This window comes from Pseudonocardia sp. 2-7 (assembly GCF_056341085.1).
Genome location: NZ_CP094507.1, coordinates 1 through 113,769, shown reverse-complemented (window position 1 = coordinate 113,769; position 113,769 = coordinate 1). Strand labels below are relative to the sequence as shown.

Genomic DNA, 113,769 nt, shown 5'->3' with positions numbered 1-113,769 from the left:
TCTCGCGCAGCGCGTCGACGAGGGTCCGGCACCCCAGCGACTGCAGCACCGCCCCCTCCACCTCGACGGTCAGCCGGGCGAAGTACTCCGCGGCGTTCGTCGTCACCGGGCAGACGTGCTCGCTCTCCGGGCGGCACGCCCAGAGCGGCTTCTCCCCCACCGCGCAGCGGTAGATCTCGGCCAGGGTGATCTCCCCGGCCGGCCGGGCGAGCCGGGCACCCCCGCTGCGCCCCCTGCTGGACTCGACGAGGCCGTGCACCCCGAGCGGCACCAGCAGCTTGCGCACCACGCTGGCGTTCGTGCCGAGTGCCTCGGCGAGCCGTCCGGAGCTGACGGTCGGACTGTCGCCCTCGGCCGCGGCGGCGAGGTACAGCATCGCCTGCAGGGCACTGGAGAACCGGATGTCCAGCACGACCTCACCTCCCGTCCCAGGCCGCCAGCGTACCCGTCGCGCCCGAAAAGGTGGTGGTCACTGTTGCAGTTCACGGAGCCATATGTATCTTTGATCAGAACCATTTGACGCCTCCGCCCGGACCCGCCGACGTGCCTGGACGGCCCACCCCTCAGGAGTGCCTCGTGTCCACCCGCGCCGCACGGCTTCTCGGCCGCCCGTACACCCTCGGCTCCGCGGAGCTGCCCAACCGCATCGTCATGGCCCCGATGACCCGGGCGTTCTCCCCCGGCGGTGTCCCCGGCACCGACGTGGCGGCCTACTACGCGCGCCGTGCCGCCGCCGGTACCGGCCTGATCATCACCGAGGGCACCTACATCGACGACCCCTCCGCGGGCGACGTCGCCGCCGTCCCGCGCTTCCACGGCGAGGCGTCGCTGGCCGGGTGGGCGGACGTCGTCGAGGCGGTGCACGGGGCGGGTGGCCGGATCATGCCGCAGATCTGGCACGTCGGGATCACCCGCGAGGCCGGGAAGCCGCCGTTCCCCGAGGCGCCGTCGGTCGGCCCGTCCGGCATCGCGCTCGACGGCACCGAGGGCGCCGGCACCGCGCTGGACCTCGCCGGGATCGACCGGATCATCGGCGCGTTCGCCGAGGCCGCGGCGCAGGCCGAGCGGATCGGTTTCGACGGTGTCGAGCTGCACGGCGCGCACGGCTACCTGATCGACGAGTTCCTGTGGGAGCGGACCAACCGCCGCACCGACGGCTACGCCGGCGGCGCCGCCGAGCGGGCCCGCTTCGCGGCCGAGATCGTCGCCGCCGTCCGCGAGCGCGTCGCCCCCGACTTCCCGGTCGTGTTCCGGTTCTCCCAGTGGAAGGCCGGTGCCTACGACGCGCAGCTCGCCCGGACCCCCGACGAGCTGGCCGACGTGCTGACCCCGCTCGCCGACGCCGGGGTGACCGCGTTCCACGCGTCCGGGCGCCGCTACTGGGAGCCGGAGTTCCCCGAGGCCGACGCCGAGCTGAACATCGCCGGGTGGACGCGCAAGGTCACCGGCCTGCCGACGATCACCGTCGGCTCGGTCGGCCTGGACCAGGTCTTCGCCCCGGAGATGTTCTCCGGCGGCGACGCGCACGCCGACGTCAGCGGCGTCGAGAAGCTCCTCGACCGGCTGGAGGACGACGAGTTCGACCTCGTCGCCGTCGGCCGGGCGCTGCTGGCCGACCCCGAGTGGGCCCGCAAGGTCCTCGACGGCCGCGAGTCCGAGCTGGTGCCCTTCACCAAGGCGGCACTGGGCACCCTGCACTGAGCGGGTCGCTCAGATCAGGTCCCAGGTCAGCGGGGTGCCGCGGGCGACGTCGCGGGCGAAGGTCCGGCCGAGCACGGTGCCGATCGTGTCGGTGTGCAGGCCACCGGCCGGACGGATCGACCGCAGGTTGTCCGCGGCCACCCGCTCCCCCCGGCGGTGACGTCCGCGACCCACCCACAGCGACTGGCACTGGGCGAGGTCATCCCGCTCGAACTCGCGGGACTCGAACCGGGCCGGAGCCATGGCTCGCTACCTTACGTCGGTCTTGGTGCCCCAGAAGCTAGCCCGATCGACCTAGCTCGCACTTCGGGGGAACACCCGGAATTGCCCTTCAAGCGAGTTGCCAACTCCGTCAGCTCTCCAGCCAGCAGCAGGCGGGGCCGGTCCGCAGATCCAGCTAAGCTAATCGCAGTTACTCAGCCCCCCTCCAAGCAGTGCAAACTCAGTCACTCCCCGAGCCGGACAGTGAACATCAGCTGGCGATGCCAGCCGCCACTGCCCCGCGACAGCGGACTACGCGCCGATTACGCTAGCCCACACTGATCTCACAAACAGCGGAACCGCAACAAGGCCACTGTCGACAGAAACCGGGCATCCCACTTCAGATCCGAACATCGATCGAATCGACAGAGGAATGCCGTCCGCGCCGAGAGGACCCACTAACGAGGCGCCCTTCCTCGTAAGCTCTTAATCGGGGTATCCCATCCCTGCTCCAGAAGATGCAGGACGGAGTTCTTGTCCGTACTTCGATGCTCTGTTCCAGGGCCCGACTGGATCACAGGCCGAACCTCACCGGCCAGCAGACGAATCCAACCCGCAGCAAACAGACGCACAGCTTCCTCTTGAAGCCTGTTGTACGAGGTGCGAAGAGTGTCCACAGAGTCATCGAGTTCAACCTCGGATTGCAAGACAATTCGACCGGTATCCAGTCCCTTATCCATCTCGTGAACCGTCACACCCGAGGGCGTGTCGTCGAGTATCGACCACAAGTTGGGATCCGCCCCCCGTCCATACGGCAAGAGAGAGATATGAACGTTATAGATCCGGCCTTCTAGCAGGTCGATAACGTCTGGGCGTACAATTTTCCTGTAACCATGACTAACGACCAGTGCCGGCGAGAGCCTCCTTACATCTTCAACTTCAAATCTATCGGATGCACCCATGACAACTAAGTCGCCTACCGATCGCAGCAGAAACTCGCGCACAAGCGAGCCGTCTGCACCCAGAAATACGATCGGACGACTACTGGAATCAGTCAGATGAGATCCCACGTTAGCGGGGTTCCCTTCTTAACAGCTACGGAGAAACGGCGCCCACGAACGCGAAGAATTTCGTTCGGCTCAAGACCGCCCGCTGGCCGGATTGAACGAACATTGGAAGCACTGACTCTGTCTCCCTGTTCGACATCTTGAACAACGTAGAGTGATCGCCTCAGCCCGAGCATTGTCGCCTCAGACTCGCGGGGCCCGAACCGGGCCAGGCCCATCGCGCGTCGTGCCACGTCGGTCTCGGTGACCAGCGACGCCAGCTCGGCGGGCTCCAGGGAGAAGTCGGAGTCGACGCCGCCGTCGGCGCGCTGCAGCGTCACGTGCTTCTCGATCGCGACCGCGCCGAGCGCCACCGCGGCGACCGGTACCCCGATGCCCGGGGTGTGGTCGGAGAGCCCGATCGGGACGCCGAACGCCTCGCGCAGCGCCGGGATCGTCTGCAGGTTCGCGTCGACCGGGTCCGCCGGGTACGAGGCGGTGCAGGCCAGCAGCACGATCTGCGTCGCACCGCCCTCCCGGGCGGCGGCGACGGCGGCGTCGATCTCGGCCAGCGTCGCCATCCCGGTGGAGATCACCATCGGCTTGCCGGTCGCGGCCATCGCCCGGATCAGCGGGAGGTCGACCAGCTCGGCCGAGGCCACCTTGTACGCCGGCGCGTCGAGGGACTCCAGCAGCTCGATCGCCGTCGGGTCGAACGGCGAGGAGAACGGCACGAGCCCGTGCTCACGGGCCCGGGCGAACAGCGGGTCGTGCCACTCCCACGGCGTGTGCGCCTGCTCGTAGAGCTGGTACAGGTTCCGCCCGCCCCACAGGCCGTGGTCGTCGCGGATCCGGAAGGCCGGGCCGTCGGCGTCGATGGTGATCGTGTCGGCCCGGTAGGTCTGGAACTTCACCGCCTGCGCCCCGGTGCCGGCGATCGCGTCGACGATCTCCAGTGCCCGGTCCAGCGAGCCGTTGTGGTTGCCGGAGACCTCCGCGATGACGAACGGTCGCTCGCCGGGGCCCACGCGGTGGCCGCCGATCTCGATCGGGTCCGGGGTGCGCATGCGCGCCACTCTACGAGCGCCGCGCGAGCACCATCACCTCGGACGCCGTGCCCTCGGAGTCCTGGCCGTAGAGCCCGGCGTCGGAGTCGACGAGCTCGAACTGGTCGAACATCTCCAGGTAGCGGTGGCGCAGCATGGGCTCGCGGACGTTCGGCTTGCCGGTCGGGGAGTTGCGCAGCAGCAGCCAGCGGGCGCCCAGGTCGGTGACCAGGCTCGCGTAGTTCGCGACGACGTCGGGCTCCATCTCCTGGAAGGAGATGAAGTTGGCGAACAGGTCGACGGTCCCGGTGAGCCGGGGCAGCTGCCAGGAGCAGAGCACCGTCGCCGGCTGCTCCAGCTCATCGATCACGATCTTCTCGCGCTCGCGGCTGGCGGCGTAGTCCAGGACCTTCTCCGGCCCGAGCGCCTCGCGCAGGTAGTGCGTGGCGACGGCGGCGACCGGCGGGATGTCGACGTCGATGTAGCGCAGACCGGGGTTGCCCGACAGCAGGATCTCGCCGAGCGTGCCGAACCCGCCGCCGATCTCCAGGACGGTCGAGACGTCGAGGTCCGGCACGGCACGCTTGAGCATGACCAGCCCGCGCAGGTAGTTCAGCGACGACCGGCTGAACCGGCGGCCGTCGAACACCAGCTGCTCGGCCGGGGCGCCGGCGGACGACTCGCTGAACCCGGCGAGCGACGGCGACCGGTCGGCGGGATCGAGCGCGGTCACCGTGGCGTGGTGGGCCCGGGCGACGGGCACCTGGTCGATCCGCTCGCGCAGCAGCGTCCCGGGGCCGCCCGCCAGACCGAACGCCCGCGACAGGGCGGCCGCCGGGCGGGACACCGGCGCGTACTGCGGGGCGTAGAAGTAGGTGGCCGAGGGGTGCCTGCGGAACTCCGCGAACCCGCGTTCGCGCAGGTCGGCGACCACCTTCTCCAGGCCGGTCTTCCAGAAGTCCGTCGGCCGGTACAGCTCCGGCGCGCCGTCCAGGTCGGCCAGCATCAGCTCGAGCAGCGTCCTCGGGTCCATGTGACCGACGGTACGGATTGTCACGTTCGCCCCGTGTCCCCACCTACCGTCGGTCAGCGCCCGTCGCCGGAGCGATAGCCTCTGTGCGGCGGCTGTGAACGGCCGCCCCGCAGTGACGAGGGAGTGGGACGTGGTCGCCGACACCGGCACCTGGGTGGTGGTCCCCGTGTACAACGAGGACACCGTCATCGCCGACGTCGTCGCGGAGATCCGCACGGCCTTCCCGAACGTCGTGTGCGTCGACGACGGCAGCCGGGACTCCTCCGCCGAACGCATCGCCGGCACCGAGGCGCACCTGGTGCGGCATCCGATCAACCTCGGGCAGGGCGCGTCGCTGCAGACCGGGATCGACTACGCACTCCGTTGCGGCGCCGAGCGGATCGTCACCTTCGACGCCGACGGCCAGCACGACGTCGCCGACGCCGTCCGGATGGCCGCGATCCTGCGCAGCGGCGAGGCCGACGTCGTCCTCGGGTCGCGCTTCCTGGAGTCGACCGAACCGGTTCCGCCGCTCAAGCGGCTGGTGCTGCGCACCGTCGCGGCGTTGTCCCCCGCCAGCCGCAAGCTCAAGCTCACCGACGCCCACAACGGGCTGCGGGCCATGAACCGGGCGGTCGCGGAGGACCTGCGGATCACCATGAACGGGATGGCGCACGCGTCGGAGATCGTCGCGTCGCTGGCCCGGTCGTCGTGGCGGATCCGCGAGGTCCCAGTCACGATCCGCTACACCGAGTACTCACGATCCAAGGGCCAGTCGCTGTTCAACGGGGTGAACATCCTGTTCGACCTGTCGGTACGGCAGCGATGACCCAGGAGGCGAACACCGTGATCCTGCAGATCCTGCTCCTGGCCGCCGCGGTCGGCGCGCTCGTCTACTTCGTGCGCAGCGGCCAGAGCGTCGGCGTGCGGGCGAGCAAGCGGATCGCCTTCGGCGCGTTCATCGTGCTGAACATCTATGCGGTCCTGCGTCCCGACGACCTGACCTACCTGGCCCGGGCGGTGGGCATCGGCCGTGGCACGGACCTGCTGGTCTACCTGCTCGTCGTCGCGTTCGTGTTCGGCATGCTGAACACCTACCTGCGGGACCGCGAGATCAGCCAGCACCTGACGAACCTGGCCCGCCAGATCGCCGTCCGGGACGCGGAGCTGACCCGGCGGGAGAAGGACCTGGAGCAGCGGCTGACCGCGCTGGAGGGGCACGCGGCGACCGGGAACGGTCACCGGACCCCTGTCGGGGAACCGGTCTCCGAGAATCTCGACGCCCCGACCCGGAGGTCCGGGGGCTGATCCGATCCTCCGGCACGATGTGGTCACGAACTCCGGACGCGAGGCGTGGGGGCACGAGCCGCTCGAGTGCCGCTCGTAAACTCCCGAGGATGCGGCACGGCATCGACGCCTCGGGCAGAGCACCCGGAACTCCAGGGTCCCGCTCGTGAGTTGGCTCGAAGCCGTACCGGCGGCGTTGGTCGCCGTGGTGTGGTGTGTGGCGCCCGGTGTCCTGTGGCTCCGGGTGCTGGGCTGGCACGGCATCGCCTGCTGGGGTGGTGCACCGGTCGTCTCGGTCGCGCTGGTCGCGGTGACCGCAGTGGTCTCCGGTCGGCTCGGAGTGCCCTGGGGTCCACTGCCCGTCGTCGCGGCGACCGTGCTCGGAGCGGTCGTGCTGTTCGGTATCCGAGCAGCGATGCGACAGCGGCCCCGGAGTTCCGGCGGACCCGCGGCCCCGTCCCGGTATGTCGCATTCCTCCGTGGAGGGTCGGACGGACCGTGGTCACGCCCGGCCCTGCTCGCCGGACTCGTCGTCACCGTGGCGCTCGGGTGGCTCACCGTGGTGCTGGCCTTCGGTCGGGTGGACGCGATCTCCCCCACCTATGACGCCGTGCACCACTACAGCGCCGTGGCACACATCTTGACCACGGGCGACGGTTCGTCGCTGACGCTCGGCGAGCTGACCAGTCCGGGTCGGCCGACGGGTTATCCCGCGGCCTGGCACGATCTCGTCGCGCTCGTGGTCCTCACGTCGGGGGCACCGATCCCCGCCGCGTCGAACCTGATGGCGTTCGCAGCCGCTGCCGTCGTCTGGCCACTCGGATGCGCTCTGCTCACGCGCCAGGTCGCCGGCCCCCGGGCCGGGGTCCTGCTCGTCGCCCCTGTCCTGGCCACCGCATTCACGGCCATGCCGTGGCTGGTGATGACCTGGGGGGTCCTGTGGCCCAATCTTCTCGGTCTCGCCCTCGTGCCGGCCGCACTGGCCGCGGTGGTCGCCTTCGTGATGCCGGCGGACGACAGCGCGCTGAGCCGGTCCTCTGCGCTGCTCCTGGGGGCAGTCGCCGCGCCCGGCCTGAGTCTGGCCCATCCCAACGCGGTGATCAGCTTGCTCGTGCTCGGGCTGTCGCCGGTCGCGGTGGCCGCGATCGTCTCGGCCGTGCGGGCCGCACGGGCGGGAATGCGGCTGCGGACTGTCGCCGGTCCTGTCGGCGCCGTCGCGCTCGCGGCGGGTGTTCTCTGGTTGCTCGCCTGGTCACCGTTCCTGGCGAGCGTCCGAGCCTTCGATTGGCCTGCGTCCATGGGGGCACACGATGCAGTGCTCGGCGTCCTGTGGAACGGGACGAACGGACGTCCCCCGCTCTACGTCGTCTCGGTTCTCGTACTGGTCGGTGCGGTGTTTGCAGTGCGGCATGCGCGCACCGCCTGGCTCGTGCCCGCCCACCTGACCTCGGCCTTCCTGTACGTCCTCGCGATCGCGCGGGAGGGCGACGTGGTCACCGCTCTGACGGGCGCCTGGTACAACGACTCGTACCGGCTCGCCGCCATGGTCCCGATCACAGGTGTGCCGCTGGCGGCGATCGGGGTGACCGGCACGGTCAGCGGGCTGGTCGGGGTGTGGGCACGACGCGCCTCCCGACCGTCGGGTTCCCCCAACATGGTCACGGTGACAGCGGCAGCGGTCACCCTGACCGCGGCCGTCCTCGTGGTGGCGTCCGACGGGTTCCGGGTCGGGGTACACGCGTTCGTGGTCGCCGGGACGTATCAGCGTGAGGCCACCTGGATGCTCCAGCCCGGTCAGCGAGACTTCCTGGAAGCCGCCGGACGGGCGGTACCTGCCGGCGAGGTGGTGGCGGCGAACCCCTGGACCGGCAACGCCCTCGTCTACCCGTTGACCGGACGGGAGACGATGTTCCCGCACATGTCGGGCAACTGGACACCGGAGCAGAAGCTGATCCAGGAGCGGCTCCGTGACGCAGCCGTCGACCCGTCGGTGTGCAGGGCGGTGCGCGCGACCGATCTGAAGTACGCGATCGACGGTCCCGTGTCGTACTGGCCCTGGGACCGTCGTTCCCAGAGTTTCCCCGGCTTGACCGACCTGGGCCGTGCACCCGGGTTCGAGCCCGTCCTCTCCGGGGGCGGCAGCACGCTCTACCGGATCACCGCCTGCGGCGCGGGCCCCGCCCGCTCCACCGGCTGAGGCGCCCCGGGGCACCCGCGGTTACCGTGTGCGCGCAGCCGGGTGCACACACCGTCCGCCCCGGAGGAAGGCAGGTATGCGCGCACTCGTCACCGGTGGAGCCGGCTTCATCGGCTCCACCCTGGTCGAGTCCCTGCTCACCCGCGGCGACGACGTCCTCGTCGTCGACGACCTCTCCGCCGGGACCCGGGACAACCTCGCCCCGGGTGTCACGGTGGCCGAGCTCGACGTCCGCGACACCGCCGCGCTCACCACGCTGGCCGCGGAGTACCGCCCGGACGCGGTGTTCCACCTGGCCGCCCAGATCGACGTACGCCGTTCGATGGAGGACCCGGTGCACGACGCCTCGGTCAACGTCCTCGGCACGCTGAGCGTGCTGCAGGCGGCCCGGGACGCGGGCGCGGGCGCGGTCGTCGTCTGCTCCACCGGCGGCGCCATCTACGGCGACGGCGCCCCCCTGCCGACGACCGAGGCGGAGCTGGCCGAGCCGGAGTCGCCGTACGGGATGAGCAAGCTCGCCGCGGAGCGCTACACCCGGTTCTTCGTGCGGGCGCACGGCCTCCCGGCGCTGGTGCTGCGCTTCGCGAACGTCTACGGGCCGCGCCAGCACCCGGCGGGCGGGGCCGGGGTCGTCTCGCTGTTCTGCGACCGGGCCCGCACCGGGCTGCGGCCGACCGTGTTCGGCGACGGCGGCCAGACCCGCGACTTCCTCTACGTCGGCGACGTCGCCCGGGCGGCGCTCGCCTCGGCCGACCGGCTCGCGGCCGGGGAGCTGGCCGGCGAGGTGTTCAACGTCGGCACCGGCACCGAGTCCACGGTCGTCGAGCTGGCCGCGACGATCGGGGAGATCGCCGGGCTCGCCCCGGAGGCGTTCGCGCCGGAGTTCCGCCCGGCCCGGGCCGGGGAGCTGCGCCGTAGCTGCCTCGACCCGTCGCGCGGGATCGCCGCGCTCGGCCTGCCCGCGCCGACCCCGCTCGCCGAGGGCCTCGCACACACCTGGGCCTGGCACACCGGTCGCTGACACGCCGGGCACCGACACCGCGCCCGGCCCCCGTGCGGGGAACCGGGCCCGGGTGGCGGCCGGCGTCAGCTGTAGACGGCCAGGGTGAGCATCGCGATCCAGGCCAGCGCCAGGACCTGCAGCGCGCGGTCGCCGAGCGCGATCTCCTCGGGCTCGCCGCCGGTGCCCCGGTCGACGTCCACCGAGTAGCGCAGCACCGCGATCACGAACGGCACGATCGACAGCACCGACCACACCGAGTTGTGGTCCTCGCGGATCTCGAACGCCCACAGCCCGTACATGACGATCATGACGGTGGCCGAGAGCGACCAGATGTAGCGCAGGTAGGACGCCGTGTAGTTCTCCAGCGACTTGCGGATCTTGGCCCCGGTGCGCTCGGCGAGGTTGATCTCGGCGTAGCGCTTGCCGGCGACCATGAACAGCGAGCCGAACCCGGTGACCAGCAGGAACCACTGCGACAGCGGGATGCCGGTGGCCACACCGCCGGCGATGGAGCGCATCAGGAAGCCGGAGGCGACGATGCAGATGTCGAGCACCGGCTGGTGCTTGAGCCACAGGCAGTAGGACAGCTGCACCGCCACGTAGACGGCGAGCACGATGATCAGCTGCCAGGTCACCGCGAACGACAGCGCGATCGACCCGGCGAACAGCACGCCCGCCGCGACGAAGGCCAGCGGCACCGGGACGATGCCGGACGCGATCGGGCGGCGGCGCTTGGTCGGGTGCGCCCGGTCGGCCTCGACGTCGAGCGCGTCGTTGACCAGGTACACGCCGGACGCGGCCAGTGAGAACGCGACGAACGCGATCACGCAGTCGATCAGGATCGGCACGTCGAACAGCTGGCCGCTGACGAACGGCGCGGCGAAGACCAGGACGTTCTTCACCCACTGGCGGGGGCGCATCGTCTTGAGCAGGCCGCGGGCGACCATCGTGGTGGTGCGCTCGGACGGGTCCATCGGTACGTGCGGGGCGTGCTCGGCGGCGACGGCGGCCGGGGCCGCGTCGGCCTCGTGGCCCTCGGGGGCGCCTGCGTCGTCGGGGGCGTCCGGGACGACGGGGGTCTGCGGGTCGGCGGCCTGGGCGACCTTCTCCTTCTCGGAGTCGTCGCGGTCGACCTTCGTGGGGTCGGTGCTGGTCATGCGCTCACCCTCCGGTGGTGGGGTTGCGTGAGATCACGCGACGCGCGGTACCGGCGACGGCCGCGCCGAGCGCGGTGCCGGTGGCGACGTCGGTCGGGTAGTGCACGCCGAGGACCAGGCGCGACAGCGCCATCAGGCCCACACCCGCCGCGGCCACCGGGCGGGAGCGCCTGCCCAGCAGGCCGCCGTAGAGCACGGCGGCGGCGGTGGTGGACGTGGCGTGCGAGGACGGGAAGCTCAGCCGGCTCGGGGTGCCCACCAGGACCCGGACCGCGGGGTGGTCGGGGCGGCGGCGCCGGACGACGCGCTTGATCCCGATCGAGGCGCCGTGCGCGAACGCGACGGCCGCGGCGGAGCCGAGCCACTCGCGCCGGCGGGGGCGGTCCAGCGCGGCACCCACGACGCCGATCGCCAGCCAGCCCGCGGCGTGCTCGCCGAACAGCGACATCCCGCGGGCGACCCGCACGGTGGTGTCGCTCGCGAGAGCGCCCTGCACGGACGCCAGCACGGCGACCTCGCCGGTGGGCGGGACGTCGGCGGGCGGTTGCGGACCGGAACGGTCCAGGGTGTCTGCCGTGTCAGCCACGGGTGGGGGCCTCCTGGCGCGGGCGCTGGCACCCGGCTCGCGGGCGATGACAGCCGGTGATGGTACGCGCGGGCGGGGTCGTGGGCCGGGTCGGGGCGGCCCGTGGGACCGGGCATGACCGCTCGTCGACGGGCGGGTGAACAGCGCCGGGTGCGCTCAGAACCAGCGCTCCAGGATCTCGGCGAGCCCGTCGTGGGTGTGCGGTGCCGTCACCTCGTCGGCGAGCCCGACCAGGTCCGGGTGGGCGTTGCCCATCGCGACGCCGAGCCCGGCCCAGCGCAGCATCTCCCGGTCATTGGGCATGTCGCCGAACGCCACGGTGTCCGCCGCGGTCACCCCGAGACGGCGGGCGACCTCGGCCAGGCCGGTCGCCTTGGTGACCCCGGGGGCGGAGGCCTCCAGCAGCCCCGACGAGTGCGAGAACGTCAGGTCGGCCAGCCCGCCGGCCTTCGGTGCGAGCGCGTCCATCATCTGCTCGCTGGTCAGCTCCGGGGAGCGGATCAGCACCTTCGTCGCCGGGCGGCCGAGCAGGTCCTCGCGGCTGGTGGAGCCGCCGTCGTGCTCGCCCCAGGCGTGGACGTAGCCGGGGTCGGTGAGGAACTCGTCGACGATCCCCCGCGGGCCGTCGTCGCCCTCGGCGTTCCCGACGCGCTCGACGCCGAACCCGCAGCCGGGGAACAGCTCCGCGGCGAGGCCGGCGAGCTCGCGGATCGTGGCGGGCTCCAGGGTGTGCGCGCCGAGCACGACGTCGTCGGCGGCGTCGTAGAGTACCGCGCCGTTCGCGCACACGCACAGCCGCACCAGTCCCTCGGGCAGCCGCGCGAGCACCGGCGGGATCCAGCGCGGCGGGCGGCCGGTGACCAGCACGAAGCCGGCGCCGGCGGCGACCGCCCGCTCCAGCACGGCGACGGTGCGCGGGGTGACCGCGCCGCCGTCGTCGAGGAGGGTCCCGTCGACGTCGGTGGCGACGAGCCGGGGCGCGTTCTCGACGATCACACCCAGAGCGTACGGAACCGCGCGGAGACCGCCCCCGGACAACCGCGTGGCGGTTACCCTCGAACGGTGCGCGTTCTGGTGGTGGCGGCCCCGCTGTCGGGGCACCTGACACCACTGTTGCCGCTCGCCCACGCGCTCTGGGACTCCGGGCACGAGGTGCTGCTCGCCGGCGGCGGCGACGCGCACCCGCTCCCCGGGGCGGGTCCGCTGCCGTTCATCGACGTCGCCCGCAGCCTGCGGGTGGGCAGGCTGGCCGCGCGTTCGCTCGTCGCGCACCCGGTGGTCGCGCGGGCCGAGCTGGCCGGGCGCGGCGGCGACGCCGGGGTGCGCTCGCTGTTCGGCCCGGTGAACGAGGAGCTGACCGACGCGCTGGTGACCGTCGCCGAGCAGTGGCGGCCCGACGTCGTGGTGTACGAGCCCCTGGCGGTCGCGGGGGCGCTCGCGGCCGCCCGGCACGACGTCCCGGCGGTGCTGCACGAGAACGGCCTGCTCGACGGGTTCGCGCTGGTCCGCACGCTGCTGGACTCCCGCCCGCTGCAGCGTGCCCGGCTGCGGCACGGGCTGCGCGGGGTCCCGCCACCGGCGATCGCGCTGACCATCGCCCCGTCGAGCCTGGTCGGGGCGCGCGACGCGCTGGCCGTGCGGCCGGGACGGGCCCGCGGCCCGGGCCGGTCCTCGCTGCCCGCCTGGCTGAGCGGCCCCTCCGTCCGCCCGCGGGTGCTGGTGCTGCGCGGCGGCGGACCGGTGCGCGGGGACCTGCAGTCCTCCGCGGTGCGCGCGCTGCCGGGCGTCCACGCCGACGGCACGGACTGCGAGCTCGTGCTCGTCCGTCCCCCGGCGCGGCTGCTGCGCCACCACGGGCCGGGGGTGCGCACCGTCGGGCGGGTCCCGCTGGACGAGCTGCTGCCGGCCTGCGCGGCGGTGCTGCACGACGGCAGCGCCGCGCACGTGCTGGCCGCGCTCGCCGCGGGCGTCCCGCAGCTCGCGCTGCCCGGGCCCGGCGACCGGCGGCACAACGCCGAGCTGGTCGCCGCCCGCGGCGCGGGGCTGGGCGGCCCGTTCACCGCCGACACCCTGCGCAGGCTGCTGCACGACGGCGAGCTCGCGGCCGCCGCCCGCGACGTCCGCGCCGAGATCGCCGCGATGCCGACGCCGCAGGCCAGGGTCGAGGTGCTGACCGCCCTGGCCTGAGCGGCGCCGGGACCGAGGGTCTAGAAGACGGCGACCGCGACGATCAGGCCGAGCGCGACGTGCGCGGCCGCGACGACCTTCGCCACCGCCCGCGGCTCGTCGGACTGGATGACCTCGCCGATGTCGATGCCGGTCACCCACTCCAGCAGCCGCACCGCGGCGACCTGGGCGATGATCCCGATCAGGCCGAACACCAGCGACGACACGACGCCCTGCAGCAGCGAGCCGTACGAGCCGTAGATCGCGGTGACGATGATGAACGCCATCGACAGCATCCCGGCCGAGGTGATCGTGACCGCGTTCGGCAGGCCGCCGCGGACCATCGCCGGGAGCTTGCCCGGCGTGGTGAGGTCGATGGCCCAGAAGCCGACCAGCATGAGCAGGGTGCCGATCACGGCGTAGAGCAGGATCGCGCCGACACCGCGGCCGAGGAAGCCCCAGTACGTGGCGTCGAACGCCTGGGCGAGGATCACGGGAGGTACCTCCGGGGAGCGGGGGTGTGCAGGAACCGGTGCAGGAACAGGGTCAGGACTCGGGGATGCGGTGCGGCACGAAGGCCGCGCCGTCGTCGGTGATCAGGCCGGCGGTCTCGCGGATGCCGAGTCCGGCGGCGGTGTCACCGACCAGCCAGGCGCCCAGGCAGGGACGGAACCCGTCGAACTCGGGCAGCGGGTCGAACATCTGGTAGACGAAGCCCTCGTCGCCGTAGACGCCGCCGGTGGCGGTCTCGTGGCCGGGGGCGACGATCTGGATGTTGGCGCCCTCGCGGCCCAGCAGGGGCTTGCGGACGTACTCGGTGAGGATGCCGGGGTTGCCGAGCGAGGCGGGCAGCAGGTTCGGGTGCCCGGGGTACATCTCCCAGAGCACCGCGAGCAGCGCCTTGTTCGACAGCAGGGTCTTCCACAGCGGTTCGAGCCACAGCGTCTCGGGCAGGCTGCGGGTGACGTGCTTGCCGAACTCGTCGGACAGCATCCACTCCCAGGGGTAGAGCTTGAACACCGTCGACATCGGAGCTTCCTCGAGGTCGACGAAGCGGTCCAGTGCGGAGTCCCAGCCGATGTCCTCGATGGACAGTCCGACGGTGTCGAGGCCCGCCTCGGCGGCGGTCTCCTGCAGGTAGCCGACGGTGATGTGGTCCTCGCCGGTGGACTCGGCTCCGGACCAGGTGACGTGCACCTCCGACGACGGCAGCAGACCCTTCAGCTCGCCCCAGCGTTCGACGAGCTTCTCGTGCAGGGAGTTCCACTGGTCGTCGCCCGGGTGGACGTCGGACAGCCAGTGCCACTGCAGGATCGAGGCCTCCAGCAGCGAGGTGGGGGTGTCCGCGTTGTACTCGAGCAGCTTGGCCGGGCCGGAGCCGTCGTAGCGGAGGTCGAAGCGGCCGTAGAGGTGCGGGTCGGAGCGGCGCCAGGACTGCGCGACCTGCTCCCAGCACCACTCGGGCAGCGCGAAGTCCCGGAACCGCTCGGTGGTGACCACGTGGTCGACCGCCGACAGGCACATCGACTGGAGCACCTCGACGTCGGCCTCGAGGGACAGGACCTCGTCCATCTCGAAGACGTAGTGCACCGACTCGTCCCAGTAGGGCCGCTCGTTGCCCGAGCCGTCCCGGCCGGGGGTGCCGAAGACCAGGCCCTGCTCGGCCACGGTGCGCTGCCAGTCCGGGCGGGGGGTGCCGCGTTCGCGTCGCACGCCTCAGCTCCCGCTGGACGAGCCGGACCCGCCCGAGGAGGACGACGACCCGCCGCCCACGCCGAGACCGCCCCGGGAGATCGTTCCGCTGCGGTTCGCCGAGCCGATCGTCGAACCGGTCGTGCCGCTGCGGACGGTGGTGCCGCTCGGCGGCGGGGACACGTTCCCCCCGGTCGCGACCTGACCGACGCCGCCGGTGCCGCCGTAGTTGTAGTGGTACTGGCGGCCGTTGCCGCCCAGGAAGATCGGCACGAAGGCGAAGCCGCCGCCCCCGCTGGCGACCTGGCCCTGGCGCTCGGTACCGCTGCAGTTCTCGTCCGGCACGACGACGCCCTGGTCGTCGACGCAGCGCGCCTCGACCGACTCGCTGCCGCCGCCGGCCCCGGCGTACACGGCCGCGATCAGGGCGACGACGCCGACGGTCGCGCCGGCGCCGATCAGCACCCGCTTCGTGGTCTTCGAGCGGGCCTCCTTGAGCCGCACCGCCTCGCGGTCCGCGCGCAGCTTCTGCTCGCGGGCGCGCTTCTCGGCGAGCGTGGGCTCGCGGGGCGTGGTGCTGCCGTCCTGCTGCCGGATCCGGCCGCGCGGGGCCTCGGCGGGCTGCTCGGCGGGCGCGTTCGCCCACGGCGCCGTCGCCGGTCCGTCGGTCTGCGGTGTCGGCGTCGTCGACTGCGGCTCCGGCGGCTGCGGTGCCGCGCCGCCCGGTGTCGCCCTCGGCGTACCGGCGGGCGGCGTGCTGTCGTCCGGGCCGCCGCCGGCGCGCGGTCCGTCGGTCATCGCTGGTCCCCCATCGTCACTCTCGTCCCCCGCGCGCACCGTACCGGGACCGGCCGACGACCACCGGTCGTTCCCGGATGACGATTCGGCTGCGTTTCACCCACGCCCGCCCGGACGAGTGGTCGCGGTACCCCGTCGCACCGGGCGGACCTGCACGTTCACAGCATCCGGCCGACCGACCGCCGCGCCGGGGCACCGGCCGGGTGAAGCCGGGCCGACCCCGGCTGCATGATGGGGGACGTCATGGATTCCCGCTCCCCCGCCGGCTCCGACCGGCCCGACGCGACCGGCCGCACCGCCGTCCACGGCGGGCAGGGCACGACCTCGGTGCTGTCCCGGCCGTCGGCCACCCCGGTGGCCCCGACCCGTCGGCGACGGTCGTCGGAGGCCTCCGGACGCGCGGGCGCAGGGCGGGGCGGGCTCCTCGGGGCCCGCCGGGTCGGGATCGGGATCCTGGTCGGCGCGGTGTTGATGCTGACCGTCGCGTCGGTCGACTCGCTGCTCGGTGCCGAGGTGCCCGTGCTGGGGTCGTTCGCGTCGTCCGGGGTGCCGAAGGTGGAGGAGCCCCCGCCGCTGCCGCCCCCACCGGACACCCCGGGCACCTGCCTGAACTGGACCCGGTCCGACGCGACCGACACCGCCGCCGTCGACTGCGCCCGGCCGCACCTGTTCGAGCAGGCGGGGCGGGTCGCACTGGCCGACCAGCCGACGTTCCCGGCCGACGAGGCCTGGCAGAAGCTCGTCGCCGACCGCTGCACCCCGGTGGTCACCACGTACCTGAACGGCAAGTTCGACCCGGACGGGAAGTTCCGGGTGGGCGCGCTCAAGCCGTCGCAGCAACGCTGGGACGGCGGCGACAAGGGCATGCGCTGCGGCCTGCAGATGGCCTCGCGCAGCGGGGAGATGTTCCCGATCACCGGCAAGGTCGCGGCGCAGGACCAGTCCGCGGTCCAGCCGGTGGGCACCTGCCTCGGCATCGACGGCCGCACCGTCGGCGACCCGACCGACTGCGCCGGGCCGCACGCCGTCGAGGCCGTCGGGCTGGTCGACCTGGGTACCGAGTTCACGGGGGACTGGCCGGCCGTCGAGGACCAGGACAAGTTCCTCCAGCCCGCCTGCACCGAGGCCGCCAACACCTTCGCCGGCAACGACCAGGTGATCGGCGCCAAGGGCCTCACCGTCTACTGGGGCAACCTCTCCGAGGAGTCCTGGAAGGCCGGCAGCCGCAAGGTCAACTGCAACATCGGCACCCTGCTACCGGACAACAGCGGCTTCGCCTCGATCACCGGCTCGGTGAAGGGCAACCTGGTCGTCTCCGGGCAGCCCGCCGCCCCGGCACCGTCCGCGCCCGGTGCACCCGCCGACCCGGAGGGTGCCCCGGCCGACGGGACGGCCACCCCGGCCCCCGGCTCGCCGGCCCCGGTCGAGCAGCCCGACGGCGAGCAGCCGGCCGCACCCGACACCGGCGCAGGCCGGCCGAACCTCGACATCCCGCCCGGCCTGCCCGGGCTGTCGGGCAACTGACGTGCCGGTGGCGATGCCCGCCGACCGGTTCGACGAGCTGGTCGGCGGGGCGCTCGACCTCGTGCCCGTCGAGCTCGCCGCGGCGATGGACAACGTCGTCGTGCTGGTCGAGCCGCGCCACCCCGACGAGCCGGACCTGCTCGGGCTCTACGAGGGCGTCGCGCTGACCGAGCGCACCGCGGACTACGCGGGCGAGCTGCCGGACCGGATCACCGTGTACCGCGACGCCGTCCTCGACTTCTGCGAGGACGAGGAGCAGGTCGTCGACGAGGTCGCGATCACCGTCGTCCACGAGATCGCGCACCACTTCGGCATCTCCGAGGAGAAGCTGCACGAGCTCGGCTGGGGCTGACCCCTACCGGTGGGTGGCGCGCCGCCCGCCGGGCATCGCGTCCCACAGCTCCGGGACCCAGCCGCCGGGGTCGCGACGCAGCACGACCCGGCCGGTGTTGGGGACCGGGCGCTCGCGGCCGTAGGTGACGTCGGGGTGGCCGGGTCCGGAGCCGTCGTGCCCGCCGAGCAGCGCCAGCGACAGGATCCGGATCGCCGCCCCGTGGCTGACGACGACGACCGCCCCCTCCGCCACGCCGGAGGTCACCGCGGCGAGGTCGGGCAGCGCCCGGTCCCACACGTCGCGGGCGGACTCGCCGCCGGGCATCGCGCGGTCGACGTCACCGTCCCACCAGGCCTCGAAGACCTCGTCGAACGCGGCGCGGGCGTCGTCGCCCTCCTGGCCCTCGAGGTCCCCGACGAACACCTCGTGCAGGCCCTGGAGCAGCCCCACCTCGCGTCCGAGCGCGCGGCCGATCGGGGCGGCGGTCTCCTGCGCCCGGGTCGCCCGTGACGCGTACAGGCCCCGTACGGGCCATCCGGCGAGCAGCCCGGCGACCTCCTCGGCCTGCGCGTGACCCAGCTCGTCCAGCCCGGGGCCCGGCAGCGCGGTGTCGAGGCGGTGCCGCACGTTCGACGGGGTACGGCCGTGCCGGACCAGCACCAGGCGCAGCGCGCCGTCGTCCGGCGGGACCTGCGCGGTCCGGGTGCCGGTGCCGACGGCCGCGAAGGAGGCCGCGCCGTCGTGCTCGTCGTCGGTCTGGTGGCTCACGTGTCGGCTCCCCGTCGGACCGCGGCGAGCCAGCGCTCGGACGCGGCGTAGTCGTCGGCGGTGGCGACACCGAGCGCCGCCACCGGGCTCCCCACACCGGCCGCCGGGGCGTCCGGTGCGGGATCGGATCGCGGGAACGACCCGAGGTAGATCAGCCGGTCGCAGCGACGGTGCAGTGCGGCCAGGGCCTCCCCCATCGCCGGGTCGGCGACGTGACCCGAGCAGTCGAGGTGGAACCAGTACTCGGCGTGGCGGCCCTTCACCGGGCGGGACTCGATCCGGGTCAGGTCGATGCCGCGGACGGCGATCTCGGTGAGCAGGCCGAGCAGGGTGCCGGGGCGGTTCGTCGTCGTCGCGGCGAGGGTGGTGCGGTCCCAGCCGGTCGGCGCCGGCGGCGGGCCGGGGCGGGTCAGCAGCACGAAGCGGGTGACGGCGCCCACGTTGTCGGCGATGTCGTCGGCCAGCACCTCCAGGCCGTGCTGCGTGGCTGCGAGCGGGGCGGCGACGGCGGCGTCGACCTCACCCCGGGCGGCCTGGGCCGCGGCCTCCGCGGTGGAGGAGCTGACCCGGACCTCGGCGGCCGGCAGGTGCTCGGCGAGCCAGCCGCGGGTCTGGGCGATGCCGTGGCCGTGGGAGGCGACCGAGCGGATCGCGTCACGCGTGGTGCCCGGGCGACCCATCAGGCAGAACCGGACCGCGATCCGGGCCTCCCGGGCGATCACCAGCGGCGGGTCGGCGACGAGCCCGTCGAGCACCGGCGGGACGGCGCCCTCGACGGTGTTCTCGATCGGCACGCAGCCGGCGTCGACGGAGCCGTCGCGGACCGCCGCCAGCACCGCGGGGGCGCCGGGCAGCGGCACGAGCTCCGCGCCACGCGACTCGGGCAGGGTCAGCAGGGCCTGCTCGGTGAACGTGGCGTGCGGCCCCAGGAATCCGATCCGCATCCGATCCGTCCTGATCAGTCCAGCAGCCCGAGGGCGACGAGGTCGGCGATCGGGACCGGCTCCGGGTCGACGCCGCAGCGCGGCAGGACGGTGCGGACCTGCTCGACGGCGGCCTCGGGCAGCTCGTCGAGCTCCCGGGCCAGCTTCTCGCCGTCGGTGCAGGCCAGGGCATCCTCGGCCGGGTCGGGCGAGGCGCTGACCCCGGTCATCCGCGCGACGGCGGCGATCAGGTTCAGCAGGCCGTGGCGGCCGCGGGGCGTCGACGCGGACGGGTCCTCGCGGACGATCCGGTCGATGCCCTGGGCCGAGATCCCGCCGGTGCCGCTCTCCAGGCCGGCCAGCAGGAACTTGTGCACGTCCACGATCTCCGGCACGTCGGAGGCGCGCGGCCCGCCGAGGCGGATCTTCGGGGTGCAGCCGTGCTCGGCGACCTTGCGGACGGCGGCGAGCCAGGCGAGCGTGCCGTCGGCGTCCCCCTCGACGGGGCGGCGCGGCTCCACGACCGGGGTCACCTCGTCCGGCACGAACTCCGAGACGCGCTCGAGCCAGATGCCGTCGACGTCCGGCGGTGCGGCGCACTCGACGGTGCTCGGGGTGAGCAGGCTGGAGCGGGAGAACACGGTCGACAGCGCCTTCGGCACCGCACCCAGCCCGGTGTCGACGACGAGGGCCAGCTCCGCCGGCCGGCTCGGCGCGGAACGGGCGAGCTCGGTGACGACGGCGGGCAGCTGCGACGCGGGGCAGACCAGCCGTCCGACGAGGCCTCCGTAGTGGCCGTCGCGGGCGGCGAGATAGCGCGACACGACGGCGTCGACGCCCGGTGCGACGGTCCTCGGCTGCAGCAGGCTGGTGTCGTCGACCAGCGCGGCGAGCAGCGGACGGATCGGCCACGGGTCGGCTGAGGAACCCGAGGGCACGGTCATCACGTCGACAGACGCTAACGGTCGGGTCACGGCGACCCATCAACGGGGGTTGCCCCCCTGTGTGCGCAGCCACTGGACAGGCGATACTTCCGACTGCTTAGGTAAGGGTTACCTAATCGGAGGTGAGAGTGGGAACGACCCGAGTGCGCCGCCCCCCGACGCCCGCCGTCGCCGAGCGAGCCCGCAGCCTCGTCACCCGTGGTGGCCGCGCGGCACTCGTCGGCACCGGCGAGCCGGAACCGTGTGCGCCGCTGATGCACCACACCTGGCCGGACGGCACGACCGACCTGCTGCTGCCCGACGACCACGTGCTCCGCGAACGCGCCCGGCTCACCCTCGGCGGGCTCCCGGTGATGCTCGAGCTGACCGGCAGCACACCGGTGCCGCTCGACGAGCCGGTCCGGGAGCTGCTGTGGCTGGTCGGGACGCTGGAGGAGCCCGACCCGGCCACCGGCCGGGAGCGGGCGCTGCGGCTCGCCGAGAAGGCCCCGCACCCCAACCTCCTCGACGCCGGGCGCGGCGCCACCCTGCTGCGGCTGCACCCGTCGTCGGCGGTCTACTCCGACGCCGAGGGCTGCGCGCCGGTCTCGCCGACCGAGCTCGCGGCCGCCGAGCCCGACCCGTTCTGCCGGGTCGAGCAGGTGTGGCTGGAGCATCTGGACCGGGCGCACCCGGAGATGCTGTGCGCGCTGCGCCGCCATCTGCCCGACGGGCTGGGGTTCACCGGCGGCCGGGTCCGCCCGGTCGGCGTGGACCGCTTCGGGCTCCGCGTGCGGGTGCCCACCGCGACCGGCACCCAGGACGTGCGGCTGGCGTTCTCCGCGCCCGCGGACACGCCCGAGGAGCTGCAGCGCCGGTTCGCCGAGCTGGTGGGCTGCCCGGCGGCGGGGGGCCGCTGAGCCGGGTCAGGGACCGGCGGGTGCCAGGTGCTCGGCCTGCACCTTCCGGGTCACCTTCCGCTCGGCGACGAACGACGCGACCGGGATGGTTCCCGCGGCCAGGATGACCACCGCGAACACCGGCTTCCACCGGCAGCGCTCGGCCAGGATCAGCGTGCACACGATGTAGATCATGTACAGGAAGCCGTGCACCATCCCGATCAGCGCGACCGGCCGCGGGTCGCCGAACAGGTACTTCGCCGGCATCGCGTAGAAGGTCAGCAGCAGCAGGCCGACGCCGGTGACCCAGGCGGAGATCCGGTAGGCCTTCAGAGCGGTCGCGACGGTCACGGGGTGGACTCCTCCCGGTGCCGGGCCGCCAGGCGGGCCAGCTCCTCGTTGTAGGCCCGCAGCTGCGGGTCGGTGCTGCGGGGCGGGGCGGCGTTCGCCGGGCGGGACGTGAACGGCGACGGCCCGGCCGGGGGCGCCGGGACGGCGGGCTCGGGGGTCGACGTCGAGGCCGACGCAGCGGCCGGCTCCGAGGCCAGCGCCGCGGACGGCACGGTCCCCGCGACCGCCGTCCCCGACCCGGCGACGGGTGCCTCCGCAGCCGACGGCGCCCTGTCCGGCGGCCCCGCGGTCCCGCCGGGTCCGGCCGCGCCGGCCGCCTTCAGGTCGGCGATCTCCATGCTCAGGAAGCGCCACCACATGACGCCGAAGAAGACGGCGAACAGGGGCCACTGCAGGCCGTAGCCCACGTTGAGGGCCGAGCCCATCGCCGATCCCGCCCGTCCCCACTGCCAGACGGCCAGCCAGGTGCAGGCGACCATCGCGCCGAGTGTGAGGACGTGCCAGACCATCCACCTCGGGGACAGCAGCAGCCGCATCACGCCGACCAGGGTACGCACCCCGGCGTGGCGACGGCCGGGCCCCGACGAGCGCTCGGTCACTCGCCCGTCCGGTCGGCTCCCGCGGTGATCCTCGGTCCGCGCGGTGATCCTCGGACCGCGCGTGTCCGGACGCGCGCGAGCCGCGGATCAGCGCGCGCGATGCGGATCAGCGCGGTGCGGATCGGCTGCCCAGGCCCCACCGGCAACCCCGCGACTCGGCCCGCGGAGCCCTCCGGCACCCGGTGCGATGATCGGCCCATGACGAGCGGACCGGTCCCGGCACGACCGCGTGGGGCCCTGCGGGACTGGCTGAGCCCGGCGCCCCCGTCGTTCCCGGGCGTCGCCACCGACCCCCGCGAGCGACGGCTTATCGGCCTGGAGATCGCCGTCGTCCTGACCGTGACGCTGGGCCTGTCCGCGGTGCGCAGCGCGCTGTCGCTGCTCGAGGCCCTGCTGAACCCCGCCCCGTTGGCCGACCAGCAGGTCACCCTGAACGCGCCCGCATCCACCGACGCCTGGATCGACCTCGCGTTCCAGCTGGTCCGCGCGCTGCAGCTGGCCGGATGGGGCGCCCTGGCCGCCTTCCTGCTGCTGCGGGCGGGCATCGCGCTGCGCCGGGTCGGGCTCGACGGGCGGCGGCCGTGGCGCGACGCGGCGCACTCCGCGGGCCTGGCCGCGCTGATCGGCCTCCCCGGGCTGGGGCTCTACCTGGTCGGGCGGCTCGCCGGGATCACCCCGGACGTCGCGCCCAGCACGCTGACCGACCAGTGGTGGCGGATCCCGGTGCTGGTGCTGTCCGCGGCGGCGAACTCCTGGGCGGAGGAGGTCGTCATGATCGGCTACCTGCTCACCCGGCTGCGGCGGCTCGGCTGGTCGGAGAACCGGTCGGCGTTCGCGGCCGCCGTCCTGCGCGGGTGCTACCACCTCTACCAGGGGATCGGCGCGTTCGTCGGCAACCTCGTCATGGGCCTGGTGTTCGCCCGCTACTGGCAGCGGACGAACCGGCTGTGGCCGCTCGTCGGCGCCCACCTGCTGATCGACGTCGTGGCGTTCGTGGGGTACGCACTGCTCGGTGGCGTGCTCCCGTTCTGACCCGGGAAAGCGGCCCTCACCAGCGGAAAGGTGACCCTGTCCAACTGAGACGGACACCCTTTCTGGAGCCGTTCCAGGAAAGGCCGCCAGTCGCTAACCTGGATGACATGACCGACGAGTCGAAGTTCCACGCCCTGCTCCGCGACCAGGTCCGGAGCGAGTTCACCGCCGCCCAGCAGTACCTCGCGATCGCCGTCTGGCTCGACGACGCCGACCTCCCGCAGCTGGCCGCGCACTTCTACGCGCAGGCCGTCGAGGAGCGCAACCACGCGATGATGATGGTCCGGTACCAGCTGGACAACGACCTCACGGCGACCATCCCCTCGGTCGGCGAGGTGCAGAACGAGTTCGCCTCGGTCGAGGAGCTCGTGCAGCTCGCGCTGACCCAGGAGAAGCAGGTCACCGAGCAGATCACCACGCTGGCCCGCACCGCCCGCGACGAGGACGACTACCTCGGCGAGCAGTTCCTGCAGTGGTTCCTGAAGGAGCAGGTGGAGGAGGTCGCCTCGATGACGACGCTGCTCACCATCGTCCGCCGCGCCGGCGACGACCTGTTCCACGTCGAGGACTTCGTGGCCCGCGAGCTCGCGCGCGGCGACGCCGCCGACGCGACCGCCCCGGCCGCCGCGGGCGGCGCCCTGTAGGAACCCCTCGTCGGTCCGACCCGGGGCCCCGGCGCTCCTCGCGGGAGCGCCGGGGCCCGCGGCCGTCTAGCGCAGGGTGATCTGCTTGCCCGCGAGCACGTCGCGCGCCCGGTGCTCGGACTCGGTCAGCGGCGTGGCGTCCAGCCCGGCCACCGCCTCGTCGAGCCGCTTCGCGAACTCCGCGGCGGGACCCGCCCACTCCGAGGAGTGCATCTCCCGGTCGACGTCCCAGACCGGCACGAGCAGCCCGTGCGCCCGGAACGACCCGGCGTAGCGGGAACCCTCGCCCAGCTCCAGGCCGCCCTGGCCGGACAGCCGCGCCAGCGCCGCCATCAGCGTCGTCTCGTCCTCGGTCCGTACCCAGCGCACGTGCGCCTTGGACCCGGTGTCGACCCAGTACGCGCCACGCACGCCGTCGGCGGTGACCGCCTCGGTCGGCATGATCACCGAGTTGGCACGCTCCAGCATCGCCTGGGCCTCGGGGTCCGGGCTCTCCGACGGCAGCCACCACGCGAAGTCGGCGTGCACCGTCGGCTCCAGCGGTGTGCCGGGCTCCAGCACGTCCTGCAGCCGCTCGCCGGTGTGCCGCCCGGCGCCGACGACCGGCAGCGACGATCCCGGCTCGGCCGAGCGCGCCCAGGCGAGCGCCCCGGCCAGGTCGGCCGAGAGGTCCCCGGAGCGGGTCTGGACCTGCATGCCGAGCAGGACCTCGCCGTTGTCGCGCACGATCGCGGCGGACGCGCCCGGCAGCACCGAGGCCAGCGTGACCGGACCGCCGGAGCGGACCGGGAGGGCCGCCGTCGCCGACGGGAGGAACTCCCGCATGGCGACGAGGTCGGGCTCCGCCGCGAGACCCTCGAACGGCCGGATGACGATCACGTCGTCACCGGCGCCGTGGCAGGCCTTGTACCGCTTGCCGGAGCCGCAGGGGCACGGCCGGCGCGGGTTGTCCCCCGCGTCGGCGGTGCTGGCACGGTTGCGCGTCTTCTTACCCATCGCCGGGCAAGGTAGCGGGTCGTGCATGTCTTCGATCCGGCCGACCCCGGTTTCCTCGCCGACCCCTACCCCGCCTACGCCGCCCTGCGCGCCGCCGGGCCGGTCCACGACCACCCCGGTCTGGGCGTCCCGGTCGCGGTGACGCACGCGGCCTGCTCCGCCGTGCTGCGCGACCGCGGCCTGGGCCGCATCTGGTCCGACGCCGTGCCCGCGGCCGAGCTGGCCGCGTTCAACCTGCTGCACCGCAACTCGCTGCTGGAGCGTGAGGGCGAGCCGCACACCCGGCTGCGACGCCTGGTGGCCTCGGCGTTCGCCCGTGGCCACACCGAGCGGCTGGCCCCGCTGGTGCGGGCGCGGGCCGGGGCCCTGGTGGACGACCTGGTGGCCCGCATCCGCGACGGCGTCCCCGCCGACCTGGTGGAGCTCGTCGCCGCACCGCTGCCGGTCGCCGTGATCGCCGACCTGCTCGGCGTGCCGGAGGACCGCCGGGCGCCGCTGCGGAACTGGTCCGACGCGATCGTGCGGATGTACGAGCCCGACCCCGGCGACGACGGCCGTCGCGCGGCCGAGCGGGCGTCGGCCGACTTCACGGCGCTGCTGCGGGAACTGGTCGACGAGCGCCGGTCCGGCCGCGCCGCCCCCGCCGGGGACACCGGCACGGGACCGGACCTGATCACCGACCTGCTCGCCGTCCGGGACGCCGGGTCGCCGTCCGTCCGGCTCGACGAGGACGAGCTCGTCGGCACCGCGGTGCTGCTCCTGATGGCCGGGCACGAGGCGACGGTCAACGTCGTCGGAAACGGCGTGCACGCCCTGCTACGGCACCCGGACCAGTGGCAGCGGCTGCTCGACGACCCCGGACTGGTCGGAACGGCCGTCGAGGAGCTGATCCGCTTCGACGCACCGCTGCAGCTGTTCGAGCGGACCGCCGTCGTCGACACCACGGTGGCCGGCCACCCGGTCCCGGCGGGCACCCGGATCGCGACGCTGCTCGGCGCGGCGGGGCGCGACCCGTCCGTCTTCGGCGACGACGCCGACCGCCTCGACGTCGGCCGCTCCCCCAACCCCCACCTGGGCTTCGGGGCCGGGGTGCACTACTGCCTGGGCGCCCCGCTGGCCCGGCTGGAGATCGCCGAGGTGCTGCGCGCACTGCTGGAACGCCTGCCCGACGCCGTCGTCGACGGCGCGCCGGCCCGGCGGCCACGGTTCGTCATGCGCGGCTGGGCGGAGCTGCGGCTGACCGCCCACACCGTCCGATGAACCGAATGCCGCAATGATCTGAGAGCCGAACGGTCCATCCCTGGGAGCCGTCGGCGAATTGTCGACGGCGCCGCGCAATCAGCGACGGAAAAGGGGCGTCAAGAACGACCGGAACCGACGTCGACGACCCTCGGGCGACGTGGTGGAATCGACGACGATGGAATCGTGGTCGGAACTGCTGCGGACCGTTCTCGCCGTGCCGGGGACGGGGTACACCTGCGTCGCCGACCCCACCACGGGCGAGCTCGTCGCGGACGCCGGCGGGCGTGCCGTACCCGGCCTCGCCGAGGTGCTCGGCTGGGGCGCCGCGCAGGTCGTCGCCGACGGACCGGTGTTCGAGGACGCGGTGATCACCACCCGGGAGGGCGACCACCATCTCCTGCGGGCGCTGCCCCGCGACGGCGCGGCCCCGCTGCTCGCCTACGCCCACCTCGACCGGTCCGGCAGCCCGGTCGCGCTCCTCCGGCGGGCACTGCGCCCACCCGCGACAGCCCCGGCACGGACGGATCCGCAGTTCGCGACGCCTGCTGTCGACCCGGCCGCAGCCCCGGCACGTCCGATGATGCGGGCCCGGCCGGCCGCGCCCGTGGTGTCGCCGCCCGGGCCCGCGGACACCGCACCGGCGACGATCGCGGTGCCGAGGCCGTCGCCGGTGCCGGACGCCGAGCGCACCCCGGGACCGGCCGTCCCGCTCCCCCGGCGCGCGCCCGGCCCCGCCGAGCCGTCCGAGCCCCCCGCCGCGGCCGACGGTGACGACGCGCACGCCGGTGCCGTCCCCGAGGGCGGCCGGTGGGCCGACGACCTGGGCACCATGGCCCGGATCCTCGCCGCGCTGCGCCGTCTGGACCCGTCGTCGACCACAGGGTGACGACGGGGTGTTGACGCTCCGGAATTGCGCGTTATCGTTGTCCGTCCCGGCGCCGGAAAGTACTGAGATCATTTTCCACGGAATACGGAAAGGGATCGCGGCGCGGGCTCCCCGAGATCGTCGCGGCGACTGCCGCGCGGAAGGCTCCTGAGATGAACAACATCGATCGTTCCCTGGACATGGCCGCCAACATCAAGGGCGCGTTCGCGGTCGCGATCGTCGACTTCGACAGCGGCATGACCCTGGGGTCGCGCGGGGGCAGCCCCGAGTTCGACCTCGACGTCGCCGCGCCCGGGAACTCCGAGGTCGTCCGGACCAAGCTCGAGGTCATGCAGAAGCTGGGGCTGCGCGAGAACATCGAGGACATCCTGATCACCCTCGACACCCAGTACCACCTGATCCGGATCATCCGCGGCACCGACGAGCAGCTGTTCTTCTACCTCGTGCTCAACCGCGCCCAGGCCAACCTGGCGATGGCCCGCCGCGACCTGCGCGTCATCGAGCAGCAGTTCGCCATGACCTCGCCGCAGGCCGGTGCGCCGCAGCAGCAGGGCCAGGCGTTCTTCCCCGCCCAGCAGCGCTGAGGCCCCCGCGACCCACACGACCGATGGGACGTCACCGGCACGCCGTCGCCGTACGCACCGACGGGCTGGCCGCCGTACTGGGGCCGCTGTTCTTCGACCCGCGGATCCGCTCGGCGGCCCTGCTCGACGTGGACAGCGGGATGGTCCTCGACGTCTGCGGGCCCGACACCGCCGTCGGGCGGACGGGCCGGGGCGTCCCGGCGGCCCACGACCACCGCGACGAGGTCCGCGGTGCGGCGCACGCCGAGCTCGTCCGGATCGCGCTGGCCCTCGCCCCGAACGCGGGCGGGCGGCTCGGGCTCGTCCTGGAGGCGGGACCGGACCGGCACGTGCTGCGCACCGTCGCCGACCCGCACGGCGGGCGGCTGGCCCTGTCGGTGGTCGTGCGCGGTCCCGACCGGGCCGTGCGGCGGGTCCGCAAGCTGCTGGAGGAGGTCTCCGACGCCGCGCTGACCGCGGGTCCGTCGACGGCGGTCCGCCCCGGCTCGGCGGGCTGGGCGGCCACGCCCGTCGCTCCCGCGCCGCCGCCGGTTCCCCCGACACCCGCACCGGCACCGGTGGTGCGGCCGGACGCCCCCCGGGTGCCGGCTCCGCCCGGGTTCAGCCCGCCCGGTCCGCCGCCGTGGTCGGGACCGGTGCCGCCGTCGGCGCTGCCTGCGGGGCCGCCGCTCCCGCCGGGGCCGCGCCGGCCGTACCCGCCGTCGCCGACACCAGCAGCTGCCGGGGACCCTGCGGCCGCGTCGCCAGCAGAGCGGTGAGCAGGCGGACGACCCGGATCGTGCGCCACGCCGTGACCGCGGCGAGCACGTCGGCCCAGGCGTGCAGGACGACCCCGTCGGCCAGCGCCTGGGTGCCGGTGCGGAACCGCCAGACCAGGACGACCGCGCCGAGGACCACGCACGCCGCCCACAGCGCCCACCAGACCAGCAGCTCCCGCGACGGCGACGGCCGCCGTTCCGGCGGCAGGTCCAGCGCGGCGTGCTCGGTCTCGGCCAGCAGCGAACCGGGCGCGACCAGGTTCCAGCCGGGCACCACCCAGCCCGCGACGACCCATCGGCGGCTCCGCCAGGCGCGCGTGCCCGCGCGGTCCGCGGCGGCCCGGTAGGTCCACAGGCTCCACGAGATCATCAACACCCCGGCGGCGATCGTCGCCACCACCGAGGACCAGCCGCCGAACCACACCAGCGCGTCGGAGACCCCGACGGCCTCCGGGGACAACGCGTCGGACCGGCTGAACAGCAGGAGCACGTACCGCCACACCTCGGCGACGGCGGCGACCCCCGACACGACGACGACCACCCACAGCACGGGCACGAGCTGCGCGGCCAGCGCGCGGGCCCGGTCGACCGGCCGGAGCGGGCCCTCACCGGGGACCGGCGCGATCCGCCAGGGCCCCACCGGGAGACCCCAGCGCGGGACGGCGCGGTAGCGGGGCGGGCCGGCGTAGCGGTCCCGCCGGGCGGCCGTGGGCTCGGCGGCCGGCCCACCGGGCGTCGTCGCCACCCAGTCCAGGGCGGCCAGGTACCGGCCGCACCACGGGCAGAACGCACCCCCGCCGGGGGGCGCCGTCCGGCCGCAGCGCGGGCACGGCGGGCCCAGCCGTCGGGACGCCGGTGCGGACACGGGTCAGGCGATCCGGGGGGCGCTGCCGTCGTCGGTCACGACCGTGCGGCCCTGGGCGGCCCAGTCCTGCATGCCGCCCTCGACGTTCACCGCCGGGAAGCCCTGCTGGGCCAGGTAGGCGACGACCCGGGCCGACCGGCCACCGGAGCGGCAGACGACGTAGAGCGGGTCGTCGGTGGGGACCTCGCCCATCCGGCCGGCCAGCTCGGACATCGGCAGGTGACGGGCGTGCGGGGCGTGCCCTGCGGTCCACTCGTCGAGCTCGCGGACGTCCAGCATCGGGGCGTCGGCGGGGAGATCGGACACGCTCACGGCGGGAACCGGGTCGGACATGGCGCCATCCTGCCACGCCGCCCCGTCAACCCGCCGTGAGCGGCGCGGGTCAGCGGCCGTCGTCGCGGTAGAGCGACCCGTGCGGGATCGTCACCTCGTTCGGGTCCAGCGGCGGCTGGACGGCCCGGTAGCCGCCGGTGGCCTGCGCGGGGCGGTACCCGCCGGTGCCCTGCGGCCCGGGCCTGCGCCCGGTCCCGAACCGGTCCGGACGCCCGTCGGCCCCGACCGCGGGCTGGGTGCCGGTCAGCCCGGTGTTGCCGAACAGCTCGCCGGCCTGGCGGCTGGTCTGCGGCCGCTGCTGCCCCGGGTTCGGCCGGGGCTGCGGACGCGGCTGCGAGCGGTGCCGGCCGGATCCCTCGGCCTCGCGCCGGGGGATCCCGATGAGGTCCTCGGCGGGCACGGCGGTCGGCTTCGGCGCCTCCTTCGGCGCGGTGGTCGCGCGCACCGCACCGGCACCGGTGAGCGAGCGGACCTCCATCTCGGCGTAGCGGGCGGCGTTGAACCGTTCGCGGCCGCCGAGGAAGGTGCCGATGATCCCGAGGGCGAAGGACACCGGGATCGACACCAGACCGGGGTTGGACAGCGGGAAGAACGCGAAGTCCGCGTTCGGCACCATCGAGGTCGGGGACCCGGACACGGCCGGGGAGATCACGATGAGGCCCACGCAGACGATCACGCCGCCGTAGATGCTGCACAGCGCACCGGCCGTGTTGAACCGCTTCCAGAACAGCGAGAACAGGATGGTCGGCAGGTTCGCCGACGCGGCGACGGCGAACGCCAGCGCGACCAGGAAGGCGACGTTCTGGCCGTTGGCGACGATCCCGCCGCCGATCGCGACCAGGCCGATGACCAGCGCGGTCGTCCGGGCGACCTTCACCTCGGCCTCCGGCGTCGCGTTGCCGCGGCGGAGCACGTTGGCGTAGACGTCGTGGGCGAACGAGGCCGACGCGGTGATCGTCAGACCGGCGACGACCGCGAGGATCGTCGCGAACGCCACCGCCGAGATGAGGCCGAGCATGATCTCGCCGCCGAGCGCGTAGGCCAGCAGCGGCGCGGCGTCGTTCTGGTTCGCACGGGTGATCGTCCCGGGCGGCAGCAGCGCCGTCGCGCCGTAGCCGAGCACCAGCGTGAACAGGTAGAAGATGCCGATCAGCCAGATCGCCCAGACCACCGATCGCCGGGCCTCCTTGGCCGAGGGCACCGTGTAGAAGCGCATCAGGATGTGCGGCAGACCCGCCGTGCCGAGCACCAGCGCGAGCCCCAGCGAGATGAAGTCGATCTTGTTCGTGTACTGCAGGCCCGGGTTGAGGATGGCCTCGCCGCGCTCGGAGTTCTCGGTGGCCTGCTCCAGCACCGCGGACAGGTTGAACCCGTAGCGGCCGAGCACCCAGGTGGTGAGCACGGCGGCACCGGTGAGCAGCAGACCGGCCTTGATGATCTGCACCCAGGTGGTGCCCTTCATGCCGCCGAACAGCACGTAGACGACCATCAGGCCGCCGACGACGACGATCACCAGCGCCTGCGACAGCGTGTCGGTCTTCGGGATCTGCAGCAGCAGCGAGATCAGCCCGCCGGCCCCGGCCATCTGCGCGATCAGGTAGAAGAGCGAGACGACCAGCGTCGAGGTCGCTGCGGCCGCGCGGACCGGGCGCTGGCGCATCCGGAACGCCAGGACGTCGCCCATCGTGAAGCGGCCGGTGTTGCGCAGCAGCTCCGCGACGAGCAGGAGCGCCATCAGCCAGCCGACCAGGAAGCCGATGGAGTAGAGGAAGCCGTCGTAGCCGTAGAGCGCGATGGCTCCGGCGATGCCGAGGAACGAGGCCGCGGACAGGAAGTCACCGGCGATCGCGGTGCCGTTCTGCGGGCCGGTGAACGCGTGGCCGCCGGTGTAGTAGTCGGCGCGCGTGGCGTTCGTGCGGCTGACCCGCAGCACGATCATCAGGGTCACGATCACGAACAGCAGGAAGAACCCGAGGTTCGCGGTGACCGAGCCGACCGACTCGGCCTGGGCCAGTACCGACGTGGTCATGCGCGCACCTCCGCCTGCTCGACCCGGGCGCGCAGCTCGGCGGTCGGGCCGTCGATCTCACGCTCGGCGAACCGGACGTACAGGGTCGTGATCAGGAAGGTGGAGACGAACTGGCCGAGGCCGACGAGCAGCCCGACCGTGATCGTCCCGACGACCCGGATGGACATGAACTCGGGGGCGTAGCTGGCGAGACCGACGTACGCGAGGTACCAGGCGAGGAAGATCGCGGTCATCGGGAACACGTAGCGCCGGAGACGGCTGCGGTACGCCCGGAACTCGGGACTCGCCTGGACCTGCTGGTAGATCGTGCCGGCCGAGCGCTCTGCGGGGCTGCTCATGGCGCCGGTTCCTTTCGGGTCGTGCTGCGGGGAGCCGGGCCGCGTCGTGGCCGGGGGACCGCGGCGCGCCCCCCGGGGGACACACTTCACCCGGAACAACGACGGGGTATCGCATCGGGGAACGTCGTTGCGTGCCGTTACCGACGAAGAACCCCGGTCCGGACGAACCGACCCGTCCGAACGGTGACGCTGTGTAGATCCGTTCGGGGAGACCCGTCAGGCTCTGTCGTCCAATCGGTCCCGCATGAGACCCAGTCGTTCGGGTGCGTGCAGGCGCAGCAGCACCTGGCCGGCGTCGGCGGGGCGGCGCGCGCGGGTGAACCTGGAGACCAGCGCCATCGTCGCGAACGCCAGCGGCACGCTGACGATCGCCGGCCGGTACAGCAGGACCCCGATCCAGCCGGCCGACGGGCCGAGCCCGGAGACGTCGGCGCCGGCCAGCGCGGCGACGACCGCCCCGGCCGACACCACCCCGCCGACGACGACCCCGGCGATCGCGCCGACGTCGGTCAGCCCGCGCCACCAGATGCCCAGCACCAGCAGCGGGCAGAACGTGGACGCGGCGACGGCGAAAACGAGCGCGACGGCCTCGGCGAAGTTCAGGCCGGTCGGCACGAGCGCGACGACGGTCGGCGGCACCCCGGCGAGCACCGTCGCCAGCGGGAAGCGCCGGGTCATCCGGCCGTGGCGGGGCAGCACGTCGGTGGACACGACGCTGGCCAGGCTGACCAGCAGGCCCGACGCCGTCGACAGGAACGCGGCCCACGCCCCCGCCGCGACGAGGCCGCCCACCAGCGCACCGAGCAGCCCGCTGCCCAGGATCGCGGTCGGGAGCAGCAGCACCGCGGCGTCGGTGCGGCCGGTGACCAGCAGCTGCGGGGTGTAGACCCGCGACAGCACGCCGAGCAGGGTCACCAGCACGTAGAAGCCGCCCAGCATCGCCAGGACGAGTACGGCGCTGCGCCGGGCCGCCCGGCCGTCGGAGTTGGTGTAGAAGCGGCCGAGCACGTGCGGCAGGCCCATGGTCCCGAGGAACGTGGCGAGGATCAGCGAGTAGGTCGCGAGCAGCTGGTGCTGCTCGGAGCCGGTGAACGGGCGCAGCCAGCTCTCGTCGTCGGTGGGGGCGCCGCGGGTGACCGGTACCGGGTCGCCCGCCGCGAAGCGCAGCTCGGTCCCGGCGGTGACCTCGTGGGTGGACCCGGCGACCCAGCGCAGCGGGCCGTCGACGGCCTGCCCGTCGACGGTGCCGCGGGCGACGACGTCGACGGCCAGCCGCGCCTCCAGCGTCACCGGCGTGGCGACCGAGACGGTCGTGGGCTCACGGAACTCCGGCGGCTCGTCGCGGGCGAAGGTGTGGCCGTCGCCGAGCCACACGGCCAGGCCGATCACGGCGGGCACGGCGAGCGCGGTCAGCTTGAACCAGTACTGGAACGCCTGCACGAACGTCACCGACCGCATCCCGCCGAGCGCGACGGTGGCGACCACGATCACCCCGGCCGCTCCGGAGCCGATCCAGTCGGGCAGACCGGTGACGATGCCGACGGTCAGCCCGGCGCCCTGCAGCTGCGGCAGCAGGTAGAGCCAGCAGATGACGATGACGACGGCCGCGCACACCTTGCGCAGCATCGGCGAGGCGAGCCGGGCGTCGGCGAAGTCGGGGACGGTGTAGGCGCCCGACCGGCGCAGCGGCGCGGCGACGAACAGCAGCAGGAACAGGTAGCCGGCGGTGTAGCCGACGGCGTACCAGAGCGCGTCGACGCCCTGGACGAGGATCAGCCCCGCGATGCCGAGGAACGACGCCGCGGAGAGGTACTCACCGGAGATCGCGCCGGCGTTGAGCCGTGACGGCACCGACCGGGACGCGACGAGGAAGTCCGAGGTCAGCCGGGTCCGGTGGGCGACGGAGCCGATCACGGCGGACGCGACCGCCACCAGGACGATCGCGACCAGCGACAGGATCGCGGTCAGACTCATCGATCGGCCACGTCGTCGGCGAAGTCCTGTTCCGCCGCTTCCGCGGAGCTCACGTACCACCAGCCCAGGCCGAGCAGGAACGGGTAGACGAGCACGCCGAGCAGCAGCCAGGGCAGCCGGATGCCGAGCACCTCGACCTGACCGATCACCGGGACCGCGATGAACAGCGCGGGCAGCACGCCCAGCCCGATCAGCGCGACGACGCTGACCCGCAGCGCGAGCAGCAGCTGGGTGCGGACCAGCGAGTTGCGCAGCAGGGTGCCGACGGCGCCGGGGTCCTGCACGTCGGACAGCCCGCGCGAGGACTGCGCGGTGGAGCGGCGTTCGGAGAGCACGACGCGGACGCGCCCGGCGCCGGGCCCCTCGCCGTCGGCGTCGTCGAGCTCCTCGACGGCCGCGGGCGGGTCGGTCGGCTCCGCGGAGAACGGGCGCGGGCGGGCCCCGGTGTAGGGCGCCGCGGCGGCCGGCGCGAACGGCTCCGGCGCGGGCTCGGCCGAGGGCTCGGGAGCCGGGGCGACGACGTCGACCTCGGGGGCGCGCCAGATGACCTCGGTGCGTTCGAGGGGGCCGCCGCGCAGCTCGTCGAGCTCCTCGTCGAGCTCGTCCTCGTCGGGGAGGTCGTCGTCCAGCTCGTCGTCGGCACGGTCGGCGGAGTCCGCGAGGCGGTACGGCACCGGTGCGACGGGGCCGCGCCGTCCCGCCGCGGACCAGCGGGTGGGGACCGGACGGGTCTCGGGGGACTCCTCGGGGCGCGGCCGGTCGGCCGGTGCGACGACGGTCGTGTCCCCGTTCCCGGTACGGGCCGGGATCCCGGCGTCGGCCGTGCCGTGGGTGTCGGCCGTGTCCGTGCCACGGGCCGTGTCGGTGCCGGTCGCACTGTCCGTGACACCTGCCGTGCCGGTCGCGCCCGCGGTCCCGGGGGCGCCGGTCGTGTCGGTGGTGCCCGCCAGGAGCGCGCTGCGGTCGGGGGACCAGGTGTTCGACCACGACGTCGCGCCCGGGACTCGCTGGGGCAGACCGGAGCCGCCGCTCGAGGGGGGCCACTGCTTCCCGCTGTCGGCGACGCCCGGTGCCGGGGTCACCCCCGGGGCGGACGGCCAGCCGTCGCCGGGGCGCACACCCTCCGGGGCGTAGGGATCCGGCACGAGGTTCGCACGGGTCCGGGCCGGGCGGGAGCGGGTGGGCTGGAGCGGCCGGACGTCGCTCTCACACGCGTCGGGGTCGTCGGGGGCGTCGGAGTCGCGGGCGTCCGGGTCGCGGGCGTCCGGGTCGCGGGCGTCCGGGTCGCGGACGTCGGGGGTGCGGACGTCGGGGGTGCGGACGCCGTCGCGCGGGGCGCCGTCGCGCCGGGTGGCGTCCTGCGGGCGGGGGGCGTCCTGCGGGCGGGGGGCGGCCGGCGCGGGGGCGGTGGGCGACGGCGCGGCGGCCGCAGTAGTCCCGGCCGGGTTCGCGACGCCACGGGCGGCCGCACCGCGGGGCGGGTCGGCCTGGTCGGGATCGGGGGCGGGAGCGTCGTGGTGGTCGGGCTGCCCGCCGTCCCGCGGCCGCGGCCCGGCCGGGTCGACCCGGGCGTGCCGGCCGGTCGCCCCGGCCCGGTCCGCGACGCGACGGGCGATCTCGGCCTGGAGCCAGCCGGCGCCGCTGTCGTCGGCGGGTTCCTCGACCGCGCGGCGGGCCCGGCGGGCCGCGCGGCCCCCGGTCGCCGCGGTCGCGTCCCGGTCGCCGGAGCCCGGGTCGCCCGGCCCCTGGGCGCCGGGTCCCTGGCTGCCCGGACCCTGGCTGCCCGGTCCGTGGGTGCCGGGCGCCCGGGTGCCGGGGGCAGGGGCGATGTCACCGGGCGCGGCGCTGTCGGGCGTCGGGCCGCCGGACGTCGGGCCGACCGCGGGTGCAGGCGCGGCCGGAGCGACACCACCGGTGCGCGCACCGGCCGCCTCGGGTCCCGGTCCGGCGGTCGGTCCCGTACCGGGGGTCGGTCCCGTACCGGGGGTCGGTCCCGTACCGGGGGTCGGTCCCGTACCGACGGTCGGTCCCGGGCGGGGGTTCGGTTCCGGGCGGGGGCTCGGCCGGGGGCCGGCGCCCGGCGCGGGCCGCCCACGGTCGTCGGGCGCACCGGGCCCCGGCACCGGACCGTGCGGCGACGCGGCGGCGGGCGCTCCCCCGGTCCCGGGCGCGCCGTAGCCGCCGGCCGGCCGCGGGTGCGGACCGGACGCGAACGAGCCACGCGGCTGCGCCGGGATGGCGTTCCCGGACGGCTCCGACGCGAGGGCGACGCGGCGGTTGCGGTGCTCGAGCGCCGGGTTCCAGGCGTCCAGACCGGCGACGGCGCCGTCGGGGTACGGGCGCGACCGTGCGGGGTCCGGACGCTCCTCGGGCGCGGCGGGGCCCTGGTCCGCCCGGGCCCCGGCGGCCGTCGCGTCGGGCTCGGTGCCGGGCCGGTCGGACCCGTCGAGATCGTCCGCGGCCCGGTCGGACTGCGGACGCACCGACGGCGAGACGCCGCCGGTGGACCTGCTCACCTCTGGCTCCACGCCTGCTTGGTCGCGCGGACGAGGCGGTCCTTCAGTTCACGGGTGTGCCGACGACTGACCGGCAGCTCCGCGGTCTCCGGGCCGGATCCGATGCGCACGACGTAGCCGGACCCGGCCAGCCGCAGCTCGGTGACCAGCGGCAGCGCCACCAGGTACGAGCGGTGGATGCGCACGAAGCCGGCGTCGCGCCAGCGGTCCTCGAGCACCGACAGCGGGATCCGGACGAGGTGGCTGCCCTCGGTGGTGTGCAGCCGGGCGTAGTCACCCTGCGCCTCGACGTAGCGCACGGCGGACCGCGGTACCAGCTTCGTGGTGCCGGCCAGCTCCACGGGGATGACCTCGTCGTCGCCGCCGGTCTCCTCGCGCACGGTCTCGACCGGCCCGCTGCGACGGGTCGACAGGATCCGGTCGAGTGCGGCGGAAAGGCGCTCGGTGCGCAGCGGCTTGAGGAGGTAGTCGATGGCACCGACGTCGTAGGCGTCGACCGCGCGGTCGTCGTGCGCGGTGACGAAGACGATCGCCGGCTGCACGGCCATGTTCTGCAGCACCCGGGCCAGCTCCAGGCCGTCGAGACCGGGCATGCGGATGTCGAGGAACACGGCGTCGATGTCGGTCTGCTCGGCGACGTCCGCGCCGCCCCCCGCGCCGGCTCCCGCGGCCGCCCCGGCCCGGCGGCCGTTCAGGATGCGCAGGGCCTCGGTGGACTCGCCGGCCTTGAGGACCGTCGCGACGCGCGGGTCCTCGTCGAGCAGGTAGGCCATCTCCTCGAGCGCGGGCTGCTCGTCGTCCACCGCGAGAACGACCAGTCCGCGAGTGGTGTCGTTGCTGTCCACGATCTCCTCATCCTGCTTCCGGGCCTGCGCCGGGAAGCCCATCCGCTCGATGATCGCCCGGCGCCGCGACCATGGTGACGTGCCGACGCGCGTGATGCCAGGGCACGAACCGGATCGGTGACCGTCCGGACACGGGGTGCAGCTCGGCCGTGGTACGCACGGTCACCGGTGTCACAGCCCGTAACGGGCCCACGCCGCCCGAGTCTCGAGGGCGGAGAGCAGCTCGTGCCCGGCCCCGGCGATGCCGCCGGAGAGGCCGGCCTGGGCCGCGGACCCGCCGGCGCCGAGGCGGGCGAGCAGCGGCCTGCGCTGCTCCACCGGGCGCTGCTCGGCGTCGGGGAAACGTTCGGTCAGGACGTCGTGGGCGCTGCCGATGCCGTCCACCAGGCCCAGCTCGCGGGCCCGCTCACCCAGCCACACCTCGCCGTCGAACAGCTCGGTGTCGGTCGCGAGCCGGTCGCCACGCCGCTCGCGCACCCATCCGGTGAACCGGTCGTGCAGCTGTTCCTGCAGGCCGGTGAGCCAGGCGACGTCCTCGGACCGCTCAGGCAGGAACGGGTCCAGCCGCGACTTCGACCCGCCCGCGGTGTGCAGCCGCCGGGAGACACCCCATCGCTCGATCAGGCCGTCGAGCCCGAACCCGGCGCTGATCACGCCGATCGAGCCGACGATCGAGGTGGAGCAGGCGTAGATCTCGTCGGCGGCGCAGGCCAGCCAGTAGCCACCGGACGCGGCGACGTCCTCGCAGAACGCGAGCACCGGCACGTCCTTCTCCGCCGCCAGCGAGCGGATACGGTCCCCGATCAGCTGGGACTGGGTCGGCGAGCCGCCCGGGGAGTTGATCACCAGCGCGACGGCGGCGAGCCGCTCGGGCGCGAACGCCCGTTCCAGCACCTTCTCCATCGACGAGATGCTCAGCACCTGCCGCGGTACCGGCGCGGCCTGGGCGCTGATGACGCCCTGCATCCGCACGACCGACACCACCGGAGGGCCGACCGACTCACCCAGCCTTCCGGGCAGACGGGAGGTCACCGCCGCGGGAATACGCAGGACGTCCATGCCGTCCCACCGTACGCGCGAGCACAGGGTGACGTGGTGTGACCGGATCGGCACAGCTCGCGACCACCTGGTTCACCCGTACGGCCCAGCCGATCGCCGGAGGGTCCCACGGATGCCCGCCGGTCAGGCCCGGATGCCCGCCCGGAACTTCGGCACCCGCAGCGTGATCTTCATACCGGCGCCGATGTTGGTGTCGACGACGAGGCCGAAGTTGTCGCCGAATGCCGAGCGCATGCGGTCGTCGACGTTGCCGAGGCCGACGTGCGCGCCGGAGAGGTGGGCGTCGTCGAGGTCCTCGTTGAGCCGGGCCGGGTCCATGCCGACGCCGTCGTCCTCGACGACGATCACGCACTCCGACCCGGCGTTCTCCGCCCGGATGGTGACGGTGCCGCCGTTGGGCTTGCCGGACAACCCGTGCCGGACCGCGTTCTCCACGAGCGGCTGCAGCGCGAGGAAGGGCAGGACGACGTTCTGCACCTCCTGGTCGATCTGGAGCTTGATGTTGAGCCGGTTCCCGAAGCGGGCCTTCTCCAGCCGGACGTAGCGCTCGATGTTGTTCAGCTCGTCGAGCAGCGTCGTGTACTCGCCGGCCGAGCGGAACGAGTAGCGGGTGAAGTCGGCGAACTCGATCAGCAGCTCGCGGGCCCGCGCCGGGTCGGTCCGGATGAACGAGGCGATCGTGGTCAGTGCGTTGTAGACGAAGTGCGGGGAGATCTGGGCACGCAGGGCGCGGACCTCGGCGCGGTTGAGCCGGGCCCGGGAGTCGTCGAGCTCGGCGAGCTCCAGCTGGCTGGAGACGTAGCGCGCGACCTCACCGGTGGCCCGCAGCACCGGCGGGCCCGCCGTCGACGGGGTCAGCGCGGCGAGCGTGCCGATGATGTTCCCGTCGCTCTCCAGCGGGACGACGACGATCCCCCGCACCTCGCAGCCGGGCTGGTTGCACTTGATGGAGGTGTGGCTCATCAGCTCCATCCGGCCGGTCCGGACGACCGTGTCGGCGAGCGTCTGCACGTCCTGCTGGTGCTGGTCGGCGGTGCCGTCCCAGCCCAGGACGGTCCCGCGGGAGTCGGTCATCGCCATCGCCGTGGTCTCCAGCAGCTGGCGCAGGTACGGCAGCGCCTGCGACGCCGAACGCGACGACAGCCCCTCGCGCAGCACCGGCGCGGCCAGCGCGACCGTGTGCAGCGCGGAGAACGTGGCCTTGGCCAGCGGCGAGACCATCGTGTTGCGCCGGTTGCGCTGCCACAGGAAGAAGAACACCGCGACCACGCCGACGACGACCGCCACCACGAGCAGCAGCGCCATGGACGGGGTGAGCGTGGTGGATCCGTCCACGACTGCGAGCACCCCCGTTCCCGCGCCCGCCACTAGCGCACCAACCGGGACAGGCGGCGGTCGGCGAGCGGTTTCCCCCCGGTCTGGCAGGTCGGACAGTACTGGAACGATCTCTCCGCGAACGACACCTCGCGCACGGTGTCGCCGCAGACCGGGCAGGGCAGCCCGGTGCGGGCGTGCACCCGCAGCCCGGAGCGCTTCTCCCCCTTGAGCTCCGCGGCGCCCTGGCCGACCGAGCGGGCCACCGCGTCGGACAGCACGGCGTGCAGCGACTCGAACAGGGTGTCCCGGGCGGCGGCGTCGAGCCGGGACGCCGTGGCGTAGGGCGACAGGCGCGCGGTGTGCAGGATCTCGTCGGAGTAGGCGTTGCCGATGCCGGCGAGCGTGGACTGGTCGACCAGCAGCGTCTTGAGCCTGCGGTTGTCACCGTCGAGCAGCTCGTCGAGACCGGCCCGGCCCAGCTCCAGCGCGTCCGGCCCCAGCTTCGCGATGCCCGGGACCTGCGCCGGGTCCTCCACCAGGTACACGGCGAGCCGCTTCTGGGTGCCCTGCTCGGTGAGGTCGAAGCCCGGCCCGCCGACCTGGTCGAGGTGAACCCGCAGCTGCAACGGGCCGCGGCCCGGCTTGGGCGGGGTGACGCCCGCCGTGGTGTGCCAGCGCAGCCAGCCGGCCCGGGACAGGTGCGTGACCAGGTGCAGCGGGCCGGTGTCGGGGCGGTCGTCGAAGTCGACCGACAGGAACTTCCCGAACCGCGACGCCCCGGTCACCACCCGGCCCACCAGCGCCGACACCGGTGGGTCGAACGTCTTCAGCGCGCTCATCGAGGCCAGGTCCACCCGGGCCACCGGGCGGTACACGGCGTGCTCACGCAGGTGGTGGGCCAGGGCCTCCACCTCGGGCAGTTCGGGCACCGCGACTCCTAGTTGATCGGCTGCAGCGGGCTGTCCGCGTGGCCGGGCGTCGAGCGGTTCTTGAGGCTGCGCACGACCACCTTGGTCTCCTCGCGTGCGGTGGCGAGCCCGCGCACCATGCCCGTCCACTTCTCCGGGGGCAGGTCGTAGCCGCCCTGGGTCTTCGCGGTGATCGTGAACGGCCTGCGCAGCAGCCAGCGGAACGGGAAGAAACCCAGTCCGACGATGACGACGAGCCAGTAGAACCAGGGGAAGACCACCCCGCCGGGCACCCAGACGACGAGGACCAGCCAGAAGAACACCAGCGTGCCGAGGATCAGCACGACCGCGCCGTTACCCGCGTCGACGTCGTGCTCGAACTCGTCACCGACCGCCGGCGTGGTCCACTCGATCCGCCGGCTCACCTGCCATTCACGGTAGTCCGCCGCGATGACCGTCTTCGTCGTCAAGGTGTCCGCTCCCCTGCCCCGGTACCGCTCACGATGTTCCCACAGGGGGCCGACAGAACCGAGTACCCGCGCGCGGGCCACCCGGCGGTGCGGGGCCGCGCGGGGCCTCAGCAGGCGGGTTCGACGGGCTCGCGTTCCGGGGCGCCGGGGGCCAGCAGCTCCGAGCGGGTCAGCACGACCGGGTCCGGGCCGTCGTTGCGCAGCTCGTTGGGCCTGCCGTCCTCCAGGAAGAACGCCTCCCCCGGGCCGAACGGGCGCGGCTCGCAGGAGTCGGCGCGCTGCACGGTCACCGTGCCGGACCGCACGACGGTGATCACCGTGCCGGGGTGGCGGACCCAGCCGCTCGCCTGGCCCGGCTGCAGCACCTCGGTGCGCACGAGAAGCTCGGCGGGGCCGGGCGTGGAGATGTCGACGGGGCGGTCCAGGCGACCCACCGCGTCGGAACCCGCCTGGGCCGCGGTCACACCGGGGACCTCGGGGCCACCGGGGGCGGCCGCGGAGGTGGTCGGCGCCGCGGACCGGTCGGCCGGGACGATCTCGACGGTCGTCCCGTCGGAGGGTGCGGCGTCGGACTCGTGGCCGAGCTGCCCCGGCTGGGCACACCCCGCGAGCAGGGCGGCGGTCGCGACCAGCAGGGCCGGTCCGAGAAGGTGACGGGCGAGCGGCACGGGCGGTGTCCCTCCGGGCGCGATGCGTGATCGCACCGCACGCTAGTGGCCGATCACCACGCGAGCGGCAGCCGGGTCGTCCCGTTGATGAAGTTGGAGGTCAGGCGGCGCACCTCCCCGTCGAGCCGGGCCGGCGGCAGGCGCAGGAACGCGGTGAGGAAGGCCCGCATCTGCATCCGGGCGAAGTGCGCGCCCAGGCACAGGTGCGGCCCCTGCCCGAACGCCAGGTGCTCGTTCGGGGAGCGGGTGATGTCGAAGGTGTCCGGGTCGGCGAAGCGGCGCTCGTCGCGGTGCGCCGAGCAGTGGTAGACGACGACCTTGTCCCCCGCCGCGATCTCCGCCCCGTTCAGGACGTGGTCGCGGGTGGCGGTCCGGCGGAACGTCAGCACCGGCGGGTGCCAGCGCAGGATCTCCTCGATCGCCGACGGCAGCAGCCCCGGTTCCGTGCGCAGGCGGGCGTAGGCGTCGGGGTGCCCGACGAGCGCGAGCACCCCGCCCGGCAGCGCGCTGCGCACCGTGTCGTTGCCCGCGATGACCAGCAGGAAGAAGAACATGTGCAGCTCGGGTCCGGTGAGTGCGCGACCGTCGACCTCGGCGTGCACCAGTGCGGTCATGACGTCGTCGCCGGGCTCGGCGCGCTTGCGCTCGGCGAGGGCGTCGGCGTAGCCGAACATGTCGGCCAGCGCGGCCGGGGAGCGCGGGTTCACCGGTGGACCCTCGGCCGCGTGGTCCGGGTCCTGGTAGCCGATCACCCGGTTCGTCCAGTGCAGCAGCATCGGGCGGTCCTCGACCGGCACGCCGAGCAGGTCGGACAGGTTCTGCAGCGGGAACTCGTCGGTGACCCGCCCGACGAGCTCGCAGCCGCCGTCGTCGCGCACGGCGTCCAGGAGCGCGTCGGCGCGGCGCTGCACCGCGGCGGCGAACCCCTCCAGCCGGCGACGCGTGAACGCCCCGGTGACCAGCGTCCGCAGCCGGGCCTGCTCCGGCGGGTCCATGTTGAGCACCATCCGGCGCAGGAACGGCAGGTCGGCCGGGTCGGGGTCGCGGATCTGCGTCGCCCCGAGCGACGACGAGTAGTCGGCCGGGCTGCGCAGGACGTGCCGCACGTCGTCGTAGCGGGTGACGGCCCAGAACCCGGGTCCGGCCGGCCACGGGCCGACGGCGTGCTCGTCCTGCCAGGAGACGGGCGCGGCGTCGCGCAGCAGCCGCAGCGCATCGTGCGGCACCCCGCGGGCGAACACGCGCGGGTCGAACACATCGGTGTCGATCCCGACCGGGTCGACCCCATCGGGGCCGCTCACCGGTTCGCCACCTCGATCAGCGTGTCCGCATGGCAGGGCACGTCCTCGGCGCACCAGCAGCACAGGTCCTTGCCCGCGAGCTCGACCCGGGCCCGTTCGACCAGGTCGGGGCGCTCGTCGAGCAGCCAGCGGCGGTGCGCGGCGATGGCCGGTGCCCGCCCCATCTCACGCACGTCGAAGGGGTTGCCCCACGGTCCGGGCCGGGTGACGAGCACCGCGCCGTCGGGTTTGCGCCACCCCTTCGTGCGACGCAGCCGGATCCGCTGTGGAGTGCTCACGAACCGCACCGTAATCAGGTGGCGCAGCTCACGGCCAATCGCTTTGCATTGCGCAACGCATCGGCGCATGCTTGCGCAAGTCAACTAGTTGCGTGATACATGCACTACCGAGAGGGGGTCCGCGATGAGCACCGCACACGCTGCCGCCGCCGAGCCCGCCGACGCCGACCTGGAGCTCGCCGACTCGATCGTCCGGGAGCTGTTCCTGCTGGTCCGCCAGGTGAAGCGGTCCGGTGAACGGCACCGCCCCGAGATGATCGTCGACATGGCCGCGTACCACGTGCTGGCCCATCTCCACTTCGGCGGCCCGCAACGGGCCGGCGAGGTCGCCGCCACCTTCCACTCCGACCCCTCCACGATCAGCCGACAGGTGTCCGGCCTGGTCAAGGCGGGTCTCATCGAGCGGCGCGCCGACCCCGGCGACGGGCGCGCCTCCCTCCTCGCCGCGACGGACGAGGGCGTCCGCGTGATCGAGACCGAGCGACGCCGTCGCGCGCACGTCATCGCCACCGTGCTGGCCGCGTGGAGCCCCGACGACCGGCAGGCCCTCACCGGACTGCTCGGCCGCTTCCTCGACGACTACCAGACCTTCGAAGCACAGGAGTCCTGAGAATGTCCACCGCTGCCGCCAGTGCGCAGCGCCCCGTCGCCACCTCCGGCGACGGCGAGCTGACGCACCGGCAGATCCTGACCGTCCTGGGTGGACTGATGCTGGGCATGTTCCTGGCCGCCCTGGACCAGACGGTCGTCTCGACCGCGATCCGCACCATCGCCGACGACCTGTCGGGCCTCAACCTGCAGGCGTGGGCGACGACGGCCTTCCTCATCACCAGCACCATCACCACGCCGCTGTACGGCAAGCTCTCCGACATCTTCGGCCGCAAGCCGCTGTTCATGACCGCGATCACGATCTTCCTGATCGGGTCCGTGGCCTGCACCCTGGCCTGGTCGATGTACTCCCTGGCCGCGTTCCGCGCGCTGCAGGGCCTCGGCGCCGGCGGCCTGATGTCGCTGGCGCTGACGATCCTCGGCGACATCGTGCCGCCGCGCGAACGTGCCCGGTACCAGGGCTTCTTCCTGGCCGTGTTCGGCACCTCGAGCGTGATCGGCCCGGTCATCGGCGGCCTGCTGTCCGGTGTGGACACCATCGTCGGCATCGACGGGTGGCGCTGGATCTTCCTGGTCAACGTGCCCATCGGGCTCGTCGCGCTGGTCGTCGTCCAGCGGGTGCTGAACATCCCGCACGTCCCGCGGCCCGCACGGATCGACTGGCCCGGCGCGCTGGCGCTGGCGCTGTGCCTGGTGCCGCTGCTGATCGTCGCCGAGCAGGGCCGCGAGTGGGGCTGGGGCTCCACCTCGTCGATCGTCTGCTACGTCATCGGTGGCGTCGGCCTGCTGCTGTTCCTGCTGGCCGAGCGTGCCTACGGCGACGCCGCGCTGCTGCCGCTGCGGCTGTTCCGCACCGGCATCTTCTCGCTGTCCGCGGTGCTCAACCTGCTCATCGGTATGGCGATGTTCGGCGGCATCGCGCTGCTGCCGCAGTTCCTGCAGATCGTGCACGGCGCGACGCCCATCGAGGCCGGCTTCATGATGCTGCCGCTGGTCGGCGGGATCATGGTCGCGTCGATCCTCTCCGGCCAGCTGACCTCCCGCACCGGCCGCTACAAGATCTTCCCGGTGATCGGCACCGCGTTCATCACGATCGCGATGGTGCTGCTGTGGCAGACCGTCACGCCGTCGATCCCGATCTGGCAGCTCGACCTGACCATGGCCCTGCTGGGTCTCGGCCTGGGTCTGTGCATGCAGACCCTCGTGCTCGCCGTGCAGAACGCGATGCCCGCCCGCGACATGGGTGTCACCACCTCCTCGGTGACGTTCTTCCGGCAGATGGGCGGCACGCTGGGCACCGCGATCTTCCTGTCGGTGGTGTTCTCCACCGCCGGCGACAAGATCGCCGACGCCATCCGCGCCGCGCTCGGCACGAGCTCGTTCCGGGCCGCGCTGACCGACCCCGCCGTCGCGACCGACCCGGCCAACGCGCAGGTCGTCGGGGCGCTGCAGTCCGGTCAGGCCGGCGGCCTGTCCACCTCGGTGCTGGCCGACTCCTCTTTCCTGCAGCGGATCGACCCGCGGCTGGCCGCACCGTTCCAGGAGGGCTTCACCAGCGCGATGACGCTGGCGTTCCTCATCGCGGCCTGCGTGATCGCGGTGGCCTTCGTCCTGGTGCTGTTCGTCAAGGAGCTGCCGCTGCGCACCATGTCCGGTGCGCAGGCCGCCCGGGCCGAGGCCGCGGGCGAGGGTGCCGCCGCCGCGTCGGTCCCGACCGAGGCGCTCGGGACGGTCGCCCCGGCCCCCGCCCCGGCCGGGCGGGTCGACGGCGGTGGGCGCGGAGCGGACATCGCGCCGCCCACCACGCCGCTGCCCGTCGTCGCCCGGCAGGAGCCGCCGCACCCGGCGCCCCGGCCGAAGCCCCAGCCGCGTCCGCACAACGGCACCGTCGGTGACGCCGCCGCGGCCGCGGGCCTGGACCACCTGCCCTCCACGGGCGGCGACGGCCCGGCCGTCACCGGACGGGTCCAGGGCGGCGCCGGCGCGCCGGTCCCCGGGGCGGTCGTCACCGTCACCCGGCTGTCCGGCGACCAGGTCGGTCGCACCACGACCGACGACGACGGCCACTACCGCATCACCGTCGACCAGCCCGGACGTTTCCTGGTGGTGGCGGCCTCGGCGGCGCTGCCGCCGCACGCCGCCACGGTCTCGGTCGGCACCGATCCGGTCCGCCACGACGTGCGGCTGTCGGTCAGCAGCGGCATCCGCGGCACCGTGCTCGACGCCGCGGGCACGCCACTGCCCGGGGTCACCGTCTCGCTGATCGACCACGGCGGCGACGTCGCCGCGGCAGGCCGATCCGGTGAGGGCGGCCGCTGGGCGCTCGACGGCGTCCCGGCCGGGCGCTACACGCTCACCGCCGCCGGCGAGGGCGTCGACCCGGTGGCGGTCGGCGTCGAGGTGCCCGGCTCCGGCACGGCGGTCCAGGACCTGCGGCTGCCGCAGCGCTCCCGGCTCACCGGCCGGGTCACCGCGGCGCCCGACGGGCACCCGGTGGCGCACGCACTGGCCACGCTGATCGACGCCGAGGGCGCCGTCGTCGGGTCGCGGCTGTCCGGCCCGGACGGGACCTTCGCGTTCGAGGGCCTGCCCGCGGGCAGCTACACCCTCGCGACCAGCGGCTACGCCCCGGTCGCGAACGTGGTCGCTCTCGAGCCGGGCCGGGTGACCCACTCCGACGTGGAGTTCCCGCTCCCGCTCGACGGGCAGGCGTCCAGGAACGGCGCCGCGTCCCCGACGGTCGACGGCAACGGGCTGCAGAACGGCCGGCACGTCCGGGAGGGCGAGCAGGGTCTGCGGGGCGAGGCGCACCGCTGACCCACCCGTCCGTGTTCCACGTGGAACGTCCCGGCTCCCCCGTCACGGGAGGGCCGGGGCGTTCGGCGTCTACAGCGCGATCGCCGCGCCCACCCCCGACCGCGGGTCGACCGCGGCGTGCAGCGTCCCCCGCCCGCCGCCGCCCGGGACGGCGACCCCGGTCCCGACCGCGCACATCCGGCCCAGGGCCCAGGCACCCGCGTCCTCCACGACGTGCCCGCGACGGGTCAGACCGGCGAGGGTGCCGGCCCCGAGCCGCGACTCGACGACGAGCCCGTGCGGCTCCCAGCCGCGCGGCGCGAAGGACGCGGGGAACGCCGTCGAGTGCCAGGTCGGCGCGTCGATCGCGGCCTGCAGGTCCAGCACGCCGTGCATCAGTGCGAGCAGGAAGGCGAGCTGCCACTGGTCCTGCTGGTCCCCACCGGGCGTCCCGAAGGCGAGCGCGGGCTCGCCGTCGCGCAGCGCCAGCGACGGCGACAGCGTCGTGCGCGGCATCCGCCCGGGCGCCAGCGTGCTCGCGAGCCCCTCCTCCAGCCAGAACATCTGGCCGCGGGTGCCGAGGCAGAAGCCCAGCGCCGGGATCGTCGGTGACGACTGCAGCCAGCCCCCCGACGGCGTCACCGAGATCATGTTCCCGGCGGCGTCGACGACGTCGACGTGCACCGTGTCCCCGCGGGCGACGCCGTCCCGCGACACCGTCGGCTCGCCGGTGCCCGGCCCCTCCGTCCCGGAGCCGCGCCCGGCGCCCGGGGTCGCCGCGTAGTCCCCGATCCGCGGCGTGCGTCCGCCCGGCGCGCCGGGTCGCAGCCCGCCGTCCGAGGCCGGGCCGATCAGGCCCCGCCGGTCGTCGGTATAGGCGTCGGAGAGCAGGTCGGCGAGCAGGTCGGGGGTCGCGCCGTCGCCGTACCAGGCCTCCCGGTCGGCGAAGGCGAGCTTCGCGGCCTCGGCGGCGGCGTGCACCGTGTCGAGGGTCGCGACACCGCCGGGCAGCTCCAGGTCCAGGCCCGCCAGCAGCCGCAGCTGCTGCAGCAGGACCGGTCCCTGCGACCACGGGCCGCACTTCGCGACCGACCAGCCGGCCCCGGCGTCGGCGACGAGCGCGTCCTCGTAGTGCGCCGACCAGCCGGCCAGGTCGTCGGCGGTGAGCAGACCGGTGTGGTCGCGCCCGGTCTCGTCCCGGACCGGGGTCGCGGCGATCCGGCCGATCTCCTCGGCGACGAACCCGCGGTACCAGGCGTCGCGGGCGGCGTCGATCCGCGCCTCCCGGCTCGGGCCGACGGCCTCGTCGAGCAGCCGGCGCCAGGTCGCGGCCAGCACGGGCAGCCGCACCAGCTCGCCCGCGGCGGGGACCCGGCCGTCGGGCAGCCAGGTCGCCGCCGACGACGGCCAGTGCGTGCGGAAGTGGTCGGCGACCGTGCCGATGGCCGCGGGCACCCGCGGGACCAGCGGGAACCCGCCCGCGGCGTAGCCGAGCGCCGGTGCGAGGACATCGGCGAGCTCCCAGGTGCCGTGATCGCGGAGCAGGGTCAGCCAGCCCTCCCAGGCCCCGGGGACCGTCGCCGGGAGCAGGCCGGTGCCGGGGACGATCGTGAGGCCCAGGTCGCGCAGCCGGTCGGCCGTCGCGGCGGCCGGTGCCACGCCCTGGGCGCACAGCACCCGCGGGACGGGGTCGGCCGCGGTGACGAACACGGCGGGCAGCTCACCTCCGGGCCCGCACAGGTGCGGCTCGACCACCTGCAGCACGAACCCGCAGGCGACGGCGGCGTCGAAGGCGTTCCCGCCCCGCGCCAGCACCGTGGCCGCGGCGGCGGTGCCGAGATGGTGGGTGCTGCTGACCGCGCCGTGCGGCCCGATCCGGTCGTGTCCTCTGGGTGCCACGACCCGGATCCTCACACGCTCGCGTGTGACCCGCGGACCTCAGGCGAGGTCGCGCAGCTCGCTCACCAGCGGGACCTCCAGCACCCGGTCCGAGGACATCCACTCGCGCAGCGCGTGGGTGGCCAGCACGTCGTCGGTGTTGTAGCCCAGCAGCCGCTCCCGCTGGACCGGGTCGGGCTCGCCGCCGTCGAGCGCGACGGCGTCGCGGTACCAGCGCATGGAGTTCTCCCCACCCGCCTCCGGGTCCCGCCAGGAGAACCCGGCGGCGGGAGCGATCTTCTTCAGCCCCTTGCCCTGCGAGCACAGGAACCAGGTGGAGACCACGCCGTAGAGGTCCACCCAGCACGGGTCCGCGACGAACGCGCGCACCTCGGCCTCGGTCGGTACCCCGGGCATCCCGGCGAACCGCTGCGCCGAGGCGATCATCCAGCGGTTCTCGGCCTGCTCGTTGTAGCAGTAGGCGGCGAACGTGCGCCCGGACGCGAGCGTGGCGGCGCGCAGGCCCGCGAACCACGTCCAGAACTCCCCGAACGAGCGCCCCTCGTCGCGGGTGGGCAGCGGGTCCCAGGTCGCGAACGCCCGGTAGCCGGGCTCCGGGTCCCCGTCACGGGCACCGCCGGGCAGCGTCAGCAGCGCACCCCACAGGTAGGCCCCGGACTCGCCGAAGCTCTCCATGTCGACGTCGACCTCGACGTCGGCGCGCGTGACCGGCACCCGCGGCACCCGGCGGGCGACGGCGAGTCCCCGGCGGCGTGCACGGGCCAGCGCCACGAGGTCGGTGAACGGCGGCCCGGGCAGGGGGCCGGTCAGCTCGGCGGGCGGGTCCGCCGGGTCCAGCGCGGCCAGTCCCGCGACGGTCGCGACGCCCGACTCCCGCAGCAGCCGCGCCGTCTCGCCGTGGGCGACCAGGCTGACGTCGTCGACCTGCTCCAGCTCGGCCTCGCACGTCGGCCACCAGGGGCAGCGGCGGCACTCGGTGATCCGCGACGGCGCCGCGAGCGCGGGCCCGCCGGTCGCCGCGGCCCGGGCGACGGCGGCCCGGTCGGTGAACCGCGCGTCGTATTCCTCCAGCGTGGACCGCCCGCCGGGCCAGTGCCCGGCCCGCAGGTCGTGCCAGACGACCACGTCGGCGTCCAGCCCGATCACCCCGCCGAGCCGCGGGGCCGACTCCGGCGGCGCCCAGCCCGCGGCCTCCAGCAGCCGGGTCAGCTGGGCCAGGGCCAACAGGTCGCGCGGCTGGGAGCGGACCTTGCGGTCCGGGTCGTGCCGGGCACGCTGCGGCCACGGGTCGGTGACGGCGGTGGTGCGCGCGCCCTCGCCCGGATCGGTGATCCGGCGGCGCACGACGAGCAGCGGGACGTAGCCCCCGGTGGGCGTGCGCACGAGCAGCTCCGCGGTGCCGCGCCGGTCGCCGTCGACGGGCAGTACCGCACCCCAGACCAGCGGTGCACCGGCCGCGACGAGCTCGGCCGTGCGCTCCGCCCGAGCCGCCCGCGGACCGGCGCCGGTCCCGGTCGGCCCGGCCGCGCCGTCCGGCCAGGTGCTCGCCCAGTCCGCCCCCCAGGTGCGCGCGAGCAGCTCGCCGATCCGCACCCGGTGCGCCGCCGCGTCGGCCCGGCGCTGCTCGATCGCCGGGTCCGGGAGCGCCCGCGGCCGTTCCGCCGCCGACGGGTCGTGGTCCAGGTGCACCCGGCGGCGGCACCCGCTCAGCGCCGCCGCGTCCAGCAGGACACGGGGTGCGGTACGCGGTCCGGTCGAGGTGCTCACGGCTCCCGAGGGTAGAGACCACCCCCGACAGGAACGGATCCGCGTGACGCCCCGTTCCCCCACCCGGGTGGTGTCGGTCCTGCGCGTGCGGTGGGCGGGGCCCTAGGCTGCGTCGACACGGCGATCATCTGCCGAGCCGACCCGGGAGGACACGACATGGGACTGCTGCGCAGGAAGCCGAGCGCGGGCGAGCGCGCCGCGGCGGCGACCAGGGAGGCGGCGGTCGACGCGTCGGAACGGGTGCAGTCGGCCACGGTCCAGACCCTCGAGTACACCCGCGAGACCGCCGACAGGGCCGCCGAGAAGCTGCACCAGCGCGCGGTGAAGGCCCGGAAGAAGGCCGAGGCGGCGTCCCGGCGGGCGGAGAAGGCGGGCCGCCGGGCCGCGCGCAGCACGCGTCGCGCCGTCGGCGAGGGCACCGCCACCGCGAACAGCCTGCTGAGCTCGGCCGACCTCAAGGCCCGCTCGGCCGACCGGAAGGTCGCCAAGGCGGCGGCGAAGGCCGACGCCGGCGCCCGCAAGGCCGAGGCGAAGGCCGCGCGCGCCGCGGAGAAGGGCAGGCTCAAGAGCGAGAACCTGGCCGCCAAGCAGGCCGAGCGGGACCGCGCCGCCCGCGAGTGGAACGCCAAGAAGGTCCAGCGGTACCTGGGCGTGGCGAAGATCGTCGCGCCGCTGCTGGCGCCGTACGCGATGGCCGCGGCCGGATCGCTGCGCCACCGCCTCGACGACCACCGTTCCCGCCGACTCGGCGTGTCCCCGGACGAGCTGGGCGGCTACTCCGGTCCCGGCGGACGGCTGCACGCGCGGCTGTCCCGGATCGCGCGCACCATCACCGAGCTGCGCGAGGACGGGACCGTCGAGCGCGACCAGGCCGCGAAGCGGTTCGCCGACGAGACCGAGCCGCGGCTGCACGACCTCGCCGCCGCCGTCCGGGCCGCGGAGAACATGCCGGCCGCCCGCCGCAAGGCCGCGTACCGCACGGTGTCCGCCGACCTGGACCGCATCGAGGTCCGCCTGCTCGACCACCTGGGCGTCCGCTCCTGACCCGTCTCCGTGGGCCCGGCCCCGGGCCCACGGAGACGGTCGGCCCGCGCGGTACCGATGCGCGCTCCGCCTGCGCTACGCGCGGTACCGATGCGCGCTCCGCCTGCGCTAAGCGCGGTAGGTCTCCAGCAGCCGCAGCCACACCTCGCTGATCGTGGGGAACGCGGGCACGGCGTGCCACAGCCGGGCCAGCGGCACCTCACCGACCACGGCGACCGTCGCCGCGTGCAGCAGCTCGGCGACCCCGGGCCCGACGAACGTGACCCCGAGCAGCACCTCGCGCCGCGGGTCGACGACGGCGACCACCCGGCCGGACCAGTCGTCCGCGGTGAGCGAGGACCCGGCGACGGCGATGTCCATGTCGACCACCCGCACGTCGAGCCCCTCGGCGCGGGCGGTCGCGGCGGTCCGGCCCACCCAGGCGACCTCGGGGTCGGTGAACACGACCTGGGGCACCGCGTGGTGGTCGGCGGTCGCCGCGTCCTCGCCCCAGGGGTTGTCGTCGAGCGGGCGGCCCGCGGCGCGCGCGGCGATCGCGTGCGCGGCGATCCGGGCCTGGTACTTGCCCTGGTGGGTGAGCGGGGCCCGCCCGTTGACGTCGCCGACGGCGTAGAGCCAGTCCCCCGCGGCGAGCCCCGAGTCGTCGACGACGATCTCGCCGCGCCGCCCGGGGCCCACCCCGGCCGAGCCGAGGTCGAGCCCGTCGGTGGCCGGACGGCGCCCGGTCGCGACGAGCAGCCGGTCCACCTCGACCTCGTCCCCACCGCCGACCAGCACCGTCGCGTCCCCGTTCCGGCGCACCTCGTCCAGGCCGGTACCCAGCCGCACGTCGACGCCGGCCTCCCGCAGCCCGGCCGCGACCCGCTCGGAGGCCTGCGGCTCCGCGCCCGGCAGCACCCGGTCGCCGTGGTTGAACAACGTGACCTGCGCGCCCAGCCGGGCGTGGGCCAGCGCCATCTCGCAGCCGACGACGCCGCCGCCGAGCACGCCGAGCCGGCGCGGGACCTCCCGCGCCGAGGTCGCCTCGCGCGAGCCCCAGTACTCGACCGTGTCCAGCCCCGCGACGTGCGGGACGACCGGCACGCTGCCGGTCGCGACGACGACGGCGTGGCGCGCGGTCACCACGGTCTCGGTGCCGTCGGCCGCGGTCACGACGACGCGCTTCTCCCCGGCCAGCCGGCCCCGGCCGCGCAGCACGGCGGCGCCGGCGCCCTCGGCCCACCGCACCTGGCCGCTGTCGTCCCAGTCGGAGGTGAACGTCGTGCGGCGTTCGAAGACCTTCGCCGGGTCGAACTCGGCCCGCACGCCGGGCAGCCGCCGGGCGTCGGCGACGGCCTGCGGGGTGCGCAGCAACGCCTTCGACGGGATGCACGCCCAGTACGAGCACTCCCCGCCGAGGAGCTCGGCCTCCACCAGCACCGCGGACAGGCCGGCGTCCACCGCGTAGCCCGCGGCGTTCTCACCGACCGGGCCCGCCCCGATCACGACGACGTCGTAGCTCTGCTCGCTCATGGGGCCGACCCTTCCGCACTCACCCCAGGGCCGCGACCGCGTCACCCAGCTCGGTGTCGCCGCCGCGCAGCTCCAGCGTCGTGCCCGCGGTGCCCGGCGCGGCCAGCAGCGCGGCGACGGCCGCGGCGGAGTCGTCGCGGGTCACCTCGCCGTACTCCACCGGCGGCGGGGCCAGGGTGACGCGCCCGGTGCCCGGGTCGTTCGTGAGCCTCCCGGGCCGCAGGATCGTCGCGTCGAGGCGCGTGTCGGCGCGGATCGCGTCCTCGGCGGCCTTCTTCGCGCGGATGTAGGCGGCCCACACCTCGCCGCGTTCGGGGTCGGGCTCGGCGTCGACCCCGGGTGAGGAGACCAGCAGGTAGCGGCGGACGCCCGCCCCGGCGGCCGCGTCGGCGAGCAGGGTGGCGCCGTCCCGGTCGACGGTCTCCTTGCGCTCGACGCCGCTGTCCGGCCCGGCCCCCGCCGCGAAGACGACGGCGTCGGCGCCGGTCAGATGCCCCGCGAGGTCCGTCGCGGAGATCTTCTCCAGGTCCGCCACGACCGGGCTCGCCCCGGTGGCCGCCACGTCGTCGGTGTGGTCGGGGTTGCGCACGATTGAGCGCACCGTGTGTCCCTGACCCGTGAGCAGTGTGGACAGTCGCAGCGCGATCTGTCCGTGTCCTCCGGCGATCACCACGTTCATGCGGCCACGCTAGGCCGGACGGCTGCTCACCGCCTGTTCGGCTTGAGCGTCCAGACGATCGTCATGGCCCCGGTCTGCACACCCTGGGCGTCGGTGATGGTGACGTCGACGGTGAACTCCGGGCGCGTCCCGGCGTCGAGCTCGGCGAGCACCTCACCGGCCGGACGGGTCAGCACCGCCTCGGCGCGGAGGTCTCCCTTGGCGAGCTTGAGGTAGCGGATCTCGGACCGGACGACCAGCGGCACGGCCCGGTCCCCGGCCGAGGCGAACGCGGCCAGGCCGACCGCGCCGGACGCGGTCTCGCCCAGTCCGAACATGACCGCGGCGTGCGGCCCGCCGACGTGGTTGTGCTGGTCGGACCGGTCGGGGAGGAACGCCTCGACCCGGTCGGTCGTGATCGATCCGAAGGTGATCCCGGCGGTGCCCACCCACGGCACCGCCTGCGTCATCGCGTCGGCCACCCAGCTCGCGTCATCAGCCATGACCCGACCCTACTCGTCGGTAACCTTCGAGGAAAGCGACGCCCATTTCCTCACGATTCTCGCTGTGCGAGAACGAACCCCCTTGTCCGTCGTGCACAACGGGGTTGAGATCGGTGTGACAGCAGGCACACCAAGTCCCACCACCACGATGCGCAACGCCGCGCGTCCGAGGCTCGGAGGTACCGCCAGTGAAGGCCGTGCGGGTGCACGCGTACAAGCAGGACCCCCGGATCGACGACATCCCGGAACCGACGATCCAGGGTCCGCTCGACGTCATCGTCAAGATCGGCGGTGCCGGCGTGTGCCGCACCGACCTCCACATCATCGACGGGGACTGGGCCGACATCCAGAACCCCGACCTGCCGTACGTGATCGGCCACGAGAACGCGGGCTGGGTGCACGCGGTCGGCGACGGCGTCACGAACGTGCGGGTCGGCGACACCGTCATCCTGCACCCGCAGCCGTCGTGCGGGCTGTGCACCATGTGCCGCTACGGGCGCGACATGCAGTGCACCGGGGACGCGTTCTTCCCCGGCCTGTCGAACAACGACGGCGGCATGGCCGAGTACCTGCGCACCACCGCGCGGTCCTGCGTGAAGCTGAACCCGGACACCAACCCGGCCGACGTCGCCGCGCTCGCCGACGCGGGCATCACCGCCTACCACGCGGTCCGCAAGGCGGTCCCGTTCCTGTACCCGGGCACCACCGCGGTCGTGCAGGGTGCGGGCGGGCTCGGCCACATCGGCATCCAGGCGCTCGCCGCGCTCACCGCCACCAAGATCATCGTCGTCGACAAGAACCCGGACGCGCTCGAGCTGGCGAAGCATATCGGCGCGGAGGAGACCGTCGTCGCCGACGGGAACCAGGTCGAGGCCGTCCAGGAGCTCACCGGCGGCGGCGCCACGGTGGTCTTCGACTTCGTCGCCGAGCAGGGCGCGGAGAACGACGCCTGGGCGATGACCGGGCCGGCCGGCTACAACTTCGTCCTCGGCTACGGCGGCAACCTCTCCGCCCCCACCCTCGACTTCGTCGCCGGCGAGAAGAACATCATCGGCAACATCGTCGGCACCTACAACGACCTCGCCGAGCTCATGGTCCTGGCCCAGGCCGGGAAGGTCACGCTGCACACCGTCCAGTACAAGCTCGACCAGGCCCTGGAGGCCCTGCACGACCTGGACGCGGGCAAGGTCCGCGGCCGGGCGATCCTCGTTCCGTAACTCAGTCATACGTACGTACAGGACGAACGTTCTTTCCCTGACCCACCACCGATCAGCAGAGCTGCTGACGCAGGAGGAACCACATGTACGAGAAGGACGGCGAGAAGTACTTCATCGTCGACTCCCACAGCCACTTCTGGGACGCCTCCCGGGAGAACTGGGTCGAGGGTCGCGAGCAGTACGCCAAGGGCTGGATCGACTGCTTCTACGGCTACCACCAGCTCGGCCCGCCCGAGACCCACTGGGACTGGGAGCACTACCTCAAGGTCTCGCAGGACGACTTCGAGCGCGACGTCTTCATCGAGGGCCACGTCGACCACGTGGTCTTCCAGTCGACGTACCTCAAGGAGTGGTACAAGAACGGCTTCAACACCGCCGACCAGAACGCGGCGCTGCTGGAGAAGTGGGGCGACCGGATCATCGTCAACGGGCGCTTCGACCCGCGCGACGGCGACGAGGGCATGAAGCAGTTCGAGGCGGACTGCGCGAAGTACAAGCACAAGGGCGTGAAGCTCTACACCGCGGAGTGGAACGGCAGCTCCCGCGGCTTCAAGCTCACCGACCCGGAGTGCTACCGCTTCCTGGAGCGGGCCCAGGAGCTGGGCATCAAGAACGTCCACGTCCACAAGGGCCCGACGATCTGGCCGCTCGACAAGGACGCGTTCGACGTCGCCGACGTCGACCACGCGGCCACCGACTTCCAGGGCCTGAACTTCATCGTCGAGCACGTCGGCCTGCCGCGCATCGAGGACTTCTGCTTCATGGCGGTGCAGGAGCCCAACGTCTACGCCGGCCTGTCGGTCGTCGTCGGCGGCCTGATGCACGCCCGCCCGAAGTTCTTCGCCAAGGTGATGGGCGAGCTGCTGTTCTGGGTCGGCGAGGACAAGATGACCTTCGGCAGCGACTACAACATCTGGACGCCGAAGTGGCAGGTCGAGGGCCTGGTCGACTGGCAGATGCCCGACGACGACCAGTTCGCCGACTACCCGCGCCTCACCACCGCGTCGAAGAAGAAGATCCTCGGCCTCAACGCGGCGAAGCTCTACGACCTGGAGGTCCCGGCCGACTGCCGGCTGCCCGACACCACGGCCGACGAGCCCATGGCCCCGGGCGAGGAGCTCGTCGACAACAAGGCCGGGGCGCAGGCGTGACCCCGCGGCCTGCTGAGAGCCCGCTCCGGCAGGCCGTGTGGTCCGCGCTGGGGACGGTGCTCGACCCGGAGCTGGACGAGCCGATCACCGAGCTCGACTTCGTCGAGTCGTGGTCGGTCTCGCCCGCCGGTGAGGTCGTCGTCGGGCTCCGGCTGCCGACGTTCTTCTGCGCTCCGAACTTCTCGTTCCTGATGGTCGCCGACGCCTACGACGCGGTGACCGCGGTACCGGGAGTGACGAGGGCGGAGGTGACGCTGGCCGACCACCACGCCTCCGACGAGATCAACGGTGGGGTCGCGGCGCACGCCGGGTTCGTCAAGTCCTTCGAGGGCTCGATCAACGGGCAGGCCGCGGCCGAGCTCGACGAGCTGCGGCACACGTTCCTGGCCAAGGCCGCGCTGGCCGGCCAGGACCGGGTGGCCCGCCCGCTCGTCGACGCCGGCCGGGGACCCGACGAGCTGGCCGGGCTGACGCTCGGCGAGCTGGTCGGGACCGAGGCCGACACCGAGGAGCTGACCCGGATGCGGACCCGCCGCAGGGCGATCGGCCTGCCCGCCGGCGACGACGCACCGCTGCTGGTCCACTCCGACGGCACCGCGGTGACCGTCGAGCAGGTCCCGCTGCACCTGCGTCGCGCGCGGTTGCAGCGGGTCGGGATCGAGACCAACGGGGAGTACTGCAAGGGCCTGTTGAAGATCCGCTACGAGACCGGCCGGACGGCGGCGACCGCCGGCCGCTGACCACCGCACGCCACCTCCGGGCCGCGCCCCTCACCGAGGGACGCGGCCCGGACGTGTGCACGCCCCGAGTCCGCGCGCTGATCCGGAGTCCGCGCGCATCCCCGCAGTCCGCGCGTGTCACGGCACGCGCGAACCGCGGATCAGCGCGCGGGAGGACCGGCGTCCAGAACACGCACGGTGTCGGTGAGGCGGTAGCCCGCGCCGTGCGCGAACGGGGCCAGGGCCTCCAGCAGGGCCGCGCGGACGGCGGCGGGGCCGGCGTGGCGTGCCGCGTGCCGCCCCGGCCCGGACGCGAGCACCCCGGCGACGAGGTCGTCCGGGTCGGGGTGCACCACCGGCACCCGGACGACGGCGACCTCCCGCACCACGAGCCCGGCCAGCTCCGCCAGCCGGGTCAGCCGCCGCGGGTCGGTCAGCGGGGGCGCACCGACGCCGCTGCGGTCGGGCCCGGGGTTGTTCTGCGGAGGCGCGGGCGCGGCCCCGGTGAGCGGGGCGAGCGCCGCGCCGATGACGGCGGCGTCGCACTCGTCGGGGGTGCCCCAGACCGTGGCCCGCACCGCGCCGCTCGGCGCGCACACCCGGCCCGCCCCGCGCAGCGCGAGCACCGGGTTCGGGAGGTGCTCCAGTACCTGCACCAGCGTGACCAGGTCGAACGCGTCATCGGCGAAGGGCAGCTCGTGGGCGTCGGCGACCCGCAGGTCCGCCCCGGGCGCGGCCCGCTCCGCCGCGGCGAGCGCGCGGGGTTCGGTGTCGACGCCGGTGACGGCCAGCCCGGCGGCGGCCGCGTCGGCGAGCAGCCGCCCCGCCCCGCAGCCGACGTCCAGCAGCCGCGAGCCCGGGCCGGCACCCGCCAGGACACGGTCGAACAGCGGGGATGCGGCAGCGGTGCTCACGGCTCCGACGCTAGTCCGGCCCGGCGCCGCGGTCACCGCTTCGGTGGGAGTGTCTCCACGACGGCGACCGCCTCGGCGACCCAGCCGGCGAGCTCCGGGCCGTCGAGGTCGTCGACGTCGGGCTCGCCGGCCACCCACAGCCAGCCGGTCATCTCGCGGCCGCCCATCACCATCCGCTCGGTCCGCGGGCGCTCCAGCAGCTCCGCGGAGCGGTCCGCGGCCACCCGCACGAGCAGCCCGCCACGTCCGCTCGCGGCGACGGCCATGTGCCCGTCGACCAGGAAGGCGAGCCCGCCGAACATCGTCTTCTCGGTCACCGGCCGGTCCGCGAGCAGGCTGCGCAGACGGGCGGCGAGACCCTCGTCGTAGGCCACCCGGGCGAGTATGGCCCTCAGCGGCCCCAGACGTCCTCGGCGACCGAGACGATCAGCTCCAGCTTGCGCTTCTGGTCGTCGACGGTGAGCTCGTTGCCCTCGACGGTGGAGGAGAACCCGCACTGCGGCGACAGGCACAGCTGGTCCAGCGGCACGTACCGCGCCGCCTCGTCGATCCGGCGCTTGAGCGCGTCCGGGTCCTCCAGCGCCCCGGACTTGGTCGTGACCAGCCCGAGCACCACCTGCTTGCCCTTCGGGACGAACCGCAGCGGGGCGAACCCACCGGAGCGCTCGTCGTCGAACTCACAGAAGAAGCCGTCGACGCCCAGCGTGCCGAACAGCGCCTCGGCGACGTGGTCGTAGCCGCCCTCCGCGGCCCACGACGACCGGTAGTTGCCCCGGCACATGTGCGTGGTGACGTACATGTCCGACGGCCGGTCGGCGATCGCGGCGTTGATCTGGCGGATGTAGCGCAGGTGCTGGGTCTCCGGGTCGTCACCCTTCTCGGCCAGCTGCGCGCGGTGCGCCGGGTCGTTCAGGTAGGCCAGCGCGGTGTCGTCGAGCTGCAGGTAGCGGCAGCCGCGGTCGTACATCGCGCGGAGCTGGTCGGCGTAGGCGGTCGACAGGTCGGACCAGAACTCCTCGACGTCGGGGTAGACCTCGCTGGAGATGACCGACCGGCCGCCGCGGGCGTAGACCATGCTCGGCGAGGGGATCGTGAGCTTCGGGGTCGCCGTGGTGACCTGCGCGGCCAGGTACTCGAACGCCGAGGCGAAGACGGGTTCTTCGAGGTGCACCTGGCTGTCGACGGCCATCCCGGCGGAGGTGAAGTTGTTCTGGCCCGCCGCGTTGCGCATCGCGACCTCGACCCGGCCGGAGGTCTTCGTGACGCCGCCGAGGGCGTAGATGAAGTCCATGTGCCAGGAGGTGCGGCGGAACTCGCCGTCGGTGGCCGAGCGCATGCCGACCGACTCCTGCAGCGCGACGACGTCGGTGATCGCGGCGTCCTCGGCCGCGCGCAGGCCCGCGTCGTCGAGCTCACCCGCGGCGTGCAGCTCCCGGGCGGCGAGCAGGGCGGGCGGCCGCAGCAGCGAACCGACGTGGTCGGCCCGGAACGGCGGGACGGTGCGGACGAGCGACTCCACTGTCTTCTCCGGCATCGGGCGAACGTATCGCCGTGTCCGCATGTCCGCCGACGTCACTTCCGGAGAATGGAAGGTCTATCGCGCATGCCAGCGCGGGGACCGCTTCTCCCGGGCCGCAGCGGCACCCTCCGCCGCGTCCTCGGTGGTCGCGACGACCTTCCGCAGCGTCTCACCGAAGCGGATCGCCTCGGTGGTACCCATCTCCGGTCCGCGCACCGCCATCTCCTTGATCGCACGCTGGGCCAGCGGCGCCCCCGCGGTGAGCCGCCGGGCGAGGTCCCGGGCGGCGTCGCCCAGCTCCTCGTGCGGCACGACCCACCCGGCGAGGCCGATCTCGTGCGCCCGCCGCGCGTCGATCGTCTCGCCGGTGAGCAGCAGCTCCATCGCGTACTGCCGGTCGATCATCCGGGGCAGCCGCAGCGCACCGACGATCGTCGGGACGCCCAGCCGGGCCTCCGGGAAGGAGAAGGTGGCGCGATCCGAGGCGATCACGAAGTCGCACCAGGTCAGCAGCGTGACGCCGTAGCCGACGGCGGGTCCGTTCACCGCGGCGACGATCGGCTTGAAGATCTCCCAGCCGCTCTCCAGCGAGTTCACCGTCGGCCGCTCGAAGAAGCTGCCCGGGAAGTCGCCCGCCGGGTTGCCGGTGGTCGAGCGCGTGTCCGCCCCGGCACAGAACGCAGGCCCCTCGCCGGTCACGATCGCGACCCACGCCTCCTCGTCGGTGCGGAAGCGGTCCCAGGCGGCGTTGATCGCGCGCCGCATGTCCCCGTCGATCGCGTTGCGCTTCTCCGGGCGGTCGTAGGTGATCGTCACGACGTGTCCGTCGCGTTCGTAGCGCACCCCGCCGGCCATCGGATCATCCTGGCGGGCTCAGCCGGACGCGGCGACCCCCGGCGCCGCGGCCAGGTGCCGGGCCAGCGGCACCGCGGCCTCGCGCACCGCACGTTCGAGCTCCCAGCGGCGCCCGGTGAAGTCCGCCCGGCTGACGACGACCGACAGCGCGGACCCGCCGCCCGGGTGCGGCACCGCGACCGCGAGCCCGGCCCGGCCGCGGGCGTGCTCCTCCACCTCCACCGCGACCCCCGCCGAGCGGACCCGCAGCAGGTCGCGGTCGAGCAGCCGCCGGTCGGTGAGGGTGTGCGGGGTCAGCGGCGCCAGCGGCCCGTGCCCGACGCCGAGGACGTCGGCCAGCCGTCCGGCGTCCAGCCCGGCGAGCAGTGCCTTGCCCGGCGCGGTCGCGTGCGCGGGCAGCGGCTCCCCGGTCACCGCGCCCGGCCCCGGGTGCGCCGCACAGGTCTCGGTGTGGGCGACGACGACGTCGTCGGACCGCAGCACGGCCAGCACCACCGCCGCGCGGGCCGTGGTGTGCAGCTCGGCGAGCACCTCCCGGGCCGGGGCGGGCGGCACGATCGGGTCGGTCATCCCCCGGTACAGCCCGACGACGCGGTAGCCCAGCCCGTACCCGCGCTCGGCGTGCAGCCGGACCAGGTAGCCCTCCTCGACGAGCGTCCCCAGCAACCGGTACGCCGTCGGCAACGGCAGCTCCAGGCGGCGGGCGAGGGCCTTGGCGCTGACCCCGTCACCCGCCTCGGCGACCGCCTCGAGGACCCGCAGCGCTCGGCGCAGCACCGCTCCCGCGCCGTCGCCGACCATCCGCCTAGTGTCGCTGCGGGACCGAGGGCACGCCAGGACCGGGAGGACGACATGGCAGGGGCGTTCCGGCCCGTCGACCGGGCGGGACTCGCGGCACACCTGGCGGAACGCGCCCGGGAGCGGTCGGGGCGGGTGCGCGTGCTCGTCGACGGCGCCCCGCCCGCGGCCCCGCTGGAGCTGGCCCGGGCGGTCGCGGAGCGGCTGCGCTCCGGCGGCCGACCGGCCCTGGCGGTGGACGCCGACGACTTCCTGCGACCGGCGTCGGTCCGCCTGGAGCTCGGCCGCACCGACCCGGACATGTTCCTCGACGGCTGGCTCGACGAGCCCGCGCTGCGCCGCGAGGTCCTCGCCCCGATGGGTCCCGGCGGCAGCGGCCTGGTGCTGCCCCGGCTGCGCGACACGGTGCGCGACCGTGCCTACCGCGACGAGCCGGTGCCGCTCGGGCCGGACGGGGTGGTGCTGCTCGCCGGCGGGCGGCTGCTGGGCCGGGGCCTGGCCGCCGAGCTGACCGTGCACCTGCGCGTCGGCGGGGCCGCGCTGCGCCGCATGCTGCCCCCCGACGACGCCTGGACGGCCGCCGCGTACGCCCGCTACGAGAGCGAGGGCGACCCCGGTTCGTTCGCCGATGTGCTCGTGATGGCCGACCATCCCGACCGCCCGGCGCTGCGGGACGCCTGATCGGCGCACGGCGTCCGGGCACGGAGCGTGGCCGGAGCCCGGGAAAACGACAAGCGAGACCGGATCGGGTTACACCCGGAACCGATCTCGCGATGGCGGTGGTGACCGCCGAAGGGGGAGAATCCCCGATGAGGGGAGATGGTGGGCGAGGAGGGAGTTGAACCCTCACGTCCTTTCGGACACACGGACCTGAACCGTGCGCGTCTGCCATTCCGCCACTCGCCCGAGCGACACGAGAAAGTTAGCACCCCGCTCGGCAGCCGTTCGCAGGGGGGTCCCCTGCCCGTCGATCACCAGCTGGAGGGGGTCGTGGCGGGTGGGGCACCGGGATGCGCCGCGGCTCCGGGCCGGGTAGATCGGAGGGGAGCACGTCGGTGGCACCGCGGGGCCGGTCGCCCGCTCGTGCCGGGCCCCGCCGTGCCCGGCGGATAACACAGATACGATCGGTCGCACATCACCGACACGCCGATGCGGATGGAGGAGATCTTTTGGGCCGCGTGGACCGCTTCGAGCGCCGACTTCAGGGGTTCGTGGGCGACGCCTTCGCGCGGGTCTTCGGGGGCAGTGTCGTCCCACAGGAAGTCGCACAGGCACTGCTGAGGGAAGCCGAGGACAACGTCGAGCAGCTCGCCGGAGGTCGCCAGCTGGCGCCCAACCGGTACACCGTTCTGCTCAGCCCCAGCGATCTCGACCGGATGGCGGGCGACGAGGACGGGGTCGTCCGATCCCTCTCGTCGCACGTGGCGAAGGAACTCACCGACCAGGGCTGGGACACCTACGGTGAGGTCGTAGTCTTTCTGGAGCGCTCCGAGGCGCTGCACACGGGACAATTCCGCACCCGCTCCGCTGTCGACCCCGACGCTTCCCGTCGGGCCGCCAACCGAGCACGCACCGCAGGAGAAGCACCCATGAGCCAGCAACCGGGCCACCCCGAGGAGAACGGGCAGTACGGATACGACCGGGGCGCACCCGGCGGGTACGGCCAGCAGACCTACGCGCCTCAGGGGTACGACCAGGAGCAGCAGGGCGGCTACGGCCAGCAGCAGGGCGGGTACGACCAGTACGGGCAGCAGCAGGGCGGCTACGGCCAGCCCGGCTACGACCAGTACGGCCAGCCCCAGCAGGGCTACGGCCAGCAGCCCGGGTACGACCAGCAGCAGCCCGGCTACGACCAGTACGGCCAGCAGCAGGGCTACGGCCAGCAGGGCGGCTACGGCCAGCCCCAGCAGGGCGGCTACGACCAGTACGGCCAGCAGGGCTACGGCCAGCCGCAGCAGGGTGGCTACCCCCAGCAGGGCTACGAGCAGGGCTACGACGGCTACGGCCAGCCCCAGCAGGGTGGCTACGGCCAGCCCCAGGGCTACGCCCAGCCCGGCTACCCGCAGCAGGGTGGCTACGAGCAGGGCTACGACGGCGGCTACGGCCAGCAGCAGGGCTACGCCCAGCCCGGCTACCAGCAGGGCGGCTACGACCAGGGCTACGACCAGGGCTACGACGGCCAGGGTTACGGCGGCCAGGGCGGCTGGGGCGCTCCGGCGCAGCTGACTGCGATGCTGATCCTGGACGACGGGTCGAACCGCAACTACCAGCTGGCCGAGGGCACCCACGTCATCGGCCGCGGCCAGGACTCCCAGTTCCGGCTCCCGGACACCGGTGTGTCCCGCCGGCACCTGGAGGTCACCTGGGACGGCCAGGTCGCGACCCTGAACGACCTGGGCTCGACCAACGGCACCACGGTGAACAACTCCCCGGTGCAGTCCTGCCAGCTGACCGACGGCGACGTGATCCGCGTGGGTCACTCCAGCCTGGTGTTCCGCACCCAGGGCTGAGCCACACCCGCGGAGCGGAGTCCGCGCAGCGACAGCGGTGCGTCCCCGCCCGCCCGGTGATCCACCGGGCGGGCGGAGCGTGCGGGAACACGAGAAGGGCGAGTAGGACGACGTGCCGGAACTGGTACTGCAACTGACCCGGGGCGGCTTCCTCGCCCTCCTGTGGCTGTTCGTCCTGCTCGCACTCCAGGTGGTCCGCTCCGACCTCTACGCCGCGTCCGGTCTCCGGACGGCCGCACCCGGCCGCGCGGGCGGCGGACGGGCCGCCAGGGTCCGCGGCGGTGGCCGCGGCAAGGTGGCCCGCCAGCTCCTCGTCACCCAGGGTCCGCTGGCCGGCAGCCGCATCACGCTCGACTCCCGGCCGATCCTGATCGGCCGCGCCGACGACTCGACCCTCAAGCTCGACGACGACTACGCCTCCACCCGGCACGCACGCATCTCGCAGCAGGGTGACGACTGGTACGTCGAGGATCTCGGGTCGACGAACGGCACCTATCTGGAACGTAATAAGGTCACCGGGCCCACCCGGGTCCCGCTGGGGACACCGGTCCGCATCGGCAAGACGGTGATCGAGCTGCGATCGTGACGGACACGGACCGACCATGAGGTACCGACCGTGAGCCCGGCGCGACCGACCGCTCCCCCGGTGCCGCGGCCGTCCGACCGGTCCCGCGGCGCGGGATCCGCCCGACGTGCCCCGACCGAAGCCGGAGCCGCCCCGTGACACTGGTGCTGCGTTACTCGGCCCGCAGTGACCGCGGACTGGTCCGGCAGAACAACCAGGACGCCGTCTACGCGGGCCCCCGCCTGCTCGCCCTCGCCGACGGCATGGGCGGTCACGCCGCGGGCGAGGTCGCCTCGTCCCTGGTGATCTCCGCACTGGCCCCGCTCGACGACGACGTACCCGGTGACGACCTGCTCGCCGAACTCCGCGAGGCCACCCACGACGGCAACGAGGCGATCTCCCGCCACGTCGCCGAGGCCCCCGACCTCGAGGGCATGGGCACCACGCTGACCGCGATCCTGTTCGCGGGCTCGCGCCTGGGCATGGTCCACGTCGGCGACTCGCGCTGCTACCTGCTGCGGGACGGCGAGTTCGCCCAGATCACGAAGGACGACACGTTCGTCCAGTCGCTGATCGACGAGGGCCGGATCACCGAGGAGGAGGCGCACACGCACCCGCAGCGGTCGCTGCTGCTGCGCGCCATCACCGGGCAGGACGTCGACCCGTCGCTGTCGATCCGCGAGGCCCGCGCCGGGGACCGCTTCCTGCTGTGCTCCGACGGCCTGTCCGGCCCGGTCAGCGACGAGACGCTGCACGACACCCTGACCGACTACGCCGACCCGCGCGAGTGCGCCGACCGCATGATCGAGCTGGCGCTGCGCGGCGGCGGGCCGGACAACATCACCTGCATCGTCGCCGACGTCGTGGACGTCGACTACGCCGACGACGCCCCGATCATCGGGGGCTCCGCGGGCCGCAACCCGCGCGCCGGCGACGGCGACTACCGCCACGACGAGCGGACCCCGCACTCCTCGGCGCAGCGCGCCGCGGCCACCACGCTGCCCCGCACCGAGCCGGTGCGGCTGGAGCCCGCCGCCGCGGAGGAGCCGCGCCGGCGGCGCGGCCTGCGCCCGGTGCTCGCCCTGCTGGGCGTGCTCGTGGTGCTCGTGGCAGGTGTGTTCGTCGCCCGGGCGCTGGTGCTGCAGCAGTACTACGTGGCCGTCGACCGGAACCAGGTCGCGATCTACCAGGGTGTGCGCGGCAACGTGCTCGGAGTCCCGTTGCAACGGGTGGCCGAGTCCACCGACATCGGCCTCGACGACCTGCCGCAGGCGGTCCGCAGCCAGGTCACCGACGGCATCGTCTCCGACGAGGGCGAGACCGGTGCGCGGGAGACCGTCGACCGGCTGCGGGAGCGCATGCTCCCGCTCTGCTCCACCCTGAACCCGCCGCAGCCGCCCGCGGTCGTCCAGGTACCCGGCGCCCCGCCGGTGACGACGACCCCGCTGCCGACCGCGACCCCCGAGCCGGGCCGGAACTGCCGGCTCGACGGCTGATGGCCACGGGCAGCTCCGCCGCGGAGCCGACCACGCCCACCGGCCGCGGCATCGAGCTGTTGATGCTGGGCCTGGCCGCCGTGCTCACGACCGGTGCGCTGGTGCTGGTGGAGGCGAACCAGGAGCAGTCGCTGACGACCGACCTGTTGTGGGTGGGTCTGGCGTACCTCGTGCTGTTCGCGGGTGCGCACGTGGCGGTGCGCTTCCTCGCGCCCTACGCCGACCCGCTGATCCTGCCGTCGGTCGCGCTGCTCAACGGCATCGGCCTGGTGATGATCCACCGGCTCGACCTGGCCAAGGCCGCCCGCGCGGAGGCCACCGGGAGCCCGGTGCCGAGCGGGCTGATCGGCGCCCAGGTCACCTGGACCGTCGCCGGCCTGGCGTTGTTCGCGCTGGTGCTGTTCTTCCTCCGGGACCACCGCACACTGGCCCGCTACGGCTACACCGCCGGCTTCGTCGGCCTGGTCTTCCTGGCGATCCCGGCGTTCCTGCCGTCGTCGATCTCCGAGGTCAACGGGGCCAAGCTGTGGATCCGCATCCCCGGCGGCCCCGGCATCCAGCCCGGCGAGTTCTCCAAGATCCTGCTGATCATCTTCTTCGCGGCCTACCTGGTCCAGAAGCGCAACCTGCTCTCCACCGCGGGCCGCCGATTCCTGGGCATGGAGCTGCCCCGCGCCCGTGACCTGGCGCCCCTGCTCGTCGCCTGGGGGCTGTCGGTCGGCGTGCTCGTGCTCCAGCGCGACCTCGGCAGCTCGCTGCTGATCTTCGGCCTGGTCCTGGTCCTGCTCTACACCGCGACCGAACGCGTGTCGTGGATGGTGATCGGGCTGCTGGCGTTCTCCGGCGGCGCCGTCGTCGCCTACAACCTGTTCGACCACGTCCAGACCCGTGTGCGGATCTGGCTGGACCCGTTCGCCGACTTCAGCGGCGGCGGCTACCAGCTCGCGCAGGCGCTGTTCGGGCTCGGCACCGGCGGTGTCGGCGGGACCGGGCTGGGCGCCGGCCGGCCGGACATCGTGCCCTTCGCCGAGTCCGACTTCATCTTCTCCTCGCTCGGCGAGGAGCTCGGGCTGATCGGGCTGGCCGCGATCCTGCTGGTCTACCTGGTGCTCATCACCCGTGGGCTGCGGTCGGCCCTGGCCGTGCGCGACTCCTACGGCAAGCTGCTCGCGACCGGGCTGTCGTTCTCGGTGGCGCTGCAGATCTTCGTCGTCATCGGCGGGGTGACGAAGCTGATCCCGTTGACCGGTCTGACGCTCCCGTTCCTGTCCTACGGCGGCTCGTCGCTGCTGGCGAACTACGTGCTGGTGGCGATCCTGCTGCGGATCTCGCACGTGGCCAGGGCACCGCTTCCCGTCCGGCCCGCGAAGCCGCGGGCGCCGATCGCCGAGGCCAGCACCGAGCTCGTCCAGCGTCCCGGGACGGGCCGCTCCGACACCCGTGACGACAACCACGCCGACACCGCCGCCCAGAGGAGCGAGACGTGAACCGCCCGGTCCGCCGCGTGGCACTCGCCGTGATGGTGATGATCGTGGTCCTGCTCGGCAACATCACCTACGTGCAGGTGGTCATGGCCGGCCAGTACCGGGACGACTCCCGCAACCAGCGCTCGCAGATCGACGAGTACTCGCGTCAGCGCGGCCAGATCGTCGCCGGCGGGCAGGTCCTCGCGCAGAGCGTCGAGAGCGACGGCCGGCTGCGGTTCGCCCGCCAGTACCCGCAGGGCGAGATGTTCGCGCCGGTCACCGGCTTCCTGTCGACCGTGTACGGCAAGACCGCACTCGAGCGGTCCACCGACGAGGTGCTCAACGGCACCGACGACCGGCTGTTCGTGCGCAGGCTGTCGGACCTCATCACCGGCCGGGACCCGGCGGGCGGCAACGTGGTGACCACCATCGACCCCGAGGTGCAGCGCGCCGCCTACGACGGGCTGGCCTCCCGCGGGTACACCGGCGCCGTCGTCGCGCTGGTGCCGCAGACCGGCGAGATCCTGGCGATGGCCTCGACGCCGTCGTTCGACCCGAACCCGCTGGCCTCGCCGGACCCGGCGCAGCAGCAGGAGGCGTGGAAGCGCTACGGCGCCGCCGACCCGGACCCGATGACCAACCGGGCGATCAACGAGATCGAGCCGCCCGGCTCGACGTTCAAGCTCGTCACCACCGCGGCCGCCCTGCAGAACGGCTACACCCCGGACAGCCAGCTCACGGCCGCCCGCAACATCCAGCTGGCCGACTCCACGACCACCCTGGAGAACTACAACGGCTCGGCCTGCGGCGGCGGGGCGACGGCGTCGCTGCGCGAGGCGCTGGCGCGATCCTGCAACACCGCGTTCGCCCAGCTCGGCGGGGAGCTCGGCCCGGACAAGCTCCGTGCCCAGGCCGAGGCGTTCGGCATCGGACGCACCGACCTGCAGATCCCGATGCCCGTCACGGCGTCGCAGGTCGGCCCGATGGCCGACACCCCCTCGACCCAGCAGTCCGCGATCGGGCAGCGCGACGTCCGGCTGACCCCGATGCAGCTGGCGATGATCGGCGCCTCGATCGCCAACGGCGGCCAGACGATGGCCCCGCACCTGGTCAAGGAGATCCAGAGCCAGACCCTGGACGTCGTCGACACCACCGACCCGGACCGGATGTCGCGGTCGATGCCGGCCGACGTGGCCCGCACGATGACCGACCTGATGGTCGGCTCGGAGGACCGGACCTCGGGCGGCGGCAAGATCACCGGCGTCCAGATCGCGTCGAAGACCGGTACCGCCGAGCACGGCACCGACCCGAAGAACACCCCGCCGCACGCCTGGTACGTGGCGTTCGCACCGGCCGACAACCCCAAGGTCGCGGTGGCGGTGCTCGTCGAGAACGGCGGCGACCGGGCGCTCGAGGCGACCGGTGGCTCGGTCGCGGCCCCGATCGGGCGGGCCGTGATCGCCGAGGCGCTGCGGGACGCCCAGTGAGCCCGCGGGACCCGGCCCGGCGCAGGTCCCCGGCGGCCCCGTGAGCGCCCTGTCGGCCGGGCAGCTGATCTCCGAGCGCTACCAGCTGGACCGGCGGATCGCGGTCGGCGGGATGGGCGAGGTCTGGGAGGCCTCGGACACCCGGCTCGGGCGCAGCGTCGCGGTGAAGGTCCTCAAGGCGGAGCTCTCCGACGACCCGGAGTTCCTGCACCGGTTCCGCATCGAGGCCCGCACCGTCGCCTCGCTCGACCACGCCGGGATCGCCGCCGTGCACGACTACGGCGAGGACGACAGCCCCACCGGCGGCGGGCGCACCGCCTACCTGGTGATGGAGCTCGTCCGGGGTGAGCCGCTGTCGTCGCGGATCGGGCGCGGGCCCATCCCCGCCGACGAGGCGCTCGACATCCTCGAGCAGGCGGGCCGGGCGCTGTTCGCCGCGCACGAGCGCGGGTTCGTCCACCGCGACGTCAAGCCCGGCAACATCCTGCTGCGCACCGACGGCGTCGTGAAGCTGACCGACTTCGGCATCGCCAAGGCCGCCGACGCCGTCCCGGTGACCCGGTCCGGGATGGTCATGGGCACCGCCCACTACATCGCTCCGGAGCAGGCCTCCGGCGAGGAGGCCGGGCCGTCGGGCGACGTCTACTCGCTCGGCATCGTCGGCTACGAGTGCCTGGCCGGGGTGCGGCCGTTCCGCGCCGAGAGCGCGGTCGCGGTGGCGATGATGCAGGTCCGCGACGACCCGCCACCACTGCCGGACGAGATCCCCGAGCGGGTCCGCGAACTGGTCTCCTCGGTGCTGGTCAAGGACCCCGAGCAGCGCTACGCCGACGGCGCCGAGTTCGCCGACGCCGTCGCCGCGGTCCGGCGCGGGCACCGGCCGCCGCCGCCCGGTATCCCCGCCCCCGCCGGGTACGCACCCGACTTCCGCGGCGACGACGGCACCGGCTCGCGGCACGTCCTGCAGGAGTCCGGGCCGGGGACCGGTGACGACGGCCCGTCGGCGGGCGGCACCGACACCGCCGACCGCGGCCCGCGCACCGGTGACCCCGGCCCCGACGGCGCCCGCCGCACCGGGCCGGACCAGGGTGTCTCCCGCCCGGTCACCGGTCCGTACCCCGGTGGCGCGCCGGGCCGGCCGCAGGGACCGCGCACCCCGGGCGGCACGCCGTCCTGGTCCGGGCCGGTCCCCGTGCCCCCGGGCTCGCCGCCCTACGGTGCCCCGCTGCGGCCGCCGCACACCGGGCCGCACAGCGGCGGTCTCCCGGGTGGCCGTCGTCCGGGCGGGCCGCCCACCGGACCCGGGGTCCCGGGGCAGCAGCGATCGGCGCCGACCCGTCCGCCGGTGCGCCGCAACGCCTCCGCCGACCGGATGCCCGAGCAGCATCCGTCCGGCCCGCTCGATCTCGGCCCGCAGCGCTCCGGACGGTCGAAGGCGTGGCTGGCCGTGCTGTTCGTGATCCTGACGCTCGCCGCCGTGCTCCTGGCAGTGATGATCTTGAGGGGCGCCTCGCCCGACGACATGCGGCCCGGATCGCTGGGGGTCGCGCCCGGTACCGTGGCGACCGCGGCCGGCCCCTCGGCCGGGTCCACGGGACCGGCGGTCCCGGCGGAGCCGTTCGCCGTCCCCCGTGCCCAAGATCGACCGGAGGTGCCCGGTGATGTCCCGGTGATCCCACCGAACGGTCGCTCCAGCGCACATGTCGCCCGTACGGGACCGGCAGTGAGCGCCGACCGGCATGATGAGCACGCCTCCGACGGACTCGATGAGTACGGGAATCTGAACCGATGACGACACCACGACTGCTCTCCGAGCGCTACGAGCTGGGCGACCCGCTCGGCTACGGCGGCATGTCCGAGGTCCACCGCGGCCTCGACACCCGGCTCGGCCGGGACGTGGCGGTCAAGGTGCTGCGCGCCGACCTGGCCCGCGACCCCCAGTTCCAGTTGCGCTTCCGCCGCGAGGCGCAGAACTCGGCGTCGCTGAACCACCCGGCGATCGTCGCGGTGTACGACACCGGCGAGGTCGAGTCCGAGTTCGGGCCGCTGCCCTACATCGTCATGGAGTTCGTCGACGGACAGACGCTGCGCGAGATCGTCAAGACCACCGGCCCGATGACCCAGCAGCGGGTCGTCGAGGTGATGGCCGACGTCTGCGCCGCGCTCGACTTCTCGCACCGGCACAACATCATCCACCGCGACGTGAAACCCGCGAACGTGATGATCAACGGCGTCGGCGCGGTCAAGGTCATGGACTTCGGCATCGCCCGTGCGCTGGGCGAGGGCCAGAACGTCACCCAGACCGCCGCCGTCATCGGCACGGCGCAGTACCTGTCCCCCGAGCAGGCGCGCGGCGAGGCCGTGGACGCCCGCTCGGACGTCTACGCCGCGGGCTGTGTGCTGTTCGAGCTCCTGACCGGCGAGCCGCCCTTCACCGGGGACACCCCGGTCGCGGTCGCCTACCAGCATGTGCGGGAGGACCCCCGGTCCCCGTCCGAGCTCAACCCGTCGGTGCCCCCGGCGCTCGACGCGGTGGTGCTCAAGGCGCTCAGCAAGAACCCGGCCAACCGCTACCAGTCGGCCGCCGAGATGCGGGCGGACCTGGTCCGCGTGCGCAACGGCGAGCCGGTGCACGCGCCGCTGGTCATGAGCGAGCACGAGCGCACGCACATGATGGCCCACGACGGCGCGACCCAGGCCATGGCGACGCGCCGGCTCGACGCGGGCGGCCCGCCCACCGGCCGGCACACGATGCCGCCGCACCACCCCGACTACGCCGACGACGAGGGCCGCGGCGGGCGGCGCAAGGCCCTCCTGTGGGTCGCCGCGCTCGCGGTCATCGGTCTGCTCGGCTTCGTCGGCTTCCAGCTGTTCTCCTCCTCGGGCCCGGACCAGGTGTCGGTGCCCGACGTGCTCGGCCAGTCCCCGGACCAGGCGCGGCAGACCATCACCCAGGCCGGGCTGCTGTTCTCCCAGGAGGACCAGCCGTCGGACGTCGCCCAGGTCGGCAAGGTCGTCCGGACCGACCCCGGCGGCGGCAACCAGGTCGCCGAGAACAGCCGGGTGACGGTCTACGTCGGCAGCGGGCCCGCGCAGGTCACGGTGCCGAGCGTGGAGGGCCTGTCCCCGGACGAGGCCGAGGCCAAGCTCCGGGAGGCCGGCCTGCAGGTCGGCGGCCGCACCGAACGCGACACGAGCGACTCCGGCCAGGTCGGCAAGGTCATCACCTCCGACCCGGGGCCGGGCCAGCAGGTCTCGGGCAACACCGCGGTGTCGCTGGTGGTGGGCCGCAAGCAGCAGACCGTCGCCGTGCCGGACGTGGCGGGCCAGTCCGCCGACGCCGCCCGGGCGACGCTGCAGAACGCCGGCTTCCAGTCGATCTCCACGACCGAGGTCGACAGCAGCGGTTCGGCGGGCCAGGCGGTCGGCACGAACCCGTCGGCCGGGACCCGGGTCGCACCCGACCAGACCATCACGATCCAGATCAGCCGTGGGAACCAGAACCAGGTGCCCAACGTCGTCGGCCAGCGCGTCGACAGCGCGATCAGCACACTGCAGGAGGCGGGGCTGAGCCCGTCGATCCGCCAGGTCGACGTCTCGGACTCCTCGCAGAACGGCATCGTGCTGCAGCAGAGCCCGTCCGGCGGGTCCGAGGCCTCGAGCGGCCAGACCGTCACCCTCACCGTCGGCAGCTACTCCGGTGGCAGCAGCAGCGACGGTGAGAACGGCAGCAACGGCTTCCCGTTCAACTGACGATTCTCCCGGGAGGGACCGTGCGCGTACTCGTCGTCGACAACTACGACAGCTTCGTCTACAACCTGGTCCAGTACCTGGCCCAGCTCGGTGCCGACCCGGTGGTCCGGCGCAACGACGAGGTCGAGCTCGACGAGCTCGACGAGGTCGGCGCCGTCCTGGTCAGCCCCGGTCCGGGGACCCCGGAGCGGGCCGGTCGCAGCGTCGAGGTCATCCGTCGCGCCGCGGAGCGCGCCACGCCCCTGCTGGGCGTGTGCCTCGGCCACCAGGCGCTGGCCACCGCCTGGGGCGGGGTCGTGGAGCGCGCGCCCGAGCTGCTGCACGGCAAGACCTCGGAGGTCTTCCACGACGACACCGGTGTGCTGACCGGTCTGCCGTCGCCGTTCACGGCCACCCGCTACCACTCGCTGACGATCGCGCCCGACGGTCTGCCGTCGGAGCTGGAGGCGACCGGCCACACCGAGACCGGCCTGATCATGGCCGTGCGGCACCGGGAGCTCCCGATCTCCGGCGTGCAGTTCCACCCGGAGTCCGTGCTGACCGAGGGCGGGCACCGGATGCTGGCGAACTGGCTGCGCCAGGCCGGCTACGACGTGCCGGAGGACCTCGTCGTACGGCTGTCCGACGAGATGGCCGGACTGGTCGCCGGGGTCTGATCCCCGCCCCGCACCACCCGACGTCCCCGTGACGTGTGACGCCTGTGTCGCCGGTGTGACCCGGACGGCGAGGCGGTCGCGCTACCGTGGTGGCGGATCTGTCCGGGTCGCCACGTCCCCCGACCACGGCGCCCCGTCGCAGGTCCCGCCCCCGGCCGGCGCACCGGCCGGACCCGTGTCCGACTCCGACAGGCGATGAGGTCAGATGCCGAAGTCGAAGGTCCGCAAGAAGGCGGCCTACACCCCGCCCCCGGTCAGCCGCACCCCGCAGAAGGTCGCGGGACCGACACACCCGGCCTACATCGCCGTCATGGTCGCGATGTGGATCCTCGGCCTGGCCTGGCTGGTGATCAACTATCTGGCCGGTCCGTCCATCCCGTTCATGCTGGCGCTGGGCAACTGGAACTTCATCATCGGGTTCTCACTCATCGTGATCGGCCTGCTGATGACGATGCGGTGGCGTTGACCAGCAGAAATACACGGATGTGAGTTGTCCACCGTGTGGATGGAGCCTGTGGACAACTTCACATGACCACACAGGGTGATCGACTTCGGTGGTCGACGCCGGTGGGCACGGTCGTCGTGCTCTGGGTGCTGGCGGTCGCCGCGACCGGCTGGTCGGTCACGGTGCTCGTCTCCGGCGCGGACGCGGCGGGCGCGTTGGTCGCGGGCGTCGCTGCGCTCGGTCTCACCCTGGCCGCGGCGTCGGGGACCCGTGCCCGGCCCCGGCTGGAGGCCGGCCCCGAGGGGCTGACGGTCCGCAGGCTGACCTGGACCCGGCACGTGCCCTGGGGGCGGGTGGACGACCTGCGGCTGCTGCGGACCCGCAGGCTGGGCCGCGAGTCGGTGCTGCTGGAACTGGAGCTGCGCGACGTCGACGACCACGAGCGGCTGGTGATCCTCGGCCGGGCCGAGCTGGGCGCGGACCCGGTCGACGTGTTCGACGACCTCGCCGCCCTGCGCCCGGGCCACCGCCCCGGCGACGCGGGCCCGCCCGAGCACTGATTCGCGTCCAGCGCTCCGGGATCGGCGGACATCGTCGGGATGCACCTCAGGGTCGTCCCGGCTCGCCCTCCGCAACCCTGAGCTGCATCGCGCCCGACGACGAGCTCGGCAGGCGCCGGTAGGGGCGGCGGGGCAGCGCGAGGAACGACCCCGGGCGGACCGCACCGCCGCAGAGGTATCGGCCGGATGAGCTCGCCGGCGCGAAGGTACCCACCGAGTGGGCCCACCGCCCGGAACCCTCCGCGCACGGGCCGGCTCAGACGCCGACGGCCGCCAGCAGCCCCGCCGCCCGTACCCCGATCAGCACGAGCGCCAGCACGGCCAGCCCGGAGACCGCCAGCAGCTGGGTCCGCCTGCGCTGCGGGGATCCCGTCCCGAGGTGGACCAGCGCCGCGGTGACCGCGGCGCCGAAGACGAGCCCGCCGAGGTGCCCCTGCCAGGAGATCCCCTGGATGCTGAGGCTGATCACGGCGTTGATCGCGATGACGGCGACGACCTGCCCGGTCGGCAGCTTCAGCCGCCGCAGCAGGACGAACAGTGCCCCCATCAGCCCGAACACCGCACCGGAGGCGCCCGCGGTCGCCCCGACCGGGGAGCTGAAGAGCATGACCGCGGCCGCACCGCCGAGCATGGAGACGCCGTAGACGGCGACGAACCGGGCCCGGCCCAGGACCGCCTCGACCTCGCGGCCGATGATCCACAGGGCGTACATGTTGAACGCCAGGTGCAGCGGGCCGATGTGCAGGAAGCCCGAGGTGATGATGCGCCAGTACTCGCCGTCGGCGACCAGGAGCGGGACGAGCCCCCCGGCGTCGAACAGCGGCGAGCGGAAGTTGGACATCACGCTGCCCGCCGTGACCGCGGTGAGCACGTAGACCACCACGTTGGCGACGATCAGACCGGGGACGATCACCGGCTTCCCGGTGCGGCTCGCACCGGCGACGTTGCGCCGGCGCGGGGTCGTCCGCGCGCCCTCGGCGAGGCAGTCCACGCAGTGCTGGCCGACCGGGGCCGGCCGCAGGCAGTCGGGACAGGCGGGCCGGTCGCAGCGCGAGCAGGCCAGACCGGTGGGCCGGTCGGGGTGCCGGACGCAGACCGCGCCGGCCCCGGCCCCCGGGACCCCACCGGGCGGGGGACCACCGTGCGGGATGCCGTGCGTGGCGCCGCCGTCCGGGGCCCCGCCGTACGGCGCGCCGGGACCGGCCCGGGGCGGACCGCCCGGCGCGCCCGGCGGCGGCCACTGGGGCTGCGGGTAGCCGGGCGGCGCCGGGTAGTACGGCGTGCCCGCGGGGCCGGGGGAACCCGGCCCGCCCTCGGGCTCGCCGGGTGTCCCGGATCCGCTGTCGTCGGGTCGTCCGTTCACCACGGCCCGTCCAGTCGGTGGTCGGAGACCTGCGGGGTCAGGACCGCTCGATCTCGATCTTCTCGATGACCACGTCGGTCAGCGGCCGGTCGGCCTGGCCGGTGGTGGTCTGGGCGATGGCGTCCACGACGGCCCGCGACTCGGCGTCGGCGACCTCACCGAAGATGGTGTGGCGCCGGTTCAGGTGCGGGGTGTTGCCCACCGTGATGAAGAACTGCGAACCGTTGGTGCCCGGCCCGGCGTTGGCCATGGCCAGCAGGTAGGGCTTGTCGAACTTGAGGTCCGGGTGGAACTCGTCGCCGAACTGGTAGCCCGGGCCACCGCGACCGGTACCGGTCGGGTCGCCGCCCTGGATCATGAAGCCGCTGATCACCCGGTGGAAGATCGAACCGTCGTAGAACGGCCCGGAGTCGCCGCCGCTCGCGTTCGGGCCCGTGTAGTCCTTGCTGCCCTCCGCGAGGCCGACGAAGTTCGCGACCGTCTTCGGCGCGTGGTCGCCGAACAGCACGACGCGGACGACGCCCTCGGAGGTGTGCAGGACGGCCGTCGTGTTGGCGTTTCCTGGTTCCGTCACGGCTACCATCGTGCCAGTAAGCAGCCGCATCCGTGGGAAGCAGGTCCGGAACATGAGTGCCGAGAGGACGCGGGCCCGTGCCCGCAAGGATGCCGCCGAGGCCGTGCACACCTTCGCCGACGCCGGCCGGATCGCCGGTGGCGCGGTCGCCGACGCCGTGGCGGGAGGGGTCTCGTCCCGCCTGTCCGGCCTGTCCGACGTGGTGTCCGGCTCGGTGCACGACGCCCGCCACGCGCTGGCCGAGGTGGTCGAGCCGACCCCGGCGCGGGTGCGCCGGGCCCCGTGGATCGTGGCCGTCCTGCTGCTGACCGCGGCCGCGGTGTGGGGCTGGGCGACGGTCCTGCAGCGCGAGCGCGAGGTGGACCCGGGGACCCCGGTGCCGACGACCCCGCCGACCGACGACCAGATCCACGGCAAGCCGATCGGCCAGGGCCGGTCGCAGGCGAGCGGTCACTGACCCAGGGCCGTCCCGGAGCGGGCGGGTCAGGCCGGGCGCAGGGTCCGCAGGAAGCCGGTCACGGCGGCCTCGTAGCCGTCGGGATCGGCGTTCCAGCTGCCGGTGTGCTCGGTGCCGGAGAACTCCCGGTAGGTGACCGGCCAGCCGTGCCCGGGGGCGGTCGCGGCCAGGTCCCGGCTCAGCGTGACCGGCACGGCGGTGTCGGCGTCGCTGTGCAGGACGAGCGTCGGCGGGCGGACCGCGGGCGGGCGCCGGACCAGATCGAACCGGTCGAGGTCGATCCCGATCCGGCGCGCGGTGAACCGGGCCGCGACCCCGGCGAGGGTCGGCGGGAGACCGCGGTTGCGGGCCTGCCTGCGCAGCGTGCGACGCCAGTCGAGCAGCGGCGCGTCCCAGACCACGGCGTCGACGAGGTCGGCGTGCGGGGACCGGTCGAGGAACGCCCCGCCCACCGCGGCCCCCATCGACCAGCCGACCAGCACCAGCCGGCGCGCGCCGTGGACCAGGGCGTAGGCCGCGGCGGCGTCGATGTCGCGCCACTCGGTGTCGCCGAGGTGCGACCGCCCGTCCGGTGACTCCGGGGCGGTCCCGTCCCCGCGGTAGCTGACGACGAGCTGGGTCAGCCCGGCCGCGTGCAGCGCGGGCAGGATCCGCAGTGCCTCGCGCCGGGTCCCGCCTCGGCCGTGCACGCACAGCGCCCAGGTGTCCGGGTCACCGCCGTCCGGGGCGGGGATGCGCCAGGCCGGTGCGAGGCCGAGGTCGGTGGGCACCCGGACGTCGTCGAAGGGCAGCCCGCGGGCGGACGGGTCCGGGTCGAACGGGCCGGCGTCGAGCACCGCGGGGCCGGTCGCCGGGACCGGGCCGGCGCGCAGCTCCCGGACGACGGTGCGGCGCCCGCGGTCCAGGACCGGACCGACGACGGCGAGCCCGGCCGGGCCGCGCAGCCCCCACACGCCCGGCTGTGCGGACAGCCGGGTCCGCGCCAGCTCGACGGTGCCGTCCCCGGCGGCGACGACCCGCTCGGGCAGCCCCGGGTGCGGCGACGGGTGCAGCAGGATCGTCGAGTAGTGCCAGCCGATCGCGGCCGCGGCGGCACCTCCCGCCCCGCCCAGGGCCCCGGCCAGCGCTCCCGCGACGGGCGCCGAACGACGGACGGAGTGGCGGACGGAGGAGCTCGGCGCGCGCACACACTCATCCTGCTCTCCCGCGTACGGGTGCCGCGAGTGGACCACCTGATGCCTTCTGGAGTGACGAGAGGGGGCCGTACGTGCGAGACCCCTCTCAGGTTGCAACTCGTACGGGTGAAGATCGCCGCCGAGTGACTGCGGAACGCAACCGACCGATGGGGATCTCGTTGTCCCCCGGCGAGGGTCGTCCGTCGGCCCTCCGCTCCCCCGCTCCCCCTTTGGAAGGACGTGCGCATGACTCCGCTCGCCCGTACCGCCCTGCGGCTGTCCCTCGCCGGCGCCGGCATCGCCGCGCTCGGCGCCGGCGTCGTCGGCCAGGCCTCGGCCGCCGAACTGCCCGAGGCACCCGACGCCCCGGACACCTCCGCCCTGCCGTCCTACGAGGACGGCACCGTGTCGGACGACGCGAACAGCGTCTCCTTCGGCGAGCTGCAGACCCCGCACGGCGAGGCCTCCGGTCTGCCGGAGCTGCCGTCGGCCGACGCGCTCCCCGGCCTGCCGGGCGCCGACGCGCTGCCCTCGGCGGACTCGCTGCCGAGCACCGACGCGCTCCCGTCGGCCGACTCGCTGCCGAGCACCGACGCGCTCCCGTCGGCCGACTCGCTGCCGAGCACCGACGCGCTGCCCTCGGCGGACTCGCTGCCGGGCGCGGAGGACCTCTCCACCGCCTCGCTGCAGTCCGCGGACGCGCCCGAGGTCCCCTCCGCTCCGGACGTGCCCGAACTCCCCTCCGCCGACGACGCCCCCGAGCTCCCCTCCGCGGACGACGCCGACCTCCCGTCGGCCGACGACGCCGGCGCGCTGCCCGTGTTCGAGGTCCCGGGCGTGATGTACCTCGAGGCCCCGACCGTCTCCTGACGGCGGACCGACGAGCGCCGGACCCCCGACCGGCGCTCGCGACGTCGCCCGTCCGGTGTCCCCCACGACCGGGGCACCGGACGGGCGACCGCGGACGGCGTCAGGGCCGGCCGTGCCGCGGACGCGGCGGCGGCGCGGGCACCACCGGCGCGCGGACGAGGAGCTCGTAGCGGTCGAAGGACCCCTCGTCGTCGACGACGTGGCGCAGGAACCGGAACCCGGCCCGTCGCGCGACCCCGACCGATGCGGTGTTCTGCGGGTCGACGTCGATCGAGATCCACCGCACGTCACCCCGTTCGCCCAGGTAGCGGGCCGCGAGCCGGACCGCGCGCGTCGCGAGGCCGCGACGGCGGTACGCCGCGTAGACGCCGTAGGACAGACCGGCCCGGTCCCCCGCCGGATCCAGGTCGACGTCGATGGTCCCGGCGAGGACGGCGCCGCCGTCGACCCGGATGCCGAAGCTCAGCTTCGGCCCGTCGTCGGCCCAGCGCTCGATCGCCCGGCGGACGTGGGCGCGGGCGGTCGCCGGGGTCGCGGGTGCGCCACCGAGCCAGCGGACGATCTCGGCGTCCTCACCCGCGAGGTGGGCCGTCACGTCGTCCCAGCCGAGCGGACTGAGGACGACGACGCCGTCCGCCAGCATGTTCGAGGGACGCGACACGGCACCATCCTGCCCCAGACGTCGCCGTGCGTGATCGGGACCTCCCCCTCCGGGGTTCCCCGTCAGGACGACGGCGCCTCGCGCACCCGGTAGCGCATGAGGAGCGTGTCGTCCCCCGTGACGACGCTGACGAGCTCGAGACGCGCGGGGTCCATGCCCGCGCCGCGGGCGATCCGGCCCGCCTCGCCGGAGACCAGGAACGGCGCGAGGGTCAGCCGCAGCTCGTCGACCAGGCCCGCCTCGGCCAGACTGCCGAACAGCGCGGGTCCGCCCATGCAGTTGATCCGGCGCAGCCCGCGCTCCCCCAGCGCGGCGACGGCGACGGCGAGGTCGACCGACTCGTCGCCGGTGAGCACGACCTCGGCGCCGGCGTCGGCCCACCGGCCGCGCAGGTCCGCCGGGACCGACTCGCAGGTGAGCACGATCGTGGGGACCACGGTGTCGGTCAGCACCGGCGCCGACGGGTCGAGCGAGCGCCCCGACGAGGTGACGACCGCCGTCGACGGCAGCTCCGACAGCCCGAAGCGGCGGCGCCGGTCGTCCATCCGGTCGTTGTGCTTCACGCCGGTGAACCCCTCGGCGGTGGCCGTCCCGGCCGCGACGAGCACGACGTCGGCCAGGTCGGTGCCCAGGTCCAGCACCGCGCGGTCGGGCGGGGTGGACAGCCCGGCCGAGCTGCCCTCGACCTCGACGGCGCCGTCGGCGCTGGACACGAAGTTGACCGACAGCCGGAGGCGGTCGTCCGGGTAGGCGTAGAGCCGTTCGAGCTGCTCGGTCGACAGCGGTCCGACGTCGGCCGCCGGGAAGATCTGGTGGATCACGCTCACGCGAGCAGTCTCACCGCCCGCGACGGGTTCCGCTCGCCACGGACGGTGGCGACCATCTCGCAGGTCTCCCGGGTGGCCCGGGCCTGGTGGGCGCGCACCATGGCGACGCCGCGGTCCGCGGCCAGCGCCGTCGCGGCGAGGGTGCCGGTCAGCCGCTCCTCGAGCGGCACGGCCAGGGACTCCCCGACGACGGTCTTGTTCGACATCGCCAGCAGCACCGGCCAGCCGGTCGCGACCATCTCGTCGATGCCGCGCAGGACCTGGAGGCTGTGCAGCGTGTTCTTGGAGAAGTCGATCGCCGGGTCGATGAGGATCCCCCCGGCGGGCACGCCCGCGGCGACGGCCTTCTCGGCGAGCGCGACGGTCTGGTCGATGACGCTGCGGAGCACGTCGGCGTAGCGGGGCCGGTGCGGCTCGGTGCGCGGGGTGACGTGGTCGGTGTGGGCGCTGACGTAGCCGGCGCCGTACCGGGCGGCGACGTCGAGGATCGCCCCGTCGGCGGCGGCCCAGTTGTCGTTGACCAGGTCGGCCCCGGCGGCGCAGACGGCGTCGGCGGGCCCGGCGCGGAAGGTGTCGACCGAGATCGCGACGTCGGGGAACGTGTGGCGCGCCCACTCCACGGTCGGCACGACCCGGTCGATCTCCTCCTGCTCGGTGACCTCGGTGCCCGGACTGGCCGGGACACCGCCGATGTCGATGACGTCGGCACCTTCCCGGACCACCGCGGTGATCCGGTCCCGGGCCGCCTGCTCGGCGAAGGTGACGCCGTGGTCGTAGAACGAGTCGGGGGTCCGGTTCACGATCGCCATGACCATCGCCCGGTCCCGGTTCCAGGTACGTCCACGGAACGTCACGCTCGGCACGTGGTCTCCTCACAGCACGGACGGGCCCGCTGCAGGACCCGGTTGGATCTCCATCCTCCCCGGGGCCCGGCGTACGCGCCCACCCCGCCGGTCGTCAGCCGCGCGCGTACTCCCGCAGCGGCGGCTCGGCCGCCACCCGCGGCTCGGTCGCGATGCTGGTCGCGACCTGCCCCAGCAGCCGCGCCTCGTTCGCCGGGAGCTGCGTCCGGTCGACGGCGGGCATGACGTCGGCCAGGCAGACGGCGCGGTCGATCCGGCCCGCGTCGGCGGGGCCGTCGTGGTCCAGCGCGTCGGCGACGACGGCGTACCCGACCGGGTCCGTGCTGCCCATGGTCAGGTGCTCGGCGACGTGCACCGGGCAGATCGACTGGACGGGGACGTTCGCGACCCGGCCCGCGCCGTCGCGACGCAGCTCCGAGCTCGCCGCGGGCGGCAGGTTCGGGACCACGACCTCGTCGGTCACCGTGTAGACGACGGTGTAGTCGATCCCGGCGAACGTCTCCGGCCCGTCGTCGAGTGCGGCGAGGAACCGGGAGCCGGTCCGCTGCTGCCAGAACGCGGGGACGCAACCGGGGCCGCAGACCGGGTAGGCGTCGAGCGTGCCGTGGTTCGACGGGTCGATCCCGATCATGTCGGTGATCATGCCGCGGGTGTCCGGCCAGTACTTCAGCGCCCAGCGCGGGAGCATGCCGCCCTGGCTGAACCCGACGACGGAGATCCGTCCGCCGGCCTCCTCGTGCATGGTGCGGATCGCATGGACGACGTGCTCGGCCGCGACCTGGATGTCCCCGGTCGCGTGCGCGGGCAGCTGCACGAGGCAGTGGGCCCGGCCCTCCTGCGCGAAGGCGCGGGCGTAGTTCCAGTCGAAGTTGACGTCGGGGTCCAGCGTCGTCCCCGGCACCAGCAGGACCGGGGTGCCCGCGGAGCCGGCGAGGTCGCCGTGGCAGGTGAGGCTCTCGTCCAGGCCGGGCGCGGTGAGCGCGGGCCCGGGGTCGGGGTCGCGCTCCGGGGAGGCCGCCGCCACCCCCGCGACGCCGGTCAGGCAGGCCGCGGTGACGGCCAGCGCGAGCAGGGTGGACCTCGTCGTCCGTGCCATGTCGTCCCCCGTTGTCGATCTTCTCGATCGGTGAACGAGGGCGGCGGCCTGCGGTGACGCGTTCTCGTCGGTCCGACGACGAACGGGTGCGCCTGCGGCGGACGGGCCAGAGCCCGGACGACGGCCGGCGAGGCGGCCGCCGCGGCGTCCCGGACGAGCGACGCGTCGCCCGCGGCGGGAGCCACGCCCCGCCCGGCGAGGCCGGCCCGCTGACCGTCGCAGCGGACCGGCCCGCCGGGGTCACGCCAGGTGCTTCCCGGAGATCGCGCGGGCGATGACGAGCTGCTGGATCTGCTCGGTGCCCTCGAAGATGTCGTAGATCTTCGAGTCGCGGTGCATCCGCTCCACCGGGTGCTCGCGCGAGTAGCCCGCACCGCCGAGGATCTGGATGGCGCGCTCGGTGGTCCACACCGCGACCCGGCCGGCCTTGAGCTTGGACATCGACCCCTCGCCCGCGGTGAACGGGACGTTGTTGCGGCCCATCCACGCGGCCCGGTGCACGAGCAGCCGGGCGGCGTCGATCTCGGTCTTCATGTCCGCGAGCATGAACGAGATCGACTGGTTCTCGATGATCGGACGGCCGAAGGCGACGCGGTCCTTGGCGTACTCCAGCGCGTACTCGTAGGCGGCGCGGGCGATGCCGATCGCCTGCGAGCCGACCGTCGGGCGGGACAGCTCGAAGGTCTGCATCGCGGCCGAGCCCTTCGACCTCTCCCCCGACCGGGCGCGGGCGAGCCGCTCGTCGAGCTTCTCCTTGCCGCCGAGGAGGCAGGAGCCGGGGAGCTTCACGTCGTCGAGGAAGACGTCCGCGGTGTGCGACGCGCGCAGACCCATCTTCTTGATCTTGCGGGTGGACTCCAGGCCGGGGGTGTTCGGCGGGACGACGAACGCGGCCTGGCCCTTGCTCCCCAGGTCTGCGTCGACGACGGCCTGCACCACGTGGATGTTCGCGATGCCGCCGTTGGTGGCCCAGGCCTTCTGGCCGGTCAGGGTCCACTCGTCCTTCGCCTCGTCGTAGACGGCGCGGGTACGCATCGCCGAGACGTCCGAGCCGGCCTCGGGCTCGGACGAGCAGAACGCGCCGACCTGCGGCTCGGAGGCGTCGCCGTAGCACTGCGGGATGAACTCGACCATCTGCTCGGGCGTGCCGGAGGCGAAGATGCCGGCCACCGCGAGGGTGGTGCCGAAGATCGCCATGCCGATGCCGCCGTCGCCCCAGAAGAGCTCCTCGTTGACCAGCGGCATGGACAGGCCGGTCTCGTCACCCCAGAAGGAGGCGAGGGTCTCGAAGTTGTAGAGCTCGATCTTCGCGGCCTCCTGCAGGATCGGCCACGGGGTCTCCTCGCGCTCGTCCCACTCGGCGGCGGCCGGGCGTACGACGTCGGCGGCGAAGCCGTGCACCCACTCCTGCAGCTCGCGGTGCTCCTCGGACAGTTCGAAGGAAGTCATCTCAGCTCTCCGCTGGTCGGTCGCGGTTCTCGTCAGGCGGACGGGATCTGGAACATCTTCTGCAGGGCGGTCGCGAAGCCGACGTCGCCGGAGACCTTGAGCTTGCGCGTCATGAACAGGGTCACCGGGTTGGCGTTGTTCGTGGCGACCTTGAGGAACTCGGTGCCCGGCATGGTCAGCGCGGTCCGGGCCTCCTCGTCGGTGCCCTCGGTGACGGTGCAGGTCCCGTTCTGCAGCACGGTCTGGAAGCTGTCGGTCGTCGAGCCGTCCTTGATGTGCCAGTGCACGACCTGCCGGTTCCCGGAGGCCCCCTTCGACGAGTAGAACTCGCTCATCCGGCCGAAGATCGCTTCCAGCACCGGCCGGCGGACCTCGGAGGACATCACGGTCGCCAGCTGCTGCTTCGACGCGGTCTTGACCAGGCGGGCGAACAGCGACGGGTCGACGTCCTTCGCGTTCCCGTCACGCAGGGCCGTGCCGAGGGTGGAGATCAGCTGCTCGTCGGACAGGGACTTCGGGTCGACGCTGCGACCCAGCTCGTTGATGTCGACCGTGTCGGCCATCGCTCGCTCCACCTCGCCGTGGTTCACACAAGTGTCCGGTACTCGCCGTACCGGCTCGGACGGGGCGTACTTTACGCAGCAGTAGCTAAGCTGTCGAGATGGCACCCCCACCCCGCCGCAGGCTCCCTCCCGCGCAGCGCGAGAAGCAGGTCCTCGACGCGGCGGTGCGCGTGTTCTCCCGGGACGGGTTCCACGACGCGTCGATGGACACCGTCGCCGACGAGGCGGGGCTGTCGAAGCCGATGGTCTACACGCACGGCGGGGGTTCGAAGGAGGAGCTGCTGCGGCGGTGCATCCGCCGCGAGTCCGACCGGCTGCTGGAGTCGGTCTCCGGCGCCGCCGCCGGGGCACCGGCCGACGCCGAGGTGCGCCTGCACCGCGGACTCCGGGCGTTCTTCGCCAACGTGACCACCCACCGCGACGGCTGGTCGGTGCTCTACCGCCAGGCCCGCACCGGGGCACTCGCGGACGAGGTGCACGCGGCGCGCACCCGCATCGTCGACCGGGTGGCACAGCTGCTGGCCGCCGAGCTGGTCGCCCCCGAGGGGGTCGACCCCGCGACGGTCACCACCCCGATCGCGGCGGCGCTGGCGGGTGCGGCCGAGGGTCTGGCCGACTGGGCCGGCGACGGCGGGGACCCCGACGACCTCGCCTCGACGCTGATGGCGCTGGTGTGGCCGGGGCTGGCCCTGCTGCGCTCGTAGTTCCTTCCGCCGGGAAATCGATCGTCGTGAAATTGATCACCGGGTCACGATCATCACCACAAGAGAGGGAAATCGGACCGTAACCCCGCCGTGTCCGCGCGCAACGGCATTCGCGCGCTTTATTCGCAGAGCAGATGCGAGTCGGATGTCACTCGAAGGGGTGATATCGCGGATCCAATGTTCCAGCAGCTCAGAGGCAAGATCGCTTACTGTCCGGCAGAGCCGGATCGCTACGTGTGACACATCGTCAACGGTTCACCGAGACGGGTGTCGATGACGTCACCCGGTGTCGGCGCGCATTACGGGAGAACGCCGGTTACCTTTTTTCGCAGTACGTCCCCCGAATTCCGGGGCGTGCAGCCGACAGCAGTGAACACATGAAGGGAACGCATTCCATGCGTCAGTCCGTGCGTACTCTGGCCGCCGCCGCCATCGCCGTCCCGATGACCCTCGGTGCGGCCGGGATGGCCTTCGCCGACGACACCGTCGATCAGGGCCAGGCTTCCGAGGCCACCGCATCGTCCGAGCAGGGTGCCGCCACCGAGCAGGGCAACAGCTCGTTCGCCCCGGTCACCCAGGCGAACCCGGCGCTGAACGTGAGCGACGTCCTCGGCCTGAGCGACTTCGCCAACGAGGACTACGACGGCGGTGAGGGGTCCGGACAGCAGATCGTCCAGGACAACTCGATCGACTCCTCGAACGAGCAGGGCAACACGGCCTCCACCGAGCAGGCCCAGAAGACCGTCGTCGAGCAGATCGCCGGCCTCGCGGGCTGATCCGCCGTCGTCCCCGGCCGCCGGGCACAACCCACCCGCTCCGGCGCCTACCGCCCGTGCCGGCCCCTACGACCGGGTCGGCCGGGACCCTTCCCCGAGAGGATCGTTCCCCATGCGCAAGTCCTTCCGCATCGCCGCCGCCGCGGCGCTCGCCGTCCCCATGACCATCGGTGCGGCCGGCATGGCCTTCGCCGACCACGAGCGCGGCGACCGCAGCGAGACCAGCACCCAGGAGACCGCGGGTTCGGCCACCGGCACCCAGTCGTCGGAGAGCACCCAGGGCAACGCCAACGGCGCCCCGGTGACCCAGGCGAACCCGGCGGCGAACGTCGACGGCATCGCCTCGCTGAGCGACTTCGCGAACGAGGACGTCCGCGGCGGCTCCGGCCAGGAGATCGTGCAGGACAACTCGATCGACTCGTCGAACGAGCAGGGCAACAAGGCCTCCTCCGAGCAGGCCCAGAAGACCGTCCTGGACCAGGTCGCCGACCAGTCCTGAGACACCCGAGGTCCGGGGGCACAGCCCGGCTTCTCCGGCGAACGGGCCGGTCCGCGGACGGGCGGGCCGGCCCGTTCGTGTGTCCGGGGCGCGCCTGCCGGCCGGGTGGTGGCGCTCAGCCCTCCGTCGCCGGACGGGTGACCAGGCGCCGGGTGCGGTCCGGCAGCCGGTCGACGATGCGGCCGATCCGCTCGGTGGTGCCCTGCAGCGGCGCGAGCGCGTCCGCCAGCACCCCGATCTGCCGGTCGAGCGCGTCGATCCGGGCCGCGACCGACCGCAGGTCCGGGGCGACGGCGGTCAGCTGGCTCGCGGCCTGCGCGAGGTTGACATCGAGCGCGGCCAGCCGCGGGGTCCCGTCGGCGTCCGCGACGGCCGCGGCGATCCGCCGGACGGCGCCCTGGTCGCCGGTGGCGGCGGCCAGCGTCGCAAGGTCCTCGCGCACGGTGGCGAGCACCCGCAGCGGCTCCACCGCGCCCGCGAGGGCGGCGAGGTCGCCGGGGGTGCGGGCCAGCTCCTGCAGCGGTCCGACCGCCTCGGCGAGCCGCGCGAGGTCGGCCCGGGTCGCGGCCAGCTCGTGCACCGCGGGCACGGCGCCGGTCAGGCTCTCCAGGTGCTCGCGGGCCGAGGCCAGCTCCCGGAGCGGCTCGACGGCGCCGGCGAGCTGCGCCAGGTCGGCGCGAGTGGCGGCGAGCTCCTGGAGCGGGGCGACGGCGTCGGCGAGGCGCTGCAGCGAGGTGACGGCCCCGGCCAGCGCGGCCAGGTCGCCCGCGGCGGGGGCCAGCTCGCGCAGCGGCGCCGCGGCACCGGCCAGCTCGTGCAGGTCGTCCCGGACCGCGGCCAGCTCGGACAAGGGACCGACGGCCGCGCCGAGCTCCCGCAGCGACTCCACGGCGCCCGCCAGCTCCGACAGCGGACCCACGGCGGTGCTGAGCTCGCGCAGCGGCTCGACGGCCGTGCCCAGCTCGCGCAGCGGCTCGATCGCCGTGCCCAGCTCGGTCAGCGGACCGACGGCGGTGGCGAGCTCCCGCAGCGCCTCGACCGCGCCGGCGAGTTCCGACAACGGACCCACGGCCGCGGCCAGCTCCCGCAGCGCCTCGACGGCCCCCGCCAGCTCCTGCAGCGAGGCCACCGCCCCGCCCAGCTCCCGCAGCGGCCCGACCGCGGCGGCCAGCTCGTGCAGGTCGCCCCGCACCGCGGCCAGCTCCCGCAGGTCCTCCCGCATCCCCGCCAGCTCGTGCAGGTCCCCGCGCACCGCGGCCAGCTCGTGCAGGTCCTCCCGGACCCCGGCCAGCTCGTGCAGGTCCTCGCGCACGCCGGCCAGCTGGTGCAGATCCTCGCGCAGCCCGGCGAGCTGGTGCAGGTCGTCGCGGGCACCGGCCAGCTCGCGCAGTGGTCCGGCGGCCCCGGCCAGCTCGACCACGGCCGCGGTCAGCCGGTCGATCCGCTCGACGGTCACCGGGTCGTCCCACAGCGTCACGACCCGGCCGAGCACGTCGTCGAGCACCGGGGCGAGGCCGGTCAGGGCGGCGTCGACACCGGCGATGCGCCGCGGCAGCGCGGCGACGTCGGCCGCGACCGACGGCATCGCCTCGACCGCGCGCGGGGCATCGGCCAGCCAGCCGGGCAGCCGGCGGCCGATCTCCACGGCCGCGCCGACCGTGCCGAGGGCGGCGCCGATCAGGGTCCCGGTGACGCCCGCGGGCGACCAGGAGCTCGGGAGGGGCTGCTTCGCCATCGGTCTCCTCCGGGGCTCACGGGAACGTGCTCGGTCAGCTTCGCAGATCCGGCGGCCCGGTGTACCGCTCGGTAGCTCCCTCAGTACGACGCGTCGTCCACCCGGGCCGCCGCGTCGCCGCCGGCGTCGCGGGCCGCGGCGTCGTCGAGGATCGTGGCCGTACCGCTGGTGCCGAAGCGGGTGACGCCCGCGGCGTGGAAGGCCAGCACGGTGTCGAGGTCCCGGACCCCGCCGGAGGCCTTGACCTGGACCTGCGGTCCGACGGTGGCGCGCATGAGCGCGAGGTGCTCGGGCGTGGCACCGCCGCCGGCGAAGCCGGTGGAGGTCTTCACGAACGCCGCGCCCGCCGACTCGGCGGCCCGGCAGCCGGCGACCACGTCGTCGTCGGACAGCAGTGCGGTCTCCAGGATCACCTTCACGACGCGGCCGTCGGCGGCCCCGACGACGGCGGCGATGTCGGCCTCGACGTCGTCGGTCAGGCCGCTCCGCAGCCGGCCGACGTTCAGCACCATGTCCAGCTCGGCGGCGCCGTCGGCGATCGCCTGCCGCGCCTCGGCGACCTTGGCCGCGGTGCTGGTCGTGCCGTGCGGGAAGCCGATCACGGTGCCGACGGCGACGCCGGTCCCCGCGAGCCGGGCGGCGGCGTGCGCGACGTCGGACGGGCGTACGCACACGCTGAAGATGCGGTAGCGGGCGGCGAGGTCGAGCTGGGCGTCGACCTCGGTGCGGGTCAGCTCTGGCTTGAGGATCGCGTGGTCGATCATCTCGGCGATCGCGGCGGCGGAGAGGGTCGTAGCGCTCACGGTGGTCCTTCGGGTCCCGGCGGGAGGATCGCCCCCGCGGGTGGTCGGCGGTCGGGTGCGAAGGCTACGCGCCCGGGGCGCCGCCGATCAGCACATGCGGTGACGGCCACCCGCTGCAATGCTGCTCGGACGTACCGGTGATCCCGGTGGCCGAAGGGGGTTCCCGACCATGGCGGACGACGACCGCTCCGTGCCGGATGCCGCGCAGGCCGCCGCTCCCGGGCCGACGCTGCGCTTCGAGCAGTCCAGCCACCCGGCGGGCGCCACCGTGCTGCACGCGATCGGCTCCATCGACGACGACACCTCCCCCGACCTGTGGGTCGAGATGGGCATCTGGTCCGAGGCGGGTCCCGAACTCATCCTCGACCTGACCGGCGTGGACTTCCTGGGGACGGCGGGGCTGAACTCGCTGCTCCAGTCGCGCGACATGCTGGGCGCCGAGGGCAAACGGCTCCGGGTGTACTGCGGTTCGAGCCGTCCCGCCCGACGCGCACTCCAGGTGACCGGCGCGATGGACCTGTTCGACGTCGTCGACCGGATCCCCGAGGAACCGGCCTCGTCGCGGAACATGCTGTTCGGCGTACCGGACCCGGACGTCCGCCTGGACGGTCAGCGCCGCTCGAACGACGGGTAGCCCGCGGCGGCCTCGTCGTCGCAGGCGCGTAGTACGCCCGCGACCCCGCCGGGCACCGCGTAGGGCGCGACCGGCTCCGCCGCGCACGACAGCGCCTCGATCGTCGACAGGCCGTCGGCGTCGAGGGCGCCGATCGCCCGGTCGACCCACTCGACCTGCCCCTGCAGGCAGGCCGCGTCGTTGCCGTACCCGAGGGTCGGCGCCAGCGGCGCGAACAGGTTCGGGAAGCCGGGGTGCGCCATCCCGAACAGGCCCGGCCCGGTGCCCAGCCGCCGCCCGTCGCGGCCGACGACGTCGATCCCGGCCCGGGTCGCGCCCGTGTCGAACCCGGTGGCCAGCACGATCGCGTCCAGCCCGACGACGGTCCCGTCGGCCAGCCCGACCCCCTCCGGCCGGATCCGCGTGACCGGGTTCCGGGCGACGGGGAGCACCTCGACGTCGTCGCGGTGGAAGGACTCCAGCCACCCCTGGTCGGTCGCGACGGGCCGCAGGCCGTAGTCGTCGCCCTCCGGGACCAGCGCCGCCGCGAGGCGGTCGTCGCCCAGCCGCGCCCGCATCCGGTCCCGGACGACGGCGGCCGCCGCGGCCCGCAGTGCCGGGTCGGACGCGAGCCCGGCGAGCCGGGCCGGGTGCAGCGCCAGCGGGTCCTCGTCGTGGACCGTCCCCAGACTGTGGAGTCCTCTGTGGACGGACGGGTGTCCGGTGCCGGACGGTGTGGACCGAACCGCCTCGCGCATCGCGGGCAACCGGTCTCGGTAGGCCGCGCGCTCCGGCCAGCCGAACATCGGGTTGGCCGCGGGCAGCACGAACCGCGGGGTCCGGGCCAGGACGGTGAGCCGGCCGACCCGCCCGGCCAGGGCCGGGACCAGCTGGACCGCGCTCGGCCCGCAGCCGACGACGCCGACCCGCAGCCCGTCGAGCCGGGGTCCCCCGGCCGGCCACGCTCCGGTGTGGACGACCGGCCCGGTGAAGTCCGACCGGCCGGGGACGGCGTCGGTGCGGGGCGCGGTGAACGACCCCGTGCAGCGGACCAGGAACCGCGCGGACAGCTCGTCGTCGCCGGTGCGGATCCGCCAGCGGCCGCCGTCCCAGCGGGCGGCGGTGACCGGTGTGGACAGTCGCAGGTCGCGGTGCAGGTCGAGCCGGTCGACGACGAACCGCAGCCAGCGCAGCACCTCGTAGCCGGCCGGGAAGCGCTCGCTCCACCCCCAGTCGCGGTACAGCTCGTCGGAGAACAGGTACTGGTAGGCGGCACCCTCGGTGTCGATGCGGGCACCCGGGAAACGCTGGTGGTGCCACACCCCGCCGGGCTCGGGCGCGGCGTCGACGCAGGTCACCCGCAGACCGCGCCGGCGCAGCAGGTGCAGCGCGTACAGACCCGCGACCCCCGCGCCGACGACCACGACGTCGTGCTCGTCCTCCACCGGCCCAGCGTGGCCGATCCGGGACGTCGCCGGACCGACCTGTCTCAGATCGACACGCGGCGCCCGGTGGGCGAGGCTGGGTCCGTGGTGTCCGGCGGGATGCGGTAGCGGCGGTGGAGGCGGTCCTCCTCGGGGTCGGCGGTCTCGTACTGCTGCTCGTCGGCGCCGAGCTGCTCGTCCGGTCCGGCAGCAGGCTCGCCACCCGGCTGGGCCTGTCCCCGATGGTCATCGGGCTGACGGTCGTCTCGGTCGGCACGAGCCTGCCCGAGCTCGCGATCGGCATCGACGCGGCACGCTCGGGCAGCCCGGGCATCGCCACCGGCAACATCGTCGGCACCAACCTGGCGAACCTGCTGCTCGTGCTCGGTCTGGGCGCGCTGCTGCGACCGGTCGCGTTCGACCGGCGCACGCTGCGCTTCGACCTGCCCGCGATGGTCGCCGCCGCGCTGCTGCTGTTCGTCCTGTCGCGCGACGGGTCGATCGGCCCGGCCGGCGGGGTCGTGCTGCTCCTCGCCGCCGTCGGCTACGTCGTGCTGGTGCTGCGCACCTCCCCGCGCGAGGACGTCACCGCCGAGGCCGACGCCGGCGACGGGCGCGGCGGCCCGCCGGTGCAGCTGCTGGTGCTGGTGGTCTCGCTGGCGCTGGTCGTGCTCGGCGCGGAGTGGCTGGTCGACGGCGCGGTGCAGGGGGCGCTGGTGCTCGGCGTCGACGAGGCGGTGATCGGGCTGACGGTCGTCGCGCTCGGTACGTCGGCGCCCGAGCTGGTGACGATGCTGGTCGCCGTCGCACGGCGGGAGACCGGGCTCGCCGTCGGGAACCTGGTCGGGTCCAGCGTCCTGAACATCGCGCTCGTGCTGGGGGCGACGGTGCTCGCCGCGTCCGGCGCGACGATCGCGGTCCCGCCGGACGTCGTCGACGCCGACCTGGTGCTGCTGGTCGTCGCGACCCTGGGGACGGGGCTGGCGATGCGGACCGGCTCCCGGCTGTCGCGGCCCGAGGGCGGACTGCTGGTGCTGGGCTATGCGGCCTATCTGACCTGGTTGGTCCTCACCCGGGTGTGAGCGGGTGTCGCACACTGGGCGCATGACAGCATCCGACGACGCATGGTCCTGGCCCGACGCGACGACCGCGGCGCGCGACCTCGCCGCGCACCTGGAGGACGCCGCCCGCGCCCTGCGCGACGGCCGCGCGGAGGTCCGCCGGTCCGCGACCGGCACGGCCTCCGACGGTCACCGGCAGCTGGAGGTCGACCTGACCTGGCGCGAGGACGCGTCCTAGGTGTACCCGGCCAGGAGGTTGGTGACGGTGCGGATGTCGCGACACGCAGTCGCGAGTCGTTGATCGTGAGGAGAGCCCCCAGGTGGGGTGTGGCTTGTCTAGGACCCACACCACCTGGAGGCTCTCGTGGCCCACCGTAATGCCCGCCTGACGTTCCACGGCCGGGTCCTGCTGGTCGACCGGATCGTGCGTCAGGGACGTCCTCGTGCCCACGTCGCGGCGGAGATGGGGGTCTCGCGCCAGTGCGCCGGCCGCTGGGTCGCCCGCTACCGCGCCGAAGGCGAGAACGGCCTGCACGACCGGTCCTCGCGCCCGCATCGCTGCCCAACTCGCACCACGGCCGACACCGAGGCTCGCGTGCTGGCCGTGCGCGCCCGCGACCGTCGTGGGCCCGATGAGATCGGCCCCGAACTCGGCCTCACCCCACGCACGGTGTCGCGGATCCTGCGCCGCCACCACGTCCCCTACCTGCGTGAACTCGACCCGCTCACCGGTGAGCGCATCCGCGCCAGCAAGACCACCGCGGTGCGCTACGAACGCGCCCGCCCCGGCGAGCTGGTACACATGGACGTCAAGAAGATCGGACGCATCCCCGACGGCGGCGGCTGGCGCGCGCACGGCCGCGCCAGCCGCGACGCCACTCGCGACCGTTCGACCAGAGTCGGGTTCGACTACATCCACTCGCTGGTCGATGACCACTCCCGGCTGGCCTACTCCGAGGTCCTGACCGACGAGAAGGGCACCACCTGCGCCGGGTTCCTCGCCCGGGCCGCGGGCTACTTCGCCAGACACGGCATCACCAGGATCGAACGGGTCATGACCGACAACGCCTGGGCCTACAAGTGGTCCCTACGGTCAGTGGTCGCCGACCTCGGGGCCCGGCAGGTGTTCATCAAGCCGCACTGCCCCTGGCAGAACGGCAAGGTCGAACGTCTCAATCGGACCCTGGCCACCGAGTGGGCCTACCGGCAGGTCTTCACCAGCAACGCCGAACGCACCGCAGCGCTTGCCCCCTGGATCGAGCACTACAACACTCGACGACGCCACAGCGCGCTCGGCGGGCTCCCACCGACCAGCCGACTGGCACCAACGTCATGACCGGGTACACCTAGGGGGTCAGCGCGCGGCGAGCTCGGCCCACACCCGCTTGCCGCGGCCCCGGGGGTCACAGCCCCAGGCCTGCGCGACGGCGTCGACGAGCTGCAGGCCGCGCCCACGCGCCGCCCGCAGGTCGAGCGGCTGGAGCAGCGGGCCACCCGCACCCTCGTCGTCGACCTCGATCCGCAGGGCGTCCCGGCCCCGGACCAGGGTCAGGCGGAACGCGGTACGGGCGTGGTCGACGACGTTCGCGACGAGCTCCTCGATGACCAGCATCGCGTCGGCGAGGGTGCCGGGGGCGAGGTCCCAGCCGACGAGGACGCGTTCCGCGGAACGCCGCGTCTCCCGGCCGACCCCGGCGTGCGGGACGTGCTCGGTGACGACCCGGTCGACGTCGCCGGTGCCGGGTTCCTCGACCTGCACGACGACCACCCCGGCGTCGTCGCTGAGGTGACCGCCGCAGTGCGCGAGGGCGGCGTCGGTGAGGGCGCGCGCGATCGTGTCGGCGTCGGCGCCCGGGTCGAGCGAGGCCAGCGTGCGCCGGGCGCCCTCCTCCCCCAGCTGCTCCCAGTGCCCGCGCACGTGCGCCTCGGTGATGCCGTCGGTGTAGAGCACCAGGCTGTCGCCCGCGGCGAGGGTGACGGCCTCGTCGGCCACCATCGGGGTGGTGCCGATGCCGAGGACCAGCCCGCCGCCGCCGTGGAACTCCGCGGTGCCGTCGGCGCGTCGCACGAGGGCGGGCGGGTGACCGGCCGAGGCGAGGTCGGCGTGCCAGGTGTCGGAGGGGCCGCGGCGCAGCGACGCGAGCGCGGCGGTGACGAAACTGGTGCGGCCGTCGAACCAGACGTGCAGGACGTCGTTGACGGTGCGCAGCACGGCGGCCGGGTCGTTCTCGAAGTGCGCGGCGGTGCGGGTGGCCGAGCGGGCCAGCGCGGTCGTCCGGGCGGCGCCGGCGCCCTTGCCCTGGACGTCGCCGATCACCACGGCGACGCCGTCCGGGGTGGGGACGGCGTCGTAGAAGTCGCCCATGACCTCCACGCCGGAGCCGCCGGGCAGGAAGCGGGCCGCGATGTCGACCCCGGGCAGCCGCGGGGGCTGCGCGGGCAGCAGCGACTCCTGCAGCGTCCGGGCCAGCGTCTCGATCTCGGCGGCGTCGCGGGCGGCGGCGACCGCCTGCCGCTCGGTCTCGCGCAGGGCCAGACGCAGCGCGATCTCGCCCTCGACGGCGTCGGCCAGGGTGCGGATCGTCTCGCGGTGCAGCGGGGTCCAGTCACGGACGACCACGTCCATCGCGCAGAGGTTGCCCACGACCTGGCCCGCGGGGTCGCGCACCGGCACGCCGAGCCAGGCGGCCGCACCGAAGTCGGTCATCAGCGAGAGGTCGCGCAGCCGTGGGTCGGCCCGCACGTCACCGGCACAGATCTCGCCGCCCGACTCGATGACGACCTTGCACCCGCTGTCCTCGACGGGCGCCGACCAGACGCCGTCCGGCCCGACGATCCGCGCGGGCTCGGGCGTGCCCTTGAGGAAGGTCCGGACCTCGTCGACGACGGTCAGCATGACCGCCGGGGTGCCGAGGACCACCGAGACCAGCCGGGTCAGGCGGTTGAACGCCTCGTCCGGCCCGGTGTCGAGCAGCTGGGTGGCCCGCACCGCGGCCAGTCGTGCCGGTGACGTCAGCGGCGACGGTGCCGCGACCGCAACGGGATCCGACACCAGGCTCATTCGCATGATCCTTGCACCGCTGCGTGCCGGCGTCCTGTCGGTGTGCCTCGGAGGCCGTGTGATCGTCAATTGTGACGATGCGGTTCAGCCCGCCGATCCGGTGTGGAGACGGGCGGCACACCGGATCAGGTGGTCCCGTTCGGCCGTGGAGGACGCCAGTGCCGCGGCCTCGGCGTAGAGACGCGCGGCCGTGGCCCGCTCCCCCGCCCGCTCGTGCAGGTGGGCGCTGACCGCGGTCCAGCGGGGCAGCGCCGGGTCGAGATCGGCGAGGGCCGCCAGCCCGGCCCGTGGCCCGTCGGCCTCCCCGACGGCGACCGCCCGGTTCAGCCGGGCGACCGGGCTGCCGGTGAGCCGGACCAGCTCGTCGTACCACTCGACGATCTGGGGCCAGTCGGTCTCCCCGGCGGCCGGCGCGTCGGCGTGCAGGGCGGCGACGGCCGCCTGGGCCTGGAACTCCCCCAGCCGGTCGCGGGCCAGCGCGGCCTGCAGCACCGCCACCCCCTCGGTGATCAGGGCGGTGTCCCAGCGGCCGCGGTCCTGCTCGGCCAGCGGCACCAGCTCGCCGGCCGGGCCGGTGCGGGCGGCGCGTCGGGCGTGGTGCAGCAGCATCAGCGCGAGCAGGCCCGCGACCTCGGGATGGTCGACCGACGCCGCGAGGCGCCGGGTCAGCCGGATCGCCTCGGCGGCGAGGTCGACGTCGCCGGAGTAGCCCTCGTTGAACACCAGGTAGAGGACCCGCAGGACGGTCGCGACGTCGCCGGGGCGGTCGAACCGCTCCCCCGCGACGGTGCGTTTGGCGCGGCTGATCCGCTGCGCCATCGTCGCCTCGGGCACCAGGTAGGCCGCGGCGATCTGCCGGGTGGTGAGCCCGCCGACCGCGCGCAGGGTGAGCGCGACCGCCGACGACGGCGACAGCGACGGGTGCGCGCACAGGAAGTACAGCTCGAGCGCGTCGTCGTGGTCCGGCGCCGGGCCGGGCGCCGGCTCGGCCTCGGCCCGTTCCTCCCGGCCACGACGCGCGGTCTCCGACCGGGTGGCGTCGAGGAAGCGGCGCCAGGCCACCGTCACGAGCCAGCCCTTCGGGTCCCGCGGCGGGTCCGCGGGCCAGGTCCGCAGGGCCTCGACGAGCGCGTCCTGCACGGCGTCCTCGGCCGCCGCGAAGTCCGCACCGCGGCGGCCGAGGATCCCCAGTACCTCCGGGACGAGGCCGCGCAGCAGCGCGGCGTCGGCGCCGGCCACCTCGCCGCTCACTCCGTGACGGTCGGCGGGACCTCGAGGAACGGGCGCAGCTCGATCCACTCGTGGATCGGCTCCCCACCGGCGCCGGGAGCCGCCGACAGCCCACCGGTCAGCTCGACGGCCCGCTCGTAGCTGTCGACGTCGACGATCATCCAGCCGGCGACGAGGTCCTTGGTCTCCGCGAACGGACCGTCGGTGACCGGCGGGCGGCCCTCGCCGTCGTAGCGGACGAAGGTGCCCTCCGGCGCCAGCGCCTGGGCGTCGACGAACTCGCCGGTCTCCTTCAGGGACTCGGCGAAGTCCTGCATGAAGCGGATGTGCGCGGTGACCTCCTCGGGAGCCCAGCGGTCCATCGGGACGTCGTTCTTCGGGGCCGGGGCGCCGCGGTAGTGCTTGAGCAGCAGGTACTTGGCCATGGTGTGTCTCCTCGGTGCTCGTCGCGGCCCATCCTGGCCGCGTTCACCCCGGGGACGGAACCGGACGCGCGTTCTCGACATGTCCGCTCGATTTTTCTCCTACCCGTCAGTAAGTTCCACACATGATCAGAGCGACGTCCGTCCGCACCGTGTCCGCGACGCCCGAGACGGTGTGGTCGGTGCTGTCCGACCACGAGGGCATGTCGGCGTGGGCGCCGGGCCTGAAGGTGGCCGTCACGCGGGCCGGGACGCCGGAGCCCAACGGTGTCGGCACCGTCCGCAAGGTCGGCATCGGCTCGCCCGGTCCGATCGTCGAGGAGGTCACCGCGTTCGAGCCGGGGCGACGCCTCGGGTACCGCGCGCTGGCCGGTGTGCCGCTGAAGAACTACCGCGGCGAGGTCACGCTGCGCCCGGTCGGCACCGGTACCGAGATCACCTACGCGGTCGAGGCCGACAAGCGGCTGCCGGCGGGCGAGACGCTGCTCGCGAAGGGACTGTCGAAGGTGCTGCTGTCCGGCCTGGTCCGCGGGGTCGGCGCCGGTCCGCGCTGACCGGCCCTGCTGCCCGGGTCAGGTCTCGTCCGGCCGCGGGCCGACCGGCTCGCCGTGCCGGTACCAGGCGGCGGACGGTGCCCCGATGACCGAGAGCAGCTGCAGCTTCTCGTGGGTCTCGCTGCCCGGGACGGCGGTGTAGACCAGCAGCAGGTGGGACTGGTCGGGGTCGAGCAGCGTCTGGCAGTGCAGCTCCAGTGGGCCGACCTCGGGGTGGAGGAGGCGTTTGACGTCGTCGGTCCGGACGCCGACCTCGTGGGAGTCCCACAGCGCGCGGAACTCCTCGTTCTCCGGGTACAGGAGATCGGCGAGGTGGGCCGCGCGGGACCCCGGCCCGCGCCGGGCCGCGACCGCCCGCAGGCTCGAGACGTAGCGGCGCGACAGGAACGCGTGGTCCTCCTGCGGGTGGAGCAGACGGGCGCCGGGGTCGGTGAACCAGCGGTAGCCGATGCTCCGCGACGGGCCGGTGAACCCGGTGGTGTCGCCGGTCAACGCGACCCCCAGTGAGGTCTGGCGCAGCGTCTCGCCGAGCTCGGTGACGATCTCGGCGGGGGTGTCGACGAGGCGGTCGAGGATGCGCAGCAGGCCGGGACCGATGTGGTCGCTGGTCGCGCCCCGGGCGGGCGGATGCTGCCCGGCGAGGCGGAACAGGTGATCGCGCTCGTCGAGCGAGAGGTGCAGCCCCTGGGCGATCGCGGCGATCATCTGCTCCGACGGCCGCGGGCCACGCTCCCGTTCGAGGCGCGCGTAGTAGTCGGTCGACATGTGGCACAGCGCCGCGGCCTCCTCGCGGCGCAGCCCGCTGGTACGACGGCGCTGCCCCCGCGGCAGCCCCACGTCCTCCGGTTGCAGTACCTCACGGCGCCGCCGCAGGAACTGGGCCAGGCCCACCCGGTCGATCATCCGTACCGCCTCTCGGTCGCCTCCGTCCGTTCCTACCGGGACACACGGCGCGGAGCCACGGACCGTCGATCCGCCCCACCCGGTCGGGGCCGCACGGCCCAGGGGTGGATCGGGAGGCCGTGGTTGCGGGCCGGCGGTGGGGCGAACGTGGTCGGCACACGGCCACCGACCCGAGGAGCCCAGCGTGCCGAACGAACTCTTCCCGCTCGACCCGACCACCACCGTGCCGCCGGGCCGCCCGGAGGAGCACCGCACCGACGAGCCGGCCCGGGCCGCGGGTGCCGCCACCCTGTCCGCGGCGATGCGGACCAGCCTGGACCGCTCCGGCGGCGCCGTCGGGATCCTCCTCGCCGCCGCGCCCGCCGTCGCCTTCGTGGCGGCCGACGCGGCGGGCGGGCTGACCTGAGCGTTCATCGCGCTCGCCGTCGCCGCGCCGGTGACGTTCGGCGTGCGCCTGGCCCGCCGGGAGTCACAGCGGGCCGCCGTCGTCGGTCTGGCGGTGGCCGGCGTGTGCGCCGCCGCCCCCGCGTTCTCCGGCGAGGCCCGGGCGTTCTTCCTGCTCCCCACCCTGATCCCGGCCGCACTCGGCGTGCTGTTCCTCGGCTCGGTCCTCGTCCGCCGCCCGGTGACCGGGACCCTGTTCAACCGGCTGGTCGGCGGCCCCGAGGACTGGCGTGGGCACCCCCGGCTGATGCGCGTCTACACCGTCAGCACGCTGGCCGGCGTCGTGCTCCACGCGCTCAACCTCACCCTGCGCGCCGTGGCCTACCTCGCGGACCGGCCCGCCGTCCTGGCCGCGCTCGGCGTCGCCGCCGTACCGGCCTTCGCCGCGCTCGCCGCGGGCACCCTCGTCGCCGCCCGCCGCGCGATCGGCCCCCGCGGCGCCACCGCCGCCTGACCACCGCCCGACCTCGAGCACCGCACCACCAGGGAGACAGCATGTCCCGCACCCGCGACATCACCATCGGCGACCTCACCGGCCGGCTCGCCGTCGTCACCGGCGCCAGCGACGGCATCGGGCTCGGTATCGCCACCCGGCTCGCCGCCGCAGGAGCCGAGATCGTGCTGCCCGTCCGCAACCGGCGCAAGGGCGAGGCGGCGGTCGACGCGATCCGCACCCGCGCCCCCGGCGCGACCGTGTCCCTGCGTGAGCTGGACCTGTCGTCGCTGGGCTCCGTCGCCGCGCTCGGTGTCATGCTGCGGGGCGAGGGCCGCCCGATCCACATCCTGGTCAACAACGCCGGCGTCATGACCCCGCCCCGGCGGGCGACGACCGTCGACGGCTTCGAGCTGCAGTTCGGCACCAACCACCTCGGTCACGTGGCCCTCGTCGCGCACCTGCTCCCGCTGCTGCGCGCCGGCCGGGCACGGGTGACCTCCCAGCTCAGCGTTGCCGCCCGCCGCGGCCGGATCGCCTGGGACGACCTCCAGGCGCAGGTCGGCTACGGCAACGGCATGGCCGCCTACGCCCGGTCGAAGATCGCGTTCGGGCTGTTCGCCCTCGAGCTCGACCGCCGCAGCCGCGCCGGGCGCTGGGGCATCACCAGCAACGTGTCCCACCCCGGGATCGCCCCGACCAGCCTGCTCGCCGCGCGTGCCGAGGTCGGTCGCGAGCAGCCCGCGCGGGGACGACGGGTGATCGGCGCGCTCTCGGCCCGCGGCATCCTCGTCGGGACCGCGCAGAGCGCCGGGCTGCCCGCGCTGTACGCCGCGACCTCCCCGGACGCACACGGTGGGCGGTTCTACGGGCCCGACGGATTCGGGGGTCTGGGTGGTGCGCCCACCGAGCTGGGCCTCTACCGGCCCCTGCGCAGCACCGACGACGCCGAGCGCATCTGGCGCGTCTCGCAGGAGCTCACCGAGGTCTCGTTCGACGGTGGGGACGCCGTCGCGACCGAGGACACGGTCGTCCTGCACCGCGACGCCCGGTGAGCACGGGGGTCGGACCCCGGCGGCGCGCCGCCACCATTCCTCGACGCCGCGACCGACCTCGCCCTCCCACTCGTCAGCACCGTCCCGGGTGCTCGGCTCGCTGCCGGTGCGCCGGAGCGCGCATGGATCGGCCGGGAACGGGCACGACACAGGACATGAGCAACCACGAACGCCGACGGGGCCTGGACGAGGTCATCGACCCGGAGGAGGGCGCGACGCCCGACCACCGTGAGCACGCCAAGACTCCGCACCCGCCGGACGACGAGGAGCTGGAGCGCCGCGCGCAGCGCGAGCGGGAGCAGACGGGTGCCGGCGGCCCGCTGCGCGAGGACGGCTGAGCAGGCCGGACGACGGGTGGGTCGGTCGGCTCACGGAGTCGGTCGGCCCGTCCGCGGCACGGGTCCGCAGCCACCGGCACGGGGCCTGCGCCGGAGCGGCGTGTTCCACGTGGAACAGCTGGGCACCCGGGAGAACCGCATGTGGTGGGTGGTCGCCCACCGGGACACCGCCACGACTGCGTCACAGTGGCGGTCGGGCCGTCCGGCGGGTCGCCCCGACCACGGACACCGGCGAGAAGTGCGTATCAGCTGGTGGAGACAAGGGGAATCGAACCCCTAACCCCCGCCTTGCAAAGGCGGTGCTCTGCCAATTGAGCTATGTCCCCTGGTGGGTCCCGATCACGGTACCCCGGGAAGCGGAGTCAGCGGGTGGTGGCCTCGTGCCACAGGTCGTCGGACCCGACGCCGCGGAAGCGGGACCAGCCGAAGTACGCGGCACCGGCGGCGACGGCCAGCACGAACAGCTTCTTCATTGCAGGTCTCCTCGCGAATGACTGTCGGAGGGGGAAGGTGTGGGCCTAGCTGGATTTGAACCAGCGACCTCATCGTTATCAGCGATGCGCTCTAACCAACTGAGCTATAGGCCCGTGCAACAGGAGAAACACTACCGCACGGGGTCGGGTGGGTTACGAGGGGGTCCCCCTCCACCCGGCCCCGTGCGGGGTGCGAGACGACGCTCCGGTCAGTCCCGCTCGGAGAGCGTGACCTCGATGCCGCCGACCAGGTCGGCGGCCACGTTGTAGACGAACGCGACCACGGTGATGGCCACCGCGAACAGCAGGCTGTTCACCGCGCCGACGACGGCGGCGAGCCCGAAGACCCGTCCGACGCTGATCAGCGAGCCCCCGGTCTCCTGCTGCGAGGTGACCAGGTCGGCGTAGGTGCCGTTGAGCCGGTCCCAGACGCCCATGCCGCCGAGCACGCCGTAGAGGACGCCCGCGGCGACCATCCACACCAGCCATAGCACGACGGCCAGCGCCAGGGCCATCTTCAGCACCGACCACGGGTCGAGCCGCTTGAGCTGCAGCAGCGCCTGGCGCGGGGGCCGGTTGCGGACCGAGGCGCGCGGCGTGTCCGCCGGGGCCGTGCCGTTCTCGCGCTGCTCCGGGTCGCGGACGGCGGTCGTCGCGCCGGCCGCACCGGCGCCGGGGGCGGTCATGAACGCGGTCGGGGCCTCGCTCAGCAGCGAGTCCGCGACCGAGCCGCCGTCGCGGTCGTCGTGGGTGTCGGGCACCCGGCGCCACGGGGGCGGCGAGGCCGCGGCCGGGTCGGCCGCGGGCTCGGCGTCGTCGCGCGGGCCGGGGACGTGGTCGGCCGGGGCCGCCGTCGTCGACGGGTCGTGGTCGGCGTCGGTGGCGACGGTGCGGGCCTCGTCCTGCGACGGGGTGCGGTCGTCGGTGCTCACGAGTGGGAGCTCTCCTCGCTGGTCGTCGCTCGGTACTGCCCCGGTCCCACGGCGTGTGCCGGGTGGCCGGCCCCGCGGGGCCGGCCACCCGACGTGCACTACGCCTGCTGGCCCGGGTCCTCCTCGGTCTCCTCCGCGTTGCGGGCGACGGCCAGCAGCGTGGAGCTCTCGCCCAGGTTCATCAGGCGGACTCCCTTCGTCTGCCGGCCGGCCTTCCGCACCTCGCGGGCGGAGGTCCGGATGACCCCGCCGGTGGAGGTGATCGCGTACAGCTCGTCGTCGATACCGACGATGAGCGCACCGACCAGCGTGCCACGCCGACGGTCGTACTGGAGGGTCAACACTCCCTTCCCGCCACGGCCCTGAACGGGGTAGTCCTCGATCGGGGTGCGCTTCGCGTAGCCACCGGTGGTGGCGACGAGCAGGTAGGTGTCGGAACGGATCACGCCGAGGGCCAGCAGCTTGTCGCCCTCGTTGAACCGCATCCCCAGCACACCGGAGGTGGCGCGGCCCATCGGGCGCAGCGCGTCGTCGGACGCGGTGAACCGGATGGACTGGCCCTCGGCGGACACGAGGAGCAGATCGTCATCACCCGAACAGAGGACGGCGCCGACCAGCTCGTCGTCGTCGCGCAGGTTGATGCCGATGAGGCCGCCGGCCCGGTTGGAGTCGAAGTCGGTCAGGCGCGACTTCTTCACCAGGCCGTTGCGGGTGGCCAGGACCAGGTACGGCCGCGCCGAGTAGTCCTTGATCTGCATGACCTGGGCGATCTCCTCCTCCGGCTGCAGGGCCAGGAGGTTCGCCAGGTGCTGGCCGCGCGCGGTGCGGTTGGCCTCGGGCAGCTCGTAGGCCTTGAGCCGGTAGACCCGCCCGCGGTTGGTGAAGAACAGCATCCAGTCGTGCGTGGAGCACACGAAGAAGTGGTTGACGATGTCGTCCTGCTTCAGCTGCGCCCCCTGCACGCCCTTCCCGCCGCGCTTCTGGGCGCGGTACAGGTCGGTCTTCGTGCGCTTGGCGTAGCCGGTGCGGGTGATCGTGACGACGACGTCCTCGACCGCGATCAGGTCCTCGTCGGTGACGTCGCCGTCGTAGCCGACGATCCGGGTGCGGCGGTCGTCGCCGTGGGCCTCGACCAGCTCGGCGAGCTCGTCGCGGACGATCTGCCGCTGGCGCTCCGGACGGGCCAGGATGTCCTGGTAGTCCGCGATCTCGCGCTCGATCTCGGCGAGCTCGTCGATGATCTTCTGGCGCTCCAGCGCGGCGAGGCGACGCAGCTGCATGTCCAGGATGGCCTGGGCCTGGATGTCGTCGACGTCGAGCAGGTCGATCAGGCCGGCCCGGGCGACGTCGACCGTGGCCGACGCCCGGATCAGGGCGATGACCTCGTCGAGCGCGTCCAGCGCCTTGACCAGACCACGCAGGATGTGGGCCCGCTCCTCGGCCTTGCGGAGCCGGTAGCGGGTCCGCCGGACGATGACCTCGATCTGGTGCCGGACGTAGTGCCGGATCATCTGGTCGAGGCGCAGCGTGCGCGGGACGCCGTCGACGATCGACAGCATGTTCACACCGAAGCTGTGCTGCAGCTGGGTGTGCTTGTACAGGTTGTTCAGGACGACCTTGGCGACGGCGTCGCGCTTGAGCGTGACGACGATCCGCATGCCGATGCGGTCCGAGGACTCGTCGACGATCTCGGAGATCCCGGCGATCTTGCCGTCGCGGACCATGCCCGCGATCGACTCGATCAGGTTGTCCGGGTTGACCATGTAGGGCAGCTCGGTGACCACCAGGGTGGTGCGGCCCTTGGCGTCCTCCTCGACCTCGACGACGGCCCGCATCCGGACCGAGCCGCGCCCGGTCCGGTAGGCGGACTCGATGCCGTCGCGCCCGACGATGAGGCCGTGGGTCGGGAAGTCCGGCCCCTTGATGCGCTCCATGACCGCTTCGAGCAGCTCGTCGTCGGTGGCGTCGGGGTTCTCCAGGCACCAGGCGACGCCGGCGCCGACCTCGCGCAGGTTGTGCGGCGGGATGTTCGTCGCCATGCCGACCGCGATGCCGGAGCTGCCGTTGATGAGCAGGTTCGGCACCCGCGACGGCAGGACGACCGGTTCCTGGGTCTTGCCGTCGTAGTTGTCCAGGTAGTCGACGGTCTCCTCGTCGATGTCCTGGAGCATCGCCATCGCCAGCGGCGAGAGCCGGCACTCGGTGTACCGCATGGCCGCGGCCGGGTCGTTGCCGCGCGAGCCGAAGTTGCCCTGCCCCTGGATCAGCGGGTAGCGCATCGACCAGGGCTGGGCCAGCCGCACGAGGGCGTCGTAGATCGCCGAGTCGCCGTGCGGGTGGTAGTTGCCCATGACGTCGCCGACGACGCGGGCGCACTTGACCGGGGCGCGGTCGGGCCGGAAGCCGTTCTCCCCCATCGAGTAGAGGACGCGGCGGTGGACCGGCTTGAGACCGTCCTCCACCAGCGGCAGCGCCCGCCCGACGATCACGCTCATCGCGTAGTCGATGTACGAGCGCTGCATCTCCTGCTGGATGTCGACCGGTTCGACCCGGCCCCCACCCTCTCCGCCGCCTGCCGCGGGGGCGGCGGGGTCGATCGTGTCCGTCACGAAGTCTCCTCGTGCGTGTTCATACGTGCGTCTGGATCAGATGTGTGGATCAGACGTCCAGGAAGCGCACGTCCTTGGCGTTGCGGGTGATGAAGGACCGGCGGGATTCGACGTCCTCACCCATCAGCACCGAGAACAGCTCGTCGGCGGTGGCGGCGTCGTCCAGGCTCACCTGCAGCAGCAGCCGGTTCGTCGGGTCCATCGTGGTCTCCCACAGCTCCTTGGCGTCCATCTCGCCGAGACCCTTGTAGCGCTGCACGCCCTGGTCCTTGGGGAGCTTCTTGCCCGCGGCCCGGCCGGCCTCGATCAGGCCGTCGCGCTCGCGGTCGGAGTAGGCGTACTCCGGCTCGGCCCCGCGACCGGACCACTTGAGCTTGTACAGCGGCGGCTGCGCCAGGAACACGTGCCCGTTCTCGATCAGCGGGCGCATGAAGCGGAACAGCAGCGTGAGCAGGAGCGTCCGGATGTGCTGGCCGTCGACGTCGGCGTCGGCCATCAGCACCAGCTTGTGGTACCGCAGCTTGGCCAGATCGAAGTCGTCGTGGATGCCGGTGCCCATCGCGGTGATGATCGACTGGACCTCGGTGTTCTTGAGGACGCGGTCGATCCGGGCCTTCTCGACGTTGATGATCTTGCCGCGGATGGGCAGGATCGCCTGGTGCATCGAGTCGCGGCCGGCCTTCGCCGAGCCGCCCGCGGAGTCACCCTCGACGATGTAGAGCTCGCAGCTCTCCGGGTCGCGCGAGCGGCAGTCCGACAGCTTGCCGGGCAGGCCGCCGATGTCGCCGGCGCTCTTGCGGCGCACGAGCTCGCGGGCACGGCGCGCGGCCAGACGGGCCTGGGCCGAGGAGACCGCCTTGGTGACGATCGTCTTCGCCTCGGTGGGGTTGCGCTCGAACCAGTCGGCGAGCCACTCGTTCGACACGCGCTGGACGAACGACTTGACCTCGGTGTTGCCGAGCTTGGTCTTGGTCTGGCCCTCGAACTGCGGCTCCGAGACCTTGACCGAGACGATCGCGGCGAGGCCCTCGCGGATGTCGTCGCCGGACAGCGCCGGGTCCTTCTCCTTGATGAGCTTCTTGTCGCGCGCGTACTTGTTGACCGTCGCGGTCAGCGCGTGGCGGAATCCCTCCTCGTGGGTGCCGCCCTCGTGCGTGTTGATCGTGTTCGCGAAGGTGTAGACCGACTCGGAGTAGCCCGAGTTCCACTGCATCGCGACCTCGACCTGGTGGCCGGGGCCCTCGCCGGTGTAGCTGACGATCTTGCGGTGGATCGGGTCCTTCGACTTGTTCAGGTGCGCGACGAAGTCCTCCAGCCCGTTCGGGTAGTGGAAGACGTACTCCTTGGGCTTGGCCACGTAGCCCTCGGCGTCGGGCTCGTCGTCCGCGTCGACCTCCGGGACGGGCGCCTCGATCGGGTTGCCGTCGGAGTCGACCGCGTCCGACGACGGGACACCCGCCGGCTTCTCCGGCCGCCGCTCGTCGCGCAGGACCATGGTGAGGCCCTTGTTCAGGAACGTCTGCTCCTGCAGCCGGCGACGGATCGTCTCCAGCGTGTAGCTGGTCGTCTCGAAGATCTTCGGGTCGGCCCAGTAGGTGATCGTGGTGCCGGTGTCGGCCTTCTTCGTGGTGCCGGCCTCGACGAGCTCGCCGGGCACGGCGTACTCGTAGTGCTGGCGCCAGATCTGGCCGTCGCGGCGGACCTCGACGTCGAGCGCGGTGGACAGCGCGTTCACGACCGAGACGCCGACACCGTGCAGACCACCGGACACGGCGTAGGACTTGTCGTCGAACTTGCCGCCGGCGTGCAGGCTGGTGAGGACGACCTCGAGGGTCGGCTTCTTCTCCACCGGGTGCATCTCGACGGGGATGCCGCGGCCGTCGTCCTCGACGCGGATGCCGCCGTCGGCCTGCAGGGTCACGACGACCTTCGTGGCGTGACCGGCCATCGCCTCGTCGACCGAGTTGTCCACCACCTCCCAGATCAGGTGGTGCAGGCCCCGCTCACCGGTCGAGCCGATGTACATGCCGGGCCGCTTGCGGACCGCCTCCAGGCCCTTGAGGACCGTGATGGACGACGCGCCGTAGGCGTTGTTCGCTGCCTTGTCGGAAGCCACGGGTAGCTGCTTCTCCTCGCCACGTGAACCGCCCGCGCGACGCGCGCACCACCGGTGCGACGACGACGGAACGGTTCCACCGACCGGGCGCTCTGGTCATGTCTTGGGGAGCCACCCGGGAAACACCTGTCGATCCTACCCGTCGGGACCGACGGAAAGACGGGAAGGACCCACCCAGAAGCGCCACAGACGGACGAACGGCGTCCGGTGCGGGATCGGACGTGCCCCTGCGGGGTCGAGCGGACCGGCGGCCGTGTCATCCCGCGCTCACCGCCGACGAGAGACACGAGGCCGGCGGGGTGCGGCTCCTCACCCGATCCGGCCCCCCACGACCCCTCGGGGCGACGTGACGCGCCCACAACGTGCACCCCGGTGCCCACCACCCGTTCGGCGGCACCCGACCCCCTGCCCGGTGCCCCCAGGGGAACTTTCGTGGCTTAGAGCGCTACGAGGGTTCCCCTGGGGGCACGCCGGGGGCGGTGCCGCGGCGGAGCGGGAGGCAGGGCGCGGCTCAGCCGTAGGTGTCGCGGGGGCCGCGGCCGCGGACGTGCCGCGGACCGTGCCGCCAGCTCGGCCCGCTCGGCCCGACGACCCGGATCCGGCGCACGACGTCCGGCCCGACCGCGGCGGCGAGCCGGGTCAGCAGCTGACGCTGCAGGGTCCGCAGCTGGGTGGCCCACGCCGTGGACTCGGCCTGCAGGGTCAGCTCGCCGTCGCGCAGCGAGACCGGTGTGCAGTGGTCGGCGACGTCCGGCCCGACCAGCTGCGGCCACCGGCCGAGGACGGTCGCGTCGGTCAGCCGGTTCGACCAGCCGCGGTCCACCGACACCCGCGACACCAGACGTCCGAACGGCTGCGGGTCCCGGTCGTCGGGCCCCGCCCCCGACCAGCGACGACGACGCCCCCGTCCGGAGACCACGCGCAGCTTGGGCCGGTCGGCCTGCGCCCGCTCCTCGGCCTTGCGGGCCGACGCCTCGCGGGCCGCGCGCAGCGCCTCGCGCGCGAGGTCGGCCCCGCGCAGGTTCGCGCGGTCGCCGGCGAGCAGGTCGCCCTGCTCCCCCGGGACACCGCCGCCCGGGACGTCCCCGCCCGTGACCGCGTCGTGACCGGGACCGGTGTCGCGTCCGTCCCCAGGTACGGCGCCGTCGGTGCCCAGTCCCCGGCGTCCTGTCCTCCGGTTTCCGGTTCCGGAACGGCGTCCGTCCCCCGGTGCTCCTGAGTTATCCACAGTATCCACAGCCTTGTCCCCAGAATGCCGTGACACGTTCGAGACCTGCCGGGGCGATCACGCGGGCACCTCGCCGTCGCGGCTCACCGTCCGGTCGCCGACGGCGAACCGGACCCCGTCGAGCTCCGCGGGCACGTCCTCGGCCACCGCGGCGGTCACCAGGACCTGCTCCGCGTCGGCCACCAGGCCGGCCAGCGCGCGGCGGCGGGCCGAGTCCAGCTCGGCGAAGACGTCGTCCAGCACGAGGACCGGCTCGACGTCGTCGGCGTGCAGCAGGCGGTAGGACGCCAGCCGCAGCGCCAGCGCGAACGCCCAGGACTCGCCGTGGCTGGCGTAGCCCTTCGCCGGTCCCTCGCCGAGGGCGAGGTCCAGCTCGTCGCGGTGCGGGCCGACCAGGCAGACCCCGCGTTCGACCTCCTGGGACCGCACCTCGGCCAGCCGGTCCAGCAGCAGCGACTCCAGGTCCCCGGTCGACGACGGCAGCTCCGCGACCCCCGCCGTCCCGAGGCTGGACCGGTAGTCCAGGCCGATCGGGTCCGACGACGGCGCGATCGCCGCGAACGCCTCGCGGGCGTAGGGCGCCAGCGCGACGACGAGCTCGCGCCGCCCGGCCAGCAGCGCCGCGCCGGTACGGGCGAGATGCCCGTCCCAGACCTCCAGCGTCGCCAGGTCGTCGGGCAGCTCCGGGTCCGCGGCCACCGGCGCCCGGGACCGGCCACGGGCCCCGCGCAGTGCCGGCTTCGCGGACTTCAGCAGGGCCGAGCGCTGGCGCAGGACCTTGTCGTAGTCGGCGCGGACGCCGGCGTAGCGCGGGAACCGCGCGACGAGCAGCTCGTCGAGGAAACGCCGGCGCTCCGACGGGTCGCCCCGCACCAGCGCCAGGTCCTCCGGCGCGAACAGCACGCTGCGCAGGATCCCCAGGACGTCGCGCGGCCGCGAGACCGGTGAGCGGTTGACCCGCGCCCGGTTCTGCTTGCCGTTGTTGATCTCCAGCTCGACGCCGAGCTTCCGGCCGTGGTGGTGCACCTCGCCGCGGACGACGGCCTGCTCGGCCCCGCGCCGGATCAGCGGCGCGTCGGAGGAGACCCGGTGCGAGCCGAGGGTGGCGAGGTAGCCGATCCCCTCGACCAGGTTGGTCTTGCCGACGCCGTTGGACCCGACCAGCACGGTCACGCCGGGGTCGAGCTCCAGCTCGGCCTCCGGCCAGGACCGGAAGTCGGTGACCGAGAACCGCCTGAGGTACACCGCCTGGTCACCCTTCCCGTCCGGCTCGGCGCCGGGTCACTGCTGCGTCGAACCGCCGCCGGACGACGGTCCCGCCTTGTCGCCCGGGGCACCGGCCGGCCCGGACTTCTTCACCGCGTGCCCGCCGAACTGCTGGCGCAGCGCGGCGACGGCCTTCATCGCGGGCGACTCGGCCTGCCGGGAGGAGAACCGGGCGAACAGCGCCGCGGAGATGACCGGCAGCGGCACCGCGTGCGCGATGGCCTCCTCGATCGTCCAGCGGCCCTCGCCGGAGTCGTCCACCCAGCCCTCGAGCTGGTCGAGACGGGGGTCCTCCTTCAGCGCGTCGACCAGCAGGTCGAGCAGCCAGGAACGGACGACGGTGCCGCGCGACCAGGCCTGGATCACCCCGGGCACGTCGGTGATCAGCTCGCTGGCCTCCATCAGCTCGAAGCCCTCGGCGTAGGCCTGCATGAGGCCGTACTCGATGCCGTTGTGGACCATCTTCGCGAAGTGGCCCGCGCCCACCGGCCCGGCGTGCGCGAACCCCTCCTCGCGCACGCCCTCGGGACGCAGCGCGTCGAAGATCGGCATGGCGCGCTCGATGTGCTCGGGCTCGCCGCCCGCCATCAGGCCGTAGCCGTTGTCCTTGCCCCAGATCCCGCCGGAGACGCCGCAGTCGACGTAGCCGATGCCGTGCGCGTCGAGCAGCGCGGCGTTGGGCTGGTCGTCGGTGTAGCGGGAGTTGCCGCCGTCGATGACCAGGTCACCGGGATCCAGCGTGGTCGCCAGCGTGGCGACGGTGTTCCGGGTCGGCTCGCCGGAGGGCACCATGACCCACACGACGCGCGGCGCGGCCAGTGCGCCCGCGAGCTCCGCGAGCGAGGCCACGTCGCTGACCTCCGGGCGGGGGTCGTAGCCGACCACCTCGTGCCCGGCGGCCCGCAGCCGCTCCCGCATGTTGCCGCCCATGCGGCCGAGTCCGATCATGCCGATCTGCACGGCAGTGGCCCCCTTCGCGTCCGTGCCGCCGGCATGCCCGTAGGGCACCGGTGGCCCTCGTCGATCACACCGCGGACGAGTCTTCCCCCTCGCCGGGACACCCGCCCGGCGGGGGGTCAGCCGGGCAGCCGCACCGGCATCAGCAGGTGCAGGTAGCCGGACTTCTCCGGCGACGGCGCCTCGCCGGCGTCGTCGGTGGCGGGCTTGGGCACCGGGCGGACCAGCGCGGGCCGGTTCGGCGTGGTGAACGTCAGCTGGGCGCGGTCGGTGTGCAGCGCGCCGAGGGCGTCGAGCAGGTAGCCCGGGTTGAACGCGATCGTCAGCGGGCTGCCGTCGAGCGCGCAGGGCAGCTCCTCCTCGGCGGACCCGACGTCGTCGCCGCCGGCGGCCAGGCGCAGCCCGTCCTCGCCGAACTCCATCCGGATCTGGGCGACCCGGTCCGCGACGAGCGAGACACGCTTGATCGCCTCGACCAGCAGCGCCACGTCGAGCTCGACCGCGGTGGTGTGCTCGGCCGGGATCAGCTGGCGGAAGCGGGGGAACTCGGCGTCGAGCAGCCGACTGGTGGAGCGGCGGCCGCCGCCGGTGAGCCCGAGCATCCCGTCCCCGGCCGACAGCGCGATCTCCACGGTGCCGGACCCGGCGAGGGTCTTGGCGACCTCGGCCAGGGTCTTGGCCGGGATCAGCACCGCGGTCGAGATCGAGGCGTCCTCCGGGGACCACTCGAGCTCGCGGACGGCGAGCCGGAACCGGTCGGTGGCCGCGAGCGTCAGCTGCGAACCCTCGATCTCGAGCCGGATGCCGGTCAGCATCGGCAGCGTGTCGTCCCGCCCGGACGCGACGGCGACCTGGGCGACGGCGGCGGCGAGCGCGTCGGCGGCGACCGACCCGGCGCGCTGCGGCATGTCGGGCAGCTGCGGGTAGTCCTCGACCGGCATCGTCGGGAGGCTGAACCGGGAGTTGCCGCAGTTGATCGTGGCGCGGGAGCCGTCGACGGTCAGGTCGACCGGCTTGGACGGGAGCGCCCGGGTGATGTCGGCCAGCAGCCGCCCGGAGACGAGCGTGCGGCCCGGCTTCCCGACCGTCGCGTCGAGCTCGACGCGCGCCGAGGTCTCGTAGTCGAAGCCGGAGACGGTCAGCTTCTCGCCGGACTCGCCGTCGGACTGGATGAGGACCCCGCCGAGCACGGGCACCGGCGGACGAGCCGGGAGGCTGCGCGCCACCCAGGCGGCCGCGTCCGCGAGGACGTCGCGTTCGACCCGGAACTTCATCTGGAGACCTTCCCCGGTAGCGCCCGGCTCGGACCACGGCGCGGGGCCGGGTCGTCGACGGGACGGCGGTGCGGCGGCGGACCGGTTCGTCCTCCGGGTCCGGCCGGCGCCGTGGCCCGGAGGGGCTGCGGAGCGGAGTGGCCGGAACGGGATCGGAAGCCGGGGTTCGCCGGGACGCTCACGGTAGAGCCTCGCCCCGACAGTTTCCACGCCACCCCGGTGCCCGTTCGGTGTCCCCGTCCGTGACCCCCGTCCGGGGGTCGGTCCACACAGGTGTTCTTGGGAAGAAGAGATAGAGAGAGACAAACCGTCGTAGTACTAAGTCCTGTGCACAGTGTGGATGGAGCGCATCCCCGCTGGTCAGCAGGCCGCGTCGGCTGGGGATGCGGCGGTGGGGGCACCCGTTGACAGGTCCGTGGAGCGGTGGACCGACGGCGTCGACTCTCATCCGTCCCCGGTTCATCCCGGGTTCACCACAGAGTTGTCCACGGATCCCGGGCGATCCGTCCACCGGGCTGCGACGAGCCATCCACAGAGTTGTCCCCAGATGTGGGTGGAAACGTGGTGGATCGTGGACCCAGGGTGATGGCGGGCACACGCCGTTCGGCACTCCCGCATTGCACGATGAACCCACAGACGTCCCACCCGTCACAGGAATGTCGACGGAGCGTGACCGGCGGGTGAGCGCAAGCGATCACCGGGACGAGTGGTGAAGCGCCGAGTGCCTACTACCGGACGACGAACGGGAGTGGTGGGGCCGACACGCGGGTGACGCCACGCCGTCCCCGATCGGTACCACGCCGGGCGGTCCCGGTGTCCCGGCCGTCCGCGGCGGCGGGGGTGCCGATCACCCGGGGACGGCTCGCAACGCGCCGCAGCGGCGATCTGGGGGCCGTGGCCCCTGTGGGTTGCACGGGATCGGTCCCGGTGCGCGCGGTGACCGCCGGGAACGCGTCCTGCCTGGTCACGGTGGGGCCGGCCGGGCTGTGGAGAAGCGGTGCGACCGGTGGACAACCCGCCTCGGGCGGGCCACCGGAGAAGGTCAGTGCCGGGCGCGCAGCTTGATCCGCGCGGTCAGCTCCTGCACCTGTTCGAAGGTCTTCCGCCGGAGCGAGATCTCGTTGCGGATCTTCTTGTCGGCGTGCATGACGGTCGTGTGGTCCCGGCCGCCGAAGGTCTGCCCGATGCGCGGCAGCGACAGGTCGGTCAGCTCGCGGCACAGGTACATGGCGATCTGGCGGGCCTGGGCGAGCGCCTTCGTCTTGCCGGGCCCGGACAGCTCGTCGAGCGTGAGGCCGAAGAACTCGGCGGTGACCGCCATGATCGTCGGCGCGGTGATCTCCGAGGCTGCGGAGTCCGGGATCAGGTCGCGCAGCACGATCTCGGCGAGCTGGGTGTCGACGGCCTGACGGTTCAGCGACGCGAACGCCGTGACCCGGATCAGCGCGCCCTCGAGCTCGCGGATGTTGCGCTCGATCCGCTCCGCGATGAACTCCAGGACCTCACCGGGGACGGCGAGCCGGTCCTGCGCGGCCTTCTTCCGCAGGATCGCGATCCGCGTCTCCAGCTCGGGCGGCTGGATGTCGGTGATCAGACCCCACTCGAACCGCGTGCGCATCCTGTCCTCGAGGGTCTCGAGGCGCTTGGGCGGCCGGTCGGAGGAGACGACGATCTGCTTGTTCGCGTTGTGGAGGGTGTTGAAGGTGTGGAAGAACTCCTCCTGCGTCCCCTCCTTGCCCTCCAGGAACTGGATGTCGTCGACCAGCAGCACGTCGACGTCCCGGTAGCGGCGCTGGAAGGCGACCTTGCGGTCGTCGCGCAGGGAGTTGATGAAGTCGTTCGTGAACTCCTCGGTACTGACGTACCGGACCCGCATCCCGGGGAACAGCCGCTGGGCGTAGTGCCCGACGGCGTGCAGCAGGTGGGTCTTGCCCAGCCCGGACTCGCCCCAGATGAACAGCGGGTTGTACGCCCGCGCCGGCGCCTCGGCCACCGCGACCGCGGCGGCGTGGCTGAACCGGTTCGAGGCACCGATGACGAAGGTGTCGAAGGTGTAGCGCTCGTTGAGCCGGGTCTGCGACCGCGGCGCGACCGGGTCGCCCGCCTGCGGCGCGGTGTAGGCCGGCCACGAGGTCTGGCCCTCGCGCGAGCCCGGCTCCGGGCGCCCGGTGGGCTGCGGCGCCCACCCCCCGGACGACGACGGCGCCGGCTCGGCCGACCAGCCGCGGTCGATGCCCGATGGGCCGGCGTCGTCGCGGCGGGCCCCGTCGGCGAAGCCGTTGCCGAACCCGCCGTCGACGCCCGCCTGCGGCCCGGTGTCCGGGCCGGTGCCGTCGGTCGGGGCGTGCTCGCGCGCGGGGCGGTCGTGTGCGGGACGGGCGTCGTGGTCCCCGTCGGCCGACGCGGCCGGGTCGGCGCCGGCCCGGCCGCCGGTGCCGGTGTCGCGGACGCTGTCCCCCGCGGTGACGCCGCGGTGCATGCCGAACCCGGGCGGGTCGGGGACCTCGGTGCCGCCGGACGCCGCGGAGGCGTCGACGACGACGGCGAGGTTGACCGCCACACCGAGGTGGCGGCCGAGGGCGTCGCTGATCGGCCTGCGCAGGATCCGCTCGATGGCGTCCTTCGCGAACTCGCTCGGCGCGGCGAGCAGTGCGGTGCCGTCGAGCAGGCCGAGGGGACGGGTCAGGCGCAGGAACGCGCGCTGCTGCGGGGAGAGGGCGGGTGTGCCGGACTCGGCCGACGCGCCGGAGAGATCGGCGATGACCCGGTTCCAGACCGCGCCGAGATCGCCCGGCTGGTCGGTCAT

The 113,769-nt window shown here is 73.8% G+C and carries 110 protein-coding genes, 3 tRNA genes and 1 pseudogene (1 of these 114 only partly in view); 45 read left to right on the top strand and 69 right to left on the bottom strand.

From position 1 onward, the window contains the following. Nucleotides 1-412: the 5' portion of an RrF2 family transcriptional regulator gene (locus MTO91_RS00570; protein ID WP_073573780.1), read on the bottom strand. The gene continues 29 nt to the left of window position 1, outside the view; the window shows 412 of its 441 coding nt (coding positions 1-412); its start codon is at nt 410-412; its stop codon lies beyond the left edge, outside the window. A 164-nt stretch (nt 413-576) separates the two neighbouring features. On the opposite strand from MTO91_RS00570, the gene MTO91_RS00565 reads away from it, so the two are divergent. Then, a complete protein-coding gene (locus MTO91_RS00565; RefSeq protein WP_179761442.1) occupies nt 577-1,701 on the top strand; it encodes an oxidoreductase in 1,125 nt (374 codons plus the stop codon). A gap of 9 nt (nt 1,702-1,710) precedes the next feature. Here MTO91_RS00565 and MTO91_RS00560 read toward each other — a convergent pair whose 3' ends face one another. From MTO91_RS00560 to MTO91_RS00545, 4 genes are all read right to left on the bottom strand, one after another. Continuing rightward, the gene (locus tag MTO91_RS00560; RefSeq protein ID WP_253068245.1) at nt 1,711-1,944 is read right to left on the bottom strand and encodes an SAF domain-containing protein; all 234 of its coding nucleotides are present in this window, start codon (nt 1,942-1,944) and stop codon (nt 1,711-1,713) included. Nucleotides 1,945-2,360: 416 nt separating this feature from the next. Then, a complete protein-coding gene (locus MTO91_RS00555; RefSeq protein WP_476654980.1) occupies nt 2,361-2,864 on the bottom strand; it encodes a formyl transferase in 504 nt (167 codons plus the stop codon). A gap of 92 nt (nt 2,865-2,956) precedes the next feature. Next, on the bottom strand, nt 2,957-4,015 hold the full coding sequence (gene pseI / locus MTO91_RS00550) for a pseudaminic acid synthase (protein ID WP_476653287.1): 1,059 nt from the start codon (nt 4,013-4,015) through the stop codon (nt 2,957-2,959). 10 nt (nt 4,016-4,025) lie between these two features. Further along, nucleotides 4,026-5,027: a putative sugar O-methyltransferase gene (locus MTO91_RS00545; protein ID WP_476653285.1), complete on the bottom strand. Its 1,002-nt coding sequence runs from the start codon at nt 5,025-5,027 to the stop codon at nt 4,026-4,028. Between the two features lie 130 nt (nt 5,028-5,157). On the opposite strand from MTO91_RS00545, the gene MTO91_RS00540 reads away from it, so the two are divergent. The 4 genes from MTO91_RS00540 to MTO91_RS00525 all read left to right on the top strand — a co-directional run bounded on the left by MTO91_RS00540 (nt 5,158) and on the right by MTO91_RS00525 (nt 9,511). Then, entirely contained in the window at nt 5,158-5,835 is a 678-nt protein-coding gene (locus MTO91_RS00540) for a glycosyltransferase family 2 protein (RefSeq protein WP_476653284.1), read from the top strand. Nucleotides 5,836-5,852: 17 nt separating this feature from the next. Further along, nucleotides 5,853-6,314: a DUF2304 family protein gene (locus tag MTO91_RS00535; RefSeq protein WP_476653282.1), complete on the top strand. Its 462-nt coding sequence runs from the start codon at nt 5,853-5,855 to the stop codon at nt 6,312-6,314. A gap of 145 nt (nt 6,315-6,459) precedes the next feature. Beyond that, complete coding sequence (locus MTO91_RS00530) at nt 6,460-8,490, top strand: DUF6541 family protein (protein ID WP_476653281.1); 2,031 nt, start codon at nt 6,460-6,462, stop codon at nt 8,488-8,490. 76 nt (nt 8,491-8,566) lie between these two features. Further along, a complete protein-coding gene (locus MTO91_RS00525) occupies nt 8,567-9,511 on the top strand; it encodes an NAD-dependent epimerase/dehydratase family protein (RefSeq protein WP_476653280.1) in 945 nt (314 codons plus the stop codon). 65 nt (nt 9,512-9,576) lie between these two features. Here MTO91_RS00525 and MTO91_RS00520 read toward each other — a convergent pair whose 3' ends face one another. From MTO91_RS00520 to MTO91_RS00510, 3 genes are all read right to left on the bottom strand, one after another. After that, nucleotides 9,577-10,650 (bottom strand): decaprenyl-phosphate phosphoribosyltransferase, encoded by a 1,074-nt coding sequence (locus MTO91_RS00520; protein ID WP_476653279.1) that lies wholly within the window; start codon nt 10,648-10,650, stop codon nt 9,577-9,579. Nucleotides 10,651-10,654: 4 nt separating this feature from the next. Next, nucleotides 10,655-11,236, bottom strand: coding sequence for a phosphatase PAP2 family protein (locus MTO91_RS00515; RefSeq protein ID WP_357438296.1), 582 nt, complete (start codon nt 11,234-11,236; stop codon nt 10,655-10,657). 156 nt (nt 11,237-11,392) lie between these two features. Next, nucleotides 11,393-12,232, bottom strand: coding sequence for an HAD family hydrolase (locus tag MTO91_RS00510; protein ID WP_476653277.1), 840 nt, complete (start codon nt 12,230-12,232; stop codon nt 11,393-11,395). A 66-nt stretch (nt 12,233-12,298) separates the two neighbouring features. Here MTO91_RS00510 and MTO91_RS00505 point away from each other — a divergent pair, with 66 nt between their 5' ends. Further along, a complete protein-coding gene (locus MTO91_RS00505) occupies nt 12,299-13,423 on the top strand; it encodes a nucleotide disphospho-sugar-binding domain-containing protein (RefSeq protein ID WP_476653276.1) in 1,125 nt (374 codons plus the stop codon). 20 nt (nt 13,424-13,443) lie between these two features. Here MTO91_RS00505 and MTO91_RS00500 read toward each other — a convergent pair whose 3' ends face one another. The 3 genes from MTO91_RS00500 to MTO91_RS00490 are packed head-to-tail and all read right to left on the bottom strand — an operon-like array spanning nt 13,444 to nt 15,892. Then, the gene (locus MTO91_RS00500) at nt 13,444-13,896 is read right to left on the bottom strand and encodes a DUF350 domain-containing protein (RefSeq protein WP_083474448.1); all 453 of its coding nucleotides are present in this window, start codon (nt 13,894-13,896) and stop codon (nt 13,444-13,446) included. A gap of 52 nt (nt 13,897-13,948) precedes the next feature. Next, entirely contained in the window at nt 13,949-15,115 is a 1,167-nt protein-coding gene (locus MTO91_RS00495; RefSeq protein WP_345648103.1) for a glutathionylspermidine synthase family protein, read from the bottom strand. A gap of 3 nt (nt 15,116-15,118) precedes the next feature. Further along, nucleotides 15,119-15,892: a hypothetical protein gene (locus MTO91_RS00490; RefSeq protein WP_476653274.1), complete on the bottom strand. Its 774-nt coding sequence runs from the start codon at nt 15,890-15,892 to the stop codon at nt 15,119-15,121. A 243-nt stretch (nt 15,893-16,135) separates the two neighbouring features. Between MTO91_RS00490 and MTO91_RS00485 the strand changes: the two genes are divergently transcribed. Both MTO91_RS00485 and MTO91_RS00480 read left to right on the top strand, forming a co-directional pair. After that, on the top strand, nt 16,136-17,416 hold the full coding sequence (locus MTO91_RS00485; protein ID WP_476653273.1) for a septum formation family protein: 1,281 nt from the start codon (nt 16,136-16,138) through the stop codon (nt 17,414-17,416). A 1-nt stretch (nt 17,417) separates the two neighbouring features. After that, on the top strand, nt 17,418-17,768 hold the full coding sequence (locus tag MTO91_RS00480) for a metallopeptidase family protein (protein WP_405420542.1): 351 nt from the start codon (nt 17,418-17,420) through the stop codon (nt 17,766-17,768). A gap of 3 nt (nt 17,769-17,771) precedes the next feature. Here the strand turns inward: MTO91_RS00480 and MTO91_RS00475 are convergent, their stop codons facing one another. From MTO91_RS00475 to MTO91_RS00465, 3 genes are read right to left on the bottom strand one after another with little or no spacing between them, the layout of a single operon-like run. Next, nucleotides 17,772-18,518, bottom strand: a complete 747-nt coding sequence (locus MTO91_RS00475) for a histidine phosphatase family protein (protein ID WP_405420545.1) — start codon at nt 18,516-18,518, stop codon at nt 17,772-17,774. Further along, nucleotides 18,515-19,462 carry a prephenate dehydratase gene (pheA, locus tag MTO91_RS00470; protein WP_405420548.1) on the bottom strand — a complete coding sequence of 316 codons (948 nt, stop codon included), beginning with the start codon at nt 19,460-19,462 and terminating at the stop codon, nt 18,515-18,517. Before pheA ends, MTO91_RS00475 begins: the two co-directional genes overlap by 4 nt. Nucleotides 19,463-19,476: 14 nt before the next feature. After that, nucleotides 19,477-20,385, bottom strand: a complete 909-nt coding sequence (locus tag MTO91_RS00465; protein WP_208818742.1) for a hypothetical protein — start codon at nt 20,383-20,385, stop codon at nt 19,477-19,479. Between the two features lie 143 nt (nt 20,386-20,528). Between MTO91_RS00465 and MTO91_RS00460 the strand changes: the two genes are divergently transcribed. Further along, nucleotides 20,529-21,284: a DUF2470 domain-containing protein gene (locus MTO91_RS00460; protein ID WP_346102294.1), complete on the top strand. Its 756-nt coding sequence runs from the start codon at nt 20,529-20,531 to the stop codon at nt 21,282-21,284. 6 nt (nt 21,285-21,290) lie between these two features. Here the strand turns inward: MTO91_RS00460 and MTO91_RS00455 are convergent, their stop codons facing one another. Beyond that, a complete protein-coding gene (locus MTO91_RS00455) occupies nt 21,291-21,614 on the bottom strand; it encodes a DUF3817 domain-containing protein (RefSeq protein WP_020625020.1) in 324 nt (107 codons plus the stop codon). After that, nucleotides 21,611-22,150, bottom strand: a complete 540-nt coding sequence (locus MTO91_RS00450; protein WP_476654979.1) for a hypothetical protein — start codon at nt 22,148-22,150, stop codon at nt 21,611-21,613. Before MTO91_RS00450 ends, MTO91_RS00455 begins: the two co-directional genes overlap by 4 nt. Before the next feature lie 261 nt (nt 22,151-22,411). Here MTO91_RS00450 and MTO91_RS00445 point away from each other — a divergent pair, with 261 nt between their 5' ends. Together MTO91_RS00445 and MTO91_RS00440 are read left to right on the top strand one after the other, a co-directional pair. Further along, nucleotides 22,412-23,245: a CPBP family intramembrane glutamic endopeptidase gene (locus MTO91_RS00445; RefSeq protein ID WP_346102291.1), complete on the top strand. Its 834-nt coding sequence runs from the start codon at nt 22,412-22,414 to the stop codon at nt 23,243-23,245. Nucleotides 23,246-23,352: 107 nt separating this feature from the next. After that, nucleotides 23,353-23,889: a ferritin gene (locus MTO91_RS00440; RefSeq protein ID WP_405420556.1), complete on the top strand. Its 537-nt coding sequence runs from the start codon at nt 23,353-23,355 to the stop codon at nt 23,887-23,889. 66 nt (nt 23,890-23,955) lie between these two features. Here MTO91_RS00440 and MTO91_RS00435 read toward each other — a convergent pair whose 3' ends face one another. Beyond that, nucleotides 23,956-24,885, bottom strand: coding sequence for a DUF5926 family protein (locus MTO91_RS00435; protein WP_100879147.1), 930 nt, complete (start codon nt 24,883-24,885; stop codon nt 23,956-23,958). Between the two features lie 21 nt (nt 24,886-24,906). Here MTO91_RS00435 and MTO91_RS00430 point away from each other — a divergent pair, with 21 nt between their 5' ends. From MTO91_RS00430 to MTO91_RS00420, 3 genes are all read left to right on the top strand, one after another. After that, nucleotides 24,907-26,145 (top strand): cytochrome P450, encoded by a 1,239-nt coding sequence (locus MTO91_RS00430; protein WP_476653270.1) that lies wholly within the window; start codon nt 24,907-24,909, stop codon nt 26,143-26,145. A 157-nt stretch (nt 26,146-26,302) separates the two neighbouring features. Continuing rightward, nucleotides 26,303-27,013 (top strand): hypothetical protein, encoded by a 711-nt coding sequence (locus MTO91_RS00425; protein WP_476653269.1) that lies wholly within the window; start codon nt 26,303-26,305, stop codon nt 27,011-27,013. A gap of 152 nt (nt 27,014-27,165) precedes the next feature. After that, the gene (locus MTO91_RS00420; RefSeq protein ID WP_178376579.1) at nt 27,166-27,597 is read left to right on the top strand and encodes a hypothetical protein; all 432 of its coding nucleotides are present in this window, start codon (nt 27,166-27,168) and stop codon (nt 27,595-27,597) included. A 600-nt stretch (nt 27,598-28,197) separates the two neighbouring features. Here the strand turns inward: MTO91_RS00420 and MTO91_RS00415 are convergent. The 14 genes and pseudogenes from MTO91_RS00415 to MTO91_RS00350 form a co-directional block, all read right to left on the bottom strand. After that, the gene (locus tag MTO91_RS00415) at nt 28,198-29,220 is read right to left on the bottom strand and encodes a DUF4328 domain-containing protein (RefSeq protein WP_476653267.1); all 1,023 of its coding nucleotides are present in this window, start codon (nt 29,218-29,220) and stop codon (nt 28,198-28,200) included. Nucleotides 29,221-29,223: 3 nt separating this feature from the next. Beyond that, nucleotides 29,224-29,553 carry a rhodanese-like domain-containing protein gene (locus tag MTO91_RS00410; RefSeq protein WP_062399145.1) on the bottom strand — a complete coding sequence of 110 codons (330 nt, stop codon included), beginning with the start codon at nt 29,551-29,553 and terminating at the stop codon, nt 29,224-29,226. Between the two features lie 436 nt (nt 29,554-29,989). After that, nucleotides 29,990-31,582 (bottom strand): annotated as a pseudogene (locus MTO91_RS00405) (solute symporter family protein); the annotation flags it as partial. Then, nucleotides 31,579-31,920 (bottom strand): DUF485 domain-containing protein, encoded by a 342-nt coding sequence (locus tag MTO91_RS00400; protein ID WP_062399142.1) that lies wholly within the window; start codon nt 31,918-31,920, stop codon nt 31,579-31,581. The pseudogene MTO91_RS00405 and the gene MTO91_RS00400, both read right to left, overlap by 4 nt. A gap of 216 nt (nt 31,921-32,136) precedes the next feature. Further along, complete coding sequence (locus tag MTO91_RS00395) at nt 32,137-33,894, bottom strand: sodium/solute symporter (RefSeq protein ID WP_208818730.1); 1,758 nt, start codon at nt 33,892-33,894, stop codon at nt 32,137-32,139. Further along, nucleotides 33,891-36,410: a hypothetical protein gene (locus tag MTO91_RS00390; RefSeq protein WP_476653263.1), complete on the bottom strand. Its 2,520-nt coding sequence runs from the start codon at nt 36,408-36,410 to the stop codon at nt 33,891-33,893. The genes MTO91_RS00395 and MTO91_RS00390 overlap by 4 nt, the downstream gene beginning before the upstream one ends. Then, nucleotides 36,407-37,255: a LytR/AlgR family response regulator transcription factor gene (locus tag MTO91_RS00385; RefSeq protein ID WP_476654977.1), complete on the bottom strand. Its 849-nt coding sequence runs from the start codon at nt 37,253-37,255 to the stop codon at nt 36,407-36,409. Before MTO91_RS00385 ends, MTO91_RS00390 begins: the two co-directional genes overlap by 4 nt. A gap of 171 nt (nt 37,256-37,426) precedes the next feature. Further along, complete coding sequence (locus tag MTO91_RS00380) at nt 37,427-38,314, bottom strand: S49 family peptidase (RefSeq protein WP_346107817.1); 888 nt, start codon at nt 38,312-38,314, stop codon at nt 37,427-37,429. Between the two features lie 123 nt (nt 38,315-38,437). Then, nucleotides 38,438-39,649, bottom strand: a complete 1,212-nt coding sequence (locus tag MTO91_RS00375) for a sensor histidine kinase (protein ID WP_224401013.1) — start codon at nt 39,647-39,649, stop codon at nt 38,438-38,440. Nucleotides 39,650-39,681: 32 nt separating this feature from the next. After that, a complete protein-coding gene (locus tag MTO91_RS00370; RefSeq protein WP_100879139.1) occupies nt 39,682-40,560 on the bottom strand; it encodes a DNA-formamidopyrimidine glycosylase family protein in 879 nt (292 codons plus the stop codon). 8 nt (nt 40,561-40,568) lie between these two features. Further along, nucleotides 40,569-40,964 (bottom strand): hypothetical protein, encoded by a 396-nt coding sequence (locus MTO91_RS00365; protein ID WP_301549056.1) that lies wholly within the window; start codon nt 40,962-40,964, stop codon nt 40,569-40,571. A 152-nt stretch (nt 40,965-41,116) separates the two neighbouring features. Next, nucleotides 41,117-41,677 carry a cupin domain-containing protein gene (locus MTO91_RS00360; RefSeq protein WP_100879138.1) on the bottom strand — a complete coding sequence of 187 codons (561 nt, stop codon included), beginning with the start codon at nt 41,675-41,677 and terminating at the stop codon, nt 41,117-41,119. 53 nt (nt 41,678-41,730) lie between these two features. Then, nucleotides 41,731-42,978 carry a cytochrome P450 gene (locus tag MTO91_RS00355; protein ID WP_476653261.1) on the bottom strand — a complete coding sequence of 416 codons (1,248 nt, stop codon included), beginning with the start codon at nt 42,976-42,978 and terminating at the stop codon, nt 41,731-41,733. After that, the gene (locus MTO91_RS00350) at nt 42,975-43,256 is read right to left on the bottom strand and encodes a DUF4326 domain-containing protein (RefSeq protein WP_073573834.1); all 282 of its coding nucleotides are present in this window, start codon (nt 43,254-43,256) and stop codon (nt 42,975-42,977) included. Before MTO91_RS00350 ends, MTO91_RS00355 begins: the two co-directional genes overlap by 4 nt. A 124-nt stretch (nt 43,257-43,380) precedes the next feature. Between MTO91_RS00350 and MTO91_RS00345 the strand changes: the two genes are divergently transcribed. Further along, nucleotides 43,381-43,866 (top strand): MarR family winged helix-turn-helix transcriptional regulator, encoded by a 486-nt coding sequence (locus MTO91_RS00345; RefSeq protein ID WP_073573755.1) that lies wholly within the window; start codon nt 43,381-43,383, stop codon nt 43,864-43,866. Nucleotides 43,867-43,868: 2 nt separating this feature from the next. Then, the gene (locus MTO91_RS00340; RefSeq protein ID WP_476653259.1) at nt 43,869-46,682 is read left to right on the top strand and encodes an MFS transporter; all 2,814 of its coding nucleotides are present in this window, start codon (nt 43,869-43,871) and stop codon (nt 46,680-46,682) included. A gap of 69 nt (nt 46,683-46,751) precedes the next feature. Here MTO91_RS00340 and MTO91_RS00335 read toward each other — a convergent pair whose 3' ends face one another. Together MTO91_RS00335 and MTO91_RS00330 are read right to left on the bottom strand one after the other, a co-directional pair. Further along, entirely contained in the window at nt 46,752-48,560 is a 1,809-nt protein-coding gene (locus MTO91_RS00335) for a gamma-glutamyltransferase family protein (protein WP_476653257.1), read from the bottom strand. A gap of 39 nt (nt 48,561-48,599) precedes the next feature. After that, complete coding sequence (locus MTO91_RS00330; protein ID WP_476653256.1) at nt 48,600-50,327, bottom strand: TM0106 family RecB-like putative nuclease; 1,728 nt, start codon at nt 50,325-50,327, stop codon at nt 48,600-48,602. 156 nt (nt 50,328-50,483) lie between these two features. Between MTO91_RS00330 and MTO91_RS00325 the strand changes: the two genes are divergently transcribed. After that, entirely contained in the window at nt 50,484-51,371 is an 888-nt protein-coding gene (locus tag MTO91_RS00325) for a DUF6474 family protein (RefSeq protein WP_161152047.1), read from the top strand. A gap of 108 nt (nt 51,372-51,479) precedes the next feature. Here the strand turns inward: MTO91_RS00325 and MTO91_RS00320 are convergent, their stop codons facing one another. The 3 genes from MTO91_RS00320 to MTO91_RS00310 are packed head-to-tail and all read right to left on the bottom strand — an operon-like array spanning nt 51,480 to nt 54,044. Further along, nucleotides 51,480-52,883 (bottom strand): dihydrolipoyl dehydrogenase family protein, encoded by a 1,404-nt coding sequence (locus MTO91_RS00320; protein ID WP_476653255.1) that lies wholly within the window; start codon nt 52,881-52,883, stop codon nt 51,480-51,482. 19 nt (nt 52,884-52,902) lie between these two features. After that, nucleotides 52,903-53,562, bottom strand: coding sequence for an NAD(P)H-binding protein (locus tag MTO91_RS00315; RefSeq protein ID WP_476653253.1), 660 nt, complete (start codon nt 53,560-53,562; stop codon nt 52,903-52,905). Nucleotides 53,563-53,588: 26 nt separating this feature from the next. Next, nucleotides 53,589-54,044: a DUF4442 domain-containing protein gene (locus tag MTO91_RS00310; protein ID WP_083474440.1), complete on the bottom strand. Its 456-nt coding sequence runs from the start codon at nt 54,042-54,044 to the stop codon at nt 53,589-53,591. 188 nt (nt 54,045-54,232) lie between these two features. Here MTO91_RS00310 and MTO91_RS00305 point away from each other — a divergent pair, with 188 nt between their 5' ends. From MTO91_RS00305 to MTO91_RS00295, 3 genes are all read left to right on the top strand, one after another. Further along, complete coding sequence (locus MTO91_RS00305; protein ID WP_476653252.1) at nt 54,233-55,261, top strand: NAD(P)-dependent alcohol dehydrogenase; 1,029 nt, start codon at nt 54,233-54,235, stop codon at nt 55,259-55,261. An 83-nt stretch (nt 55,262-55,344) separates the two neighbouring features. Beyond that, nucleotides 55,345-56,412 (top strand): amidohydrolase family protein, encoded by a 1,068-nt coding sequence (locus MTO91_RS00300; RefSeq protein WP_345647999.1) that lies wholly within the window; start codon nt 55,345-55,347, stop codon nt 56,410-56,412. Next, on the top strand, nt 56,409-57,152 hold the full coding sequence (locus tag MTO91_RS00295) for an iron-sulfur cluster assembly protein (RefSeq protein ID WP_062399118.1): 744 nt from the start codon (nt 56,409-56,411) through the stop codon (nt 57,150-57,152). The genes MTO91_RS00300 and MTO91_RS00295 overlap by 4 nt, the downstream gene beginning before the upstream one ends. Before the next feature lie 140 nt (nt 57,153-57,292). On the opposite strand, the gene MTO91_RS00290 is transcribed toward MTO91_RS00295, so the two are convergent. From MTO91_RS00290 to MTO91_RS00270, 5 genes are read right to left on the bottom strand one after another with little or no spacing between them, the layout of a single operon-like run. Then, nucleotides 57,293-58,045, bottom strand: coding sequence for a class I SAM-dependent methyltransferase (locus tag MTO91_RS00290; protein ID WP_476653251.1), 753 nt, complete (start codon nt 58,043-58,045; stop codon nt 57,293-57,295). A 32-nt stretch (nt 58,046-58,077) separates the two neighbouring features. Continuing rightward, on the bottom strand, nt 58,078-58,419 hold the full coding sequence (locus MTO91_RS00285) for a TfoX/Sxy family protein (protein WP_161152569.1): 342 nt from the start codon (nt 58,417-58,419) through the stop codon (nt 58,078-58,080). 17 nt (nt 58,420-58,436) lie between these two features. Further along, nucleotides 58,437-59,579 carry a 5-methyltetrahydropteroyltriglutamate--homocysteine S-methyltransferase gene (locus tag MTO91_RS00280; RefSeq protein WP_476653250.1) on the bottom strand — a complete coding sequence of 381 codons (1,143 nt, stop codon included), beginning with the start codon at nt 59,577-59,579 and terminating at the stop codon, nt 58,437-58,439. 60 nt (nt 59,580-59,639) lie between these two features. Next, nucleotides 59,640-60,419: an enoyl-CoA hydratase/isomerase family protein gene (locus MTO91_RS00275; RefSeq protein ID WP_476653248.1), complete on the bottom strand. Its 780-nt coding sequence runs from the start codon at nt 60,417-60,419 to the stop codon at nt 59,640-59,642. Nucleotides 60,420-60,437: 18 nt separating this feature from the next. Further along, nucleotides 60,438-61,220, bottom strand: a complete 783-nt coding sequence (locus tag MTO91_RS00270; protein ID WP_405420617.1) for an IclR family transcriptional regulator — start codon at nt 61,218-61,220, stop codon at nt 60,438-60,440. 51 nt (nt 61,221-61,271) lie between these two features. Here MTO91_RS00270 and MTO91_RS00265 point away from each other — a divergent pair, with 51 nt between their 5' ends. Then, entirely contained in the window at nt 61,272-61,898 is a 627-nt protein-coding gene (locus MTO91_RS00265) for a nucleoside/nucleotide kinase family protein (protein WP_476653247.1), read from the top strand. Between the two features lie 139 nt (nt 61,899-62,037). Here the strand turns inward: MTO91_RS00265 and MTO91_RS00260 are convergent. Next, nucleotides 62,038-62,123, bottom strand: a tRNA-Leu gene (locus tag MTO91_RS00260). 263 nt (nt 62,124-62,386) lie between these two features. Between MTO91_RS00260 and MTO91_RS00255 the strand changes: the two genes are divergently transcribed. The 10 genes from MTO91_RS00255 (at nt 62,387) to MTO91_RS00210 (ending at nt 74,155) form a co-directional block, all read left to right on the top strand. Next, nucleotides 62,387-63,727 (top strand): DUF3662 and FHA domain-containing protein, encoded by a 1,341-nt coding sequence (locus MTO91_RS00255; RefSeq protein ID WP_476653245.1) that lies wholly within the window; start codon nt 62,387-62,389, stop codon nt 63,725-63,727. A 112-nt stretch (nt 63,728-63,839) separates the two neighbouring features. Next, complete coding sequence (locus MTO91_RS00250) at nt 63,840-64,313, top strand: FHA domain-containing protein FhaB/FipA (protein ID WP_062399103.1); 474 nt, start codon at nt 63,840-63,842, stop codon at nt 64,311-64,313. Between the two features lie 134 nt (nt 64,314-64,447). Continuing rightward, a complete protein-coding gene (locus MTO91_RS00245) occupies nt 64,448-65,788 on the top strand; it encodes a PP2C family protein-serine/threonine phosphatase (RefSeq protein ID WP_251783287.1) in 1,341 nt (446 codons plus the stop codon). Next, nucleotides 65,788-67,275 (top strand): FtsW/RodA/SpoVE family cell cycle protein, encoded by a 1,488-nt coding sequence (locus MTO91_RS00240; protein ID WP_161152735.1) that lies wholly within the window; start codon nt 65,788-65,790, stop codon nt 67,273-67,275. Before MTO91_RS00245 ends, MTO91_RS00240 begins: the two co-directional genes overlap by 1 nt. After that, entirely contained in the window at nt 67,272-68,741 is a 1,470-nt protein-coding gene (locus MTO91_RS00235; protein WP_208820405.1) for a peptidoglycan D,D-transpeptidase FtsI family protein, read from the top strand. Before MTO91_RS00240 ends, MTO91_RS00235 begins: the two co-directional genes overlap by 4 nt. A gap of 40 nt (nt 68,742-68,781) precedes the next feature. After that, entirely contained in the window at nt 68,782-70,533 is a 1,752-nt protein-coding gene (locus MTO91_RS00230; protein WP_476653242.1) for a serine/threonine-protein kinase, read from the top strand. Then, the gene (gene pknB, locus MTO91_RS00225; protein WP_476653241.1) at nt 70,530-72,494 is read left to right on the top strand and encodes a Stk1 family PASTA domain-containing Ser/Thr kinase; all 1,965 of its coding nucleotides are present in this window, start codon (nt 70,530-70,532) and stop codon (nt 72,492-72,494) included. Before MTO91_RS00230 ends, pknB begins: the two co-directional genes overlap by 4 nt. A 20-nt stretch (nt 72,495-72,514) precedes the next feature. After that, nucleotides 72,515-73,150, top strand: coding sequence for an aminodeoxychorismate/anthranilate synthase component II (locus MTO91_RS00220; RefSeq protein WP_062399097.1), 636 nt, complete (start codon nt 72,515-72,517; stop codon nt 73,148-73,150). Between the two features lie 205 nt (nt 73,151-73,355). Next, nucleotides 73,356-73,616 carry a cell division protein CrgA gene (gene crgA / locus MTO91_RS00215; RefSeq protein WP_020626195.1) on the top strand — a complete coding sequence of 87 codons (261 nt, stop codon included), beginning with the start codon at nt 73,356-73,358 and terminating at the stop codon, nt 73,614-73,616. A gap of 101 nt (nt 73,617-73,717) precedes the next feature. Continuing rightward, nucleotides 73,718-74,155 (top strand): PH domain-containing protein, encoded by a 438-nt coding sequence (locus MTO91_RS00210; protein ID WP_405420638.1) that lies wholly within the window; start codon nt 73,718-73,720, stop codon nt 74,153-74,155. 256 nt (nt 74,156-74,411) lie between these two features. On the opposite strand, the gene MTO91_RS00205 is transcribed toward MTO91_RS00210, so the two are convergent. Together MTO91_RS00205 and MTO91_RS00200 are read right to left on the bottom strand one after the other, a co-directional pair. Continuing rightward, nucleotides 74,412-75,521 (bottom strand): rhomboid family intramembrane serine protease, encoded by a 1,110-nt coding sequence (locus tag MTO91_RS00205; protein ID WP_476653239.1) that lies wholly within the window; start codon nt 75,519-75,521, stop codon nt 74,412-74,414. Nucleotides 75,522-75,555: 34 nt separating this feature from the next. Then, entirely contained in the window at nt 75,556-76,101 is a 546-nt protein-coding gene (locus MTO91_RS00200) for a peptidylprolyl isomerase (RefSeq protein WP_062399093.1), read from the bottom strand. 43 nt (nt 76,102-76,144) lie between these two features. Here MTO91_RS00200 and MTO91_RS00195 point away from each other — a divergent pair, with 43 nt between their 5' ends. Then, nucleotides 76,145-76,549, top strand: coding sequence for a hypothetical protein (locus MTO91_RS00195; RefSeq protein WP_073573733.1), 405 nt, complete (start codon nt 76,145-76,147; stop codon nt 76,547-76,549). Between the two features lie 26 nt (nt 76,550-76,575). Here MTO91_RS00195 and MTO91_RS00190 read toward each other — a convergent pair whose 3' ends face one another. Then, nucleotides 76,576-77,736, bottom strand: coding sequence for an alpha/beta hydrolase family protein (locus MTO91_RS00190; RefSeq protein WP_476653236.1), 1,161 nt, complete (start codon nt 77,734-77,736; stop codon nt 76,576-76,578). A gap of 234 nt (nt 77,737-77,970) precedes the next feature. On the opposite strand from MTO91_RS00190, the gene MTO91_RS00185 reads away from it, so the two are divergent. Next, a complete protein-coding gene (locus tag MTO91_RS00185; RefSeq protein WP_476653235.1) occupies nt 77,971-78,594 on the top strand; it encodes a hypothetical protein in 624 nt (207 codons plus the stop codon). Between the two features lie 100 nt (nt 78,595-78,694). Here MTO91_RS00185 and MTO91_RS00180 read toward each other — a convergent pair whose 3' ends face one another. From MTO91_RS00180 to MTO91_RS00155, 6 genes are all read right to left on the bottom strand, one after another. Beyond that, the gene (locus tag MTO91_RS00180; protein ID WP_062399087.1) at nt 78,695-79,255 is read right to left on the bottom strand and encodes a GNAT family N-acetyltransferase; all 561 of its coding nucleotides are present in this window, start codon (nt 79,253-79,255) and stop codon (nt 78,695-78,697) included. Between the two features lie 62 nt (nt 79,256-79,317). Beyond that, nucleotides 79,318-80,082, bottom strand: coding sequence for a dihydrofolate reductase family protein (locus MTO91_RS00175; RefSeq protein ID WP_405420651.1), 765 nt, complete (start codon nt 80,080-80,082; stop codon nt 79,318-79,320). Next, the gene (gene folP / locus MTO91_RS00170) at nt 80,079-80,945 is read right to left on the bottom strand and encodes a dihydropteroate synthase (RefSeq protein WP_083657976.1); all 867 of its coding nucleotides are present in this window, start codon (nt 80,943-80,945) and stop codon (nt 80,079-80,081) included. Before folP ends, MTO91_RS00175 begins: the two co-directional genes overlap by 4 nt. A gap of 94 nt (nt 80,946-81,039) precedes the next feature. Beyond that, complete coding sequence (locus MTO91_RS00165; RefSeq protein ID WP_476653234.1) at nt 81,040-82,041, bottom strand: esterase/lipase family protein; 1,002 nt, start codon at nt 82,039-82,041, stop codon at nt 81,040-81,042. Between the two features lie 240 nt (nt 82,042-82,281). Beyond that, nucleotides 82,282-83,490 carry an acyl-CoA dehydrogenase family protein gene (locus MTO91_RS00160; protein WP_208820421.1) on the bottom strand — a complete coding sequence of 403 codons (1,209 nt, stop codon included), beginning with the start codon at nt 83,488-83,490 and terminating at the stop codon, nt 82,282-82,284. 32 nt (nt 83,491-83,522) lie between these two features. Then, a complete protein-coding gene (locus MTO91_RS00155; RefSeq protein ID WP_224401032.1) occupies nt 83,523-84,053 on the bottom strand; it encodes an SCP2 sterol-binding domain-containing protein in 531 nt (176 codons plus the stop codon). A 98-nt stretch (nt 84,054-84,151) separates the two neighbouring features. Here MTO91_RS00155 and MTO91_RS00150 point away from each other — a divergent pair, with 98 nt between their 5' ends. The 3 genes from MTO91_RS00150 (at nt 84,152) to MTO91_RS00140 (ending at nt 86,032) form a co-directional block, all read left to right on the top strand. Then, nucleotides 84,152-84,757, top strand: coding sequence for a TetR/AcrR family transcriptional regulator (locus MTO91_RS00150; RefSeq protein WP_476653231.1), 606 nt, complete (start codon nt 84,152-84,154; stop codon nt 84,755-84,757). A 407-nt stretch (nt 84,758-85,164) separates the two neighbouring features. Continuing rightward, the gene (locus MTO91_RS00145; protein ID WP_476653230.1) at nt 85,165-85,533 is read left to right on the top strand and encodes a hypothetical protein; all 369 of its coding nucleotides are present in this window, start codon (nt 85,165-85,167) and stop codon (nt 85,531-85,533) included. A 112-nt stretch (nt 85,534-85,645) separates the two neighbouring features. Then, the gene (locus MTO91_RS00140; RefSeq protein WP_251783296.1) at nt 85,646-86,032 is read left to right on the top strand and encodes a hypothetical protein; all 387 of its coding nucleotides are present in this window, start codon (nt 85,646-85,648) and stop codon (nt 86,030-86,032) included. A 115-nt stretch (nt 86,033-86,147) separates the two neighbouring features. Here MTO91_RS00140 and MTO91_RS00135 read toward each other — a convergent pair whose 3' ends face one another. Further along, complete coding sequence (locus MTO91_RS00135) at nt 86,148-87,767, bottom strand: hypothetical protein (RefSeq protein ID WP_476653229.1); 1,620 nt, start codon at nt 87,765-87,767, stop codon at nt 86,148-86,150. 80 nt (nt 87,768-87,847) lie between these two features. Next, nucleotides 87,848-88,570, bottom strand: coding sequence for a deoxyribose-phosphate aldolase (gene deoC / locus MTO91_RS00130; protein ID WP_405420674.1), 723 nt, complete (start codon nt 88,568-88,570; stop codon nt 87,848-87,850). Between the two features lie 169 nt (nt 88,571-88,739). Between deoC and MTO91_RS00125 the strand changes: the two genes are divergently transcribed. Beyond that, on the top strand, nt 88,740-89,204 hold the full coding sequence (locus tag MTO91_RS00125) for an STAS domain-containing protein (RefSeq protein ID WP_073573723.1): 465 nt from the start codon (nt 88,740-88,742) through the stop codon (nt 89,202-89,204). Here MTO91_RS00125 and MTO91_RS00120 read toward each other — a convergent pair. Next, nucleotides 89,180-90,628: a flavin-containing monooxygenase gene (locus MTO91_RS00120; RefSeq protein WP_405420677.1), complete on the bottom strand. Its 1,449-nt coding sequence runs from the start codon at nt 90,626-90,628 to the stop codon at nt 89,180-89,182. The two genes, MTO91_RS00125 and MTO91_RS00120, sit on opposite strands and share 25 nt — an antisense overlap. Nucleotides 90,629-90,741: 113 nt before the next feature. On the opposite strand from MTO91_RS00120, the gene MTO91_RS00115 reads away from it, so the two are divergent. The 3 genes from MTO91_RS00115 (at nt 90,742) to MTO91_RS00105 (ending at nt 93,004) form a co-directional block, all read left to right on the top strand. Next, on the top strand, nt 90,742-91,689 hold the full coding sequence (locus MTO91_RS00115) for a calcium/sodium antiporter (RefSeq protein ID WP_405420680.1): 948 nt from the start codon (nt 90,742-90,744) through the stop codon (nt 91,687-91,689). Between the two features lie 22 nt (nt 91,690-91,711). Next, nucleotides 91,712-91,906: a hypothetical protein gene (locus tag MTO91_RS00110; RefSeq protein WP_346107717.1), complete on the top strand. Its 195-nt coding sequence runs from the start codon at nt 91,712-91,714 to the stop codon at nt 91,904-91,906. A 126-nt stretch (nt 91,907-92,032) separates the two neighbouring features. Further along, the gene (locus MTO91_RS00105; protein ID WP_476651756.1) at nt 92,033-93,004 is read left to right on the top strand and encodes an IS481 family transposase; all 972 of its coding nucleotides are present in this window, start codon (nt 92,033-92,035) and stop codon (nt 93,002-93,004) included. An 18-nt stretch (nt 93,005-93,022) separates the two neighbouring features. Here the strand turns inward: MTO91_RS00105 and MTO91_RS00100 are convergent, their stop codons facing one another. From MTO91_RS00100 to MTO91_RS00090, 3 genes are all read right to left on the bottom strand, one after another. After that, nucleotides 93,023-94,729: an ATP-binding SpoIIE family protein phosphatase gene (locus MTO91_RS00100; protein WP_345647899.1), complete on the bottom strand. Its 1,707-nt coding sequence runs from the start codon at nt 94,727-94,729 to the stop codon at nt 93,023-93,025. Between the two features lie 84 nt (nt 94,730-94,813). Then, on the bottom strand, nt 94,814-95,980 hold the full coding sequence (locus MTO91_RS00095; RefSeq protein WP_405420684.1) for an RNA polymerase sigma factor: 1,167 nt from the start codon (nt 95,978-95,980) through the stop codon (nt 94,814-94,816). Further along, complete coding sequence (locus MTO91_RS00090) at nt 95,977-96,384, bottom strand: YciI family protein (protein WP_476653226.1); 408 nt, start codon at nt 96,382-96,384, stop codon at nt 95,977-95,979. Before MTO91_RS00090 ends, MTO91_RS00095 begins: the two co-directional genes overlap by 4 nt. Before the next feature lie 122 nt (nt 96,385-96,506). On the opposite strand from MTO91_RS00090, the gene MTO91_RS00085 reads away from it, so the two are divergent. Continuing rightward, the gene (locus tag MTO91_RS00085) at nt 96,507-96,935 is read left to right on the top strand and encodes an SRPBCC family protein (RefSeq protein ID WP_100879109.1); all 429 of its coding nucleotides are present in this window, start codon (nt 96,507-96,509) and stop codon (nt 96,933-96,935) included. Between the two features lie 18 nt (nt 96,936-96,953). On the opposite strand, the gene MTO91_RS00080 is transcribed toward MTO91_RS00085, so the two are convergent. Beyond that, complete coding sequence (locus MTO91_RS00080) at nt 96,954-97,838, bottom strand: helix-turn-helix transcriptional regulator (protein WP_346107710.1); 885 nt, start codon at nt 97,836-97,838, stop codon at nt 96,954-96,956. A gap of 184 nt (nt 97,839-98,022) precedes the next feature. On the opposite strand from MTO91_RS00080, the gene MTO91_RS00075 reads away from it, so the two are divergent. The 4 genes from MTO91_RS00075 (at nt 98,023) to MTO91_RS00060 (ending at nt 100,108) form a co-directional block, all read left to right on the top strand. Beyond that, nucleotides 98,023-98,244, top strand: a complete 222-nt coding sequence (locus tag MTO91_RS00075; RefSeq protein WP_405420689.1) for a hypothetical protein — start codon at nt 98,023-98,025, stop codon at nt 98,242-98,244. Between the two features lie 6 nt (nt 98,245-98,250). Beyond that, nucleotides 98,251-98,736, top strand: coding sequence for a DUF3159 domain-containing protein (locus MTO91_RS00070; protein WP_476654976.1), 486 nt, complete (start codon nt 98,251-98,253; stop codon nt 98,734-98,736). Between the two features lie 41 nt (nt 98,737-98,777). Then, nucleotides 98,778-99,770, top strand: a complete 993-nt coding sequence (locus tag MTO91_RS00065; protein ID WP_476653224.1) for an SDR family oxidoreductase — start codon at nt 98,778-98,780, stop codon at nt 99,768-99,770. 155 nt (nt 99,771-99,925) lie between these two features. Further along, complete coding sequence (locus MTO91_RS00060) at nt 99,926-100,108, top strand: hypothetical protein (RefSeq protein WP_405420698.1); 183 nt, start codon at nt 99,926-99,928, stop codon at nt 100,106-100,108. Between the two features lie 250 nt (nt 100,109-100,358). Here the strand turns inward: MTO91_RS00060 and MTO91_RS00055 are convergent. The 11 genes from MTO91_RS00055 to dnaA all read right to left on the bottom strand — a co-directional run bounded on the left by MTO91_RS00055 (nt 100,359) and on the right by dnaA (nt 113,769). Then, nucleotides 100,359-100,434: transfer RNA gene (locus MTO91_RS00055), tRNA-Ala, on the bottom strand. A gap of 36 nt (nt 100,435-100,470) precedes the next feature. Then, a complete protein-coding gene (locus MTO91_RS00050; RefSeq protein ID WP_208820446.1) occupies nt 100,471-100,581 on the bottom strand; it encodes a DLW-39 family protein in 111 nt (36 codons plus the stop codon). Between the two features lie 40 nt (nt 100,582-100,621). Continuing rightward, nucleotides 100,622-100,695 (bottom strand) — tRNA-Ile (locus tag MTO91_RS00045). Nucleotides 100,696-100,790: 95 nt separating this feature from the next. After that, nucleotides 100,791-101,513, bottom strand: a complete 723-nt coding sequence (locus MTO91_RS00040) for a DUF3566 domain-containing protein (protein ID WP_224401041.1) — start codon at nt 101,511-101,513, stop codon at nt 100,791-100,793. Between the two features lie 98 nt (nt 101,514-101,611). Further along, entirely contained in the window at nt 101,612-104,122 is a 2,511-nt protein-coding gene (gyrA, locus tag MTO91_RS00035) for a DNA gyrase subunit A (protein WP_476653222.1), read from the bottom strand. 49 nt (nt 104,123-104,171) lie between these two features. Next, on the bottom strand, nt 104,172-106,238 hold the full coding sequence (gene gyrB, locus MTO91_RS00030; RefSeq protein WP_405420707.1) for a DNA topoisomerase (ATP-hydrolyzing) subunit B: 2,067 nt from the start codon (nt 106,236-106,238) through the stop codon (nt 104,172-104,174). Between the two features lie 511 nt (nt 106,239-106,749). Continuing rightward, nucleotides 106,750-107,466: a DciA family protein gene (locus tag MTO91_RS00025; protein WP_405420709.1), complete on the bottom strand. Its 717-nt coding sequence runs from the start codon at nt 107,464-107,466 to the stop codon at nt 106,750-106,752. A 57-nt stretch (nt 107,467-107,523) separates the two neighbouring features. Next, entirely contained in the window at nt 107,524-108,711 is a 1,188-nt protein-coding gene (gene recF / locus MTO91_RS00020) for a DNA replication/repair protein RecF (RefSeq protein WP_405420712.1), read from the bottom strand. A 36-nt stretch (nt 108,712-108,747) separates the two neighbouring features. Beyond that, nucleotides 108,748-109,692 (bottom strand): phosphogluconate dehydrogenase (NAD(+)-dependent, decarboxylating), encoded by a 945-nt coding sequence (gnd, locus tag MTO91_RS00015; protein WP_208820455.1) that lies wholly within the window; start codon nt 109,690-109,692, stop codon nt 108,748-108,750. Between the two features lie 116 nt (nt 109,693-109,808). After that, nucleotides 109,809-110,963, bottom strand: coding sequence for a DNA polymerase III subunit beta (gene dnaN, locus MTO91_RS00010; protein WP_476653220.1), 1,155 nt, complete (start codon nt 110,961-110,963; stop codon nt 109,809-109,811). Nucleotides 110,964-112,005: 1,042 nt separating this feature from the next. Then, the gene (gene dnaA / locus MTO91_RS00005) at nt 112,006-113,769 is read right to left on the bottom strand and encodes a chromosomal replication initiator protein DnaA (RefSeq protein WP_476653219.1); all 1,764 of its coding nucleotides are present in this window, start codon (nt 113,767-113,769) and stop codon (nt 112,006-112,008) included.

Coding starts and splice junctions, on each gene's coding strand:
- MTO91_RS00525 (WP_476653280.1), top strand. CDS start 8,567: ATGCGCGCACTCGTCACCGGTGGAGCCGGCTTCATCGGCTCCACCCTG.
- MTO91_RS00160 (WP_208820421.1), bottom strand. CDS start 83,490: ATGACTTCCTTCGAACTGTCCGAGGAGCACCGCGAGCTGCAGGAGTGG.
- MTO91_RS00050 (WP_208820446.1), bottom strand. CDS start 100,581: ATGAAGAAGCTGTTCGTGCTGGCCGTCGCCGCCGGTGCCGCGTACTTC.
- MTO91_RS00195 (WP_073573733.1), top strand. CDS start 76,145: ATGAGTGCCGAGAGGACGCGGGCCCGTGCCCGCAAGGATGCCGCCGAG.
- MTO91_RS00125 (WP_073573723.1), top strand. CDS start 88,740: ATGGCGGACGACGACCGCTCCGTGCCGGATGCCGCGCAGGCCGCCGCT.
- pknB (WP_476653241.1), top strand. CDS start 70,530: ATGACGACACCACGACTGCTCTCCGAGCGCTACGAGCTGGGCGACCCG.
- MTO91_RS00490 (WP_476653274.1), bottom strand. CDS start 15,892: ATGACCGACGGACCGCGCGCCGGCGGCGGCCCGGACGACAGCACGCCG.
- MTO91_RS00310 (WP_083474440.1), bottom strand. CDS start 54,044: ATGGCTGATGACGCGAGCTGGGTGGCCGACGCGATGACGCAGGCGGTG.
- MTO91_RS00520 (WP_476653279.1), bottom strand. CDS start 10,650: ATGACCAGCACCGACCCCACGAAGGTCGACCGCGACGACTCCGAGAAG.
- MTO91_RS00315 (WP_476653253.1), bottom strand. CDS start 53,562: ATGAACGTGGTGATCGCCGGAGGACACGGACAGATCGCGCTGCGACTG.
- MTO91_RS00300 (WP_345647999.1), top strand. CDS start 55,345: ATGTACGAGAAGGACGGCGAGAAGTACTTCATCGTCGACTCCCACAGC.
- MTO91_RS00445 (WP_346102291.1), top strand. CDS start 22,412: ATGACGAGCGGACCGGTCCCGGCACGACCGCGTGGGGCCCTGCGGGAC.
- MTO91_RS00165 (WP_476653234.1), bottom strand. CDS start 82,041: ATGGCACGGACGACGAGGTCCACCCTGCTCGCGCTGGCCGTCACCGCG.
- MTO91_RS00450 (WP_476654979.1), bottom strand. CDS start 22,150: ATGCGGCTGCTGCTGTCCCCGAGGTGGATGGTCTGGCACGTCCTCACA.
- MTO91_RS00140 (WP_251783296.1), top strand. CDS start 85,646: ATGCGCAAGTCCTTCCGCATCGCCGCCGCCGCGGCGCTCGCCGTCCCC.
- MTO91_RS00380 (WP_346107817.1), bottom strand. CDS start 38,314: ATGGACGTCCTGCGTATTCCCGCGGCGGTGACCTCCCGTCTGCCCGGA.
- MTO91_RS00395 (WP_208818730.1), bottom strand. CDS start 33,894: ATGAGTCTGACCGCGATCCTGTCGCTGGTCGCGATCGTCCTGGTGGCG.
- dnaA (WP_476653219.1), bottom strand. CDS start 113,769: ATGACCGACCAGCCGGGCGATCTCGGCGCGGTCTGGAACCGGGTCATC.
- MTO91_RS00280 (WP_476653250.1), bottom strand. CDS start 59,579: ATGCCGGAGAAGACAGTGGAGTCGCTCGTCCGCACCGTCCCGCCGTTC.
- crgA (WP_020626195.1), top strand. CDS start 73,356: ATGCCGAAGTCGAAGGTCCGCAAGAAGGCGGCCTACACCCCGCCCCCG.
- MTO91_RS00400 (WP_062399142.1), bottom strand. CDS start 31,920: ATGAGCAGCCCCGCAGAGCGCTCGGCCGGCACGATCTACCAGCAGGTC.
- dnaN (WP_476653220.1), bottom strand. CDS start 110,963: ATGAAGTTCCGGGTCGAACGCGACGTCCTCGCGGACGCGGCCGCCTGG.
- MTO91_RS00100 (WP_345647899.1), bottom strand. CDS start 94,729: ATGAGCCTGGTGTCGGATCCCGTTGCGGTCGCGGCACCGTCGCCGCTG.
- MTO91_RS00135 (WP_476653229.1), bottom strand. CDS start 87,767: ATGGCGAAGCAGCCCCTCCCGAGCTCCTGGTCGCCCGCGGGCGTCACC.
- MTO91_RS00150 (WP_476653231.1), top strand. CDS start 84,152: ATGGCACCCCCACCCCGCCGCAGGCTCCCTCCCGCGCAGCGCGAGAAG.
- MTO91_RS00085 (WP_100879109.1), top strand. CDS start 96,507: ATGATCAGAGCGACGTCCGTCCGCACCGTGTCCGCGACGCCCGAGACG.
- MTO91_RS00345 (WP_073573755.1), top strand. CDS start 43,381: ATGAGCACCGCACACGCTGCCGCCGCCGAGCCCGCCGACGCCGACCTG.
- MTO91_RS00090 (WP_476653226.1), bottom strand. CDS start 96,384: ATGGCCAAGTACCTGCTGCTCAAGCACTACCGCGGCGCCCCGGCCCCG.
- MTO91_RS00110 (WP_346107717.1), top strand. CDS start 91,712: ATGACAGCATCCGACGACGCATGGTCCTGGCCCGACGCGACGACCGCG.
- MTO91_RS00555 (WP_476654980.1), bottom strand. CDS start 2,864: ATGGGTGCATCCGATAGATTTGAAGTTGAAGATGTAAGGAGGCTCTCG.
- MTO91_RS00275 (WP_476653248.1), bottom strand. CDS start 60,419: ATGGCCGGCGGGGTGCGCTACGAACGCGACGGACACGTCGTGACGATC.
- MTO91_RS00200 (WP_062399093.1), bottom strand. CDS start 76,101: ATGGTAGCCGTGACGGAACCAGGAAACGCCAACACGACGGCCGTCCTG.
- MTO91_RS00065 (WP_476653224.1), top strand. CDS start 98,778: ATGTCCCGCACCCGCGACATCACCATCGGCGACCTCACCGGCCGGCTC.
- MTO91_RS00545 (WP_476653285.1), bottom strand. CDS start 5,027: ATGGACCCGAGGACGCTGCTCGAGCTGATGCTGGCCGACCTGGACGGC.
- MTO91_RS00325 (WP_161152047.1), top strand. CDS start 50,484: ATGGGACTGCTGCGCAGGAAGCCGAGCGCGGGCGAGCGCGCCGCGGCG.
- MTO91_RS00185 (WP_476653235.1), top strand. CDS start 77,971: ATGACTCCGCTCGCCCGTACCGCCCTGCGGCTGTCCCTCGCCGGCGCC.
- MTO91_RS00270 (WP_405420617.1), bottom strand. CDS start 61,220: ATGGTCGGCGACGGCGCGGGAGCGGTGCTGCGCCGAGCGCTGCGGGTC.
- MTO91_RS00340 (WP_476653259.1), top strand. CDS start 43,869: ATGTCCACCGCTGCCGCCAGTGCGCAGCGCCCCGTCGCCACCTCCGGC.
- MTO91_RS00240 (WP_161152735.1), top strand. CDS start 65,788: ATGGCCACGGGCAGCTCCGCCGCGGAGCCGACCACGCCCACCGGCCGC.
- MTO91_RS00410 (WP_062399145.1), bottom strand. CDS start 29,553: ATGTCCGACCCGGTTCCCGCCGTGAGCGTGTCCGATCTCCCCGCCGAC.
- MTO91_RS00265 (WP_476653247.1), top strand. CDS start 61,272: ATGGCAGGGGCGTTCCGGCCCGTCGACCGGGCGGGACTCGCGGCACAC.
- MTO91_RS00435 (WP_100879147.1), bottom strand. CDS start 24,885: ATGGGTAAGAAGACGCGCAACCGTGCCAGCACCGCCGACGCGGGGGAC.
- MTO91_RS00060 (WP_405420698.1), top strand. CDS start 99,926: ATGAGCAACCACGAACGCCGACGGGGCCTGGACGAGGTCATCGACCCG.
- MTO91_RS00420 (WP_178376579.1), top strand. CDS start 27,166: ATGAACAACATCGATCGTTCCCTGGACATGGCCGCCAACATCAAGGGC.
- pseI (WP_476653287.1), bottom strand. CDS start 4,015: ATGCGCACCCCGGACCCGATCGAGATCGGCGGCCACCGCGTGGGCCCC.
- pheA (WP_405420548.1), bottom strand. CDS start 19,462: ATGCGGATCGGATTCCTGGGGCCGCACGCCACGTTCACCGAGCAGGCC.
- MTO91_RS00465 (WP_208818742.1), bottom strand. CDS start 20,385: ATGACCGTGCCCTCGGGTTCCTCAGCCGACCCGTGGCCGATCCGTCCG.
- MTO91_RS00485 (WP_476653273.1), top strand. CDS start 16,136: ATGGATTCCCGCTCCCCCGCCGGCTCCGACCGGCCCGACGCGACCGGC.
- MTO91_RS00440 (WP_405420556.1), top strand. CDS start 23,353: ATGACCGACGAGTCGAAGTTCCACGCCCTGCTCCGCGACCAGGTCCGG.
- MTO91_RS00080 (WP_346107710.1), bottom strand. CDS start 97,838: ATGATCGACCGGGTGGGCCTGGCCCAGTTCCTGCGGCGGCGCCGTGAG.
- MTO91_RS00155 (WP_224401032.1), bottom strand. CDS start 84,053: ATGGCCGACACGGTCGACATCAACGAGCTGGGTCGCAGCGTCGACCCG.
- MTO91_RS00560 (WP_253068245.1), bottom strand. CDS start 1,944: ATGGCTCCGGCCCGGTTCGAGTCCCGCGAGTTCGAGCGGGATGACCTC.
- MTO91_RS00425 (WP_476653269.1), top strand. CDS start 26,303: ATGGAATCGTGGTCGGAACTGCTGCGGACCGTTCTCGCCGTGCCGGGG.
- MTO91_RS00320 (WP_476653255.1), bottom strand. CDS start 52,883: ATGAGCGAGCAGAGCTACGACGTCGTCGTGATCGGGGCGGGCCCGGTC.